Source organism: Nocardia sp. NPDC006044 (assembly GCF_042871115.1).
Taxonomy (GTDB): domain Bacteria; phylum Actinomycetota; class Actinomycetes; order Mycobacteriales; family Mycobacteriaceae; genus Nocardia.
Genome location: NZ_JBIAID010000001.1, coordinates 1805410 through 1920752, shown reverse-complemented (window position 1 = coordinate 1920752; position 115343 = coordinate 1805410). Strand labels below are relative to the sequence as shown.

Below are 115343 nucleotides of genomic sequence, written 5' to 3'. Positions count from 1 at the left end.
GAGGACACCGTGTTCGACTCCGATCGCGACGACAACGCCGATACCGTCACCGATGAGGGGGACAACCCCGCCGACGAGGCGGAAACCGTCACCAGCGAGGACGCCGCCGAGGAGACCGAGACCCTCGAGGCCGTGAAGACCGTCGCCGGCTACGACGACGTCGGGTTGCTCTTCGAACAGCTCGGCGCGAGCAAGCCGGGAACCGCGCGGCACAGCGCGATCCGCGCCGAACTGATCAGCCGCTGCATTCCGCTGGCCGACCACATCGCGCGCAAATTCAGCGGGCGCGGTGAGCCGTTCGACGATTTGACCCAGGTCGCGCGGGTCGGGCTGGTGCACGCGGTCGACCGATTCGATGTCGAGCGCGGTTCGAACTTCCTGTCCTTCGCGGTGCCGACCATCATGGGCGAGGTTCGCCGGTACTTCCGCGACAACACCTGGGCGATGCGCGTGCCGCGGCGGGTCAAGGAGACGCACCTGCGGATCGGTGCGGCGATCGACGCGCTGTCCCAGCGGCTCGGCCGATCACCCACCGCCAAGGAGATCGCCGCCGAACTCGACGTGGACCCGGACGAGGTGACCCAGGCCGTCATCGCCGGCAACGCCTACCAGCCGAGTTCCATCGACGCCGCCACCCTCGGCCGCGACACCGACGCCTCACTGCTGGACACGCTCGGCGAGGAAGAGGCCCAATTCGACCGGGTCGAAGAGTATGTCGCGATCCGGCCGCTGCTGGCCGGGCTGCCCGAGCGCGAGCGGCGCATCCTCACCATGCGGTTCTTCGAGTCGATGACGCAGACCCAGATCGCGCAGCAGATGGGGATCTCGCAGATGCACGTCTCCCGCATCCTCGCGAAAACCCTTGCCCGGCTGCGGGAACAGTCCAGCCGGGAGTGACTAGCCCTGGAACTCGCGTTGCCCGCGCACCTTCGGCGGGGCGGTGAGCCACCAAGCGTCGTCCAGCATTTCGCGAAGCTGTTCGCGGGCAACGTGTTCCAGATCGATCAGAATGATGCCGTACCCGTCGTAGTGCGGAGTCGTGTAGAACGCCGGATCGCCGGAAGCCAGTAGCGCCTCCTTCTCGGCGAGATCGCACACCAGGGCCACCCCGCCCTCCGCCTCCACCCGCAACCGGCAGAACCCCTTCCCCCCGACCTTCAACGCCGGACTACGCCACCACGTCGCCTCCTCCACCCCCGGCAGCCCCACCCCAAGCTTCACCACATCTTCCCAAGTCAGCGCCATTCCCCCCAGTCTGCTCCCCACCCACCACCCCGTCTTGGACAAATGGAAGCGGCCGCCGCGCGCGCCGAAACTCCTGGACAGATGATCACCGGGAACTGATGCTGGCATATCGCGAGAGGCAAACAGCACCAGTTCCCTCTCGATTCGGCACCACCACCTAGGGGCACGAGCGGACAGCATGCCCCCGCATGCCCGCGCGAATCTAGTCGCGCGCATGGCGTCGCGGCGCGCACGATCCTAGGCCGGGCAACAAACGCTGACCGTTGGGCAAGTCCGGGTGCGCGCAAGACCGTAGTAGCGGACGCCGCGCAGGAGGTCGCCGTCGGTGACACCGGTCGCGCAGAAGAAGACGTTGTCGCCGGCCACCAGGTCTTCGGTGGTGAGCACCCGATCGAGATCGTGGCCGGCGTCGATCGCCTTCTGCCGCTCCTCGTCGTCGGTCGGTGCGAGCATGCCCTGGAGTTCGCCGCCCATACAGCGCATGGCGGCGGCCGCGATGATGCCCTCGGGGGTGCCGCCGACGCCGACCAGGATGTCGGTGCCCGAATCGGGGCGAGCCGCGGCGATGGCGCCCGCGACGTCACCGTCGGAGATCAGCCGGATGCGCGCGCCCGCGTCGCGGACCTCCTGGATCAGCCCGGCCGGTCCAGGACGCAGACGGTGAGGCCCGACTTCGCAAGGGTTGCCGCCGCGCACGGTCTACGTAATCGCGCACGAAATCGGTGACTGGATCGTGCGCGGCTGGAGAGGCATGCGCGGCGGCTTACCGGGTCAGGGTTTGCGGAGGGCGGCCATGAACATGGCGTCGGTGCCGTGGCGGTGGGGCCAGAGTTGGGCGGTGGGGCCGTCGCCGAGGTCGGTGACGCCGGGGAGGAGCTCGCGGGTGTCGAGTTGTTCGGCGCCTAGGCGGCGGACAGCGTCGGCTACCACGACTACGGTTTCCTGGAGGTGGGGGGAGCAGGTGGAGTACAGGAGGACGCCGCCGGGGCGCAGGAGATCCCATGCGGCGGTGAGCAATTCGCGTTGCAGGGTGACCAGATCGGCGACGTCGGCGGGGGTGCGGCGCCAGCGGGCCTCCGGGCGGCGGCGCAGCGCGCCGAGACCGGTGCACGGGGCGTCGACCAGGATGCGGTCGTAGCCGGGGGTCAGTCCGCTGTCGCGGCCGTCGGTGACGTGGATGTCGACCGGCAGGCCTTGGACGGAGTTGCGGACGAGTTCGGCGCGATGTTCGGCGGGTTCGACGGCGTCGACGCGGAAGCCATCGATCGCGGCAAGCGTACCGAGCAAGGCCGCCTTGCCGCCCGGACCCGCACACAGGTCCAGCCAGCGGCCGCCGTCCGGACCGTTCAGCGGGGCGCGGGTCAGCGCGAGCGCGACGAGCTGACTGCCTTCGTCCTGCACGCCGGCCATTCCGTCGCGGACCGGCTCGAGTTTGCCGGGGTCGCCGCCGTCCAGGTACACCGCGTACGGCGACCAGCGGCCCTCTTCGCCGCCGGTGACCAGCGCCAATTCCTCGGCGGTGATCTCGCCGGGCCGGGCGACCAGGTGGACCGCCGGCCGCGCGTCATCGGCGGCCAGCGCGTCGTGCAGTTCGCCCGCTCGCGCGCCGAGCGCGTCGGCGAACGCCTGCGCGATCCACACCGGATGCGCGAACTCGAACGCCAGCCGCCCCACCGGATCCTTCGGCGCGAGCTGCTCGACCCACTCCTCGACCGTCATCTCCCCCGCGCGGCGCAGCACCGCGTTCACGAATCCCGCTTTACCCGCACCGAATTCGGCCCGCGCGAGCGCCACCGACGTATCGACCGCCGCATGCGCCCCGATCCGAGTCCGCAGCAGCTGATACACGCCCAGCCGCAACACATCCAGCAAGGAACCGTCGATCTCCGCGATCGGCCGGCCCGCCCCGGCTTCGATCACCGCATCGAGCAGCCCGAGTGAACGGCAGGCCCCATACGCGAGCTCGGTCGCCAGCGCCGCATCCCGCCCGGTGATCCGCCGCTCCCGAAGCAGCGCCGGCAGCACAAGATTCGCGTAAGCGTCCCGCTCCCGCACCGCCCGCAACACATCCCGAGCCACGAGACGAGGCGCGTCAACCGGCTCACCCGCGGTTGTGCGTCCCCCCGCGACTGATCCCCGATCGGCCGACCGCGCCCCACCGCGCCCGGCCTGTGAGCCACCACCGGAATTCGACGCACCCGCACTACGCGCGGGCCGGTCACCACCCGCTCGCCCCGCCCCGCCACGGCCGGAGTCCGCCCGTGACCCACCGACAGCCGACCGCGCCCCACCGCGCCCGGCCTGTGAGCCACTCCCGAAATTCGACGCACCCGCACTACGCGCGGGCCGGTCACCACCCGCTCGCCCCGCCCCGCCACGGCCGGAGTCCGCCCGTGACCCACCGGCATTCGAACGCGACGCCGGCCGACCCGCACTCCCCCTGGAACCCTTCGCCGATGCCGCCGCACCCTGCCCGGCGTCCGAACGCACACCCGACCGCGAACCACCCTGCGCCGACTCGCCACCACGCGCTACGGACGATCGACTCGCGCTACTAGCCGCCTGCGAACCACCTTGCACCGACTCGCCACCACGCGCCACCGACGACCGGCCCACGCCATCAGCCGGCTGCGGACGATCCCGCCACGCACCGTCACGACCGGAGTCCGCCTGTCGCCCATCAGCATTCGAACGTGGTGCCGAACGGCCAGCGCTAGCTCCCGTACCCCTCTTCGCCGATTCCCCACCTCGCTTGATGTCCGAACGCCCAGCCGACCGCGAACCACCCTGCGCCGACTCGCTGCCGCGCGCTACGGACGATCCACTCGCGCTACCGGCCGACCGCGAACGCGCCTGGCCCGAACCGCCGCGGCCCGAGTCCGACCGTGAACCATCGATATTCGAGCTCGGCGAGCGGTCGATCGCGCCATCCGCTGACCGCGAACGACCCTGCGGCCCTCCACCACGACCGGACTCGGACTGCGGCCCAACGGCGTTCGAACGGCCGGTCGCGCCGTCCACCGAGCGCGGACGGCCTTGCGACGACCAGCCCCTATCGGATTCCGGACGTCCCACAGCGGATCCACCCGAACTCGATGATCCCACGCGGCGGGCCGAGCGGTCACCGGTCGACTCGTCGGACCGATTCCACTTCGCTTGTGCGGGACGCTGATTCGCACCAGTGGGGCGTCCGCGAGCGTCGTCGCGCCGCGGGGCCGACTGTCGCGCCGAGTCGCCCCCGCGCGCACTGTTCGTCCGGGCGCTCGCCTTTCCGCGCGCCGCTTCCGCACCGTTCGCTCGTGACGAATCACGAGACTCGTTGCCGCGCTTGCGTTCCGGGGGTGTCATGCGACCACCGCGCCCTGCGTGAAACCGCCAGCCCGGTCGAGTAGCGAATCCGTGTACCGTGCCGTCATGCTCCACCGCTCTCGTTGAGGTCGCGGCGCGTGGCCACGGATATAAGGACTCCGACCGCCTTCGACCACAGCGGAATCCTGCGATCCACGCCGGCCGACAACCACCGTCTCGAGCCACGATTGCGACTCGAAGCCGGGCGCGACAACATCGAGGATCGTCACTCGAACACCGCGCCGGCCTGCAACCGCGCGCCGCGGGCCCAGTCGAGGGCGTCCATCATGCGCTTACCTTGGGGCTGAACCTGATTCAGGCGGATCGCGGTGGTCGCGGTGCCGACGAAGACACCGGATTTGCGGACCTCGATGGTCCGAGTCGGCAGCTCCTCCTCGACCAGTTCGACCGGACCCAGCTTCAGGCGATTGCCGTCGACCTCGGTCCAGGCGCCGGGGGCCGGGGTGACCGCGCGGATGCGGCGGCCGATGGCCAGCGCGGGCAGGTCCCAGCGGATGTGCGCGGCCTCGGCGGTGATCTTGGGTGCGTGCGAGATGCCCTCGGTGGACTGCGGAACCGCCTGCAGGGTCCCGTCTTCCACGCCGTCGAGGGTCGCCTCGAGCAGTTGAGCGCCGCTCACGGAGAGCCGTTCGAGCAGTTCGCCCGCGGTGTCGGTGACCGCGATCTTCTCGGTCACCATGCCGAACACCGGACCGGTGTCGAGTCCGGCCTCGATCTGAAAGGTGGACGCGCCGGTGATCTCGTCCCCCGCGTCGATCGCGGCCTGCACCGGCGCCGCGCCACGCCAGGCGGGCAGCAGGGAGAAGTGCAGGTTGATCCAGCCGAAGCGCGGGATGTCGAGCACGCGCTGCGGCAGCAGTGCGCCGTAGGCGACGACCGGGCAGCAGTCCGGCGCCAACTCGGTGAGCTCTGCGACGAACTCGGGCTCGGCGGGCCGCCGCGGCGTCAGCACCGGAATCCCGTGCTCGTCGGCCAGCAGCCCGACCGGCGACCGAGTCACCTTGCGCCCGCGTCCGGCAACCGCGTCCGGCCTGGTCACCACGGCGATCACCTCGTGCCGCCCGGATTCGATCAATCGCCGCAGCGAGGGCACGGCCGGCTCCGGCGTACCGGCGAAAACGATGCGCATCAACGACCCCGTCCGAACGGACCGGCCTGGCCCGTTCCAGTCACCGAGCGCGACGGCCGCGCCGTCACGCCCGCACTGAACCAATCGGATTCACGGATGGTCCGCATCGCGTCCTTACGCGCAGCGGGGTCCAGCCGATCGATGAACAACACGCCGTCGAGGTGGTCGGTCTCATGCTGCACGCAGCGCGCCAACAGGCCCTCCGCATCGAATTCGACCGGCGCACCGTGCATGTCGACGCCGCGCGCCCGGACCCGCAGCGCCCGCCGGGTGTCGTAGCGCACCCCGGGAATCGAGAGGCAGCCCTCGGGTCCGACCTGTTCCTCGTCGCCGACCACTTCCCACTGCGGGTTCACCAGGTGTCCCGCCGCGTCATGAGTGTCGTACACGAAAACACGCAACCCCACTCCGATCTGCGGTGCGGCCATGCCGACGCCACCATCGTCGTGCATGGTGTCGGTCAGGTCGGTCACCAGCTGCTGAAGTTCCCGGTCGAACGCGGTGACCTCCGCCGCGCGAGCGCGCAGGACGGGATCGCCGAACAGGCGAACAGGCTGAATGGTCACGGCAAACTCCCGGAAGCGGACGAACACGGTCGTCTCATTCTAGTGAGATGGCCGAAGGTCCCCGATCCACCAGCCCGAAGCTGGTAGAACTCCAGTGCGGTCGGACGGGGTGCGTTGTCCTCCGTCCGGCCGCCCGGTTCAGGAGTTACCGGCGATGATCACTTCCGGGATGCCGGTGCCGAGCATCACCGGACGGCAGACCGGCGCCGGGGTGGTCGGATCCAGCACGTTCAACAACAGCTGCTGCACGAAGGGGTCGTAGACCATGTGGAAGTGCCCGGTCAGGTCGACCGGGCAGCGATCCTGCAGCGAGATGTTCTCCGCGCCGGGGCCGCGCAGCGCGATATTACTGTTCGGCTGGATCATCTCGTCGACCTTGCTGCCGATGGTCGTGTACATCGGGCCGGGCACGGTGTCACCGCCGGCATTGAGCGCGGTCATCACCTCCGAGCCCTGCGCCTGCTGCACCGCGGCGAGCGAGGTCACCCGCGCGAACGCCTGCAACCCGCCCGGCACCGCCTCCACCACGGGCACCAGTCCGTACATCACCCCGCCGTAACTCGGCGACGCGAGTCCGACCCACCTGCCGACCTTCGGCGCACCGCCGAGCTTGTTGGTGTAGAACCGGGTGACCGAGGCGCCCTGGGAGAATCCGACCAGATCGACCTGGGCGGCGCCGGTGGCGGCCAGCACGCGGTCGACGAAGTCGCCGATCTGATACGAGCTGAGCACCACGTCCTCGGTGCCGTAGCTGTCCGCCCCCGGGCTGCCGCCGTAGTTGAGCGCGAAGACGCAGAACCCGGCGGCGGCGAGCTGCGGCGCGATGGCCGAATAGTCCGAGTAGGCACTGGAATCCGTGCCGTGCGCGAGCACCACCGGCCGCGGGTGGGCGGCGTTCGGCTTGCAGTCGAAGTTGTTGGCGCCCAACGGAACCACGTTCTTGTGGGTCTTCAGATAGGCTGCCGCGCCGAGGTGATCGGTCTGCGGCGGGCCGGGCTGGGTGGGGATCTCGGGCGGGCGGTAGCCGGCGGGCGCGGCCTGCGCCGCACCGCTGCCGAGCATTGCTACCACGGCGAGTGCGGCGACCAGCACCGCCTTACCCAAGTGTGAAATTCCCCAAACCCACAAACCCCGAAACTGTCGCATCTCACAATGATCTACTGAACCCGCCCCAAATGCGCGCTCCAGCGCGGTGTTTCACACCCCGTTACTTTTCGGGGGTCTCGTCTTCGGCCAGGATTCGGTATAGCGACTTCCTGGTCTCGGTGAGCAGCTCCGCCGCTTTGGCCGCCTGTGCGGGCGTGCCCGCCGCCGCCACCTGGGCGACCGCGCCCATCAGCTGACCGACGAGTTCGCGGAGATCGATGGCCTGCGCGCCGACGTCTTCCTTGACGTCCGCCCACGGGTCGCCCAGCTCGTCCTGGTGCTCGGTGACGTAGGCGGTGCCCGCGTCGGTCAGCTGGGCCGTCTTGCGCCCGGCGACCTTTTCGATGAGGACCAGGCCCTCGTCTTCCAGCTGGGCCAGCGCGGGGTAGATGGAACCCGGGCTCGGACGCCAGACGTCGTCGCTGCGCTCGCGGATCTGCTGGATCAGCTCATAGCCGTGCATCGGCCGCTCGGTGAGCAGCAGCAGGACCGCCGCTCGCACGTCGCCGCGCCGCCCACGTCCGCCACGGCCACGACCGCGACCGAAATGCGATCCGAAGCCGGGACCGAAACCCGGGCCGAAGCCCGGACCGAAGTCGGGACCGTGCCCGTGCCGTCCGCCGCGGCGGAACCGCTGACGGGGGTCGAAGTCCTCGTCACCGGGGCGCTGCCTGCGGCCGCGGCGGCCGAATTCTCGTTGTTCTTGGTGTTCCATGATGGCCTCCTCAGGCTCTCGTGTTCGAATCATGTTGTCGACGATATATCGGCAATGCATCGAACGCAAGGGTCAATTTCCCGATCCCCGGAGACCGAGGGGTTCACGGCGCGAGCGAGTCGATCCAGCGCGCGAGCCGGTCCCCCTCCGTCACCATCAGCTCAGGATCACGGAAGGTGTTGGTGAGCAAAGAGATTCCCTGATAGGCGGCGATCAGGGCGACGGCGAGTTCACGCGCGTCGGTGCGGCCCATGGCTTCGAATTGACCTTCGGCCCAGTCGACGAGCCTGCGCATGATGTCGGCGAGTTCGCGGTCCAGGCCGTCGGCGCGCTTGTCGAGTTCGGTGGCGAGAGTGCCGGACGGGCAGCCGAACCGGGCGGCCGTTTCGCGTTCGTCGACCCAGCCGCCGATCAGCGCCTTGAGGCGGTCCCGCGGAGCGGGCAGCTGGTCGAGCAGGGCGATGAGGTCGTCCAGCGCCTGCCCGTGGGCGCCGATTGCGGCTCGGACCAGCTGATCCTTCGTTTTGAAGTAGTAGTAGACGTTGCCGACCGGGACGTCGGCGGCGTGGGCGATGTCGGCGATGGTGGTCTTCTCGACCCCTTGCTCATGGAAGACGCGAGCCGCCGCGGCGCCTAGACGCTCGCGTTTACCACCCTTCGGGCGCTCTGCGGATGCTGAGTTAGTCACACAACTCACTATAGACACGCTGCGGGTTCGTCCGATACGTTCTTTTCAGTCAGTCAACTAACTCAATGAAGAGGAGCAAGATGATCGTGGTCACCGGGGCAACGGGAAACATCGGCGCACACCTCGTGCGGGGCTTGGCCGAAGCGGGTCAGGAGGTCACCGCGGTCTCGCGCGGCAGTAGAGACCTCGCGTGGCCGGAGGGAGTGCGTTCAGTGGTCGCCGATCTGGGCGATCCGGACAGCCTCGCCCCTGCTGTCGCGGGCGCTGACGCGTTGTTCCTGCTCATCACCGGCGAGCAGTTGGTGAGTGGGCCGGCCCCGGAGCGAGTACTGGAGGTCGTGCGGGCCGCGGGCGTTCGACGGGTGGTCTTCGTGTCGTCGCAGGGTGTGGCCACCAGGGCCGATGCGGACGGTTATGCGCGGCTGATCGCCTTCGAGGAGGCGATCCGGAAGTCCGGACTGGTATGGACCATCTTGCGGCCTGCGGGTTTCTACGCGAATACATATGCGTGGGCGGAATCGGTGCGCACCGAACGGACGGTCGCGGCACCCTTCGGTGCGGTCGGGTTGCCGTCCATCGATCCGGCCGATATCGCCGCGGTCGCGGCCGCCGCGTTGTCCGAGGACGGGCATGCCGGACAGATCTACACCCTCACCGGGCCCGCGCTGAGCACGCCGCAGGATCAGGCGGCGGCGATCGGCGCGGCGCTGGAAGCACCGGTGCGGTTCGTGGAATTGACTCGGGCGCAGGCACATACGGCGATGACGCGGTTCATGCCCGAATCGGTGGTCGAGCACACGCTATCGATTCTCGGCGAGCCGACGGCCGCGGAGCAGCAGATCAGTCCGGATGTGGAGCGGGTGCTGGGCCGGGTCCCGGCGAGTTATGCCGAATGGGCGCAACGCAATCGGGCCGTGTTCGCCTGAGCTACGCCGTCGGCGAATGGCAGCACATGTCGGGCCGTCTCCCCCTTCATAGTGGAGGAGGCGAATGTGCTGCTCCCCCTGATGATCTCGGACGTCGAGGTCGAGCGGATCCTCGTCGGGGGGCGAGGCGGCGCAACAGTTCGACCATCAGGCGGGGAGCAGACGGATCCGAAGGCCCGCGTCGACGATGCCGGGAACGGCCGCGCGGCAATCGGTTCGGTCGACGTGGCGGGCGAAGAACTCGGCGTGTCCGGGATAGAAAACCCGAAGAGCAAGCGGAAGACGGCGGCCTCCTCCTTGAAATGGTGGAAGACGCTGCCCGAACTGAGCCCGGCGGCGCGGGCGATCCAGGTGGCCGTGGTGCGTTCGTAGCCGTGCATGGCGAACTGTTCGGCAGCGACCATGGCGACGCGGGGATTGCTACGGTGATCCGGTGGTGGATATCAGCATCGAGACCGAAACCGAGACGGCACAACGACTTCGGCGGGTCATCGCGGTCGCGGAGCTCGACGTGCAGGCCGGGGTGTGGTGTTTCCGGGAAACTCCACTGGCCGAGCCGCCGCAGCTGACCCCGCGCACGCTCGCGGTGGTCCGCGACGCGGAAAAGTGGAGCGCGCTCGTACCGTTCGCCGAGGCCGACGGCGCGGAGGTGGAGAAGTTCGGCTTGTTCTCCTTCCACTTCCCCGCCGGGCTGGACAACAGCGGGTTCGTCGGCTGGCTCGCGGGCCACCTCAAACGCGCGCTCGGCACCGGGGTGTTCGTGGTCTGCGGCAGCAACCGGGAACACGGCGGAATTTACGACTACTGGGGTTGCCCGGTCGAGTTGCTGGCGGCGGTCGAGCGCGAGATCGACACGCTGCGCTCGGCAGACGGCTAGAAGACCGGTGTGGTGCGGGCGCTCAGCTCGCACTTGTTGCCGAAGGCTTTTCGCCAGTCGACCTGCTTGCCCTGCCAGGTGCCGGTCGCCGAGGCGTCGACCGGCTCGAAAACCTGGATGCAGGCGGTGGTGGGGTCGCCGGGAAGCTTGTCGAAGTCACCGCCCACCGCCGCCAACGCCGCGCAGGCCGCGTCGGCCTTGGGGTGATCGCCGCCGGTCGGCTCGCAGGTCAGCGTGACCCGGGTCGGTTCCGACCCCGGCGCCGCCGGCGTGACGGTCAACGTCAGGTTGGTCTTCGGCGACCCGGCGTCGTCATCCGAACAGGCCGCCAACCCGAGCGCGACGACCACAAGACACGCGGTCGCAAGGGTCCGGCGAAGCGAAGAAGTCGTCATCCGTCCACTCAATCACGCCACCAAGGACGTTTCCGATAACTTCCGGCTAACTCGCCGGGCAGACACGCGCCCCCGGCATCGATGATGCCGATGCGCGCGTGCACGTCTGCCACACCCACGGCCAGCACCGTCGCGCTGGTGATGCCGGCTGCGAGTGGGCTGCGCGCCAATGTGAGACATCGGCTTGCAGGCACCGACACCGGGCTACAACCGCAGACGCCGAAACCCCGAAGTCGGCCACGCCGAACCGACACGAAGCGAAGCATCGGAATTGCGACATCGCGGATGAGCCTCCTGCCGCGATCAGACAGCGACTTGCAGGCGCCAGCACTCCCCTACCGCCGCAGATGCGCCAACCTCCGAAGTCGCCAGATCGACTGACATGAAGCGAGGCATCGGAATAGAGGCGCCGCAGATGAGCTTCCTGCCATGATCACGACAGGGCAGGCAGTACAGCGAGGAGGGCGTCTGCCGGACCAAGCGCAAATACCACGGCTTGCAGGCACCTACACCGGATCTACGGCCGCGGGGTCGAGCCCGGATCAGCCGAAATCGACCAGACTGAACCGATATGAAGCGAGGCATCGGAATTGCGACACCGCGGATGAGCCTCCTGCCGCAACCAGACAGCGGCTTGCAGGCACCAGCACCTGTACTACGGCCGCGGGGTCGAGGCCGGATCAGCCGATGTCGACCGGGTCGATCTGGACGCGCAGGGGGGCGTCGGAGCGGTGGGTGCTGCGGATGGCTTGGGCGGCGGTGAGGGCGCGGGCGAGGGCGGCGCCGGATTTGCGGTCGACGCGGAGCAGGATGCGTTCGACCTCGGCGGGGGTGTCGCCGGAGGAGAAGGGTTTGCGGGCGCCGTCGGGCAGGGGTACCGGGCCGAGCACCTCGACGTCGGCGGGAAGGTCTGTGGCGGAGAGCAATTCGGCGATGGAGTCGGAGGTGCCGTCGACCGCGGCCATGCGGACGGCGGGCGGGAAGCCGACCTCGGCGCGGGCGGCCAGTTCGTTGCGGGCGTGCCAGACCGGGTCCCAGCGCAGCATGGCCTGCACGGTGGGAATCGAGCCCTCGGCCATGACGATGACCTGGCCGCGCGAACGCACCAGGGTCGCGGCGGTCATCCAGCGGCGCAGCGTGTCCTCGGCCGCGCGCAGGTCGGCGCGGCCGAGCAGAGCCCAGCTGTCGAGCAGCAGGGCAACTCCATAGCCGCCGGGCAGCACCGGTTCCGCGCCGACCGTGGCGACCACCACCTGCGGCCCCGGTTCCACCGTGTCGAGCATCGCGCCGCCGCCGGAGCCGCGGATCGGCACGCCGGGAAACGCGCGGCCGAGTTCCTCCGCGGTGCGGCTCGCGCCGATCACCACCGCCCGCAGCGCCCGCGAACCGCAGGACGCGCAGCGGAACGCCGCCTCGGTGATGCCGCACCAGCGGCAGTTCGGGCTGTGCGCGGCATCGCCCTGCGAATCACTGTGCCGCGCACGGCCATCCGGCAGGGCGAGCGGGCCGTTGCAGTGCCGGCATCGCGCGGGCGTCCGGCATTTCGCGCAGGCCAGCGACGGGACATACCCGCGCCGCGGCACCTGCACCAGCACGGCCGCGCCCTCCTTCAACGCGGCCCGCGCGGCCGCGTACGCGACGCCGGGAATCCGGACCGCCTTGGCGACCGGGTCGCGCTCCATCGCGAAATCGGAATCCCCCGGCACGCTGATCCGCGGCGCCGCATCCCGCACCACCGCCCGGTCGGCGACCAGGTCGTGCGCCCACCCGGTTTCGACGATCGCCTGGACCTCCGCCGTGCGCGCGAAACCGGCCGCGACGAACGCCGCCCCCGTCTCGTGCGAACGCAGCATCGCCACCTCTCGCGCATGCGGATACGGTGACCGCGGCTCGGCGTAGGTGTCGTCCCCGTCGTCCCAAATCACGATCAGCCCAAGGTCTTTCGCCGGCGCGAATACCGCACTGCGCGTCCCGACCACGACCTTCGCCGTTCCCCGCAGCACCGCGAGCCACCGCCGATACCGCGCCGCAGGCCCCAGCCCCGCGGCCAGCCCGACCGCCGAATCCCCCAGCAGCCGAGTACATTCCGCCAGCACGCGATCCAGATCCCGCTGATCCGGCACCATCAGGATCGCACTCTGCCCCCGCTCGGCCACCGCCCCCGCCAGCTCCGCCAACCGCCGAGGCCAGTCCTCCCCCGGCAACGCCTGCCAAGCCGCCCGCGGCCCCTTCCCCCCGCGAAGCGCCGCCAAAAACGCCGCCCCATGGATGTACCGCCCCCAGGGACCGTGATCCACGGCAACACGATCTCCCCCACCCGACTCCACCGCCGAACCAGCCTCACCGACATCCGGCCCCGCCGCTAAAGCCTCGCCAGCATTCCCTACGCCTGTCGATGACGCGCCACGGTCAGCGCCTGCATCTGACGAGCCGCTCGCATGTTCTGTGGACGCCGCGGCTCGCGCATCACTATCCGCTCCGGCGGCTCGGATCCCGCCGGCATCTGACTCCGACGCTTGCGCCTCACCTTCCACGGCAGCCACCCGACCTGTATCTACGGCCGACCGCGAAATCGCCGCCGAGCCCGCACCGTCAACTGGAGGCCCAATCACCGCCCCCGCCAACGATTCCGCGCCTCGCGCCCGATCGGCCACCTCTGCCGCTCCGGTCGAGTCCGGCGAAGACCCTGAGCTCGGCCGCCTATCTTTCGCAGTTACCGACTGTCCGGCAGGCCCGGCGCAGACCGGCTCATCTCCAGCCGAGTTCGACGGGGACTCCAAGCCTGGCGTCCCAGCGTTGACGGCTACCGACTGCCCCGTAGTGGACTCGGCGAGGAGCTGCCCCTCGTCCGCGACTGTCGGATCGCTCGTCGCGACGGCCGAATCGGTGGGGGCCGAATCTGTTTCGACCGCTGCGGCATTCGAAAGTGCCGAGGGCGGGTGCTTCATGGAATCGGTGGATGACGCGGAGGTGTGCTCTCGGACCTCCGCTTGGGACGCAGCATCATCCGCAGTGTCTGCAGCGATTCTGTTATCGACTGCGCGATCATGTGTCATCGAATCAGCGTCGACACCGACGGAGTCGACATTCGAAGGCGACGCATCCGAGGAAGGCGCGACCTGGTCGCCATCGTTTTCACCTGGCGTTTTAGCGGAGTTGCCTTGTGCGACCATCGAATCTGCCACGTCAGGTGGAGTGTCTTTGGCGTAACTCTCGTCAACCACAGAACCAGACGGCACCGAATCAGTATCGATACCAACGGAATCGACACTCGGAGGCGACGCATCCGATGATCGGGCCGACTGGTCGGCACTGTTTGGGTCGGGTGAGACGGACGAGTCGGATTGTGGCACTTCGGAATCCGGTGGGATCGCCTCGGTGGGCGTCGGTGACACTTCATCGATTGTCGAATCGAGTCCGACTGAGTCAGTGTCGGATTCGGCGGAATCCGCGGTCGAGAATGCCGATTTCACCGGCTTTACCGGCGCACTTACGCCGGACGGCGTGGTTGAGACATCTTGTGCCGCAGCAGAGTCCGTTGCGCCTGCTTCGGCACCCGAATCGGCTGCTGACGAGTCGCCTCGGACCCCAGCGAAATCGGCCCCGGACGGGGGTTTCACCCGGAGTGGGGCGCTACCGGTCGAGGTCTTTTTCCGCTTCGCGGGACTCGGTGCGGCCGAAGTCTCCTCCGTCGACTCCTCGTCCTCGGCATCGCCTTCGGCCGGCTTCTTCTTCGTCCCACCGGTCTCGGTCCGCGCATGCCGCGGCGGAATAGCCAGGCGCAGAACGTCGGCGCGAGTTCCGGCGTAACGAGTGGCGACCGCGGTCGCGAGCTTCATGATCTCGGGCGTCAGCACGCGCTCGGCGGAGACGACTCGCTCGAGCTTCACCAGCCTGCCGCTGTGCTCACTGTGCGTGAGCCGCTCCAGCAGATACCCGTCGACCAGACGACCCGCGAACCGCACGCGCACCCGCACGCCCGGCTGCGCGATCGCGTCCAGCTCGGCGGGCACCAGGTAATCGAAGTCACGATCCAGGTGGGCCGGAGACAGCAACGGGAGCACCCGAGCTATCGGGTGCTCCACGGCTGCGGGGCCCGCGGGCGGGACCCCCGGTATGGCGGGGGTGCCCGCCGCGGGTTTTTTCACTCGATCCGGTCAGGCCTACAGGCCGACCGCGGCACGCAACTTGTCCGCACGGTCGGTGTGCTCCCAGGGCAGGTCGACGTCGGTGCGGCCGAAGTGGCCGTACGCGGCGGTCGGTGCGTAGATCGGGCGCAGCAGGTCGAGGTCGCGGATGATCGCGCCGGGGCGCAGGTCGAAGACCTCGGAGATGGCGGCGGAGATGCGGGCCGGGTCGACCTTCTCGGTGCCGAAGGTCTCCACGAACAGGCCGACCGGCGCCGACTTGCCGATCGCGTAGGCGACCTGAACCTCGACGCGCTCGGACAGGCCGGCCGCGACGACGTTCTTGGCGACCCAGCGCATGGCGTACGCGGCCGAGCGGTCCACCTTCGACGGATCCTTGCCGGAGAACGCGCCGCCGCCGTGGCGAGCCATGCCGCCGTAGGTGTCGACGATGATCTTGCGGCCGGTCAGGCCCGCGTCGCCCATCGGGCCACCGAGCACGAACTTGCCGGTCGGGTTGACCAGCAGCCGGATGTTCGAGGTGTCCAGCGAGGGCAGCTCGAGATCGGCGATGACGGCCTCGACCACCTTTTCCCGGATGTCCGGCGCGAGCAGGTTGTCCAGGTCGATGTCGGCGGCGTGCTGGGTGGAGATGACCACGGTGTCGAGCCGGACCGGGCGGTCGCCCTCGTATTCGATGGTGACCTGGGTCTTACCGTCGGGGCGCAGGTACGGCAGCACGCCGGACTTGCGCACCTCGGTGAGCCGGCGCGAGAGCCGGTGCGCGAGCGCGATCGGCAGCGGCATGAGCTCGGGGGTGTCGGTGGTCGCGTAGCCGAACATCAGGCCCTGATCGCCCGCGCCCTGCTTCTCGATCTCGTCGTCGGACCCGCCGACGCGTGCCTCGTGCGAGGTGTCGACACCCTGCGCGATATCGGGCGACTGCGCGCCGATGGCGATGTTGACGCCGCAGGAGTTGCCGTCGAAACCCTTTGCCGAGGAGTCGTATCCGATCTCCAGGACCTTTTCCCGGACGATCTTGGGAATGTCGGCGTAGGCGCTGGTGGTGACCTCGCCCGCGACGTGCACCTGACCGGTCGTCACGAGGGTTTCCACCGCGACGCGGCTGCGCGGGTCTTCGGTGAGTAACGCGTCGAGGATGGAATCGCTGATGGCGTCACAGATCTTGTCCGGGTGACCTTCGGTCACGGACTCACTGGTGAATAGCCGGCTGCCGGACGTGCGCACAGTTGTTCCCTCTCCCTCAACGGGTATTCGTCTCGGTTTGCGACAATAACGCGAGACCGTTACCGCGCAACCCTTCATTCCAGACTATGGCAAACCACCGACATCCCGTGGGCCAAGAGACCACTATCTCAGACAGTTCGTCCGACTAGTCCCCCTGGCACCGCGAAACCGATGGATTGATTACCGGGTCATTATCCCGGTCTCGCAATATATTTCAGCTCAAGAGCGGCCTGAGCGCGTCGAGCACCCGGCTGGCGAGCAGCGCCTTCGACCCATGATCGAGCGACTGCTCGGTACCGTCCGCACCGAGCAGCCAGCCGTCGTTGGTGTCGACCTCGAACGCCTTGCCCTCACCGACCGCGTTGACCACGAGCAGGTCGCAGCCCTTGCGCGCCAGCTTGGCCCGCGCGTAGGTGAGCACGTCGCCGTGCTCGTCCCCGGTCTCGGCGGCGAAACCGACGATCGCGGTGCCGGCCAGTTGCCCGTCGCGGCGCTGCTGCACCAGACCGGCCAGGATGTCGGTGGTCTTGGTCAGCGCGATGACGTCGGGTTCTCCGGCGCCCTTCTTGATCTTGGCCGCGGCCACGTCGGTGGGCCGGAAATCCGCCACCGCCGCCGCCATGATCACCGCGTCCGCGCCGATGGCGTGCTTGTCGACCGCGGTCTTGAGCTGCTCGGCGGTGGTGATGTGGACCAGGTCGACCGCGGCGGGCGCGGCCATCTCGATCGTGTTGCCCGCGATGAGCGTGACGTGCGCGCCGCGCTGGGCCGCGACCCGGGCCAGGGCGTACCCCTGTTTGCCGGAGCTGCGGTTACCGAGGAAACGCACCGGATCCAGCGGTTCCCTGGTGCCGCCCGCGGTGATGACCACCCGGCGGCCTTCGAGGTCACGCGGGATGGCGTCGGCGCGTTCGAGCAGCAGCGTCGCGAGGCCGAAGATCTCCTCGGGCTCGGGCAACCGGCCCGGACCGGTGTCGGTGCCGGTGAGCCGGCCCGACGCGGGTTCCATCACGATCGCACCGTGCGCGCGCAGCGTCGCGACGTTGGCGACGGTCGCCGGATGCTCCCACATCTCGGTGTGCATCGCGGGCGCGAACAGGATCGGACATCGGGCCGTCAGCAAGGTGGCGGTGAGCAGGTCATCGGCGCGGCCCTGGGCCGCGCGCGCCATCAGGTCGGCGGTCGCCGGGGCGATGACCACGAGGTCCGCCTCCTGGCCCAGCCGGACATGCGGCACCTCGGGAACGTCGGTGAACACGTCGGTGTGCACCGGGTTCCCGGACAATGCCTCGAAGGTTGCCTTACCGACGAACTGCAGCGCCGACTCGGTGGGGATCACCCTGACCTGGTGTCCGGTCTCGGTGAACCGCCGGACCAGCGAACAGGCCTTGTACGCGGCGATCCCTCCGCCGACGCCGACGACGATCCGTGTGGTCACTACGCCTCCGGCCTAGTTGTTGTCACAGCACGCGCCCCGGGGCGACTACTCGCCTTCGGCGTGCTCGAGCAGGTCGGAGTGGATCTCGCGCATGGCGACCGAGAGGGGCTTTTCCTGCAGGCCCGGCTCGACCAGCGGGCCGACGTACTCGAGGATGCCGTCGCCGAGCTGGTTGTAGTAGTCGTTGATCTGGCGCGCCCGCTTGGCCGCGTAGATGACCAGGGCGTACTTGGACGAGGTGCGCTCCAGCAGCTCATCGATCGGGGGGTTGGTGAGGCCGATCGGGGTGTCGTATGCGGGAACGACTTTGCTGTCTGCACTGCTCACTGAGGGGGCTCCTGCGCGTGGAAGGTTATGAACTCGAATTTGTGCTAACGAACAACGATACCAACTGCTCACAGGCAGTAGTCACCTCGTCGTTCACGATGACGATGTCGAACTCGTCACAGGCCGCCAATTCGGTCCTGGCGGTTTCCAGCCTGCGCTCGATCACTTCCGGTGATTCGGTGCCGCGCGAGGTGAGCCTGGAGACCAGTTCGTCCCAGCTGGGCGGGGCGAGGAAGGCGAGGATCGCCTCCGGAATGGCCTTGCGTACCGACCGCGCGCCTTCTAGGTCGACCTCGACCAGTACGGGCAGACCCTCTGCGAGGGCGGCCCGTACCGGTGCGGCCGGGGTGCCCGAACGTTGCAAACCACCGTGTATATCAGCCCACTCGAGTAGTTCGCCCGCCGTGATCATGGCGTCGAACTCTTCCCTGGACACGAATCGATAGTCGAGACCGTCGACTTCTCCGGGCCTAGGTGCCCGAGTCGTCGCCGACACACTGAAGATCAGGTGCGGCAGTCGCTCGCGGACACAACGGACCACGGTCGACTTTCCGACGGCCGAGGGGCCGACCAGTACTACCAGCCGACCCTTCCGCGTATGTTCGACCACCCTCGTTATCAGGCGTCGAAGTCGAACCGGGCGAGCAGCGCCTTGCGCTGCCGATCGCCGAGTCCGCGCAGACGCCGGGTGGGGGCGATCTCCAGTTCACTCATGATTTCGGCTGCCTTGACCTTGCCCACCTTCGGCAGGGCCTCCAGCAGCGCCGACACCTTCATCTTGCCGAGAATCTCATCGGATTCGGCATCGGTGAGGACCTGCTTCAGGTTGGTGCCGCCTCGCTTCAGGCGCTCCTTGAGCTCCGCCCGAGCGCGGCGAGCGGCAGCCGCCTTCTCCAAAGCAGCGGCGCGCTGCTCGTCAGTCAGCTGGGGAAGGGCCACGGTTCCTCCGTCTCATCGTTCATTGCATCAACTCCTGCCGGTAACCCGGCAGTCTCAGCGACCGTACCCACGGCATCCGCAGATTGCGAACCCACCCCCCAGGTCAGCGCATGATTCCGGATGCCGTAGACGCGAGAGCGGCGCGATCCGCACTGCTCCTCTGTCGCTGCGCAGATCGTACCGCCGAAATCACGAAATGCCTCTTCAGCAGGGAGTTTTCATGATTGACACAGGTTAGCGGGAGGGTTGCTATGACGTGACATGTGCCGCCAGCAAACCCACCCCGGCCCGACCAGGAAGTTTCTCGGAATTTCCCGCGTGTCGCGTTGTCTTTCAGCGTGTCGTGGACCACAAACAGGTCGAACGACCGATCCAGGCCGACTCGGGGGCGATCGATTGTCGATCTGCACGGCCGGGTTTGTCGACCTGCACTGATGAAATCGCGATTCTGCGCCGATCCGGGCCCGCCGGCCATCCGGAGCACCACCGGACCGGGAAACGGGCGCAGCAGAGCGCCCAGGACCCGCTACGGGCCGCATGCACACGTGCACATGACCGCACACGCGGCCGGAAACGAGGCGGGACCGGCGCGATCGCGCCGGTCCCGGTGGTTATTTCTGCAGGAACGCGAACGTTTCCTGAAGTTCGTTCAAACTGTCGCGTAGCGCGGGAACCTCCGGCCCGGCGCGCAGCACCTCCCGCGAGGCGGTCGGTATCGCGGCCGCCAGCATCGACTCCGGCACCAGGTCACGCACGTTTTCCGGGCCCCCGCCCTGGGCGCCGACGCCCGGCATCAGGATCGGGCCGTTGAGCGCGGACAGGTCCGGCGCCTCGGTCAGGGTCGCGCCGACCACCACGCCGACCGACCCGAAGTCCGCGCCCGCATTGCGCGCGGCCGCCTGGTCGACCATCGTCTGCGCGATGCTGCGGCCGTCCCCCGTGACGACCCGTTGTAGTTGCGCCCCTTCGGGATTCGAGGTCGCCGCGAGCACGAACACGCCGCGGTGATTGGCCTCGGCCAATGCCAAAGCCGGTGCCAGCGAGCCGAATCCGAGATACGGCGAGACCGTCACCGCGTCCGCGCCGAGCGGCCCGTCGCCGAGCCAGGCGTGCGCGTAGGCGTCCATGGTGGAACCGATGTCGCCGCGTTTGGCGTCGGCGAGCACCAGGGTGCCCGAGGCACGCAGCACCTCGATCGTGCGCTCCAGCACCGCGATTCCGGCCGAGCCGTAGGTCTCGAAGAACGCGACCTGCGGCTTGACCAGCGCGACCCGGCCGTCGAAGGCCTCGACGCAGATCTCCGCGAACTGTTCCAGCCCGTCCGCGTCGGCGGTCAGGCCCCACGACTCCAGCAGACCCGGATGCGGATCGATGCCCACGCACACGGGGCCGAAATGCCCCATGGCGTGCCGCAATCGAGCGCCGAAGCTCTTCATCCCGCTGCCTCCGTCCGGTTCACCCACGCAGCACCGAGTGCAGCTCTTGCAGCGAGCGCACCCCGATCCCGCCGTTGATGCTCGCCTCGATGCCCTGCACCGCGGCGGCCGCGCCCTGCACCGTGGTAATGCACGGGATGTTCACCCCGACCGCGGCGCTGCGGATCTCGTAGCCGTCCACGCGCGGGCCCGAGTTGCCGTAGGGGGTGTTGAACACCATGTCGATCTCGCCGTCGCGAATCTGCTCGACGATCGTCGGCTGCGGCACATCGCCATTGACCTGCGCCGACTCCGGCTCCGAGTGCTTGCGCACCCGCTCGCACGGAATACCGTTGCGGCGCAACATCTCCGCCGTGCCCTCGGTGGCCAGGACGCGGAAACCCAAGTCGTGCAGGCGCTTGACCGGGAACACCATGGCCCGCTTGTCCCGGTTCGCGATCGAGACGAACACGGTGCCCTCGGTGGGCAACGAACCGTAGGCGGCGGTCTGGCTCTTGGCGAAGGCGGTGCCGAAGTCGGCGTCGATGCCCATCACCTCGCCGGTGGACTTCATCTCCGGGGAGAGCAGCGAATCCACGCCCGTGCCATCGGCCTTGCGGAACCGGTGGAACGGCAGCACGGCCTCCTTCACCGCCACCGGGGCGTCGAGCGGGACGTGCCCGCCGTCGCCCTCGCCGGGCAGCATGCCTTCCTTGCGCAGTTCGGCGATGGTGGCGCCGAGCATGATTCGCGCGGCGGCCTTGGCCAGCGGCACCGCGGTGGCCTTGGACACGAACGGAACCGTCCGGCTGGCCCGGGGATTCGCCTCGAGCACGTAGAGCACGTCGTCCTTGAGCGCGTACTGCACGTTGAGCAGGCCCTTGACCCCGATCCCCTTGGCCAGCGCGATGGTCGAGCGGCGCACCGCCTCGATGTCGCTGCGGCCCAGGGTGATCGGCGGCAGCGCGCAGGCCGAGTCGCCGGAGTGGATGCCCGCCTCTTCGATGTGTTCCATCACGCCGCCGAGGTAGACCTCGTCGCCGTCGCACAGCGCGTCGACGTCGATCTCGATGGCGTCTTCCAGGAACCGGTCGACCAGCACCGGGTGTTCGGGGCTGAGCTCGGTGGCCCGGGAGATGTAGCCCTCCAGGGAGCTCTCGTCGTAGACGATCTCCATGCCGCGCCCGCCGAGCACGTAGGACGGGCGGACCAGCACCGGGTAGCCGATCGAGGCGGCGATCTTCTTCGCCTGCGCGAAGGTGGTCGCGGTGCCGTACTTCGGCGCGGGCAGCCCGGCCGCGACCAGCACGTCGCCGAATTCGCCACGGTCCTCGGCCAGGTCGATGGCGGCGGCGCTGGTGCCGACCACCGGGACGCCGGCGTCGGTGAGCCGCTGCGCCAGCCCGAGCGGGGTCTGCCCGCCCAGCTGCACGATCACGCCGATGACGTTGCCGGACTCGCTTTCCGCGTGGAACACCTCGAGCACGTCCTCGAAGGTGAGCGGCTCGAAGTAGAGCCGGTCGGCGGTGTCGTAGTCGGTGGAGACGGTCTCCGGGTTGCAGTTGACCATCACCGTCTCGTACCCGGCCTGCGACAGCGTCTGCGCCGCGTGTACACACGAGTAGTCGAACTCGATGCCCTGGCCGATCCGGTTCGGGCCGGAGCCCAGGATGATCACCTTGTCCCGCTCACGCTGCGGCGCGACCTCGGATTCCGCGGCGGGATCGAGCTCGTAGGTGGAGTAGTGGTACGGCGTCTTGGCCTCGAACTCGGCGGCGCAGGTGTCCACCGTCTTGAACACCGGGCGAACGCCGAGCCGGTGCCGCAGCGCGCGAACCCCGGTCTCCCCGGCCAACTCCGGGCGCAGCGCGGCGAGCTGGCCGTCGGACAGGCCGTAGTGCTTGGACCGGCGCAGCAGCGTCTCGTCCAGCACGGGCGCGTCCATGATTTCCTGGCGCAGTTCCACCAGACCGGCGACCTCGGCGACGAACCACGGGTCGATTCCCGAGGCGGCGGCGACGTCCTCGATGCTCGCGCCGAGCCGCAGCGCGCGCTCGACCTGGTAGATGCGGCCCTCGATCGGGGTGCGCAGATCTTCCAGGATCGCTTCGACGTCAGTCCATGTGCCGTCGGCCTGGGTCCAGAAGCCGGCCGACTTCGTTTCCAGCGAACGCAGCACCTTGCCCAGCGCCTCGGCGAAGTTGCGGCCCAGCGACATCGCCTCGCCGACCGACTTCATCGTGGTGGTCAGCGTCGGGTCGGCGCCGGGGAACTTCTCGAACGCGAACCGGGGCGCCTTGACCACCACGTAGTCCAGCGTCGGCTCGAAGCAGGCCGGCGTCTCCTTGGTGATGTCGTTGACGATCTCGTCCAGCGTGTAGCCGATGGCCAGCTTGGCGGCGATCTTGGCGATCGGGAAACCCGTTGCCTTGGAAGCCAATGCGGACGAGCGCGAGACGCGCGGGTTCATCTCGATGACGATCAGGCGGCCGTCGCGCGGGTCCACCGCGAACTGGATGTTGCAGCCGCCGGTGTCGACGCCGACCTCGCGCAGGATCGCGATGCCGAGGTCGCGCATCTTCTGGTATTCGCGGTCGGTGAGCGTCATCGCCGGGGCGACGGTCATCGAGTCGCCGGTGTGCACGCCCATCGGGTCGACGTTCTCGATCGAGCAGACGATGACCACATTGTCGTGGCGGTCGCGCATCAGCTCGAGCTCGAATTCCTTCCAGCCCAGGATGGATTCCTCGATGAGCACGTTCGCGGTCGGCGAGGCGGACAGGCCGCCGCCGGCGATGCGATCGAGATCCTCGTCGTTGTAGGCCATTCCGGAGCCGAGGCCACCCATGGTGAACGAAGGACGCACCACCACGGGGAATCCCAGCTCGCGAACCGTGTCGCGGACCTCGTCCATCGTGTAACAGACACGGGAGCGGGCACTTTCGCCGCCGACCTTGGCGACGATGTCCTTGAACTTCTGCCGGTCCTCGCCGCGCTGGATGGCGTCGAAGTCGGCGCCGATCATCTCGACGTTGTACTTCTCCAGCACCCCGTTCTCGTGCAGCGCGACCGCGGTGTTCAGCGCGGTCTGCCCGCCGAGGGTGGCCAGGACGGCGTCGGGACGTTCCTTGGCGATGACCTTCTCGACGAACTCCGCCGTGATCGGCTCCACATAGGTGGAGTCGGCGAACTCGGGGTCGGTCATGATGGTCGCCGGGTTCGAGTTCACCAGTGAAACCCGCAGGCCCTCGGCCCGCAGCACCCGGCACGCCTGGGTGCCGGAGTAGTCGAACTCGCAGGCCTGTCCGATGACGATCGGGCCCGAGCCGATCACCAGGATGTGCTTCAGATCGGTGCGGCGGGGCATCAGGCTCCTTCCATGAGACCGGCGAAACGGTCGAAGAGATAGGCGGCGTCGTGGGGTCCGGCGGCGGCTTCGGGGTGGTACTGCACCGAGAACGCGCGGCCGTCGATCAGGCGCACGCCCTCGACCGTGCCGTCGTTGGCGCAGACGTGGCTGACCTCGGCCTTGCCGAACGGGGTGTCGAACTGCTCGCCCTGCTCGCCTTCCAGGGCGAACCCGTGGTTCTGCGCGGTGATCGCGATCCGGCCGGTGCCGTGCTCGATCACCGGGATGTTGATGCCGCGGTGGCCGAACTTCATCTTGTAGGTCTTGCGGCCGAGCGCGCGGCCGAGGATCTGGTTGCCGAAGCAGATGCCGAACAGCGGCAGCCCGCGCTCGAGCACCCCCTGGGTCAGCGCGACCGCGCCGTCCTGGGTGGCCGGGTCGCCGGGGCCGTTGGACAGGAAGACCCCGTCCGGGTTCAGCGCCAGGATCTGGTCGATCGAGGTGTTCGACGGGACCACGTGCACCCGCATGCCGCGCTCGGCGAACATGCGCGGGGTGTTGGTCTTGATGCCGAGGTCGACCGCGACCACGGTGAAGCGCGGGTCAGCAGCGCCTTTCCCGCCCGCCGCCCCCACGGCTTCGATGGTGTAGACCGAGTCGGTGCTCACCTCGTCGGCCAGGTCGGCGCCCAGCATGGACGGCTGACCGGTGACCCGGCCGAGCAGCTCGTCGGCGTCCGCGAGCGCGGCGCCGGAGAAGATGCCCGCCTTCATCGAGCCGCGGGTGCGCAGGTGGCGCACCAGCGCGCGGGTGTCGATGCCCGCGATGCCGACGATGTCCTGGCGCTGCATCGCCTCGGGCAGCGTGCCGGTCGCGCGCCAGTTGGAGGCGCGGCGCGCGGGGTCGCGCACCACATAGCCGGCCACCCAGATCTTGCCGGACTCGTCGTCCTCGTCGTTCCAGCCGGTGTTGCCGATCTGCGGCGCCGCGGCGACCACGATCTGGCGGTGGTAGCTGGGGTCGGTGAGGGTCTCCTGGTACCCGGTCATCGCGGTGCAGAACACCGCCTCACCGAGCGTCTGGCCCACGGCGCCGTAGGCCGAGCCGCGGAATACCCGGCCGTCCTCCAGCACCAGAGCCGCGTCCTGTCCTGTCATTGCTCGTCGTCTCCCGTCGTCGTGCCGGTCTGGTCCGCCTGGAGGCCCCGTGTCCAAGCCGGGTACACCGACTTGTCGTCACCCCGGAAACCGGTATCTATCTCGGTCCCGGTGGGCAGCTTCCAGCGAACTACCAGCACACCATCTGCTGTCATTACTTTCCCCGCATGCCCGCGCTCGGTGCGCACCGCGGTGATCGATTCCTGTGGAATCCAGATCACCGACGCGCCGTCGCGCTCGAGCAGGATTCCCCGTTCGAACCGGGTGAGCTCGGCCGTGGCCCGGAAACCCAAGTCGCCCACCGCGATCCGGTCCTGCCAGCTGGGCGCCATGGTGCTGCCGAGATACAGTCCGGTGGTCGGCTCGAGCACCTGGGCGCCGAGGTCCGCGGGCACCACCGGCAGCTCACCGATGCCGGCCGACTGACGCGCGGCCCGGTTCTGCCAACCCCGGTACATCAGCCAGAGGCACAGGGCGAACAGCGCGGCCAGTCCGATCACCCAAAGCGTTCTTTCCACTACGGACCTCCACTGTCTGATCTGCGGCGCTCCCGGTGCCCTTCGTCTGCGCGTCGCGCGGCTCGGCCACACCGGCCCGCCGGTTGTGCCTGGCCCAGCGCTCGCACCGGGTTACCCACCGGCCTTGCCCTCGCGGGCGGTTACCCGGCCCCTGAGCAACGTCGTCGTCACTCGAGCCGGGAACGTCATGTCCTCGAACGGTGTGTTGTTCGAGATGCTGGCGAGTTCCTTGGCGCGCACCGTCCAGCGGGCCTCGGGGTCGACCAGCGTGAGATTCGCCGGCTCACCGACCTCGATCGGCCTGCCGTGCTCGTCGAGGCCGACGATCGCGGCGGGCCGCTCGCTCATCACCTCGGCGACACCGCGCCAGTCCAGCAGACCGGGTTCGACCATGGTCTGCACGATGATCGACAGCGCGGTCTCCAGGCCGAGCATGCCCGGACGGGCCGCGGCGAACTCGCAGCACTTGTCCTGTTCGGCGTGCGGGGCGTGGTCGGTGGCGACGCAGTCGATGATGCCGTCGGCCAGGGCCTGGCGCAGCGCGGCGGCGTCGGAGGCCTCGCGCAGCGGCGGGTTCACCTTGTTCACCGCGTCGTAGGTCTCCAGGCGCGAGTCGTCCAGCAGCAGGTGATGCGGGGTGACCTCGGCGGTGATCGAGATGCCTTGCGCCTTGGCCCATTTCACCAGCTCGACGGTGCCGGCGGTGGAGGCGTGGCAGATGTGCACGCGCGCACCGGCATCGCGGGCGAGCAGGGCGTCGCGGGCGACGATGGACTCCTCCGCGGCCCGCGGCCAGCCGGCCAGGCCGAGCCGGGCCGCGGTCGGACCCTCGTGCGCCACCGCGCCTTTGGTGAGCCGCGGCTCCTCCGCGTGCTGTGCGATGAGCACGCCGAGGGTGTTCGCGTATTCCAGCGCGCGGCGCATGATCAGCGGGTCGTAGACGCAGTGGCCGTCGTCGGAGAACATCCGCACCGCGCCGGCACCGGTTGCCATGGTGCCCATTTCGGCGAGCTGCTTGCCCTCGAGTCCGACGGTGACCGCGCCGACCGGGTAGACGTCGACCAGGCCGACCTCCTGCCCGCGCCGCCACACATGGTCGGTGACGACCACCGAGTCGGCGACCGGGCTGGTGTTGGCCATCGCGAACACCGCCGTGTAACCGCCCAGTGCGGCTGCGGCGGAACCGGATTCGATGGTCTCGGTGTCTTCCCGGCCGGGCTCGCGCAGGTGCGTGTGCAGGTCGACGAAGCCGGGCAGCAGGATCTGTCCCTGCGCGTCGATGATCTCCGCGTCGCCGGCGGCCAGACCGGCGCCGATCTCCCGAATCACCCCGTCGGCGATCAGCACGTCGACCGGTTCACCCTCGCCGTAGATCCGGGCGCCCTTGATCAGAATGTCCGTCATGCCACCGCCTCCTGGGTACCGACCAGCAGCCGGAACAGGACGGCCATGCGCATGTGTACTCCGTTCGTCACCTGTTGCAAGATCGCGGCCTGCGCGGAATCGGCTACCGGCGAGGCGATTTCCATGCCGCGCAGCATCGGGCCGGGGTGCAGGACCGCCGCGTGTTCGGACAGCAGGGCGAGCCTGCGTTCGGACAGTCCGTAGTTGATCGAGTATTCGCGGGGCGACGGGAAGAAGCCGCCGTTCATCCGCTCGGCCTGCACGCGCAGCATCATCACCGCGTCGGCGCCGGGCAGTTCGGCGTCCAGCGAGTGCGCGATCCGGGCCGGCCAGGCGTCGACGCCGACCGGCAGCAGGGTGCGCGGGGAGACCAGCACCACCTCGGCGCCGAGCGTGTTCAGCAGGAAGACGTTCGAGCGGGCGACCCGGCTGTGCAGGATGTCGCCGACGATGACGACCCGCTTGCCCTCGATGTCGCCGAGCCGCTGGCGCAGGGTCAGCGCGTCGAGCAGCGCCTGGGTCGGGTGCTCATGGGTGCCGTCGCCGGCGTTGATGATGGCCGGGCCGGAGCCGCCGGACGAGACCGCCCAGGCGTCCATCCAGCGCGCGACCTGATGTGCCGCACCGGAAGCCGGGTGCCGCACGATGAGCGCGTCGGCGCCCGCGGCGTGCAGGGTGAGCGCGGTGTCGCGCAGCGATTCGCCCTTGGAGACCGAGGAGCTGCTGGCGCTGACGTTGATCACGTCGGCGCTCATCCACTTGCCCGCGACCTCGAACGAGACCCTGGTGCGGGTGGAGTTCTCGTAGAAGACGGTCATCACGGTGCGGCCGCGCAGGGTCGGCAGCTTGTGCACCTCGCGGCCGAGGAGGGCCTGCTCGAAGCGTTCGGCCTCGTCCAGCAACTCTGTCGCAGCCGCGCGATCCAAATCGCCGACGGTCAAAAGATGCCTCATGCTTCCCCCTCCTGACGCAGGTATACGCCGTCGCGGCCGTCGTGTTCGGTGAGCAGGACCGAGATGTCCTCGGCGCGCGAGGTGGGCACGTTCTTGCCCACATAGTCGGCCCGGATCGGGAGCTCGCGGTGACCGCGGTCGATCAGCACCGCGAGCTGCACCGCGCGCGGGCGGCCGAGGTCGCGCAGCCCGTCCAGCGCGGAGCGGACGGTGCGGCCGGAGAAGAGGACGTCGTCGATCAGCACGACCAGCGCGTCCTCGATGCCGCCCTCGGGCACCGAGGTGCGCTCCAGCGGCCGGTGCGGCCGGGTACGCAGATCGTCGCGGTAGAGGGTGATGTCGAGCGAACCGAGGGCCGGGCGGACGCCGGAGAATTCCTCGATCTTGTCCGTGAGCCGCGCGGCCAGCGAGGTGCCGCGGGTGGGAATGCCGATGAGTACGACGCGCGGATTACCCGGCTCGCCCGCGTCCAGCGCGGTCTTCTCGATGATCTGGTGCGCGATGCGCGCGATGGTCCGACTGACATCGGAAGCCGACAACAGCTCCCGCCCCGCCTCCACCCCCTCGGGGGTGTGTCGCTGCGATGTTTCGGCAGCGCCGGACTTGGCGGCCCGTTCGGGCACGGCCATGCCGACCTCCTTCCCCGCCTCACCGGACGGTCCGTTAAAGGATGTCTTACGGGAAGCAGCCTAACAGCGGTCGAGACCGGGCTTTCAGCAGGTGTTGCGCGGTGTGAGCCGGGCCACGAGCGGCGGGGAAGGTACGCGTCGCATCGATCGGTGACGCGGGTTACTCCGGGGGGCTTTCAGGCGCGGACGGCGTCGATGAAGCCGACATCGGGATTGTTCTCGACCGGCCTGCCGAACGGCGCGACGAGTTCGGCCCAGCCGCGGAAGGTGGTCTGCCATCCATGATCTTCGAGCCACTGCCGCGCGTCGCCACCCAAGCCCCGGAGTTCGCGCTCCCCCGCTTCGTCGGCGCGGACCAGCCGCCGGAGTTCGCTGTACTGCCCCGGCCTTTCGTCGGCGGCGAACCGGACGACGCCGAAACGGCTTCCCGGAGTGGAGAGTTCGGTCAGCGTCTCGGCGACGCGCAAAGCCTCCGCCCGGGCGAGGTAGCCGAGCACGCCTTCGTCGACCCAGTGCGTCGGGAGATCCGGCCGAAAACCGTTGATGCGCAGCGCTTCTGCCCAGTCGGCGCGCAGATCGATGCCGACGACGTACCGTTCGCAGGTCGGCACGGCGTGCGCGCTGGCCAGGATCGGCTCCTTGAAGGCGAAGAGTTCCGGCAGATCGAGTTCGAAGAGGCGAATGTCCGGCGGCAGCGCCAAGCGGAATGCCCGGGTATCCAATCCCGCGCCGAGCACCACGATCTGCCGGCAGCCCTGTTCCACCGCCGCGCCCACCTGGTCGTCGACCAGTCTGACCGAGAGCGTTCGGCCCGGGTAGAAGGCCTCCGCCAGTTCTTCCAGCTGAGCCCATCGCCGGGCACCGTCCGCGGTCTCGGCGAAACCACGCCGCGCGGCCTCGGCGAAGACCCGGGCCAGCGGGTCGTCGTACAGCCGGTCCGGCCGGTTCGATTCCAGCACCCTGACCACCGCGACCCCGATCGCGGTCATCGCGACCCCTGCCATCGGCACTTCTGTCATTGCCCGCCCCCTTCTGAAATTAGCTTGCCGACCGACTAGCTAACTGTGTTCGGGTGTGACGCTAGGCTCCAACTAGCCGGTCGTCAAGCAAAGGAGCGCCATGGACCGCCGTCGCAGCGATATGCGTGAACGAATCCGCACGGTGGCGATGGAGTTGTTCTCCGAGCGCGGCTACGAGAAGACGTCGCTGCGTGAGATCGCCGAGCGGCTCGACGTGACCAAAGCCGCGCTCTACTACCACTTCCGCACCAAAGAGGACATCGTCGTCAGCCTGTCCGACGACCTGCGGCGCGGCATCGATGACCTCGTCGCCTGGGCCGAGGCGACACCGCCGAGCCCGGACCGGGCGCGCGAAATCCTCGACCGCTACGGCGTACTGCTGCACGGCATCGGGCGCGGGATGGTGCGTTTCATGGCCGAGAACCAGCCCGCGTTCCGGGAGCTCGGGATCAACGTCGGGCTTCGCTACCAATTCAAGGTGCTCGCCGATCTGATGACCGAGCCCGACCGTTCGCCGCAGGCCGTATTCCACGCGCGCCAAGCGCTGCTGACGATCAGCTGGAGCACGGCGATGATGGGCGATCTGCCATTGAGCGACGACGAGTGCTACGCGGCCTCCGCCGAGATCGCGCGGGACATTCTCGCCAGGAACTGACCGCCGCGTCCGATTATCGCTAGCACATACGTTCGATTGCGGGTAGATTCGCGAGCATGTCGACACCGTTGCAGGGCTCACTGCTCGACGGGTTCGGTGATACCGAATTCGGGTCGCTTCGCGCCGCGCGCCGCACGGTCCTCGAGCACGGGGCCTGGGTGGACGTGCTACCCGGTTGGCTGTCCGGCGCCGACGCGTTGTTCGAGCGACTGGTCGACGACGTGCCGTGGAAGGCGGAGCGACGGCCGATGTACGACCGGGTGGTGGACGTGCCGCGGCTGTTGAAGTTCTACGAGGAGCACGAGCCGCTGCCCGATCCGGCGCTGGCCGACGCCCGCGAGGCATTGAGCGAGCACTACCGGCGCGAACTGGGTGAGTCGTTCCGGACGGCCGGGCTCTGCTACTACCGCGACGGACAGGACAGCGTCGCCTGGCACGGCGACAACTTCGGGCGCGGGGCGACACAGGACACGATGGTCGCGATCGTGTCGATCGGCGCACCGCGCGCGCTGTTGCTGCGGCCGCGCGGTGGCGGGGAGAGCATCCGGTATCAGGTCGGGCACGGCGATCTGCTGGTGATGGGCGGGTCGTGCCAGCGCACCTGGGAGCATGCCGTGCCGAAGACGCGCAAGCCGGCCGGGCCGCGGATCAGCATCCAGTTCCGTCCGCGGGGCGTTCGCTGAGCCGTCCGGCGCAGACACGCACGCCCTCGAGATCGAACCCGTGAGCCAGGCGATACACATCGACCTTGACCAGAACCATTGTTGAGGTTGGATGCTGAAGGGCATGAGCGCAAAGACATTTCAGCCGCCGACGGTCGCAGACACGTCCGTCGATCACACCGCGGACATCGCGGCCATCAAGCAGATCATCGGCAACGTCGAGACTGCGTACAACACCAACGACGCCGAACTGATGACCGCCGACTTCACCGCGAACGCGACCGTGGTCAATGCCGTCGGTGCCCTGCTGACCGGTCGCGACGCGCTGCTGGAGGCGAATCGCCGTGGGCTGGCCGGCTTCCTGAAAGACGAGTACGTCCGCTACGAAGTCACCGACATCACCTTCCTCCGCCCCGACATCGCCTTCGCCCACAAGGTCGCCCGCGCCACCACCGCCGAAGGCGAACCGATCGACATCGACCACACCATGATCGCGCTCTACGTCCTGGTCAAGGAGAACGGCCGCTGGTGGACCGCGGCCAGGCAGAACACCTTGATCCCCAAGGCCGAATAACCCGCACGTCCAGCGACCCAGCGCCGCAACATCTCCGAGGGGTGCGACGCTAGGTCTTCGGACAAGCGATCAGGGGGAACTGGTGCAGGAAGGCTCTCGGCCGATACCGGCATCAGTTCCCCTGATCTTGATCGCGGCCGTAATACTGGGCGGCCACGTTCGCTTCCGATTCCTGCTTCGCGCGGCATTCGGCACCACGGCCGCGCAAGCCCGGGCAACGGATTTTCCAGGCGACGCGGCCGCGTGTCGCCGTTAGATTGACAGCATGAGCAATCCTGGGGCGGGAGTCCTGGCGGTGATGCCGCTGCATACGATCAGCGAGGTCTATGGCGAGGCGGGTCTGCGCGAACGATTATTGCTGGAGATCGCGGACCTGCCGGACGCCGCCCGGGTCACCGAGGCCCTCGACCTGGCCACGGAATTGCATCGCGACGATCGCTACGGCCGCGAACCGTATCTCAATCATCTACTGCGAGTGGCGATCCGGATCATCAGCCACTACCGGGTGGCGGACGGCGATCTGGTCGTCGCGGGTCTGCTGCACGATTCCGTCGAGGACCATCCGGCGGAACTGGCGGGCGATCGGCCGGGCACGCCCACCGAGGCCGCCCTCGCCGAACTCGCCGACCGCTTCGGCGACCGCGTGTCCGAGCTGGTCGCGGCCGTCACCAATCCCGAACCGGACCCGTCGATCGACCGGCACCTGCAATACCGGGAGCATGTCGCCGCCGACCTCGAGCACGCCCCGTGGGCCAGGATCATCAAGCTGTCCGACTTCACCGACAACGGCGTCGGCATCCTGTACGCGACCGGCCCGGTCATGCACAAGCTCGCCACCAAATACCGCCCGCTCACCGCCATCTACCGCGACCTGGTCACCCGGCCCGACACGCCGCTGGCCGACGACGTCAAACAGCACATCCTCGCTCAACTCGACAGTGCGGACGAACGATTCGAGGCCATCCTCGACGAAGAGTGATCCGCGGTCGTCCTTTCGGATGACATCCGATCGATATCTCGGTCCGCGGGACCGCACGAGCGCGCGCCGATGGCATCGTGATGCGCATGCGACTTCGACGAACCGGCGACATGCTGCTGGCAGCGGGGATCCTGGTATTCGTCGCCGCGGTGGTGACGCTGGTCTGGACGGGTCACACCGCGCTGCGCTACTCCGCCGACAACGACAACACCCTGTCGCTGTGGGCGATCTGCCTGACGGTGCTCGGCGGACTGGCGGTCGCCCGGCTGGTTCCGCCGAAGCCGGACGACGGACTGCTGCCGGGCGATCCGCGAACGACGCGTCAGGCGTGGTGGCTGTTCACGCTCGGCCTCGTCTTCGCGGTCGGCTTCTACCTCTCCCCCGGCGGCGACTTATGGTTCCTCGGATTGAAACTCGCTCTGCTGCTTGCGGTTCCACTGTCGTTCCGATTGGTTTCGTGGCGCGAATGGTACCGGGTGGATACCCGTGGCCGCTGGCTCCGGCCGCTCCCCGCGATGCTCGTCTTCCTGACCTTGTTCACGCTGTTCGGACACAGCTACACCGGCGCGCGACCGGACCTGATCGCGCTGATCGCGGTGTTCACGCTCAACGCGATGCTGGAGGAGATTTTCTACCGGGTCTGGCTGCAGACCCGATTGGAGAAGAGTTACGGTCGCTGGCCCGCCATCGCGCTCAGTTCCCTGGTGTTCGCGGTGTGGCACGTAACGATTCACGGCGGCAACGGTTTCGGCATCGACCTCGCCGCCGCGGTCGTGCACATCGGCGGCTACGGAATCTTCCTCGGCTACCTGTGGTCGCGGTATCGAAATCCCTGGCTGCTCTTCGTGGTTCACGGCATCATCAACGCGCCGATTCCGATGCTCGCGGCACTGTGGTGACGGCTCAGGCGATTTCAGGGCGTGCGCAGTACCGACTCGACCAATTGGCGCACCGCGTCCAGCAGCCGATCGGTCTCGCCGGACCGGACCATGGTCTGCACCAACTCGCCGCCGATCGCACCGAGCAGCAACCTGCCCACTACCTCGGCGTCCAGATCGGGCCGCGCCGCCCGCAGTAGCGCGGTGATGTGGTTGTCCCAGAACGCATGGAACTCCGCGGTGCGCGGATGCGGCGGTTCCGTGCGATACGCGACCATGAGTTCCGAGTTCGCGATCACCAGCCGCGTCATCGCATCGAAATAGGCGAGCAGCCGCGCGTCGGCCGGCGCGCCCGGACCCAGCGGCGGCGGTCCGCTGGTGATCGCGTCCATCAGCGTGAGCGCGCTCTCGGCGACCATCTCGTGCAGCAATCCGGCCCGGTTGCCGAAGCGGTGAAAGATGGTGCCCTTCCCGACCCCGGCCGCGGCGGCGACCCGGTCCATGGTGATCGCCTCGGCGCCGTGTTCGGCGAGCAGCGCGGTCGTCGCGTCGAGAATCGCCCGTCGATTGCGCGCGGCATCGGCCCGTTCCTTCGGACGCCCCTCGGTCATCGCACTCGCTTTCGTTGACAACTTGACCGGCAGTCCATATCGTTGCGGAGACAACTGGACCGTCAGTCAACTTATGGAGTTCTTGATGAAGGCAATCGTAATGACGGCGACCGGCGGCCCCGAGGTGCTGGTCCCGCAGGAGGTCCCGGCGCCCCAGGCCGGCCCGGGTGACGTGGTGATTCGTGCCGAGGCGATCCCGGTCCTGTTCCCGGAGACCAAGCTGCGCTCCGGTGAGTTCCCGCTCGGCGTCGAGCCGCCGCTGGTCTTCGGTTTCCAGGCGGTGGGGGTGGTGACCGAGGTGGGCGCGGCGGCCGATCCGGCGCTGCTCGGCCGCCGAGTCGCCGTGGCCACCAATGGTTTCGGTTCCTATGCCGAATTCGTCAGTGCACCAGCCGATTCCGCAACCTTGGTCCCCGACGGCCTGTCCTCGGCGGACGCTGCCGCGGTCCTGATGAGCGGCTCGGTGGCCCTCCCCCTGCTGGAAACCGCCGCCCTCACCGGCACCGAAACGGTCCTGATCGAGGCCGCCGCAACCGGAATCGGCAGCTACCTCACCCAACTCGCCAAGGCACACGGCGCCGCCCGCGTGATCGCCACCGCGGGCGGCCCCGCGAAGATCGAACAGGCCCGCAAACTCGGCGCCGACGAGGTCATCGACCACAACGACCCCGACTGGGTCAGCCACCTGCGCGAAACCCTCGGCGGCACAACCCTCGACGTCGTCTTCGACTCCATCGGCGGCACCACCGCCATGGACCTGCTCGACACCATGACACCCCTGCGTGGCCGAATGCTCAGCTACGGATGGCTTTCCGGCGCCCCCGCCCAACTCTCCGCCACCGACCTCATCACCCGCGGCCTGACCCTCACCGGCTGCGCCGGCCCCGCCTGGCTCGCCCGAGTAGCCGAAGCCCGCCCCACCACCCTCACCCAAGCCGCCTCCGGCACCCTCACCCCCCTCATCGAAGCCATCCTCCCCCTAGACCAAGCAGCCCAAGCCCACCATCTCATCGAAGCCCGCACCCCACTAGGCAAGCTCATCCTTCAACCCAACACCTAACCCACAACCCCAGACACCCTGCCGCGCCATGAATCCTTGTCACACAAGGCCGCCCGATACCTCGCACGCACGGGTCCAACTTCGCACCGCAAGCCCGCGCCACCCATCGCGACCCAGAACCGCACCGCACACCGACACCCTGACGTGCCGCGCACCGAAGCGCAGCACGGCGCTGAACCGGACCTGTTCATCCGCACGGGTTCACCTCATACGCCGCAGGCCGCACCTCTTCTCACGGCCCGGAGTCGTGGCACACGACTAGCGACGCAGCCGCACACCGTCTGAACTGCGGCATATCGAATTGCATGCCCTTTGGTGTGCGGGAGGTCAGGAGGTGTGCGGGGGGATTCAGGCTGGGCGGCGGGCGAAGGTGGGGGCGTGTTCGGGGCGGATGCCGCGGGCGACCAGGAATGGGGGGACGCTGCGGAGGATCGGGATTCGGCGGAGGACGCGGACCGGCAGGGGGGCTTTGCGGGCGTTGGCGATGTTGATGCCGCCTTCGAGGGCGGGGCGGATCACGCGGGCGTGCAGGATGCGTTGCATGCCCTGGGTTACCACGGTGGGGAGGGTGCGGCGGCGTTGCACCTTCGCCAGGTCTCGGGTGCCGACGGTGTTCGAGAGTAGCGGGGCGGCAAGGATTCTCGCGGCGGCGACGGCGTCTTGCACGGCCAGGTTGATGCCGACGCCGCCGACCGGGGACATGGCGTGCGCGGCGTCGCCGATGCAGAGCAGCCCGCCGGTGTACCAGGTGGTCAGGCGGTCGAGCTGGACGTCGAGCAGTTTCACCTCGTCCCAGCTGGTGAGGGTGTCGACGCGGTCCTTCAGCCAGGCCGCCGAGTCGGACATGGTGCGCATGATCTCGTCGACCGGCCCGCGCCGCGCCACCTCGTCGGTGCCCTTGGCGATCAGAGTGGCGCACTGCCAGTAGTCGCCGCGGTCGAGCAGCACCGCGGCCCGGTGCGCGGCGACGATCGGCACCGCGCCCGCGGGGTCGATCTCGCTGCGCGGCAGGCGGAACCACCACACGTCCATCGGCGTCGGCCAGCTCCGCGTCGCCAGTCCCGCCGCACTCCGCAGCACCGAGCCGCGCCCGTCACAAGCGACGGTGAGGTCGGCGCGGATCTCGCCGGTCACACCGTCGGCGGTCCGGTAGCTGACCCCAGCGACCTCGCCCTCGGACCAAACCAGGCCGGTCGCTTCGGTTTTCATCCGCAAATGGAAGCTCGGCTCCTGTTCGCCGGCACGCGCGAGCAGGTCGAGCAGGTCCCACTGCGGCACCATGGCGATGTATTTGTGCTTGCCCGGAAGGTCTTTCAACGAGGCGAAGGTCTGCAACCCGTTGGCGGTCGCCAGCTGCACCTGATCCAGTTTGCGCGCACCGAGTTTCGCGAACTCCGCACCGAGCCCGAGCTCGTCGAGCAGGTCGAGGGTGGTGGGATGCACGGTGTCGCCGCGGAAGTCGCGCAAGAAGTCCTTGTGCTTCTCCAGCACGGTGACGTCGACCCCGGCCCGCGCCAGCAGCAGGCCGAGGATCATTCCGGCGGGACCGCCCCCGACCACCAGGCAAATCGTCTGTTCCATCGACTTTTCCCTCCTCGGTCACCGCATAGCCGCAGGGTATTGCCTACCCAAAGAATTCTACGCCTGATGAATTCTTTGCGGGTGCCGATCCGGGCCGAGTTGGGTTGGCGCAGCGCGCAATCGGGGTCGGACCGCGTTCGGCGGTCCAACTCCCCGTCAAGTGCCGTTGATCAGGAAGCGACGTCCCGGTTCAGGATGAAGACGTACGGCTCGGCCAACCCGCGCATATCCATCACCCCGAGCAGCGTCTGCTCATCCACTCGCCGGAAGTGATCGATGATCGGCAGATGGTCGTAGATCATCGCGGCGCTGACCACCCCGCGATACTCCACATTCCGCAAACGCGCTGTCGGCCTCTGCGTTCGGAACGCGAACCGCAGAAAGCCGAGCGCCTTCTTACTCGCTCGTACGCCCGCCATCGGAATCCGCCCCGCGAGCCCGAGCGGCACTCTGCGCGGATCGACCGGAAAGACCTCCCCGTCGACGGAAAACAGCAGCGGATGCACGGTGTCCGCGTCATCGAACTGCTTGCCATACCACCCCGACGCGACCAGCACCCCCGCGAACGGATGGCCGGTGTCGAGTTCATCGCCCCGCCAGCGCCCGGTCGTGATCTCGGCGACCGGAACCGCGGGCAGGCTGTCGAACAGCGCCAGTGCCTGCTCCGCCGTGCAGCGCCGGGTTCGCAGCGCCGCCAGTTCAGCCGCACCCGATCCTGTCTTCTCGGCCATGCTCGACCTCCTCGCTAGGGCAACAATGCAACAACGAGACTATCTCTATCTCACGACCCACGTCAGCTCAGACCGGCACACCCGTACCGGTGCACGAATGGCCGAGTGCGACTGGCTCAATCGATGCCGGCACACTGGTCACCCCGGCATGAGCGGATCGAGGTCTGCGGCGCCTTCTAGAACGGTGCGTCCAAAGGCAACTGCGCGACCTCGGCCAAATACGGATCCAGTTCGCCGGATTCGAACCGGGACATCCCGATCACATGCCAGAACTGACCCGCCGTGTTGCCTTCGAACTTGTAGCGACCGTCGGGCGCCAGGGCCGCCCAGCCTTCCGGCAGCCCCAGCAGCTCCGCGCGGATGGTCGGTGCGGTCTCCGCGTCCGGGTAGTCGCCGCCGGGGACCGACCACAGGATGGTGTTGCCGTCGTCGCCACCGCTGGCCAGCAGGCGGCCGGACGGATGGAAGGCCAGCGACCAGATCTGCCGCTTGTGGCCCTCCATGGTGTGCAGGTGCCGCCCCGTCGCCATGTCCCACAGCCGAACCACCAGGTCTTCGCCGCCGGTGGCGAGGATTCCGCTCTGCGGGTCGACCGCCGCCGCCCACAGCCTGCCGGTGTGCCGGGTCAGCTCGTGCAGGCTCGCGCCGGACTCGACCGCCCAGATGCGCACCGTCATGTCCCAGGAAACGCTGGCCAGCCGGTCACCGTGGAACACCACCGCGTACACCCGGTCGCTGTGCCCGGCGAATTCGCGCAGCAGCCTGCCGGATTCGACGTCCCACAGCCGCACCACGGAATCGTCGCAGCCGGTGGCCATCAACGAGCCGTCCTCGTTGAATTCGATGGACCGCACCCGCCCGTGATGCTCCGCGCACACCATGTGCAGCGCACCGGTGGTCCGCGACCAGATGATGACCGTGTCGTCGTCGTTCGCCGTGGCCACGTATTGATCGGTCGGGTCGAAGGCGATCGCCCAGACCGGCGCGGCCTCGACATTGATGTGCCGCTGGAACATTCCGGTATCGAGGTTGAGCAGACTCAACCGGCCGTCGTTGCCGACCACCGCGAGCTGCTGCGGCTGCTTGCGGCTGAACAGCGCCGACTCGAAGGTGACCAAACGGTCCTCGCTGCCGGCCAGCCGCCGAATCTGCCTGCCCGTCACCGGATCCCACAGCCGGACCACCCCGTCGTTGCCACCGGCGGCGAGCAGCGACCCATCCGCGTTGAACGTCACCGACCTGACCTGCCGCCCGTGTCCGGTCAGCACCTGCCGGCACACGCCCGACGCGGGATCCCAGAGCCGCGTGGTGAATTGGTCGTCGGTGACGGCGAGCTGCCCGCCGTCCGGGCGGAACGCGAACGGCCAGATCGATCCGGTGTGCGCGGTGATCCGGTGCCGCAGTTCGCCGGTCGTGCTGTCCCGCAGGCAGAGCAGGCCGGCGCTGTCGCCCGAGGCGAGCAGATCACCGCTCGGATCGAACACCACCCAGTAGAGGGCGGCGTGGTGATCCGACGGCGCGTGCTTCGACTCCCCGGTCTCGACATCCCAGATGCGCAGTCCCCCATCGGTATCCCCGCTGGCCAGCAGCGGCAACCGGGGGTGAAAGGCCAGCGTGTACACCCGTCCGGTGTGGCCGGGCAGTTGCCGGACCAGCTCGCACCGCGCCGGATCCCACAGCGCCACCATGCCGCGGACATCGCCGACCGCCAGCAGATCACCCGCCGGGTTGAACACGACCCGGAACACGGCCCCACTCGCGCCGACGAATTCGCCTCGCTCGCGCCCGCTTTCGACATCCCAGATCCGGACCACCCCGTCGCGGTAGGCCGCCGCGACCACGCCTTCGTGAATTGCCAAGCTGAAGATCAGCTCTCGGCTCCCGCCGGAAGGCGCGCATTCGTGCATCAGATCACCGCTGGGCAGGGACCACAGCCGTAGCATCCCGTCCGCGTCGCCGGTGGCCAGCAGGTCACCCGCCCGGTTCAGCGTGACCGGCCACGGCCATTGGCTGTGCCCGTGCAGGATTCGGCGCAGTTCACCGCTCGCCACGTCCCAGATGCCGACGGTGCCGTCGCTGGAACCGCTGATCAGCACGGTATCGGTATAGGCGACCGCGAACGACCGATTGCGATGCCCCTGCAATGTGCGCAGCGGCAGCCCGGTCTCGGTGTCGCAGATCAACACCCCGCCGTCATCGCTGCCGATGGCGAGGGTGCCACCGTCCGGACTGTAGGCCAGCGGTTGCGGCAGCCTGCCGTGCCTGGCATGGAACCCGTGCCTGACGCCGATAGAGGCAGGGGCGAATTCGGTTCTCGCCACCGAGCCGGGCACCCACGCCGCACCACGCAGATCGGTGCCCGCCGGGGTACCGACGACGTCGAGCAGCGCCGCGCGATCCCAGCGGCTGCCGGTCGCGCGCGTCCCGGTCAGGTCCGCGCGAGCCAGCCGCGCCCGGGTGAAGTCGGCGTCGGTCAGGTCCGCGCCGACCAGGCTCGCCTCGTCCAGCCGCGCACCGACCAGCCGCGCGCCGCGCAGCACCGCACGGTCCAGGTTCACCCCGACCAACCGCGCGCCGCTCAGATCCGCACCGGTCAGATCGACCTGCTGCATGTCGCGATAGGACAGATCCTCGCCGACCAGGATCGCGCCGCGCAGATCGGCGGTCGGCGCGGTCCGCAGCCGGGTGGTCAGCCGGATCGCGTTGGTGCGCGACACCTCGTCGGCGGCCGGGTCGTCCAGCACACCGTCCGCCCAGGCGCGTGCGAGCCGGATATCGGCGAGGTCGCACAGGAAGTCGATGGACAGCTGAGACAACGGCGCGTGCGCGAGTTGCGGCGGCGCGGCGACACCCGCGGCGAACTGTTCGGCAATGTGGTTGGCCACCAACCATTCCGGCACCGACGAGTGGATGAACCCGAACAGGTTGTCCTCGGTCCGCACCAGCAGGCTGCCGGAGCCGATGGCGTGCGCGGACTGCTGCACCGACATCCGGTTGGCCCCGGTCATCTCCACCAGACTCTGTGCCACCTCGGTCAATTCGGCCAATCGCAGGTACGGCTCGCCGGTCTCCCAGATGCGCAACGCGAATTCGGTGACCGCGAGCCACAATTCGTGCAGCCCGAGCCCGGGCAGCGACCCAGCGGTCGCCGCGGTGCGATCCGTCTCGTAGGACAGCCAGGATTCGAGGATCTCCCGGTACAGTCCGGCCGCGCCGACGGCCTGCTGCGCGCCCGCCGCGGCCCGCAACCGGCGCTCGTCCAGGTCGGCGATGAAGCTGAGCATGCGCGGATTCTGGGCCAGCCCGAGCAGGTCTTCGATGCCGGTGATCAGCCGCATCCTGGCGTCGGCGCGCTGCGCGTCGCCGCCGTAGCGGTTGGCGAGGAAGGCGCGCACCTGCGCGGGCGCGAAGTCCTCGATGTTCAGGATCTGCCGGTCCTGGAGCAGCCCGACCCGCTCCCCCAGCGCGGTCAGGACCTGGGCCCGCGACTCGAAATGCTGTGTGCGGCTGGCCACGACGATCTTCGCCTTGCCGACCGCCGCCTGTAGCAGCGTTTCCAGGTGGTCGGCGGCGAATTCGTAGCTGATCCGGGTGACGAGTTCGTCGAAGCCGTCGAACAGCAGCACCACCCGGCCCTCACGAAGCATGTAGCGCAACGCTTTCAGGTCGATCCGGTCCTCGCCGTGATTGGCCAGGTGCGCGGCGACCAGGGCGTCCACCGAATGGGTCTTGTCCAGCGTGCGCAGGTCGATGAGGATCGGGATCAGCGCGGGCATGGTCTCGGTGATGCGCCGGGCCACCTCGTGCAGCGCGAACGTCTTGCCGCGCCCGAAATCACCGAGTACCAGGACGAATCGGCCGTGATCGGCGGCGACCAGGCGCAGCAGTTCGGCGACCAGATCGTCGTGGACCGTCTGGTCGCCGTGTTCGAGCGCCCGGAAGCGTTGCGGCACATAGAGGTCCGGCGGGTAGCGGCGGTCGGTGCGCAACCGCTCGACCTGCTTGGCGAGATAGTCCTCCAGGTCGAGCAGGCCTTGGAACTCGGTGAAACTGCGCACCCGCAGGCCATGGCTCGCGGCCTCGTCGCGCAGCGAACGCGGCGGCGGCGCACCGCGATAGACGAGCTCCGAGCCGTATTCCGGGTCCAGGCCGAGGAATTCCTCGACCACCCGCCTGCTCATGTCGCCGACGTGCACGCCGACCCGCCATTGCGCGGTCACATCGTCGCGCTGATGGGTGATGAACAGGTGCGGCGGATCGGACTCCACCCGGCGGATCCTGGCCTCCGGATACCGGGTCTCACACACCTCGGCCACCCGTTCCAGCAGACGACCGTGCGGATCGACGATGGCGGGGGTCTCGGTCACCGGATCGTCGGGCTCGTCGGGACCGGTCAGCTCAGGCAGCGTGTTCGCGGCAAGTGCGGCAACCGCATTCGACCACGGGGCGGTCAGCCGCGCGGTGGGCTCGGCGGGATGCGCCGCGGTGGCGGAGTACCGGGAGAGGCCCTCGGTGGTCAGGTGGATGATCTCGTCGCGGCCGGCCGCCCCCGCGGGGATGACCGGCAGCCGGCCGTCGAGCCGATCCAGGTGCGGCCCACCGGGTCCCGGCCCGTGCAGCAGCAGATTCAGCCGGCCACCGAGCAGCCGCGACAGCGTGTCCGCGTCCCGCAACAGGGCGGGATCGCGCGGCGAGGCGGCCGGGCCGGGCAGCGGGTCGTGCCGGACCACACCGAGCCGCAGCCACCCGTTCTCCTCGAACGGACGCAGCCGCTCGGCGAACCAAGCCGCTTGCGGTTCGCCGATCCGCCCGTAATCGTCGTCCGGCAGATGGGTCGCGGCCATGGTCGAGTTCAAACCCGCTACCACCACCCGCAATTCGGGAATCGGGAACAGCGTCCACGGCTGGCCGACATCGAACACCAGCTGATCGAGTCCCTGATACAACTCGGCGAACAGCCGCGCGTACTGCTCCAGCTTCGGGAAGTACGGCGGCTGCGGTTTCCGTTCGCGCGCTTCACAATTCAGGAAGTAGGCGTGACAGGCGACCTTGGAGACATCGTGATTGCCGGGCACCACGATCAGCCGGTCGGGTTCGAGCCCGAGCAGCACCCGCAACCCGGTCAGGAAGCTCAGCGCCTCGTCCACCTCCCGCGGGCGACCGGATTCGGTCAGATCGCCGGTCACCACGATCAGATCGGGTTTCGGCACACCCTGCCCGGCCAACTGGGTGACATTCGCGTAGATACGCGCCTGCAACTCGCGCGCGGTACTCGGTTCGTCGGACGCGAACAGGCCGCGGCCGAACCGCGGACCGGCCACGTGCAGCACGCTGACCCCGGAGCGGTGCTCGTCGCGATGCGGGCCGCCCGGAAAGGCCGGTGCCGCAACGGGAGTGCGCCGATTCAACGGGGACTCGACGGGACCCGCCTGCTCCTCGTCGCCGTAGCGGTCCGGTAGCGCGCCGGGCCCGAGTTCGTTCGGGAATCGCGGTTCCTGCTCCGGTTTCCCCCGGCCCGCGAGCAAGTGCCGCACCCGTTCCAGGAGGATGCGCCGCGCCTGCTCGTCGGTCGGCACGTCCACCAGATCGATGTAGGTGAGGGTGGCCAGCAGCCCCTCCAGCGCGCAGTCGGCGATCCGTATCGGCAGCAGCTTGCCCGGATCGGTGCGGAACGCCGCCTGCCATTCCATTGTCCCGTAACGCGATTGGAGGTAATTGTCGGAGAGCACCGCGAGCACGACGGCCGAATCGCGCACGCCGCGATCCATGAAGTCGATGAAGTTGGTGCCCGGCACGAAGTCCCAGGCCTGGATCAGGGTGCGATATCCGGCGCTTTCCAGTTGCCAGGCGAGCCAGGTCGCCCATCGCTCGTCCGCCGGGGAATAGCTGATGAAGAAGTCCCGCGTCCGCCCACCCTGCTGTGTCACGCCCCCAGTATGGCCTAGGCCAATAACATGGCAGGCGTGCCAGAACAGGTCGACTCCGCCGAACGCGACGCCCCGCCGAGTGCCACCGCGCCCCGCTGGGGGTTGAGTGTGCTGGACTGGGTCCGCATCGTACTGCTGCTTGCCGGACTGTTGTGCGTGCTCACGGGGCTGCTGCCGCGGGAGGAGGCGGCCGACAACATGCGCCGGATCGGCCCGCTGCTGCTGTTCCTCGGCAGCGTCATCGTGCTGGCCGAGCTGACCCGGCAGGCCAAGGTGTTCGACGTGATCGCGCACCGGCTGGCCATTCTCGGGCGGGGTTACTATCCGGCGCTGTTCGTGCTGTGCGTGGCGTTCGCCTCAGCCACCACGATCCTGTTGAACCTCGACACGACGGCCGTGCTGATCACCCCGGTCATGCTGGCGCTGGCGGTGCCGGCCCGGATCCCGCCGCTGCCCTTGGCCATGACCACCGTCTGGCTCGCGAATACGGCCAGCCTGCTGCTGCCGGTGTCGAACCTGACCAATCTGCTGGCCGCCGACCGGGTCGCGCTGACCGCGACCGAGTTCGCGGCGAAAATGTGGGTGCCTCAGCTGGTTTCGCTCGCGGCGACGATGCTGTGCCTGTGGGTCTGGTACTGGCGGCGCGGATGGCGCGACACCGACCGCTACCTGCCGCCGGAGCCGGTCCGGCCGGAGAACGCGAAAGAGCGGGTCCTGCTGTACACCACCGCGGCCGCCTGCCTGCTGTTCATCGTCGCGATCCCGTTCGTCGGCAACCGCATCGGCATCGCCGCGACGGTCGCCGCCGCCATCGCGGTGCTCGCGTTCGCCGTATTCGACCGCTCGTCGCTGCGGTTCTCGCTGATCCCCTGGCGGCTTCTGGTTTTCGTCGTAGGGCTGTTCCTGGTGGTGCCCACGCTCGGCCGGCTCGGCCTCTCCGATCTGATGCACACGCTGATCGGCTCCGATTCCGGTGCGGCAGGCGCGTTCCGGGCGGCCGGCGCGGGCGCCACGCTCTCGAATATCGCCAACAATCTGCCCGCCTACACCGCGGGCGAGGCGGTCGTGCCCGCGGAAAACCACAACCAGCTCCTGGCTTTGCTCATCGGCACCAACATCGGCCCGATCGTCACCCCGTGGGCCTCCCTCGCGACCCTGCTCTGCCTGGAGTTCTGCCGCACACACGGCGTGCGCGTGCCCATGCTCCGCTTTGTCTCGACCGGTCTCGGACTCGCCGTAATCGGCACTACCGGCGCGGTCGCGGCGCTGCTTATCATCGGATAAGGCCGTGCGGGAGGGGACAACAAATGAACAAGGTCGAATTCACCGTCACGAATGTGTTCGATATCAGCGGGCGGGGCGTCGTGATGGTGGCGGGCACGCTGACCTCCGGGGTCATCGAGGCGGGCGATGTCCTTTACGACTCGGTCACCGGTGCGCGAGTGACGGTGGCGGGATTGGAATTTCACGGCGGCCGCAAACTCGACGAACACGTGCTCGTCGTGCCCGCGAGCGAAGCCGACCGGGTCCGCATCGGTCAATGCCTGACCAGCGAACGACCGGACGACGGCCTGACCAGAACCCCCCGCCTGCGGCGCATCCTGGACGACGCGCCGGACATCGCCAAGACTCAGGGCCACGACTACGTCGGCGCCGAACACGTGATGCTCGCCATTCTGGCCGACCCGCACGCCGTTCCCACCCAGCATCTGCGCAAGCTGGGTCTGGACCCGGACAACATCGCTCAGACGTTGCGGGAATACGTGAGTGGGAAGGCCGGTCGCATCGAGCCTCCCGGGTCAGCCGGGTAGACCGGTCACGGTGACGCCGGCCGCGGATTTCACCAATAGCGTCAGGTCGGGCAGCATTTCGGCGCTACCGGCGATAAAATCCACTTCGCCGACGGGTAGTTCGAGGCGTTCGTTCAGCGTGGCCCCGTCGAAATCGGTGATGTGCATTCCTGATTCGCGCGCGAGCAGCGCGCCCGCGGGCAGGTCGACGAGACCGGCGCGGTAGCCGACGAAGCCGTCGATGTCGCCGTTGCTCAGCATGACCCAGCACAGCAACGGCGACCAGAGTTGAATCAGGCGGCGGGAGGCCGATTCCAGGGTGAGGCGCAGGGCGCGGGCGGTGGGATCGGCGCGGGTGACCGGGTAGCCCTGAAGCCAGGCGAGGACCGGTGCGGAGGTGGCGGGATGGTGCGCCGGGTGCCACAGCGGGCCGTCCGGGCCGTGTGCGCCGCGACCGCGCACGGCCGTCCAGGTGCGGTCGGCGATCGGCTCGTGCACCACACCGACCACCGGGGTTCCGTTGTGGCACAGCGCGATACCGACCGTGCACACCGGCAGGCCGATGGCGATGTTGTTGGTGCCGTCGAGCGGATCGATGACCCAGCACCAGGTGTCGTCGGCGCTGTCGAGAACTCCGGATTCCTCCGCGAGAATGCGATGGCCGGGGAACGCTTCGCGGATGTGGCGCAGGATGATGCCTTCGGCCAGGACGTCCAGGTCGGTGACCACGTCGCCGGTCGCGTCCTTGGCGCGGACGGTCAGCGCCCCGAGCAGCCCGGCGCGGATCGCGCGACCCGCTTCGACCGCCGCCTCGACCGCCGTCCCGGCCGCGCGGTCGAGCAATGTGTCCGGCAGTACCTGGTGTATCACGTCGCCCGCTCGCATCGGTTCTCCAGTCGCTCCGGCAGGGATTGATTCCGCAGCTGCGCGAGCACGGTGTGCGCCGCGCGGCGGGTTTCGTCGGTAGTGCAGAGGGTCCGGTGCACCCAGTGGTCGGTGGTGGCCGGCGTGCCCAGCGACAGGTCGGGGCGGCCGAGGTTGTCCTCGCCCAGGACCACGGTCGCCGCTTCGCCGCGTACGTCGGACACGTGAAAAGCGCCGTGCGGCAACGTATATACCTCGCCGGTGTGGAAGTGCTCCCGCGAACGGGTCCGGTAGGTCACGAGTCGCTTCGTCGCGCGCACCAGGTCGCCGTCCGCCGCGCTCTGGATCTCGAACATGCGGTGCGTGGGCGGCGCTGGGGCGCCGAGGATTTCGATGATCTCGTTGCCGACCGTGCCGTACAGCACGGTGCTGAGCAGATCCCAGCTGTGCGCGTGCACCTTCGAGGTGGTCGGATCGGCGCGCACGTCTTCGGTCCAGACATGCACGCAGATACCGAGGCCGTCACCACGCCACGCGGGAAAACACAAGAAGCCCAGCGGATGTCGTACCGCCAGCAGGCCGGAACCACCGTCAACGACGTCGGTGAGGACGCCGCGGGCCCAGCCACGCACCGCGGCTCCGGTGTGGTCGGAGCCGATCAGCGTGCGCAGGCGGGCGTATTCGTTCACTAATACGGGTTCCTCGGTTGTAGCGCGCGCCGCACGATGTCGGCGACGTCGCGATCGGTGAACGCGGCGGGCAGTTCCAGCGACAGGGCCTCGAACAGGCCGCGCACCTGATCGACGCTCGGTTCGTCGGACAGCGGCAGTTCCTCGCTGCGGCTCAACGGAACCTGACGGGTCTGCTTGAAACTGGCGACCAGCTCGCGATTGAAATCGCGGTAATAGGGCTTGTCCCGCTCGAACATCAGCGCCGGGGTGTTCGGATTGTCCTGAGTGACAATGACGCAACTCGACGACAGGTCCCAGCGGAACGTGGTCATCACCGTGGAGAGGCCCACGTCGATGGTCAGGAAGGTGAACCGCTGCCGGTACCAGCAGGCGGCCAGCACCGTCGCGAACGCCTCCTTGCGGGTGCGTTCGGTGGTCCACATCTCCCCGGTGCGGTCGGCCTCGGGCGAGAGCGAGGACCGGAACTGCGCGTAGGTCTTGCACAGCGTCTCGTCGGTCGGGTCCAGGATCTCCAATTGGACACGCAGCGGACGTTGTTCGCGTCGCGCGTTCTCCACGCACTCGCGCAGCGTCACCGCGCGGATGTAGGTTCCGGTGCCGCCCTTGAAGATCCACTGCTCGGTGCCGCGCCGGGCCAGGGTGTGCGCGTGCCCGATCTCCGGACCGTAGAGCAGCTGCACCGAATTCGCGTCGCGCATGGCCTTGGACGACAGGTGCCGATCGCGCAGTAGCGTCGTGGCGAGCAACGCGAGGACCAGCAGCACCGCCGCGTTCACGTTGTCGACGCTGATCACGTCCAGGACCGCGAGCAAGCCGACCACCACGGCGAGTACCAACGCGACCACACCATCGACGTTGTTACGCAACCAGATCAGCAACCGCGCCATGCGGCCCTCCCCTCTGTTCCCCCCCCAGGATAGAGGCAGCCGGACGAGCGAAGCGAAGGAAAAAGGAACTCCCGCGGCCGACGACGGTGCTCCAGCCCACATCCACCGCGCTTGACCTCGAGTGCGGTTGAGGAACCATGCTGGGCACCGGCCGTCGAACAACCCACTCGACGGCAACACCCCCTTGCGCTCCCGCCGGTCCCCGTACACCCCCGGCGGGAGCGCAAGGCCCCAGCCGCACCCTTCTTGATTTCCCGCACCGAAAATCGCATGCGATTCCCGGTGCGGGAAATCAGAAGGCGTGCGTGTGCACCAACGAAACAGCCGCACACCTTCTGACCTGGCGCATCAGGGGGTGCGCGGCTGAGCTCAGTTGGGGGTGGTGGGTTCCCACTCGTAGACTGTGACGGCGGAGGAGCCGGTGGTGTGTACCGGGTCGGCGAACGCGAGTTCCTTTGCGGCGTCGAGGTTTTCGGCGGCGATGAAGTACGCGCCGCCGGTTCCGTCGGCGAAGCGCGCGCTTTCGACCAGCTGGCCGCGCTCGTTCAGCTGCTGCAAGAAGTCCTTGTGCGGCTGGAGGACGGCGGTATCGAAGTTCGGCGTGCGCATCGCCAGCACCAGGAACTTCTTCACGCGTCGGCCTCCGGGCGCGGTGCCCTGGTCGCGGCCGCGGCGGCCCGGACCTGCGGCGCGACCAGCACGACCTGCCCGAGCACGCCGTTCACGAACGACGGAGAATCGTCGGTGGACAGCTCCTTGGCCAGTTCGACCGCCTCGTCCACCGCGACGACCGGCGGAACGTCGTTGGCGTGGAACAACTCCCACACCGCGATCCGCAGGATGGCGCGGTCGACTGCGGGCAGCCGGGACAGCTCCCAGTCCTTGAGGTAGGACTCGATGGTGCCGTCCACCCGGTCCAGGTCATCGGCGACGCCCTCGACCAGCGTGTGCGTGTAGGCGTGCAACGGCGCGACCGCCTGGTCGCGGGTGGCCAGTTCGACCCGCTCGTCGAGCAGGTCGGCCGGGTCCACGTCGCGTGCTTCTGCTTCGAAGAGCAGATCGACGGCTCGGCGGCGGGCTTTGTGCCGCGTGCCGAGCTTCTTGAAGGACTTCTTGTCTAACGGCTGTTCAGCCACAGTCACCATTATCCCAGTCGCTGTCTCTGTTTGCGGCAGGACGCTCCCGCCCTGTCCATCGGCGGCAGGAGCGGTCCCTACATGGTCGCGCCGCGCTACCGCCTCCGGGCCCGGCGCTCCCGCCGCGGGCAACGATCAGGCGTTGACGCGGCCGAGGTAGCTGCCGTCACGCGAATCGATGCGCAGCTTGTCGCCGGTGTTGATGAACAGCGGGACCTGCACCTCGGCGCCGGTCTCCAGGGTGGCCGGCTTGGTGCCGCCGGTGGAGCGATCACCCTGCAGGCCGATGTCGGTGTGCCGGACCTCCAGCTCGACGCTGACCGGGAGCTCGACGTAGAGCGGCGCGCCCTCGTGCGTGGCGACCTGCACGGTCATGTTCTCCAGCAGGAAGCGCGCGCCGGGTCCGATGGTCGACTCGGAGATGGAGATCTGGTCGTAGGTGTCGCCGTCCATGAAGACGAAGTCCGAACCGTCGTGGTACAGGTAGGTCATATCGCGGCGGTCGACCGTCGCGGTCTCCACCTTGACGCCCGCGTTGAACGTCTTGTCGACGACCTTGCCGGACAGCACGTTCTTCAGCTTGGTCCGCACGAACGCGGGACCCTTGCCCGGCTTGACGTGCTGGAATTCGATGATCTGCTGAAGCTGACCGTCGATCTTCAGCACAAGGCCGTTCTTGAAGTCGCTGGTGTCCGCCACTGTCCTCGGATCTCCTAGTTCGTAAACAACATGGTGGTCGACCGGCGTCAGTCGACGACGGTCAGGTCTTTGCTGGTGTTGGTGAGCAACTCCGGGCCCCCTTCGCGCACCACGAGCGTGTCCTCGATCCGGACCCCGCCGCGGCCGGGAAAGTACACACCGGGTTCGACGGTCACCGCCACGCCAGCAAGAAGTGTACCGGTTCCATTTTTGGCGATGCCCGGCGCTTCGTGGATCTGCAATCCGACCCCGTGACCGAGGCCGTGCACGAAGAGTTTGCCGTGGCCGGCGGACTCGATGACGGAGCGCGCGGCCGCGTCCACCTCGTCGGCCTTGACGCCCGGCCGCAGGGCTTCCCGTCCGGCCCGCTGCGCGGCTTCGACCAGCGCGTACACCTCTCGTTGCCAGTCGCTCGGCTGCCCAAGGACGAAGGTGCGGGTCATGTCCGAGTGGTAGCCGCCGATCATCGCGCCGAAGTCCAGTTTGACGAAGTCCCCGGTGGCGAGCACCGCGTCGGTCGGCCGGTGATGCGGGACAGCCGAATTCACGCCCGCGGCCACGATGGTCTCGAACGACACCGCGTCGGCGCCGTGCTCGAACATGGCCCATTCCAGGTCGCGGGCGACCTGCTTCTCGGTGCGGCCCGGACGCAGCAGGCCGCGTTCGAGCAGGGTGGCGAGTCCGTCGTCGCCGGCTTTGCAGGCCGCTCGGAGCCGGTCCACCTCGTAGGCGTCCTTGACCATGCGCAGCTGTTCGACCAGGCCGGGGGTGGCGACGAACTCCAGCCCGGTGCGCTGGTCGAGGAAGCCGCGGTGCTGATCGACGGTGACGATGTGGCTCTCGTAGCCGACCCGGCCGAGCTGCCATTCGCCGGCCAGCTCGACGATCCGCCGGGCGGTGGCCTTGGCGATCTCGGCGCGCAGGTCCGGGACCTGCTCGGCGACCTGGGTCTGGTATCGGCCGTCGGTGCCGATCACCGTGCGCTCCTCGGCGTTGCGCGTGTCCCAGGAATACACCAGTAGCGCCGCGTTGGATCCGGTGAACCCGGTGAGGTACCGCAGATTCACCAGGTCGGTGACCAGCAGGGCGTCCACCCCGTTTTCCACCAGCAGGCTCCGCAGCGCGCCACGCCGCGCGGCGTAGTCGGGGGCTTGGCCCGCGTGATCAGCACACATGGTTCAAAGCTACCGCCGACACGCCGTATAGCCGCATACAACACGTGGACTAGCGGCCACGGGCGCGCCGACCTGCTGCACACGATCTCGGTACGGATCGCGGAATGCCGTTGGCGCTCATCGATTTACGTACCGGACGGAATGCGGAGATCGGTTGTTCACATGTCGAAAAGCTGTCCACAATTGGGCGCAGCGGGGTTGTGCCCGGTCCCGATCGGACGAGAGTGGACGGCATGCCGATCATCGCGTTCGCCGCCCTCCTCGCGTGGTGTGTTGTGTTGAGCGTCATCGATTTTCGACAGCTGCGGTTGCCGAACCGGCTGACCGGATGGGGCGCGGTCGCGGTGTTCGGATACGCGCTGTGCACAGGTCGATGCACAGCCGCTTTGCTGGGTGCGGCGCTGCTCGCGGTGCCGTATCTGCTGGTACACCTGGCGCTACCCGCGGCGTTCGGTGCCGGAGACGTGAAGCTCGCGGTCGGATTGGGCGCGGTCGCCGCGCTCGGCGGCGGACAGGTCTGGGTATGGTCCGCGCTGGCCGCGCCCTTGCTCACCGCATGCGCCGGAGTTGCGGTGATGTGGCTACGCCGAACCCGGACTTCCGCCGACACACTGCGCAGGGTCTCGATACCGCACGGACCGGCCATGTGCCTGGCGACGGTGTGTGCGCTGGCCGTAGGGATTGCCTGATGAGATGCGCGTTGCCGAACGTGCTGGCCATCACTGCGGGCCGCGTGCCTGAGCAGCCGCGCCGACATGGGAAGATGGACGACGTGTTGCGCTGGATAACTGCCGGAGAATCCCACGGTCCCGCTCTCGTCACCATCCTCGAGGGGATGGTGGCCGGCGTCGAGGTCACGTCCGACGAGATCTCCGCGCAGTTGGCGCGCCGCAGGCTCGGGTACGGCCGCGGCGCCAGGATGAAGTTCGAGGCCGACAAGGTGACCGTTGTCGGCGGGGTCCGGCACGGCCGCACCATGGGCGGTCCGGTCGCCATCGAGATCGCCAACTCCGAATGGCCGAAGTGGACGACGGTCATGGCCGCCGACCCGGTCGACCCGGACGAACTCGCCGAACTGGCCCGCAACGCCCCGCTCACCCGGCCGCGTCCCGGGCACGCCGACTACTCCGGCATGCTCAAGTACGACTTCGACGACGCCCGCAACGTGCTCGAGCGGGCCAGCGCCCGGGAGACCGCGGCGCGCGTCGCCGCCGGCACCGTGGCGCGGAACTTCCTGCGGCAGGCGTTCGGCGTCGAGGTGATCTCGCATGTCGTCTCGATCGGCACCGCGCAGAACACCACCGGTGTCGTGCCGTCCGCCGGCGACCTCGCCGCCATCGACGAGAGCCCGGTGCGCTCGTTCGACAAGGACGCCGAGGCGGCGATGATCGCCGAGATCGAGGCGGCCAAGAAGGACGGCGACACACTCGGCGGCGTCGTCGAGGTGGTCATCGAGGGACTTCCGGTCGGGCTCGGCTCGTTCACCAGCGGCGAGAACCGCCTCGACTCGCGGCTCGCGGGCGCGCTCATGGGCATTCAGGCGATCAAGGGTGTCGAGGTCGGCGACGGGTTCGAGACCGCGCGCCGGCGCGGCAGCCAGGCGCACGACGAAATGAAGCCCGGCAGCGACGGCGTGCTGCGTTCCACCAACCGGGCCGGCGGCTTGGAGGGTGGCATGACCAACGGCGAGGCGCTGCGCGTGCGTGCCGCGATGAAGCCGATCTCGACGGTGCCGCGCGCGCTCGCGACCGTCGACATGACCACCGGTGAAGAGGCCGTCGCCATCCACCAGCGTTCCGACGTGTGTGCCGTGCCCGCCGCGGGTGTGGTCGCCGAGTCGATGGTGGCCCTGGTCGTCGCGCAGGCCGCGCTGGAAAAGTTCGGTGGCGACTCGCTCGGCGAGACCCTGGAGAACATCACCAGCTACGTCAAGCGGATCAGCGCCCGCCCGCACAACGCGCCCGCTGACCCAAGCACGCCATGATCGTGCAGACCGATCCGCGCGCGCCGCGCGTGGTGCTGGTCGGTCCGCCGGGCGCGGGGAAAACGACGATCGGCCGCAAGCTCGCCAAGGAACTCGGCGTCGAGCTGTACGACACCGACGCGGGCATCGAGCGCGAGACCGGTCGCACCATTCCGGAGATCTTCGCCGCCGACGGCGAACCCGAATTCCGCAAGATCGAGGAGCGGGTGGTGCGCCGCGCGATCCTGGCCGAGCGCGGTGTCGTCTCGCTCGGCGGTGGCGCCGTGCTGTCCAAGGACACCAGGGCGCTGCTGCGCGGTCGTACCGTCGTCTACCTGGAAATCAGTGTGGGCGAGGGGCTTCGGCGGACCGGAGCGAGTACCAATCGGCCGTTGCTCAACGGGACCGATCCGGCGGCCAAGTATCGCGAGCTGATGCGCAAGCGGCGGCCGCTGTATCGCGAGGTCGCCACGGTGCGGGTACGCACCGACGGTCGCAGCCCGGGCCGGGTGGTGAAGATGGTGCTCGCCAAACTCGGTTTCGAACCGGCGAATCCGGACACCGCGACGGAAGTCGACTGCCCGGATCAGCCCGAGACCACGAACACGGCGGCCACGACCGGTGCGAACGCCGGAACTCCGCAGGGCAGCAGCCGATCTCGGGCCCGTCGCCGGGCCAGGGCGCGAGCCGCCGCGCGTCGGCGAGAAGCGGCCGAAGCGGCCGGGGAGCAGGCGCCTTCGGCTCCGATGGGAAAGTCCGCGGTGAATGCGGGTGGTCGAAGCTGGCGCATGCGCCGGGCCGAGGCGCACGCCGGCGAGAACTCGGCGGCGAACGACGCAGCGGCCGACGCGGCCGCGTCCGGCGAAATCGCGGTGCCGACGCTTGCCGATAGCGCCAATCCCGCCGGCCGCTGGCGCACTCGTCGTGCGACCGCCCAGGACGACGCCGACGCGCCGGCACCATCGGACAGCGCGGAAGAGCCGAGTCAAGGCCCGCGATCCAGCGGACGGGCCCGGCGCGCCCGTGCGCGACGAGCCCGCGTGCGCGCCCGCAAAATCCAAGAAGCACAAACAGAATCGGAGCAGCAGACGTGAGCGAGCGCAGCATGCCAGAGCCGTACCGTCTCGAAGTTCGTACCGCCGAGCCGTACCCGGTGATCATCGGCCGCGGACTGCTCGGTGAGCTCGTCGAGGCGGTCGGCGGCGCGACGAACGGCGTGCGAACGGTGGCGATCTTCCATCAGCCGCCACTCGCCGAGACCGCCGAGGTGGTGCGGAAGGCGCTGGCCGACACCGGTATCGACGCGCACCGCATCGAGATCCCGGACGCCGAGGCGGGCAAGGAACTCGCGGTCGCCGGCTTCTGCTGGGAGGTGCTCGGCCGAATCGGGCTGACCCGCAACGATGTCGTGGCGAGCCTCGGTGGCGGCGCCGCCACCGACCTGGCCGGTTTCGTGGCCGCCACCTGGATGCGCGGCGTGCAGATCGTGCACGTGCCGACCACGCTGCTGGCCATGGTCGACGCGGCGGTCGGCGGCAAGACCGGCATCAATACCGAGGCGGGCAAGAACCTGGTCGGCTGCTTCCACGAGCCGGCCGCCGTGCTGGTCGACCTGGCCACGCTGGAAACCGTGCCGCGCAACGAGATCGTGGCCGGCATGGCCGAGATCATCAAGGCCGGTTTCATCGCCGACCCGGTCATTCTCGACCTGGTGGAACGCGACCCGCAGGCCGCCATCGATCCCACCGGCGACGTGCTGCCCGAGCTGATCCGGCGCGCGATCCAGGTGAAGGCCGACGTCGTCGCCGCCGACCTCAAAGAGGCCAGCCTGCGCGAGATCCTCAACTACGGCCACACCCTCGGCCACGCCATCGAGCGCCGCGAGCGCTACCGCTGGCGGCACGGCGCCGCCGTCTCCGTCGGCCTGGTCTTCGCCGCCGAGCTCGGCCGCTTGGCCGGCCGTCTCGACGACGCCACCGCCGACCGGCACCGTGCGGTCCTGGAAAGCGTCGGCCTGCCGACGACCTACGACGCCGACGCTCTCCCCCAGCTCCTCGACACCATGCAGACGGACAAGAAGACCCGCTCCGGTGTCCTGCGCTTCGTCATCCTCGACGGTCTCGCCAAGCCCGGTCGTCTGGAAGGCCCCGACCCCACCCTCCTCGCCGCCGCCTACTCCGCCATCCTCCGCGAAGGCACCCCCAGCACCGGCATCCTGCTGTAGGACAGCGACTACCGCGAACGACGGAAGCGGCGCGCCCTGGGCTGGGCGCGCCGCTTCTTGTGCGCAGAGTTCGGCCAGTACACCGCCCTGGCCGACTTGCGCACTGTCGGTTGGTCAGCAGGTTCGGGTGCGGACATGTCCGGAGGCTTGTCGTGCCGCGACGATTGCGGAGAGGGCTCACGTCGGGTGCCGCCGCTGCGGTGCCGTTCGCTGCGCCTCTAGCCATGCCTACGCCGGCCGTCGCACGCCATCTCGGCGTCCTCGATCGGGTTGGCCTGGTACCTGGATTACCGGAGCGCTGCGGTACACGCCGTTCTCGTAACCCGCGCAATACTCACCCAATCGCGCCCGCCAACTCGCGCCGGACTATCGCCGTAACCTCAGGGCTGCGGAATCCAGTAGTCGTACCGGTCGTTGTCCCAGCGCGCGACGCACACCCCGGCCGGGTTCCAATTCGGGCCTTCCTTCTGGCAGTACCCCAGCGAAACGTTCGACACCGAGGGCAGGCAGACGTAGTTCCAGTGCGGCTGGTTCGACGCACAGCCGTTGTCCTGCGCGACCGCCTGCCCGCCGAACACGACCGCGGACGCGGCAATCGCCATCGCGGCGGCCGCACCGATTCGAATCATCATCACAATGTCCCCTCCCGTTGAAATGCATTGGACAACAACAGAATATCGATAAAGCAGTCGGCAACCGAGCACGCAGCCACAGGTTGGCAGGGCACATCACATGTTGGCAGAGTCCCAAACCTGGCAGCCCGGGGTGCGCCACGTGATCTATTTCGTGCGCCACGTGATCTAGTCGCGGCCCGCATGATCAAAGAGGAGCGGACAGCGAAACGGCGCACCCCACGATCGGAGTGCGCCGTCTCGCGAATATCAGGCGGGCGTGTGCACCGGCGTCGACTGCTTGCTGTGCGAGCGATCGGCCAGAATCCGCCCGAGCCCGACCCCGATCAGGGCCGGAACGAAGATCAGCAAAACGATGAACGCCGCACCCGCGGTGAGTTCGAAGAGTATCCCGTTGTCGCCGAGGTCGAACTTGGGCAACCAGTCGATGATCCACGCGGCGAGCCCGCTGCCGAGCCCGCCGGCCGCCGCGGCCTTGAGCCACAGCAGCGTCAGGTCGGTGCCGCGCTCCGGGTCGGGCTGGGCCGAGCGGTCCTTGCGTCCGTCCAGCACACCCCAGTACAGGACGGCGGCCACGATCAGGACGAGGCAGAACGCCCGCATCCAGACCCCGTGGGTCGGCCAGTTCACCATCGCGAACCCGAGCACGGCACGCAGGACGACGACCAGCGCACCGAGCACGACGGCCCGCAACACCCAAGCATTCATGCGGACCACCATAACCCTGCGCATCGCCGAACAAAACTAGAACCGGTATCAGTTTCCGGCTGAAGCGGTTCCCCTGCCGCACGCGACGGCACCGCAGGCAACCCCGGACGCCGAAGCTGCCAACCGGTCGCGCAGTCCGATGAACCGACGAGAGCGGTCCGCCGGACCGGCCGCTCAGGCCGAATCCGCCAGCGCCGCCGCCATTTCCGCACGCGGAGCCGGACGGCCGGTGAACTGCTCCACTTGCCCGTACGCCTGATTGAGCAACATCTGCAACCCACTGACCACCGTGTGCCCCGCCCGCGACACGGCTTCGGCCAACGGCGTCGGCCAGGGGTTATAGATGGCGTCGAGCACCACGGGCGCCGTCGCGACCGCATCGGCGACCACCGCGGCCGCCTCCGCCGGAATCGTGCTGACCACGGCGCCGGCCCGTTCGCACAGTCCGGCGATCGCGGCCGGATCGAAACTGGTCACCGCCGCGTTCATGCCGAGCCGCTCCGCGAGATCCAGTGCACTGCTCGCCCGTCCGGCGTCGCGAGCGATCACGGTCACCGTCTTGGCCCCGAGCTCGGACAACGCGAGCAGCGCGGGACGAGCGGTCCCGCCGGCACCGAGCACCACCGCTTCGGCCACATCGGTGACCCCGCCACCGCGCAACGCACCGAGCACACCGTCGACGTCCGTGCAGTCGGCCTTCCACCCGCCCTGGCCCCGGACGAGCGTGTTGGCCGACCCGACCAGCACCGCCCGCTCGGTTCGCTCGTCGGCGTAGGCCAGCGCGGCCTCCTTGCCCGGCATGGTCACCGACAGCCCGACCCACTCCGGCCCGAGCCCGTCGACCAACCCGGGCAGCTGCTCCGCCGTGCATTCGATCCGCTCGTAGCTCCAATCGAGCCCGAGCGCGCGATACGCGGCCAGATGCAGCTGCGGCGAGCGGGAGTGCGCGATGGGCTTGCCCAGCACCGCCGCCCTGCGGTCAGCGGCCACTGTCCAGGATTCCGCTCGCCTGGGCCTGCTGGATGTAGCGCTGGTGCTGCTTGTAATCGTCGGTGAACAGGGTGGTGCCCTGCTTGTCGACGGTGACGAAGTACAACCACGACCCGGGTTCCGGATTCTCCATGGCGCGCAACGCGTTCAGCGAGGGCGCGGAGATCGGCGTGGCGGGCAGGCCGGTCTTCGCGTAGGTGTTCCACGGCGTCTCCGCGGCGCGGTCGGCGTCGGTGGTCTGCACCTCGGTGCGGTCCAGTGCGTAGTTCACCGTCGAGTCGAATTGCAGCATCTGCGGGACCCGCAGCCGGTTCACGATCACCCGCGCGACCTTGCCCATGTCCTGCGGCTTGGCCTCGCGCTCGACCAGCGACGCGGCGATCAGCGTCTGGTACGGGGTCAGCTTGGTCTCGCCGCCGGACTGCAGCAACCCGGTGGATTCGTAGCTCTTGGCACTGGCCGTCACGACCTGGCGCAGCATCTGCTCCGGCGTGCCGCTCGGGTCGAAATCCAAAGTGCCCGCGGCGATCAAGCCCTCGAGCTGCCTGGTCCGGTCCGGGCAGTCCTTGACACCCTGCGCGGCCCAGGCGGGCACGCCGAGCGCGGCCAGGTCGACGTTCGCGCCCGCGGCGTCGAGCTGTTCATAGGTGACGCACTTCTGGGTCGGGCCGGTGCCGATGCAGCTGGCCGCGGCCATCATGCGGTAGATGCCGTCGGTGCGCCGGCCGGAGCCGCCGACCTCGTACTGATCGTGCAGCAGCCGCCCCTCGGGGATGACCAGGTTCCCGACGCGCGCTTGCTTACCCAGCAACTGGGTGACCGCCTGCGCGGCGGGGATCTTGCTGGGGATCGCGTAGAAGCCCGGCTGCACCGAGTTCATGTTCGAATTCCGCACGGCCGCTTCGAAGAACGCGCCCGTGCTGGCGACCACGCCACGGTCCTTCATGGTCGCGGCGATCTGCTGCGAGGTGTCCCCGTCGTGCACCTGGACCACGACCAGCGGTCCGGGCTGTCCGCCGGCCGCGTAGTCCTCGGGGCTGCCGAGCGACTTGATCAGCTTCATTCCCGCGAACACCGCGGCGCCCGCGAACAGCAGCACGAAGACGCCCGCGACGAGCCACAGGGTGCGCCGGCGACGCTTGCGCTCCTTGGCTTTGCGCGAGGCGGCCCTGGAGCGCCTGCTGCGCTGCGGGCTCTTCGACCGGCGCCGGCCTTCGGGCTCGTCGTCGTCGACCGGTTCCCGGCGGCCGACCCGGGGGCGTGGGGCGTCGCGCCGCTCCCTGGACCGCGGCGCCGGGGCGGGCGGCGGCTGGTCGTCCATGTCGTCGGTGTAGCGCGGGATGACCGTCGTGTCGTCCTCGTAGTCGTCCCAGGCGTCCTGCTCCCGGCCGACCACGCGGTTCGTCTTGCCCCGGTTGTCTCTGCTGTTCTGCCCACCCCAGGCTCGGTCGTCACGCCGGTAACGCCGATCAGCTTCGCGCTGTCGGAACCGTTCCTCGGCCCGCGCCCATCGATCCGTCATGCGTCGTCCTCGGACGACGCATGACGCACCGCTTCAACCGACCTCAACACCGCACTCCGTTCGTCCAACCATCCTTGCAGGATCGAGACGGCCGCCGCCTGATCGATCACCTGCCGCTGGCCACGCGCGCGAACTCCACTGTCCCGCAATGCACGTGCAGCTGACACCGTAGTCAAACGTTCGTCGGAAAGTCGTATAGGTACCGGCGACACGGCGGCCCGCAACTCGTCGGCGAATGCGGTGGCAATGGTAGCGGCAGTGCCCTTCTCCCCGCGCAATGTTCGGGGCAGACCCACGATCACCTCGACTGCCTCGTACTCCCGCACAATTTCAGCAATTCTGGCGATATCGGGTGCTGGGCCGACCGAGCGCTTGTTCGGCTTCGCGCGCGGCACGGTTTCGACGGGCGTGGCGAGGACGCCGTCGGGGTCGCTGGAGGCAACGCCGATGCGGACACTGCCGACATCGACGGCAATTCGCCTGCCGCGTCCGGGATCCGTGTCGGGATGCGGACGGTCGGCGCCGTGCCGAGCCCTCGCGGAATCGCTTCGCGATGCCATCACTTCGCCAGTTCGGCCACCCGAGCACGGACGGCGGCAAGGCCGGTGGGAATGCCCGACGGATCGGACCCCGCACCCTGCGCCATCTCCGGCTTACCGCCACCGCGACCCGCGATGCTCGGACCGAACGCGCCGACCAGGTCGCCGGCCTTGAAACCGAGGTCCTGCGCGCCCTTGTTCACGGTCACCACGAACGGCACCTTGCCGTCGGCATTGCCGAGCAGCACCACCACGGCGGGCAGCGTGCCGAACCGGCCACGGATATCGGTGGCCAGCGTGCGCAGATCACCGGCGGGCACGCCCTCGGGCGCGGCGACGGCGACCAGCAGCACGCTGCCGATCCGCTCGGCCTCCTCGACGAACTTGCCCGCCGAGGACAGCACCGCGGCCATCTTCGTGCGCTCGAGTTCCTTCTCCGCCACCTTCAACCGGTCGACCAGCTGCTCGACCCGCGCGGGCACCTCGTCCGAGGGCACCTTCAGCGAGGACGCCAGGCCGGCCAGCAGCGCGCGCTCCTTGGCCAGGTACTTGTACGAGTCGAGGCCGACGAACGCCTCCACGCGCCGGATGCCGGACCCGACCGACGACTCGCCCAGCACGGTGATCGGGCCGATCTGCGAGGAATGCTGCACGTGCGTACCACCGCACAGCTCCATCGAGAACGGGCCGCCGATCTCCACCACGCGCACCTCGTCGCCGTAGTTCTCGCCGAACAGCGCCATCGCGCCCATTTCCTTGGCCTTGGTCAGGTCGGTGACGAAGGTGTTCACCGGGAAGTCCGCGCCGACCGCGTCGTTGGACACGGCCTCGATCTCGGACTTCTGCTGCTCGGAGAGCTGACCCTGCCAGTTGAAGTCGAAGCGCAGGTAGCCCGGCTTGTTCATCGAACCCGCCTGCACCGCGTTCGGGCCGAGGATCTGACGCAACGCGGCATGCACCATGTGCGTGCCGGAGTGGCCCTGGGTGGCGCCCCGGCGCCAGGCCGGATCCGCTTGCGCGAGAACGACATCGCCCTCGGTGACCTGCCCCTGCTCGACCGTGGACTTGTGCACCCACAGCTTCTTGGCGATCTTCTGCACGTCGTTGACCCGCAGCTTCAGCCCGTTCGCGGTGATCGAACCGCGGTCGGCGATCTGACCGCCGGACTCGGCGTAGAGCGGGCTGCGGTCCAGGATCACCTCGACGTCCTGACCGACCGTGGCGACCGGCACCCGGACACCGTCGGCGATCAGCGCGAGCACGTGCGCCTCGGAGGTCAGCTCGTCGAAACCGGTGAACTCGGTGGCGCCGCGGTCGACCAGTTCCTTGTAGACGGTCAGGTCGGCGTGCGCGTGCTTGCGCGCCTGCGCGTCGTCCTTGGCCCGCTTGCGCTGCTCGGCCATCAGCGCGCGGAAACCGTCCTCGTCCACCGAAAGGCCCGCCTCGGCGGCCATTTCCAGGGTGAGGTCGATCGGGAAGCCGTAGGTGTCGTGCAGGGTGAAGGCGTCGGTGCCGGCAATCGTGTTGCTGCCCTTGGCCTTCACCGCGGCGGCGGTGTTGTCGAACAGGGTGGAGCCGGTGTTCAGCGTCTTCAGGAACGCCGTCTCCTCGCCCACCGCGACCGTCTCGATGCGCCGGAAATCGGTGGCGAGTTCCGGGTAGGACGGCGACATGAGGTCACTGACCACCTTCATGAACTCGCCCATCACCGGCTTCTCCGCGCCGAGCAGGCGGGCCGACCGGACGATCCGGCGCAGCAGGCGGCGCAGCACGTAGCCGCGGCCGTCGTTACCCGGGTTGACACCGTCGGCGATCAGCATGGCGCCGGTGCGCGCGTGGTCGGCGATCACCCGGAACCGCACGTCGTCCTCGTGCGTGACGCCGTAGGACCGGCCGGTCAGCTCCCCGGCCTTGTCGATGATCGGGCGCAGCAGGTCGGTCTCGTAGACGTTGTCGACGCCCTGCAACAGGAACGCGACGCGCTCGACGCCCATGCCGGTGTCGATGTTCTTCTTCGGCAGCGGGCCGAGGATCTCGAAGTCGTCCTTGCTGGTGCCCGCGCCACGCTCGTTCTGCATGAACACGAGATTCCAGATCTCGATGTAGCGATCCTCGTCGGCCTCCGGGCCGCCCTCGACGCCGTATTCCGGGCCGCGGTCGTAGTAGATCTCCGAGCATGGGCCGCACGGGCCGGGGATGCCCATCGACCAGTAGTTGTCGGCCATGCCGCGGCGCTGGATCCGCTCGGCGGGCACGCCCATCGACAGCCAGATCTGCTCGGCCTCGTCGTCGTCGAGATAGACGGTGGCCCAGAGCTTTTCCGGGTCGAAGCCATAGCCGCCGTCCTCGACGCTGCTGGTCAGCAGCGACCAGGCGAAGGTGATCGCCTCGCGCTTGAAGTAGTCACCGAAGCTGAAGTTGCCCGCCATCTGGAAGAAGGTGTTGTGCCGGGTGGTGATGCCGACATTCTCGATGTCACCCGTGCGCACACACTTCTGCACGCTCGTCGCGGTCGCATACGGAGGCGTCTGCTGACCGAGGAAGAACGGGACGAACTGGACCATGCCTGCGTTGACGAACAGCAGGTTCGGATCGGCCAGGATCAACGAGGCACTCGGTACCTCGGTGTGGCCGGCACGGACGAAATGGTCCAGGAAGCGCCGTCGAATCTCGTGGGTCTGCACAGATATCCAGCCTACCGGTGCGGTGCACACGGTTTTTCATCGAGTCGGGTGGTGTGGGACACGGGCGGATGCCGCGCCCAGTCGATCGATTGTCCAGGTGGTCCGGCGTCCGGCGACGAACTACCCGGTCGGGCGGGCGAGGGCCGTGCTCACCTCCATCAACGGCAGGTCGGGCCCGGGAATCGACCCGGACTCGACCGTGCCGATTCCGCTCGCGCCCACCGCGCGATAGAACGGCTCGGCGTTCGGATCCGCCTCGATGACCAGCCGCTCGAAGCCAGCTCGGCGAGCGGTGTCGAGCGCGTGCCGGAACAGTGCGGTGCCGACGCCCGTGCCAATGGCCTCCGGCGGCACCCGCGGGCTGTGCGTCTGCGGCGGCCAGTCAACGGGTCGGAGCCGAGTTACTTGCCGCGGATGATCCGGCGCAGTTTGTCGACCCGCGGGCCGACCTCGCGTTCGTTGCCGTGGTCGGTCGGCTGGTAGTAGTTCACGCCGACCAGTTCATCCGGCGGGTATTGCTGGGCGAGGACGCCGTCCCTGTTGTCGTGGGGGTACTTGTAGCCCTGGGCGTTGCCGAGCTTCGCCGCGCCCGCGTAGTGGCCGTCGCGCAGATGGGGTGGTACCGAGCCCGCCTTACCGGCCGCGACATCGGCCATGGCGGCACCGAGGGCGGCGATCACGGCACCCGATTTCGGGGCGCTCGCGAGGTGAATGGTGGCCTGCGCCAACGCGAGACGGGCCTCCGGGAGTCCGACCAGCTGGACCACCTGCGCGGCGGCGGTGGCGGTTTGCAGCGCCATCGGGTCAGCCATGCCGATGTCCTCGCTCGCGTGGATCATCAGTCTGCGGGCGATGAACCGCGGGTCCTCGCCCGCGGTGAGCATCCTGGCCAGGTAGTGCAGCGCGGCGTCCACGTCGGAGCCGCGGATGGATTTGATGAACGCGCTGATCACGTCGTAGTGCTGATCGCCGGCCCGGTCGTAGCGGACCGCGGCCTTGTCCACGCTGGCCTCGACGAGTTCGACGCCGACCGTTCCGTCGAGCGACGATTCCGCCGACGCCTCCAACGCGGTGAGCGCGCGCCGAGCGTCACCACCCGCGATCCGGATGATGTGATCCAGCGCCTCGTCCGACACCGTGTACTGGTCGTCCAATCCCCGCTTGTCGTGGATCGCGCGCAACAGCACCTGACGGATGTCGTCCTCGGTCAGCGATTGCAGTTGCAGCACCAGCGACCGCGACAGCAGCGGCGACACCACGGAAAACGACGGATTCTCGGTGGTCGCCCCGACCAGCAGCACGATCCGGTTCTCCACCGCGGCGAGCAACGCGTCCTGCTGCGTCTTGGAAAACCGGTGCACCTCATCGATGAACAACACCGTCTGCTCACCGGCCGACAACCTGCGCCGCGCGACATCGATGACCGCGCGCACCTCTTTGACCCCCGCCGACAACGCCGACAGCGCCTCGAACCGCCGCCCCGTCGAATGTGAGATCAACGAGGCAAGCGTCGTCTTCCCCGTCCCCGGCGGCCCGTACAGCAACACCGACGCCGCCCCCGCCCCCTCGACCAACCGCCGCAACGGCGCCCCCGCCCCGAGCAAATGCTGCTGCCCCACCACCTCATCCAACGAGGCAGGCCGCATCCGCACCGCCAGCGGCGCCCCCGCATCCCGGCGCACCACGGTATCGATGCTGTGCTCCGCAGGCACCGAGTCTCCGGGCACATCGAACAAGCCATCGCTCACACCCGCCAACGTTACCGAGCCCCACCGACAACCCCGACGCCCCACACCCCCGCCCCATCCCGGTCGCCACGGCCACGGCCAGCCAATCCACCACCCCCGGCCGGCACCCATCTCCCACGCCACCCGCGCACCGCAACCACCAAATCGGGGGGGGGACGCGGGTCGGAGGGCACGCGGATCGGGAGGCACGCGGGTCCGGGGTGCACACGGGTCGGGGGCACACAGGTCTGGGGGCGCACCTGTCCGGGGGCACGCGGGTCCCGGGGGCACGCGAGTCCCGGGGGCACGCGGGGTGGGGGTACGCGGGTCCGGGGGCACGCGGGGCCGGGGCGACCATGATCACCGGGAACTGATGCAGGCGTCGGCCGGGAGGCCACTGGCACCAGTTCCCGGTGATCATGAAATTGCCGCGAAGGGCACGGGGTTATCTGGCCGGTTGGCCGGGTGTGCGGCGAGCCGATTTGCGCGGGGCGGGCGGATCGGATGGGATCAGGAGTTGTGGCTGAAAACGTGGTCGTTTCAGATTCTCCGGTCGGACCCTTTGCGCGGCGGACACTGTTGAAGGGTGGGGCGGTGGCGACAGCGACTGCCTTGTTGACCGCGGGTCCTGCACGGGCGGCGGGTGCGGTGTTCCGGCATGGGGTCGCGTCGGGGGACCCGCTGCCGGACGGGGTGATCCTGTGGACTCGGGTCACGGTGTCGGAGGACGCGACTCCGGGGTCGGGGATCGGCGAACCGGTAAGTGTGCGTTGGGAAGTCGCTCAGGACGAGGGGTTCGGTTCGGTTGCGGCCACCGGGAACCTCACGGCGACAGCGGCTTCCGATCACACCGTGAAGGTCGATGTAAGCGGGCTCGCGCCGGGCACGGTCTACTTCTATCGGTTCACGGCACTCGGCGAGACGTCCGCGATTGCCCGGACCCGGACCGCACCGGCGATCTCCGATGCACCGGAGCGCCTCCGGTTCGGCATCGTGTCCTGCGCGAACTGGGAGGCCGGCTACTTCGGCGCCTACCGTCATCTGGCGGCGCGCACCGATCTCGACGCCATCGTGCACCTCGGCGACTACATCTACGAGTACGGCCGCGGGAAGTACGGCGGGCGCAACGGCACGGTCCGTCCGCACGAGCCGGCGAACGAGACGGTCAGCCTGGCCGACTACCGAATCCGCCACGCGCAGTACAAGACTGACCCGGATCTGCTGAATCTGCACGCCCGGCAACCGTTCATCTGTACCTGGGACGACCACGAATCCGCCGACAACTCCTGGTCCGGCGGCGCGAACAATCACGACCCGGGCACCGAGGGCGACTGGCAGGACCGCCGGTCCGCGTCCGCGCAGGCGTACCTGGAGTGGATGCCGGTGCGCGCGAAGGGATCCGGCGCGGATGTGCAGATCTATCGCCGGCTCCGCTTCGGCACCCTCGCCGAGCTGTCCATGCTGGATCTGCGCAGCTACCGCGACCAGGAGGCGAAGCCGGGCGCGGGCTGGCGCGAGGCGGACAATCCGGCGCGCACCATCACCGGCAAGGCTCAAATGGATTGGCTCACCGCAGGATTGGCGTCCGCTCCGGTGCGCTGGAAACTGGTCGGCAACTCGGTGATGATCGCGCCCCTGGTCTTCCCGCCGCTCGAACCGGCCACCACCGCGGCGATCACCACCGCCCTCGGCGTCCCGCAGTCCGGTCTCACGGTCAACGGCGATCAGTGGGACGGCTACACCGCCGACCGGCAGCGCCTGTTCCGCGCGATCACCGAGCAGCAGATCTCCGACGTGGTGTTCCTGACCGGCGACATCCACTCCTCGTGGGCCGCCGACCTGCCCGTCGACGCCGCCGACTACCCGGCCGGCGTCACCGCGGGCGCCGAGTTCGTCGTCCCGTCAATCACCTCGACCAGCATCGGCGACCTGCTGAAGGTGAACTCGGCGCCGATCGCGGAGTCGATCAAGGGCGTCAACCGGCACTTCCGCTACGTCGAACTCGATTCACACGGCTACGGCGTACTCGAGGTCACCCCCGAGCAAACCCAAATGGACTGGTTCTACCTGATCGACGTCACCGACCCGAATTCCGCTGTCCGCCACGCCACGTCACTCGCCGTCCGCTCCGGCGGCCGCCTCGAACCGCGCCCGGCACCGGTGAGCTGACGGGCGGGGTACGGGCGGCCCGGCACCCGTTCACGAGAGCCGAGCGCTTCGAGCCTCACCCAGCTCCCGTCAACCGACGAGACGTTCGCTACGACCCGCCCCCGCAGCCACCACCCCCACCCCCACAACCACCCCCACCACCACAGCCGCCACCCCCGCAGCCGTGACCATGACCTCCATGACCGTGGCCGCCATCGCCACCGCCGCCGATTATCCCGATGCCGCCCAGTGCCCAGCCGCCGTTTCCGCTCGCGCGGCGCTTCTTGCGGCTTCGTGGACTGCTGATCTGCGCGGTCAGCACGCCGCCGGACTGCCGAGCGCGGGTCATACGGTCGACGTCCTTACGCAGCGTCCGCCGATGGATGACGAACGCCGCCAGCACCGCAGCGACGACAACGACCGCGATGATTACCGGTAGCACAACACTCATCGTGACCACCCCTCTCCAGCCCCGTGGTCTGAACCCTCCAGCGTACTGGCGACCAACGCCGACCACTGCCCCCGATTACAGGGTCCCGTTGATTTTCCGGCGCATCCGCACACCGTCTGACATACGCACGCGTGTCAGCGCGGCAAGCCGGTGTGCGAGGAATCAAAAGATGTGCGGCGGCAAGCTAGTTGAAGGCAAAACCAGCAGCGCCCGCCACCAGCCGAACTGAAATACCTTCAGCCCACCTGAAAACCCGCAGCTGCATTTTCCGCCCACCACGAACACAGCAGCAGACAAAAACTTTCAGAAAACATCGAGAGAACGAATTCCGCCCCCGGCGAATTCTATTCCGACCAGCGCTCTTCCAGCATCGCCGACACATCCTCGGCGAAGTCCCCGACGATGTCGTCCCCGGTGCACCGAGCATCCTCGGCCAACGCCGCCCACCGATTGATCAGCGCCTCCGACCGCGGCACGGACAATCCGTGCTCCCGCGCCGCGGCGATGCGCGCGTGATCCGCGGGCAGGAACCAGTAGGTGGACAACCAGACCCAGATCAGCCGAGCCTCGAGAATCCGCTCGGACATCACCTCGTCATCGGCCAGCGCCGGCCACACGCCCACGACCTCGGAGCGCCACGCCTCAACCATCTGCCTGGCCCGTTCCCGGGACAGCTCGAAGTCGCACAGGCATCCGGGGAACGACACCAGCGCGTATGCGATGTCCAGGGTGGCGTCGCGGAACCCGCCCCACTCGTAGTCGAGGAACCGCGCGCCCTCCTCGTTGAGAATGACGTTGTCGGGGCACAGATCCGACGGGCTGAACGCCCGGAACCGTCCGGCAGAGAACAACCGGTTACCACGCACGATGCGCTCGGCGATCTCGCCGGGCACCTCGATGCCGAGCTCGCGCTGCAACAGTCCGGGAACCTCGGCGATCGCCGATTCGGCCTGCTGAGCGATGCCGTCCACCCGATGCACCACATCGACGCGACGCAGCAGCGCAACGAAATCCGCCTCGCGGCCGACGGTCGCGGCATGCATCCGGCCCAGCGCCTGGGCGAACGCCATCATCCCGTTGCGGGTGGCCGGCTCGGCCCCGGACTGCAACATCTGGGTGAGCAGCGAGTTTTCGCCGAGGTCGCTGAGGATCAGCAGACGCTCGGGCAGGCTGTGGGCGATCAGATACGCACCGGGCCGCTGTTCGCGGCTCAACGCGGTGGTGAACTGATACGACACCGCTTCACGAAGGAACGCGGAGTCGATGCTGGCGACTCCGGGTGCGAGACCGCCCGTGGTGCGGTCATGTGAGTGTCCGCGAACTTGTTTCACGATCAAGGTCCGCGGCAACGAGAAGGCGTTTTCCGCTACACGCACACGGAGAACCGTCGTTCTACCACTACCGCTGAGTTCGATCGGATCGCTCAGCTTTACCGGAGCACCCATTCGCTTTGTGAGCAACTGTTGCGCTGCGGACACGACTTCGGCGGCGCGTTCGGCCAATAGTGCGGTCATCGCCCTTCAAGTTACTCGCATCAGGTCACTTCTAGCGAGCGGATACACAACCTTTCCGCGTCGTTCGGCGTGTCTCCCTCGAGGTTACGGGACGGACGGCTGTTGCTTGACACGATTGCACCCGTCAGGTTTTCTCATCGTCAACTGCTCTGCGCCACACCGCAAACCAGTTGAGTGGAAAGGTCTATGGCATGACCGGCACACCGCCTCCCCCGCCCCACGAATCAGCTGGCGACGCTCCCGATCGCGGAGACGACCAACGCCGCGCGGCGCGGCCGGGCCCGCACGAGAGTCACGCCGCGCAACCCTCGGACCAGAGCACCGGGGAGGGCCGCCAGGAGACGGCCGGTCCGGGCGGATCCTCGCAGTCGGAAGGTCCGGGCGCGGGACAGTTCGGCAACGAACCGGTCGAGCCTCCGCCGCCGGTGGCACCCTCGCAGCAATCGGCCCGATCGGGTGCCGCGACGCAGTCGGGTCATGCGCCACAGCCCGGTTCTCCGGTACAGCCCGCTAATTCACCGCAGCCCGGTTCCGCGGGACCGTCTGATTACCCGTCGCAACCCAGTGCGGCCGCACAGCCCGGCTACACATCACAGCCAGGCTCGTCGGCCCAGTCCAGTTCGTCGACCCACCCCGGCGATTCACCGCAGCCCAGGAGCGCGCCGCAGCCGGGATACTCGCCCCAGCCCGGCAGCGCACCCCAACCCGGATACTCGCCCCAGCCCGGCACCGCGCCCGGATACTCACCACAACCAGGCGCCACACCCCCACCCGGATACTCGCCACAGTCAGGCTCCGCACCCCAACCCGGATACTCGCCACAGCCCGGCACCGCACCACAACCCGAATACCCACCGCAACCGGGCACCGCGCCCGCGCCAGGTTACTCACCACAGTCAGGCACCCCGCCACAGCCTGGATATGCCGCCCAGCCCGGATACTCGACTCCCCCCAGTTACGGTCCGCCGGGTACAGGTCCGGAAACACCGGGATCAATGCCCCCACAAGGAAACATGCCGTACGGTTCGGTTCCCCAGCAAGGCTCGATGCCCCCACCGCAGAACACCGACTGGCAACCGACCTACGGCTACCAGCAAGCCGCCACCGCCCCCGGCACCCTCGATGTCGGTCAAGCGCTCAGCTACGGCTGGGAGAAGTTTCGCCGCAACCCCGGACCATGGATGGGCGTGATCGCCGCCGGCCTGGTCATCTACCTCGGTTTCGTCCTCGTCGTGCAAATCACCGACCCGACGACCATGCTCCCGCTGCTGCTGATCTTCCTCGCCGTACTGGCCGCCGTCTGGCTGCTACAGGCCGCGATGGTCCGCGGCGCGCTGTACGAAACCGACGGCAGCAAACCGCATTTCGGCTCGTACTTCCGTTTCGTGAACGCGGGCAATGTGCTGATCACCGCCCTGCTGGCGTTCGCCCTGACCTTCCTCGGGTCGGCGGTCTGCATCCTGCCCGGACTGGTCATCGGCGTGCTGTGCATGTTCTCGCTGCACTTCGTGGTCGATCAGAACGAGGGTCCGTTCGAGGCGCTCAAATCCAGCGCGACCCTGGTGATCACCAATGTGTGGTCGGTCCTGTTGCTCGCGCTCTCTGTCCTTTTCGTCACTTTTGTCGGAGCTCTCCTGTGCGGACTCGGCCTGCTGGTCGCCGGACCGGTCGCGGTCATGGCCGTCACCTACGCCTATCGCACCCTGACCGGAGGACCCGTCTCGCCGATCTGATGCGTCCTATTCGTCTGCGAGCGAACGCATTCCGATCCATCGCTTGAACCGCGCCACCGGCCCGGCCTCGCTGCCCGCGCGAGGCCGGAGTTCGAGCACGATCACCCCGGCCGCGACGATCCCGGCCAGGTTCACCGCGAGCTGTCCCACGGACATGAACGCGATATGCCATTGCCCCACAGTGGCCGCGACAACGGCGAATCCGGCCGCGGGCACGGTCGTCACCGAGATGAACACCCCGATCAGCGCCGCCGACTTCGCGGTGACCAGCGAGAGCATGCCCGCCGCGCCCGCCAGCAGCGCGACGACCAGCGAGAACGGCCCGACCTCATAGATGAAGTCGACATTCTTGACACTCTCCACGCCGTTCAGCGTGATCCAGCCCAACTGCTCCCACACCAGCGTCGCGGCCAGCGTGATCAGCATGGCCACCGGAAACCCCACCGCCAGCGCGATCGCCGACCGCCGCGCGAGCCGAAAGTCGCGGCGCACCAACCCGACCGCGAACGCCGCCAGCGGACCGAACTCCGGACCGACCACCATCGCGCCGACGATGGTTACCGGCGAATCGGTGGCAACACCGATCGCGGCCAGGAGACACGCGATCGCGAGGAACGCCAGGAACGTCGAATTGAGCGTCGACTCCTCGTGCACCTGCGCGAGCAGTTCGTCCCACACCACGGCGTCGGTGGGATCGCCGGGCGCCGCCTCGACCGCCCGGTCCCCCGCCTCGGACAGCACCGTCTCGACCGGACCGAGCGTGATGCCGCCGGTCTTGCAGATGCCGAGCGCGGTCAACTGCTCGAGCACCTCGTTGGCCGCCTCGCGCGCGACATCGGCCTGGATCAGATCGCCGGCGGGCGCCAGCGCGACGCCGCGAGCCAGGGTCACATGGGTGGCCCCTGGGTTCGCGGCGAGCACGGCCAGCACCGCGCCGGTCGTGTCCGGCGGGCTGATCATGCGCAGATGCAGCAACGGATCCCCTCGTGGTCAGTGCCGCCCGGCACGGGTCGACGGATCGGAACTGTCCGAAAGGTACCGTTGGTCCGGCTATTCGGCCGGCTTCGCCTCGCCCTTGTCGTCCTTCGACGCCGGCTTCGGGTACAGGCCCGCTTCCTTGCGCTGCTGCTCGGTGATCGGCGCGGGCGCGTCGGTCAGCGGGTCGACGCCGCCGCCGGTCTTGGGGAACGCGATCACCTCGCGAATCGAGTCCAGTCCGGCCAGCAGCGCGACGATCCGGTCCCAGCCGAACGCGATGCCGCCGTGCGGCGGCGCGCCGAACGCGAAGGCGTCCAACAGGAATCCGAACTTCTCCTGCGCCTCCTCGTTGCTGATCCCCATCACCTTGAAGACGCGTTCCTGCACATCGCGGCGGTGGATACGGATGCTGCCGCCGCCGATCTCGTTGCCGTTGCAGACGATGTCGTAGGCGTAGGCGAGCGCGGAACCCGGATCGGTGTCGAACGTGTCGACCGACTCCGGCTTCGGCGAGGTGAACGCGTGATGCACCGCGGTCCACGCCGAATGCCCAAGCGCCACATCGCCACTCGCGGTCGCCTCGGCGGCGGGCTCGAACATCGGCGCGTCCACGATCCACACGAACGACCACGCGTTCTCGTCGATCAGGCCGACCTTGCGGGCGATCTCGGCACGCGCGGCCCCGAGCAGCCCGCGCTGCGCCTTCGCCGGACCGGCCGCGAAAAACACGCAGTCGCCCGGTTCCGCGCCGACGTGCTTGGCCAGCCCGTCGCGCTCGGCGTCGCTCAGGTTCTTGGCGACCGGGCCGCCCAGCGTGCCGTCCTCTTGGATCAGCACATACGCCAGACCCTTGGCGCCGCGCTGCTTGGCCCACTCCTGCCAGGCGTCGAGCTGCCGCCGCGGCTGGCTCGCGCCACCCGGCATGACGACCGCGCCGACGTACTCGGCCTGGAACACCCGGAACGGGGTGTCCTTGAAGTACTCCGCGCACTCGGTGATCTCGACGCCGAAGCGCAGGTCCGGCTTGTCGGAACCGAAGCGGCGCATGGCTTCCGCGTAGGTCATGTGCGGAATCGGGGTCGGGATGTCGTAGCCGATCAGCTTCCACAGCCCGGTCAGGATCTGCTCCGCGAGCAGGATCACATCGTCCTGGCGGACGAAGCTCATCTCGATGTCGAGCTGAGTGAATTCCGGCTGGCGGTCGGCACGGAAGTCCTCGTCGCGGTAGCAGCGCGCGATCTGGTAGTAGCGCTCGATGCCGCCGACCATCAGCAGCTGCTTGAACAGCTGCGGGCTCTGCGGCAGCGCGTAGAAGCTGCCGGGCTGCAGGCGGGCGGGTACCAGGAAGTCGCGGGCGCCCTCCGGGGTCGAACGGGTCAGCGTCGGCGTCTCCACCTCGACGAACTCGTGGTTCGCCAGCACCGCGCGGGCCGCCGCGTTCGCCTTCGACCGCAACCGAATCGCGTGCGCCGGGCCTTCGCGGCGCAGGTCCAGGTAGCGGTACTTCAACCGGGCCTCTTCGCCGGGCTGCTCGTCCAGCTGGAACGGCAGCGGCGCGCTCTCGTTCAGCACCTCGAGCTCGGTGACGTTCACCTCGATGGTGCCCGTCGGCAGATCCGGGTTCTCGTTGCCGTCCGGACGCAGCTCCACCACGCCGGTCACCCGCACGCAGTACTCCGCGCGCAACCGGTGCGCCTGCTCGGCCGGCTCGCCCTCCCGGAACACCGCCTGCGACACTCCCGACGCGTCGCGCAGATCGATGAAGATCACGCCACCGTGGTCACGCCGCCTGGCCACCCATCCGGTGAGGGTCACGGTCTGACCGGCATGCTCGCTTCGCAGCGAACCAGCCAAGTGGGTGCGCAGCACAAGGTTCCTTTCGACGACTCCGGCACCGGCACGATATGACCAGGTGCGGTTGTCATCGTAGCCAGCCCGGCCGCTCAGCCGAAAACCGATATCCGCGCTGTTCACTCCGCCGCGGCGGGCCGGGGCCAGCGGCTCGGCGCGACGCACCGCAGCGGCAATTCCTCCGCGCCGGAATGCGCAGGTTGCCAACATTTACTCGGTGCGCAATTGCGCACCGAGCGGATCATTCGATATCCGGGTCAGGCCGACTTGCGGCGATTGAACGTACCGGGGCCGCCTGCGAAGTTCCACAATTTCCAGACCGCACGGCGCACGAGGAATATCAGCAAGATTCCCACCAGCGCAAAGGTGGACACATTATCGGGTTGTAGCGACGTGGACATAGAGGCATAGGCAATGGGCTGCGGGATGCTGCAGCATGGCCGGCCATAGCATTCGCCCGTGTCGTGGCGGCACCACGTCTCGCCCATCTTCTCGCCGTCGATGGGCGTGGGAGTACAGGACCAGCCTGCGACACCGACAGAGCAGGGCGGTATTTCAACACCAGGGTTGAAGGTCATCTGGATGCACCTCCCCAATTCACATTCTTCGGATGGCGCAAATTTTCGCCCCCGTCAGATAATTAACTCCCTCGGCAAAGAACTCTAGCGAGCGCGCCAACCGGGCACAAGCCTCGACGACCAATCCCGGCACTTCGGCAAACTGTTTTATCTGCCATTTATCTGACAACATCCGAGACGCATCTTTACAACGTGTCCGCTGGCGTCCACCCGTCGCCCGTTCCAGCGCGGGACTCGTTGCCCCGCCCCACGGTTGAATCGCCGCGAACGTGGCATCCCCCAGGTCGTAGCGAAACACGTCCGCCGGGCGGAAACCGACATCGCCCTGCCTGTGTCAAGCTTTAGACCACGCGGCGCCCGTGCAGGCGACAACACAGAGAGCGACGACGATGACCTTCAACGAGGGTATGCAGATCGACCCGGACCGGGTTTCCTGGGGTGGTGGCGGTGGCCCGGGCAGAGGCGGCAAGATCGCGCTGGGTGGCGGCGCGGGCGGACTCATCATTCTGGTCCTGGCCCTGCTGCTCGGCGGCGATCCGGGATCGCTGATCGGCGAGCTCACCGGCACCGAGGATGCCCAAACAGCGCAGGAGCCCGGCACTTTGCCGAAGCACTGCACCGACGGCGCGAGTGCCAACAAATACGTCGACTGCCGAGTCGCGCTCACCATCCAGAGCCTGGACGCGGTGTGGTCCACCGAACTGCCCAAACAGACCGGCAAGCGCTACGTAGAGCCGAAGGTCCGCCCCTTCTCCGGCGCGATCGGCACCGGATGCGGCAATGCCACCAGTGCCGTCGGCCCGTTCTACTGCCCGGCCGACCAGAGCGCCTACTTCGATGTCAGCTTCTTTCAGGAGCTGGTCGACCGCTTCGGGGCCAGCGGCGGGCCGCTCGCCCAGGAATACGTCGTGGCGCACGAAATCGGCCACCACATCCAGAATCAGCTCGGCGACCTCGGCCGCGCCCAGCGCGATCCGCGCGGTCCCGAGTCCGGCGCCGTGCGCACCGAACTGCAAGCCGACTGCTACGCCGGCCTCTGGGCCCACTTCGCGGACAAGACGCCCTCACCCGGCGGCGGCGCGCCGTTTCTGAAGCCGTTGTCCGAGAACGACATCCGCGACGCCCTGTCCGCCGCCTCCGCCGTCGGGGACGACCGCATCCAGAAGGCGTCGCAGGGCCGGGTCAATCCGGAAGCCTGGACCCACGGCTCCTCCGACCAGCGACAGAAGTGGTTCCTCACGGGTTATCAGTCCGGCCAGGTGAAGGCCTGCGATACCTACTCGGCCCAGAACCTGGACGCTCCACCGGCCCTGCAGCGCTGAAACTCGTTGCCGCACTGAGCTGATCGATCGGGTGCTCCAGCCGCCCCCCGCCGGATCGAAGAGCGGGGGGGGGGGGGGGGGGGGGGGGGGGGGGGGGGGGCCCCCCCCGCCCCCCCCGTAATCCACGCGGGGGTTGGGGTCCCCCCCTCGGGGGCCCACCCCAAACCGCGCCATAATCGACCTGACCGCGCGCCGAACCGATTCCGGGTTCGGCGCGCTGCCATGAGATTCGGCGAATCGCTGGTGCCGCAGTGGGCACGGATTGCAGGAGAGTGGATTGATGCGAGGAACGAAAGTAGCACTGCTGGTTGCTATTTTGACGGTCGCGGTCGGCGCGGGCCCCGCGATTGCCGACCCGGCCGATCAGCCGGCCGCGCACGGGCCGGTCTCCTCGCCCATGGCGTTGCTGACGCTGACCACCATTCCGAACGGCTGGCAGACCCGGGTGGATCTGCGTCCGCAGCTGGAGGTGTCCGGTGACGGCCATGCGGTGAAGCTTCCCGATGCGGTTGCCGCGGAACGGAATCCGGAGAACCTGCCGAAACGGATCAACGGCCGCATCCCGCCCGAGGTCCTGGCCGCCGCCCTGACCGAAACCAGGGCCCTGGCCACCGTCGACTTCGGCATGCCCACCATCACCGACCAGGGCAGCCAGATCATCGACCTCATGCCCCAATCCGCCGAAGAGGACGCCCATCTGGTCGTCTACGCCCCCGAATCCACCGACGGCCTGGCCCCCGACCAACTGGCCGCCCGCAAACGCTTCACCGACCTCTACCGCAAACTCCTAGACGCCTTCATCCAAGACCTCTAACCCCCACGCACGAAGCATCGAGCCGAGTCAAAAGGCGGCTACCAAAGATCAACAAGCGACCATATGACTCGACTCGATGCACACCCCACCTCCCCAACACGCGTGCAAATGCCAAAAGAGCGCAGCTGTAGGCAGCGCCCACCGCTGCTTCCGACGCCTCGCACCCCGACACACCGCACTAACACACGTGCGGATGCCAAAACGCGTGCGCCTGTAAGTAGCACACCGCTACTCATGGAAGCCCGCATCGCGCGAACCGAACCCGCACGACCGCGACCGGCATACCGCGCAGTCCTGACTCTTGGCCAGCGCCGACATCCCGCCACCAACAGCCGTTCACCCAGCTTGAATCGCTGAGACTTTGCGCGAAATCCAACGATTCATGCGCAACAGGCCAAGCGTGGCACCCCCATGATGACGCGACAGCTGCGCCGCCAGCCGCACGGCTTCTGATGCCTCGCACCCCGACACACCGCACTAACACGCGTGCGTATGTCAAAAGGCGTGCGGCTGTAGGCAGCACACCGCTACTCATGGAAGCCCGCATCGCGCGAACCGAACCCGCACGGCCGCGACCGGCATGCCGCGCAGCCTTGATCGCGCCCATCGTTGGCATCTCGCCGACGGCAGCTGATTACCCAGCGAGCTTGAGCGCTGAGACTTCACGCGAAACCCAACGATCCATGTACAGCACGGCAGACCAGGCGCGACACCGCCCATGATGCCGCGGCTACTGCGCCGCCAACCGCACACGCTCTGACGCCTCGCACCTCGACACACCGCGCAAACACGCGTGCAGGTGCCAAAGGGCGTGCGGCTACGAACAACAGATGGCTCGGCTACTGCGAGCAACCGATGCACGGGCCAGATCTGGGTGCGCAGCACACCAGTTCACGCGCGACACTGCCACGCTGGATGTGTAGAGCCGCGCTGCGCACCTCGCCCCCAGCAGCCGCACGCCCTCTGATACCTCGCACCCCGACACACCGCCCTAACACGCGTGCGTATGTCAAAAGGCGTGCGGCTGCGGGCAATAGGAGGCTAGGCCCGAGCGAACTTCGTAGAACAAGACGCGCTCGCGTCGCAGCACAGTAGTTCGCGTCCGCGCTGACCGCCTGCCGGCCGCACCCCTGTTGACGCACCGAACGCACGCGAGCCGCACGGCTTCTGACGCCTCGCACCCCGGCACACCGCACTGACACGCGTGCGGATATCAAAAAGCGTGCGGCTGCGGACAGCAGAAGGCCCGGCCGAGCGCAGTTCGTTGCTCGGGCCGGGCCGGCTGGCGGAACTCTAGAACTGGTCCTGTTCGTAGTCGGAGGTGAGGATTTCGTCGGAGTGGGTTGCGCCGATGACGTCGGGGGTGGATTCGCCCAGGGGGCCGGTGAGGTCGTCGTTGCCGGTGGCGCTTTGGTAGGGCTGCACGGTGCGGGAGTGCTCGTCTTCGTTGCGGCCCTGGCCGGCCGCGGCACCTGCGCCGCCGCCCATGAAGCTGTTGCCCGCGCCGGCTGCGGTGGTGCTTGGTGTACCGGCGGTGCCGGGGCCGAGGCCGGTGGTGCCGGGGACGCCGCTGATCGGGCGGACCGGCATGCTGGTGCCGGGCAGGGCGGTGGTCTTGGGCACCGAGGGGATGCCCGGGGTGCCGGCGCCGGTGCGGCTCGGGGTGCCGCTGCCGGTCCGGCTCGGGCTGCCGGGCACGCCGACGGGACTGCCGTGGTTGGTCGTGCTCGGACTGCCGGTGTTGTGCGCCGACGCCGTGGTGGTCGAGTTCGGCGCGGCGCTGGTCGACGAGTTGAGGCCCGCGGCCTGGGTCGCGGTGTCCTGCGCGGTCGACTGGGCCTGCTCCAGAATCGGCTGGCCGACGTTCTGCGCCAGCGCCTGCGCGACCTCCTGCGGTGCGGGTCCGCCCCCGGGGGCGACCAACTGCTGCACCATGCCGCTCAGCTCGCCGGTCTTGCCCGCCAGATCACCGCGGGTGGCGTTGACGATGCCGACGGCCTGGCCGAGATGCTCGGTCGCCGAGGCCATCAGCGTGGCCTGGGCGGGCGGGGTCAGGATCACCGGCGCCATCGCGGTGGCCTGGGTGGCGAACGACGATGCGACGGTGAGCAATTGCGCGTTGCCCTGCTGCACCACGGCAGCGGCCTTCTGGGTGAGGTCGGAGATGTCGATGCCGCGCTTGCTGGTTTCCTGGCCCTCGACATTGTTCTGCTGGCTGGTGGCCTGCGCGTTGCGCGCGGCCTGGCTCTGCCACAGCTGCTCGACGGTGGTCATGCTGCCCTTGCCCACCTGCATGGCCATGTCGATGATCTTGGAGGACTGGCTCAGGATGGCGGTCGGGTCGAGCGCGCCGATCACGCCGGTGCCGAAGCTGCTGAGCAGATCGAGGATCGGCTTCATCAGCAGGTCGACGCCGGGCAGCGCGGGCACCGAAACGCCCTGCATGAGCGCCGCGACCGGATCGGCGGGCAGCGCGGGCAACGAGGTCGGAATGGCCGCCTGGGCCTGGCTCACCGCGGCGGCGACCGAGCTCGGCGCCGAGCCGACGGTGCCGTTGAGCACACCGGCCGCCTGGTCGAGCGCCTGGTTCACCGGCGCCGCGACATGTTGCAGCGCGGAGTGCGTATCCCCCAGCAGTGCCGAAACATCGGACGGGACACCGGAGATGCTCTGCGCGTCCGGCGACGGGTTGCCGTTCAGGCCGGGCAGGCCGCCCGGCGCGCCCATTGTGTTGTGCTGATCCTCGCTGAGCCGCTTGGACAGCACGAACTCCGGCGGCTCGATCGGCGGCAGGTCGTCGGGCACCTGCCCGAGCGGCACGTCGAGCACGGCCGCGTGCTGCGTGGCGTCGAGCACGGCCTGCTGCCCGATCGCCACGTTCTGATCGGCGGAGTGCGCCATCGCGAGTTCTTCGGGCGCGATCACCCCGGTATCGAGTGGCTTCATACGGCGCCGCCGATCTGGTTGCCGATGGCATTGAGCGCGCCCGCGCCGGACCAGTCGGCCGCGTCGTAGGCCGCGGCGGCGCTGAACGCCGACTCGGAAAGCTTGTTGTACTTGGCCGAAAGATCGTTGATGTCCTTGGCCTGCAGCACCTGTGCCGCGGCGAACATCGCCAGGTAATCGGCCCCGATCAAGCCGAACACCGGCACCAGGGCCGAGACGTTCTTGACCGCGTCGAAATTACCCGCCCCCGCAAGATCACCGGCGATGCCCGCGTTCGTGGCGGCGAACGCCCGGACCGCGTCGGTCTCTACCGAGAGATCACTCATCGAGTTGCCCCCCAAATCGTCGTGCACATCAGTGTCGTGAACTTCTTCGTCGTCACCGTCTGCCCATTGCCGAACGGCATGACCGCTACGGATGGGCTCAATATAGCGGACGGCACCGGCAACTTTCGAGCCCAGCGCGACGTTCACAGAGGGAATAGCCGAGGTTGGCAGGGGGAATGGAAAGGAACTGGAACGTGTTGCAAATTAGAACAAGTTCTATATTCTCGATGCCATGAAGGTCGCAGTGACCGGCGCAGCCGGCTACCTTGGCACGAATCTGCTCCGCCTGCTCGTCGCGCGCGGCCACGAGGTCACCGCCATAGATCGGGCGGTGCCACAGACGGTCGCCGAGCCGAACGTCACCTGGGTGAGCGGAAACGTGCTCGATCCCGCATCGATGCGCGCCGCGCTCGACGGCGCCGAGGTCGTGTATCACCTGGTCGCGCTGATCACCCTCGCCGAAAAGCACGATCTGGCCTGGAAGGTGAACACCGAAGGCGTCCGGGTGGTCGCCGAGGCCGCGCTAGAGGTGGGCGCCCGGCGCATGGTGCACGCCAGCTCGATCCACGCGTTCAACCAGTACACCTGCGGCGGGAACATCGATGAGAACGCCCCGCGCTCGACCGATTCCGCGCTCCCCGTCTACGACCGCTCCAAATGGGCGGGCGAGATCGAGTTGCGCAAGGTGATCGACCAGGGCCTGGACGCGGTGCTGTGCAACCCCACCGGCGTGTTCGGCCCCCTCGACTACAGCAGGCCGCTGTCCCGGATCAATCGCACGCTGAAAGACGCCGCGCAGGGCCGCATCCCGGCGATGATCGGCGGCGGCTTCGACCTCGTCGACGTGCGCGACGTCGCCCAGGGCCTGATCCTGGCCGCCGAGCGCGGCCGCACCGGCGAGAACTATCTGCTCGGCGGCGAGATGATCTCGATGCTCGATCTCTGCCGACTCGCTGCCAATCACGGCGGCAAGCGCGGCCCGCGATTCTCCATCTCGCCCAAGCTCGTGGCCGGCGTCATCCCGGTCCTCGCGCCGATCGGCAAGCTGCTCAAGTCCGACATCGTCTCCAAAGCCGCGCTGGGCGCGCTGATCTCGGCTCCGGTCGTGGATCACGGCAAGGCCGGACGCGAACTCGGCTACCAGCCGCGATCCACCGACGAAACCGTCCGCGACCTGGTCGCCTTCTTCGCCGACCCGACCCCCGCCACCCCGGACGCCCGGCAGATCGCCTGACCCTTCCCGTCAGCACCCGACGCGACTAGTCAACTTTGCCTAGCCGTCCGCCGGGTGCTACTTTCCCACCAGCTAGCCAAATTTGGCTAGCTGCGAGTGAGAGGCTGGACCCGATGGCAGGCGAAGTGACGACGCCGATATTGCCGTGCAATTCGATCGATGAGATCGCCGAGTTCTACCGCATGCTGGGATTCGAACAGACCTACTACCAGACGCGCCCGAACCCCTACGTGGCGCTGCGACGCGAGGACATCAATCTGCATTTCCACGGAATCCCCGGGTTCGACCCGGCCGATTCCTACGGAACGTGCCTGGTCGCCGTTCCGGATACCGGCGCGCTGTTCGCCGCGTTCGCCGAGGGCATGCGCGCGGTGCACGGCAAGCTACTGGTCACCGGCACGCCCCGGATCACCCGGCCGCGCAAACGGAAGAACGCGGACAACCTGGCCGGCTTCGTGGTGGTAGATCCCGGCGGCAACTGGATCCGATTCTTCCCGCAGACTCCGGTGCCGGCCGAGGAGGCATCCGACCGCGGCAGGCTCCGCAAGTCCCTCGACAACGCGGTCGTGCTGGGAGATTCGAAGGGCGACAATGCCCAGGGTGCCAAGATTCTCGACGGCGCCCTGGCGCGGGAGTCGCACAGCGCGACCGCGATCGACCTCGTCGACGCCCTCACCTACCGCGCCGAACTGGCAATACGCATGAACGACCCCGAACTCGCCCACCAACTACTCGACCGCATCCGAGCGATCCCACTGACCGAGACCGACCGCGACGCCCTCGCCGACGCCCTGTCCAATGCCGAAGAACTCCACCGCATCACCACCGACTGAAAGGACCCCATGTCCGCGGTTCGCCTCCTCGTCCTCGGCGCCGTCCGGCGCCGCGACCGCGCGCACGGCTATCAGGTGCGCGCCGACCTGGAGTCCTGGGGCGCGCACGAATGGGCGGGCGTGAAGTCCGGCTCCGTCTATCACGCGCTCAAAGCGATGACCGCCGACGGACTTCTGCTCGCCCACGAAACCACCCCGAGCACCACCGGCGGACCGCCACGCATCGAATACGAGACCACCGACGCCGGCGACGAGGCCTACTTCGGCCTGCTCCGCACCGCCCTCTCGCAGCGCGACCCGCGAATGGACGTGCTCGCCGCCGCCGTCGGCCTCATCGATGATCTCCCCCGCGCCGAGGCCATCGCCCTGCTCCGGCAACGCGCCGACGCCATGGAGGTATGGCGAGCCGCCGTCACCGCCGACCTCCCACCCGGCACCGATCTGGACACCTGGGGACCGGTCGGCGAAGTCCTCGGCCTATGGCTGCATACCGCGGACAGCCGCGCCGAATGGACGCAGCGCCTGCTGCGCCGCCTGGAAGCAGGCGCGTTCGAGATGGCCGACGACAAACCCGGACGTGATCGTTAGCGAGCGGCCACGACCCGAATGGTCTGTCAGGCACCGAAAGCGGTGATCCGCGCCGGGACCACGCGCACGATCCACCGTTGCACCGCCGCGGACTCCGGCGGCGGCAGCTCCCCCACGTACTTCCGGGACAATCGCACCGGAAGTACTTTGTCCGGATCCGCCACCAACTCGGCGGTCCCCGCGAGGTCGATCGCCCGATAGGGATCCCCGGAGTCCAGCACGGTCACGCTGACCCGCGGATCGCGCGCGAGATTGCGTCCTTTCCGCCGCTGCGCGGTCGTCGAGAACACCAACGCGTCGTCGTCCCGATCGACCCAGATCACCGACGTGTGCGGCGACCCGTCCTCGTTCACCGTGGCGACCACCGCAAAGTTCTTGCCATCCAACATATTTCGCACGTGCTCAGGAAGTTCGCCCACCACCTGAAACCTACCCGCACAGGGTTCCGGCATTAATGGCCGAAACGCTCAGGTCCATATCCTCATCGCTCAGACTGCCGCATCATCCCCCGGGATTCCGGCGCAGCAGATTGCACATCTGCCGAACATATGTTCGACTGAATCGGTGCGGTGGCAAAGCCAGACCCTCGACGCCGACGACGGCGCGCTGCCCGGGCTCACCCGGGCGGGTCTGACGCGCACCGTGCAAACCCCGGAGTTCGAGGGCATCACCTTCCACGAGGTGCTCTGCAAGAGCGCGCTGAACCGGATCCCGGAGAGCTCCGCCCTGCCGTTCGGCTGGACGATCAATCCGATGCGCGGCTGCTCCCACGCCTGCCGCTACTGCTTTGCCCGCCCGACCCACGAGTACCTGGATCTGGACGCGGGCAAGGACTTCGATTCGCAGATCGTGGTGAAGACGAACATCGCCGCCGTGCTGCGCAAGGAACTGCACCGGCGCTCCTGGCATCGGGAACCGGTCGCGCTCGGCACCAATACCGACCCCTATCAGCGAGCCGAGGGGCGATACCGGTTGATGCCGGGAATCATTCGCGCGCTGGCCGATTCGGGCACCCCGTTCTCCATCCTGACCAAGGGCACCCTGCTGCGCCGGGACCTGCCGCTACTCACTCTGGCCGCGCGCGAAGTGCGGGTGAGCGTCGCGGTGTCGATCGCGATCTTCGATGTGGATCTGCATCGCAGCCTCGAAACCGGCACCCCGTCCCCGAAGGCCCGGCTGGACATGGTGCGCGCGCTCACCGACGCCGGTTTCGACGTGAATGTCATGGTGGCGCCGGTGATTCCCTACCTCACCGACAGCAAGGACCACCTGGACGAACTGTTCGGCGCGATCGCCGACGCCGGCGCGCGCTCGGCCGTCGCCTTCCCGATGCACCTGCGCGGCAGCACCCGCGGCTGGTTCCTCGGCTGGCTCGCCGAGCAGCATCCGGCGCTGGTCCGGCGTTATCGGCAGCTCTACGGCCGTGGCGCCTATGTGACGCCGGAGTACTCGGCGTGGCTACGCGGCCGCCTCGATCCGCTGCTCGAGCGACACGCCCTGAAGCGGGAAATACCGGCCGAACCGGAATCACCACCGGAAAGTCCCCACGCGACCGACCCTCAGCTGGCATTGTTCGGCTGACGCCTAGAGCCTCGGTTGAAACTGCATGCAGTACCGGTAAACCTCGCATATCGGGCGGACGCACCCCGCGGTGCGGAGTAGGTTGGCGAATGGCACCCCTCTCACCGACGAGGAAGTGAAGCAGGCAGATGGTTTCGCACCACAACGATGCCGGTTCCGCCCAAAACGGTACCGACGCAGCGAAATTGGAAAAGGTAGTCATTCGGTTCGCCGGAGACTCCGGTGACGGCATGCAGCTGACCGGTGATCGCTTCACCCACGAAGCGGCCGCGTTCGGCAACGACCTCGCCACCCAGCCGAACTTCCCCGCCGAGATCCGGGCGCCACAGGGCACACTGCCCGGTGTTTCGTCGTTCCAGATCCAGATCGCCGACTACGACATCCTGACCGCGGGCGATCAGCCGGACGTGCTGGTCGCGATGAATCCGGCCGCGCTCAAGGCGAATCTGGAGGATCTGCCGCGCGGCGCCACGATCATCGTGAACACCGACGAGTTCACCAAGCGCAATCTGAGCAAGGTCGGTTACGCGGCCGACCCGCTCGACGACGGCACGCTGTCGGATTTCGTGCTGCACCGGGTTCAGATGACCTCGCTCACCATGGGCGCGACCGAATCCACCGGCGTCGGCAAGAAGGACGGCCAGCGGGCGAAGAACATGTTCGCGCTCGGCCTGCTGTCCTGGATGTACGGGCGGCCGATCGGCGGCACCGAGAAGTTCATGCGGGAGAAGTTCGCGGCCAAGCCGGACATCGCCGAGGCCAACGTGCTCGCGTTCCGGGCGGGCTGGAACTACGGCGAGACCACCGAAAGTTTCGCCACCACTTACGAAATCGCGCCCGCGAAGCTTCCGCCGGGCACCTACCGGCAGATCACCGGGAACACCGCGCTCGCCTACGGACTGGTCGCGGCGGGTCAGCTCGCCGGCCTGCCGGTGTTCCTCGGTACCTATCCGATCACCCCGGCCTCGGACATCCTGCACGAGCTGAGCAAGCACAAGAACTTCGGCGTCACCACCTTCCAGGCCGAGGACGAGATCGCCGGAATCGGTGCGGCGCTGGGCGCTTCGCTCGGCGGTGCGCTCGGCGTCACCAGCACCTCCGGGCCCGGTCTCGCGCTGAAAAGCGAGACCATCGGCCTGGCGGTGATGACCGAACTGCCGCTGCTGGTGATCGACGTGCAGCGCGGCGGACCGTCCACCGGACTGCCGACCAAGACCGAGCAGGCCGACCTGTTGCAGGCGCTGTACGGGCGCAACGGCGAGTCGCCGGTCGCCGTGCTCGCGCCGCGCTCCCCCGCCGACTGCTTCGCCACCGCGGTCGAGGCGGCCCGGATCACGCTCACCTATCGCACGCCGGTGCTGCTGCTGTCCGACGGTTCGATCGCGAATGGTTCGGAGCCGTGGTCGATTCCGCAGGTCGCCGACCTCGCGCCGATCGAGCCCGCGTTCGAACCCGGCGGCGCGGACACCGATCCGTTCCAGCCCTATGCCCGCGACCCGGAAACCCTGGCCAGGCCGCTGGCCGTGCCGGGTACCGCGGGGCGCGCGCACCGGATCGGCGGGCTGGAAAAGGCCGACGGCAGCGGCAACATCTCCTACGACCCGGCCAATCACGAACTGATGGTCCGGTTGCGGCAGGCCAAGATCGACGGGATCAGCGTGCCCGACCTCGAGGTCGACGATCCGGACGGACGCGCCGAGCTGCTGATCATCGGCTGGGGCAGCTCGTACGGGCCGATCGGTGAGGCGTGCCGGCGTGCGCGCCGCCGCGGAGTGCCGGTCGCGCAGGCCCACCTGCGGCACCTGAATCCGTTGCCCGCCAACCTCGGTGCGGTGTTGCGCCGCTACCGCACGGTGGTCGCGCCGGAGATGAACGGCGGCCAGCTCGCACTGCTGTTGCGCGGCAAGTATCTGGTCGATGTGCGGCCGTGGACCAAGATCGCGGGCACCGCGTTCTCCGCGCAGGAACTCGTCGGGGTGATCGACGCCGCGCTGGACGGCTCGATCGAGGAGATGGAACAGGACAAGGCCTTCGCCGCCCGGGCGCGGGCCACCTATGTCACCACTGGGGGTACCGAATGACCATCGTGGAAACCTCGCTCGTCGGCGCCGATCTCGGCCTGACCGGGCTTTCCGGAGTACCGGCCGCGGACGGGCCGCAGAAGGTGAAGGACTTCACCTCCGATCAGGAGGTGCGCTGGTGTCCCGGCTGCGGTGACTACGTGATCCTGGCGACCGTGCGCGGCTTCCTCGCCGAACTCGGATTGCGCAGGGAGAACCTGATGTTCGTCTCCGGGATCGGCTGCTCGAGCCGGTTCCCGTACTACCTCGAGGCGTACGGCATCCACTCCATCCACGGTCGCGCGCCCGCCATCGCCACCGGGCTCGCGGTGACCCGCCCCGACCTGTCCGTCTGGGTGGTGACCGGCGACGGTGACGCGCTGTCCATCGGCGGCAACCACCTGATCCACGCGCTGCGGCGCAACGTGAACATGACGATCCTGCTGTTCAACAACCGGATCTACGGGCTCACCAAGGGGCAGTACTCGCCGACCTCGGAGGAAGGCAAGGTCACCAAGTCGACCCCGATGGGTTCGGTGGACCACCCGTTCAACACGCTGTCCATCGCGCTGGGCGCCGAAGCCACCTTCGCCGCACGAGCATTGGACTCCGACCGGCCCGGCCTGACCGAGGTGCTGCGCGCCGCCGCCGAACACCGCGGCACCTCGTTCGTCGAGATCCTGCAGGACTGCCCGATCTTCAACGACGGCTCGTTCGACGCCCTGCGCCGCGACAACGCCGCCGCCCACCTCGTCCCGCTGCACCACGGCCAGCCCATCCGCTTCGGCGCCGACAACGAATTCGCCGTCGTCCAAAGCGGTTTCGGCCTCGAGGTGGTCGGCGCCGACACCGTCCCCGAGTCCGCCATAGTCACCCACGACGCCCACACCGACAACCCCGAATACGCCTACGCCCTCTCCCGCCTCTCCGACCAAGCCCTCGACCACGTGGTCACCGGCATCTTCCGCAGCGTCACCCGCCCGACCTACGACGACGGCGTCCGCGCCCAGACCACAACGGCCCGCGAACGCAAACCGGTCACCCAGGACTCCCTCCAGTCGCTACTCACCGGCCAGGAAACCTGGACCGTCGACTAGCCCTGAATCCCCCGCCCAACACCAACTTCCACCCAACCACCCTGTCCCGCAAAGCCGAACAGTGCCACAAAGGACGGTCCCGCCGTCATGGCCCGCTCAGTGCAATCGTGATCGCCGATCGGGACATGACAGCGCCAAAGTACGGGTAGGCCGACCACCATGTCCCGCTCGACGAAGAAGTAGACCTCGAGCGGGACCTGACAGCGGCACTACCCATGTGTCGCCGCGATCAGGTCCCGCTCGACGAAGACCTGAGCATTGAACGGGACATGGGGGTGACGAACGGCGATCGACACTGCGGGCAGGCCCCCTTCGGCAAATGCTGAACGCCGAATGCGACAGGGGTGGCAGCCACTCCATGTTTACCGCCGCTTGGTGCCGCTCGGTGAAACGTGAGCGCCGAGCGGGACAACGACCGCAGCATACGACGAGCAGGCCACGCTCTAGACCCAACCGCCGAGAAACCAACGCGCCCAGCAGAACTGAGAGCACCACACTGCCACCAGCGATACACCGGCGGAGCAAGTGGCAGCAAAGCACGCGTAGGCTCGCCACCTTGTTCCGCTCGGCGGAGAAGCGGACACCGGATGCGGACACGACGGCGGCAACTGACGCACGGGCCACCACCATCTCCCGCCATCGAGAAATCTAAGCGCTCAGCTGAACCAGAGCACCGGGCCGCCAACAGCAGCGATCAAGTGGCGGCAACGTTCGGGTAGGCACATCACCAGGTCCGCTCAGCGGAGAATAGACACCGAACGGGACCTGACAGGTCCCGCTCGACGAAGACGTGAGCGCCGAACGGGACATGACGGCGGCAAAGTGCGAGTGGGCCGACGACCATGTCCCGCTCAGCGGAAAAGTAGACCTCGAACGGGACATTACAGCGGCACTACCCGTGTTTGGCCGCCGCTGGGTCCCGCTCGGCGAAGACGTGAGTGCCGAGCGGGACGTGACGGCGGGAAAGTGCGGGCGGTGCCGCGGTCAGGTCCCGTTCGGGGCGGGGTCAGGCGCGCTTGGCGAAGCCGAGATCGATGACGGCGTCGCGTTCTTGGGTCAGTTCGGTGATGGTGGCGTCGATGCGGGTGCGGGCGAAGTCGTCGATGGGGAGGTTCGGGACGATGGTGTAGGTGCCGTTGGCGCAGGTGACGGGGAAGGAGCTGATCAGGCCCTCAGGGATGCCGTAGGAGCCGTCGGAGGGGACGGCCATGGAGACCCAGTCGCCGGGGGCGGTGCCGCGGACCCAGTCGTGGATGTGGTCGAGGGCGGCGCTGGCCGCGCTGGCGGCGGAGGAGGCGCCGCGGGCCTGGATGATGGCGGTGCCGCGCTGTTGGACGGTGGGGATGAAGTCGTCGGTGAGCCAGGCCGGGTCATCGATGCGGTCCAGGGCCGGCCGGCCGGCGATGGTCGCGTGCGCGAGGTCCGGGTACTGGGTCGCGGAGTGGTTGCCCCAGATGGCAACTCGGGCGATGTCGGCGGCGGGCGCGCCGGTCTTCTTGGCCAGCTGCGCGATCGCGCGATTGTGATCGAGGCGGGTCATCGCGGTGAACCGTTCGACCGGGACGTCGGGCGCGTTGCTCATCGCGATGAACGCGTTCGTGTTGGCCGGATTGCCGACCACCAGCACCTTCACGTCATCGGCGGCGCTGGCGTTGATCGCGGCGCCCTGCTCGGTGAAGATGGTGCCGTTGGCGGCCAGCAGATCCGACCGTTCCATCCCCGCCGTGCGCGGCCGCGCGCCGACCAGCACCGCGACGTTCGCGCCCGAAAACCCTTCCCACGGATCAGCACTGATGTCGATGGACTCCAGCAGCGGGAACGCCCCGTCCTCCAACTCCATCGCCACGCCCTCCAGCGAGGCCACCGCCGCCGGAATCTCCAGCAACCGCAATCGCACCGGCGTATCCGCCCCGAGCATCGCCCCGGACGCGATCCGGAACAGCAGCCCGTAGGCAATCTGCCCGGCCCCTCCGGTCACGGCAACGGTCACGGGCGCGGTCCGGGCGGTGCTCACGACTAACTCCTCAGCAGTAGACGGGCTCTCGAACTTCACCCTAACGACTCGCACCGCCCCCGAAACCACACGGTGAGCAACAAGACAGTCACCCCGGACACCCCCGCCGCACACCCCCGATCCACCCACGGAGCGAACCCTCGGCAGAGGCCGCAAGCCGCCACCTCCCACCGCGGCGGGAGCCCGATAGCAAGCTGAGGCAAAGCGGCACGCCCCCGCCGCGCACACACTCGCCTCGCCCGCACGCAATTGCCAGCAATTTCGTAAGCAGCCAGCGAATTCATGCGCGGCCAGCGATTACGTACGCGGTCAGCGATCACGTACGCGGTCAGGGATTACGTACGCGGTCAGCGATCACGTACGCGGCCAGAGATCGCGGGCGGGGGGCCAAGGGCGACGGCGGTCAGGTGAGGGCGGCTACTTCCCGGTCGGTGAGGACTACCGGGGAGACGGCGTCTTTGGTGCGGGCCATTTGGACGGCGCGGTAGAGGGGGCGGTCGGGGAGGCCGGCGTCGCGGGCTTCGGCGCGGAGTTGGTGGACGAGGAGGGCGGAGACCGCGACCGCTGCGGCCAGCTGACTGGTGGCGAGGGCGTCGGCCAGGCGGCGCAGGCCGAGGAGGTGCATTTCGCGGCCGCTGCCCGCGTCGGTGTACATGGCGAGCGGGATGATCTGGGAGATCTCGCCCGCGGTGACCCGCAGGACGATTCGGCTGAGCCGCGCGGGGAAGATCAGGACCTCGACGCCGGTCGCCGCGGACACCTCCACCTGTCGTTCACCGAACAGGCGGCGCGCGTGGATCACGCTGCCCGCCATCCACATTCGCCGACGCCGCAGGGCGAACGCGTAGCCGACGGTCGGCGCGCCGACGACCACTCCGATGGCCACCGCGATCGGCCAGCTGACCACGGTCGCGGCGAGCAGCGCCGAGCCGATCCCGATCCCGGCCGCGGCCAGCGCCAGCCTGCGCAGCATCGGCGCGTACATCTCGGGCGCGACCAGATCCAGTCCGACGGGCGGATCCATGTGCTGCTCACCAGAATTCGACACAGGCCCACCTCTCCGCGACACCAGCGCCACGCCGTGCGCGCAGTCACGTTACCCCCACACCCCGGCTCCGGCGCCCCCTTCGGAAACGTTGCCGCCGTTCCGTATCACCACCGCACCGAACCGGCCTCGGCCGACCACCGAGTAGCGCCCCGGCATGTCCGGTCGAACACGACCAGCGACCGACCGTCCCGAGTAGCGCCCCAGCATGTCCCGTTCAACACGACCAGCGGCCGGCCGCGCGGTAGGCGTGCTACTGAGAGATCCAGAGTCAGTGCACCGCTGCGGTGTACGCCGGCGGCTGAACCGATCGGCCTCGACTACCCGTGGGCAGTCGAGGCCAACCCGTCAAACGCCGAGCGCTTCGCGGATCGCGCCTACCGCTTCGCCGATCGGGATCTGGCGCTGTTCCCCGGTTGCCATTTCCTTCACACCGATTGTCTCCTCGGTGAGATCGCGATCTCCGAGCACCAGGGTGAACTTCGCGCCGGAACGGTCGGCCGCCTTCATCGCGCCCTTCACGCCGCGTCCGCCGTAGGCCAGGTCGACGCTGATCCCCGCCGCACGCAACTGTGCGGCGAGCACCACCAGCCGCTGCTTGGCGGCGTCGCCGAGCGGCACCCCGAACACCTCGCAGCGCGCGGCCTCGCCCGCCGTCTTCCCTTCGGCCTGCAACGCCAGCACCGTCCGGTCGACGCCGAGCCCGAATCCGATGCCGGACAACGGTTGTCCGCCGAGCTGTGCCATCAGCCCGTCGTACCGCCCGCCGCCGCCGATGCCGGATTGCGCGCCGAGCCCGTCGTGCACGAACTCGAACGTGGTCTTGGTGTAGTAGTCGAGCCCGCGCACCATCCGCGGGTTCACCACGTAGGGCACGCCGAGCGCGTCCAGGTAGCCGAGCACCTGCTCGAAGTGCGTCTTGGCCGATTCGGAGAGGTGATCGATCATCAGCGGCGCGTTCGCGGTCAGCTCGCGCACCTCGGCCCGCTTGTCGTCGAGCACCCGCAGCGGATTGATCTCCGCGCGCCGCTTGGTCTCCTCGTCGAGCGGCAGCTTGAACAGGAACTCCTGCAACAGTTCCCGATACTGCGGCCGGCAGGTGTCGTCGCCGAGCGAGGTCAGCTCCAGCCGGAAACCGTCCAGTCCGAGCCCGCGGAACCCGGCGTCGGCGATCGCGATCACCTCGGCGTCCAGCGCGGGGTCGTCCACGCCGATCGCCTCGATGCCGACCTGCTGCAGCTGCCGGTACCGACCGGCCTGAGGCCGCTCGTAACGGAAGAACGGCCCGTTGTAGACCAACTTCACCGGCAGCTGCCCGCGATCGAGCCCGTGCTCGATGACGGCCCGCATCACCCCGGCGGTCCCCTCGGGGCGCAGCGTGACGCTGCGGTCGCCGCGATCGGGGAAGGTGTACATCTCCTTGCTCACCACGTCGGTCGACTCGCCGACGCCGCGCGCGAACAGCCCGGTGTCCTCGAAGACCGGCAGCTCGATATGTCCGTATCCGGCCAGTCTGGCGGCGCGGATCAGTCCATCACGCACCGCGACGAATTCGGCCGAGCCGGGCGGGACGTAGTCCGGAACCCCCTTCGGGGCGGAGAAGCTGCTGGTCTTGGTCACGGTGGTCCAGTTTTCCCCACTACGCCCCCGCAAGTCCAACCGGTTACGCCGAGCTCCCCAGCCGGGCCCGTTCCTGCCCGTTATGCGCGATTCCGGCCACCTGTGAGGCGCACCGCTCTCAGGAAGTGCAGGGCAGTCTCAGGAATAAATGGCAGACTCTCATGCCGTAACAACCGGACACGGGAGGAACGTGGTAGTGCCGAGCAACGAACAGCGGCGAGCAGCGGCGAAACGCAAGTTGGAGCGCCAGCTCGCCAACCGGGCCGAGCGCGCACGCAGGCGCAAGCAACTCACGATCGCCGGGTCGGTGCTCGGTGTTGTCGTTTTGGTCGCGGCCATATCCGGGGTCTACTTCCTGACCAAGGGCGACGACAGCGGCTCCGACGCCAAGGACGCGACGAACTCGAGCAGTGCACCGTCGGCGGCGGCCCCGCCCGCGGCGGTGGCCAAGCCCGCGCTGGTCAACTGCGTCTACAAGGACGGCCAGAAGCCGGCCGACAAGCCGGCGACCAAGCCTGCCAAGGCGGACGGCATCCCGACCACCGGCAACGACGCGAAGGTCAGCGTCAGCATGGAGACCAATCAGGGTCCGATCGGCTTGACCCTGAACAACGCCGAGTCGCCGTGCACGGTGAACAGTTTCGTCAGCCTGGCGTCGCAGAAGTTCTTCGACGGCACCAGCTGCCACCGGATGACCGCCAGCGACGGCCTGAAGGTGCTGCAGTGCGGTGACCCGACCGCGAGCGGCATGGGCGGACCGGGCTACGAGTTCGACAACGAATACCCGACCGATCAGCTCGACGCCAACGATCCGATGGCGGCGCAGAAGCCGATCGCGTACAAGCGCGGCACACTGGCCATGGCGAACGCGGGACCGGGCACCAACGGCAGCCAGTTCTTCATTGTCTACGGCGATTCGCAGCTGCCGCCGAACTACACCATCTTCGGCACGGTCGACGACAACAGCATGAGCACCCTGGACAAGATCGCGAAGAACGGCCAGGACAACTCGAACGGCCCCGGCGACGGCAAGCCGAGTCAGCCGGTCGACATCCAGTCGGTCCGGATCGACTGAGAACGCGAAAACCGTTCGGGCCCCGCATCGATCGCCGGTGCGGGGCCCGACACGTGTCGCGCGGACGAAGGGGACCCTAATCGTCCGGTAAGGGTTGGCTCACACCGGATATCCTCCGGCGAGTTACCGAGCCTGTCGGAATTGTGCGATATATGCTGATAAGCGGCACAGCCGTACGGTTGCGGCGGTGCTTTCTCGGGTAACCTCGAAACACGGAGTTCGCGTAGCGTGGCAACCCCTCTGACGGGCGACCCCCGAGCAAGGGGATGCGGCGACACGAGTTCTCCCGGTGTCCGCGTTTGCAGCCGGGACATCGTCGGACGGACTACAGTCCCCTGGCGGTATCCAGACAAAGCACCACAACATCCATAGTGATCACTGCAGCATCGGGGAGCAGCCATGTCCGAGGAACTGGACGACATCGGCCGCGAGACAGCGGCCATGATGAGGACAATGTTGCAGCTTGCGACCCTGGTCGCACTGCGGACCCGCGAGCGTGGTCAAAAGGAAGCCGAGGCGCGCGTCAAGGTCACCGAGGCCAGGATGAAAGAGGCCCGCGAGATGCAGATCCGCGAGGCCCGCGACGCCAAGGCCAAGGACCCGCGCAACACCGAGCTGGCCCGGATGATCGAGAAGCCGATCCCGGAACGCGGTGTGTCGCTGGAGAAAGACCGCTTCAGCGCCCAGGCCGAGGCGACCCGCATGGCGGGTATCGCCGCCGCCGCACACGCCAAGCCGCCGGTGCTGCAATACGATTCCCCCGAACGTCGCATGGCGATCGCCGCGCACCTGGCGAAGATGGGTGTCGCGCCCGAACTCGCCGCGGTACGCATGTTGATCGAAGTAGGCCAGGCGCAGCCCCCGATCGAGGCGGTTCGCACCCGCCCCGAGGAGGCACCCGCGGTCACCAGGGCACGCGAACAAGAGTCTCGCGGCCTGGAACGCACCCGCTAGTCGCAGCCCGAAGAAACGCCCGCTTATCAAGCGGGCGTTTACTTTTGGGGGCGCGAGCTACATCCGGAAGTCGCCGATGGTCGGGTCGCCGAACATCCCGTGCTGCGGCGACTTCAACGGCAGCGGGCTGAGCATGTCCTTGTGCCCGTTGCGCACGCTGCAGTACTTGAACGGCCCCTTGGGATCGAACAGCTTGGCCATGTGCGGATCCGCGTGATCGAGGAACCACACGCTCAATCCCGTTGCCCCGTCGAGCCGGAAGTGCTCCCAGGCCCGCCACATCGCGTCCAGCCGGGCGATCGCCTCGGCGTGCTGCCACCATTCCGGGCACCACACCGTGTCGCTGAGATCGGTGACCTGACGCCGATACACCAGGCTCAGGTAGTTCTCGACGAACTCCACCACACTCGCGTAGATCATCGGTTGCTGCTGCTGTTCGGTCATGCCCCCGCCTCGCTCAGCTCGCTGCGCCCACTCACAGTGGCCGGACCTCCTCGATCTTCCCGTACTCCGGCGGCGGGGTGCCCTTGCTCAGCGAGGGCGTGCCCGGCATCAGGTCACCGATCTCCGTCTTCTTCTGCGGATCGTGGTGCGAGATGGACTTCGTCACCTCGGCAGCGTACTCGCCCTCCCACCAGGGAACCGTGCGAACCAGCACCGGCGGCGCGCCGGACGGGAAGACGATCACCCGCCCGCGCGGCAACTGGGCCAGCGCCTGCACGCTGAACGTCTTCGACGAGCCGAGCGAACGCGAATAGCTCTTGCCGCCTGAGGATTCCGACACCGAGGCGGACACCACCTCGTAGTCGCCGATCGCCTCGGAACGCTCCCGCAGGAAGTTCGTGTCGTCCACGCCGCTGCCGAGCACCTTGATGTTCGCGGCGGCCCACAGCGCGTTCATGCCGGGTTCGCCCCAGCAGCGCACGCCCTGCGCCCAGGACTGCAGCACGGTCATCACCACGATGCCGCGCGAGCCGAAGTGGCTGTACTGCTTGGGCAGATCCTTCCAGCGCACCACGTTCGCGGCCTCGTCCAGCACGGCGAGCAGCGGAATGGGCAGCCGGCCGCCGAGCGACTGCGAGGCCTTGCGCATGGCCACGTCGATCACGGCCTCGGTGAGCGCGCTGACCAGCGGTGCGGCCGACCCGCGACCCTCCAGCGACAGGCTGTAGAGGGTGCCGTTGCGTTCGATGAACTCCAGCTCGTCGAACTCCCGGCGATCCCCGCCGCGGGTGATCCACGGGTGCACGTTGGACAGCTTGAGGCAGCGGATCATCTTCTTGGCCGTGCCGAAAATGCCACTGCGGGTACGCAAGTCGGCGTTGTACTGGGACGCCAGACCGGAGGCGGTGTAGTGGTGGCGGGCCGCGCGCAGCAGCTCGATGGGCTCGGTGTCACCGGGGTTGGTCACCCATTCCCACACCTGCACGATCGGCCGGCTGCCGTTGCGGTCGCCGACGGCCGCGGCCAGGAACAGCCCGGCGAGCAGATCCTCGGCTTCCGGATCGAAGAACGCGTCGGTCTTGGCATCGGAACCGTCGTCGCCGTCGGCGAAGTGCCCGGCCAGCCGGGCGGCCCGCATCTCACAGCCCTCGACCCGCGCGTTGACCCAGGCCAGCGGATCCCAGAACCAGGTCGCCTCCTCGCCCGCGACGCCCTGCGGGTCGAAGACGAAGGTGGGACTTCCCTTGGCCTCGCGCACATCCCGGGTCGCGTCGACCACGTCGCGCTTGTTCGAGGTGGCCAGCACCGGACCGATCGCGGTGAGGATGGCCGGGATCACCCGCGAGGTCGACTTGCCCTGGCGCGGGCCCCAGATGTCCAGGTGCAGGTCCTCGTAGGAGCCGTACAGCATCTCGCCGTCTGCGATGCCGATGCCGATCGGCACGCCGGGCACGTCCTCGCTGCCGAGCCGCACCCCGAGCTGCTGCGCCTTCTCCCGCACGCCCTTCGCGGTGAGATGCGCGATGGCACCGCCCTGGCCCATGACATCGGCCTTGTCGTCGACCGGCAGCCTGCCGATCGTCTTACGCTTGGCCAGCCGCTTGCGCACGACCACCCAGGCCACCAGCGCCAGGACCACGAGCAGCACGATCACCGTGGACGCGCGCGGCCAATGCAGCTTGCCCTTGATCAGGTCAGCGACGATGGCGATCGGATTGATCGGGATCGACTGCGGGGTCACCGCCAGCATGTTGCCCAGGTGCAGCGCGATCCACAGCGTCGCCACGACCGCGATTCCGGCGTACAGCAGGATCATGGTCGTGTCCGGCCCGACCGCGGCCGGATCCTTCACCGGCTTCTTCGCCATGTCTGCCTCCTACTTTCGGTACGGGAAATGTCTCGGTGTTCAGCGGAACGCGTCGAGCCGCCAGCCGTCGGGCGTGCGCACCACGGTGGCGATCACCGTGGCCGGCGGCAACGGTTCCTTGCGGCCGTTCGGGTAGACCACGGTCTGCTCGATCCCGATCTTGAACTGCTGCAGGTTCGGATCGCCGCCGCCGGGCGCCTGCTCACCGGAGGCGAAGGTGAACGCCTGGACGTTCGCCTTGGCGGTGGCCCAATCCGACCACTGCAACGTCGCCTTCGGTGTCTCCAGCCCGGTCGGCGCAGCGTCCAGCATGCGAATCAGGCTGGGGCCGAGCCATTTCCGAGCACGCGCCAGCGAGGCACCCTGGGTTTCGGTGGCCGGCTGCCAGGTGTAGATCTCCTTCAGCGCGGCCACCGCGACGCCGTCGGGCGTGACCGGATCGGGTGCGGGCACCCCCTCCAGCAACCGGGTCGTCGACGTGGCCGGGTGCGCCCCACCGGATCCCGCGTCCGCGTGGTCTCCGCGACCGCAGGCCGCGCCCAGCATCGCGACGCTCACCATCAGCATCACCACCAGTTTCGCGCGTACCTGTGCTGCCTTCGAGGTGCGGCGCGCGCGGGTACGCAAGCTACCGCCTCCGGGCCCGTTCGCACCGCCGTTATTCCAGGCTAGCCGCACGGACCGACACATCGGGGGTCTCTGTGTCGCGTGTTCGGAACGGGTACTCACAGAACCCTCCTCGCGCGCGCGTCGCCGGGCACCTGCACCTCGCCGACGCCCCCGCCGCCCCGCGTGCCGGGCACCGCCTGGATCATCCGCCCGTTGCCGGAGTAGATGCCGACCTGCGCGGGCCCGCGCGGTCCGAAGGCGCTGAACACCAAGTCTCCCTCCTGAATCTTGCCCATCGGCACCTCGACGCCTGCCTCCCACTGCTGTTCGGCGGTGCGCGGCAAGGTCACCGAGCCGGACGAGGCGGCGAAGACCGCGGCGGAGGTCAGGCCGGGGCCGTCCATGCCGCCGCCGCTGGGCCCCTGCGGTCCGCCGCCACCCCACACGTACGGCTGCCCGAGCCAGTCGTGCGCGGCCTCGACGATCTGGTTTCCGCCGCCGCCCTCCTTCGGGTCGAACCGCCCGAGCGCGCCGGGCGCGCGGTACTGCGCCTCCATCGCGAGGATGTTCGCCACGTAGGGCTGGGTCTCGGACAGATGCGCGGCAACCTGATTCGGCATGCCGCCGGAGGCGAGCACCGCGCCCTCGCCGGCGTTGTACGCGGCCAGGGTCAGCGCGGTGACGTCGCCGCGCACCTTGCCCTCGGCCTCCCACTGCACGATCTTGTGCGCGATGGCGCACATATAGCGCCCCTGTCCGATGATCGCGTCGCCGTCGTCCCAGAGGCTCGCGGTGCCGTTGCCGTCGGCGTCGATCACGTAGGGCTGCCCGTCATCCGGGTTCACGCTGACCGCGGTGCTGGGCAGGAACTGCGCCAGGCCCTGCGCGCCCGCGGGCGAGGTGGCGCCGCGGCGGAAGCCGGATTCCTGCTTGCCCTGCGCGGCGAGCAGCGAGGGGGTGATCTGCGGACAGAGGGAACCCGCACGGCGATACCAGATTTCGAGTTCCGGCGGCACCTTGCCCGCGGCCAGCGCGCCACCCGCGCTGCCGAACCCGCGGCTGCATCGCGGATCGTTGGAAAAGGCTTGCGCGCCACCGACATCGGGGGTCGGCGCGCCGTCCAGCCAGGGCACCGGGTCGATCTGCCGCCCGCCGGTGAACCGGCCGCCGGGCACGATCTCGAAATGCAGGTGCGGGCCGCTGGATTCGCCCGCGGAGCCGACCTGGGCGATCGGCTGTCCCGCGGTCACGGAGTCGCCGACCCGCACGTGCACCCCGGAGTCCCACATGTGGCCGTAGACGGCGGAGTAGGCGCGCCCGTTGGTGTCCACCGAGTCGACGACCACCCAGTTGCCGAAACCCGATGCGGGACCGGCGGCTACGACGCGCCCGTCGGAGACCGAGTAGATGGTGGTGCCGTCGGTGGCGGCGAGGTCGACGCCGAGGTGGGTGCCGCCGCGCGCGCCGAAAACGTCGGACACGGTGAAGGTTCCGACGGCCAGCGGCAGCGTACGCCGGATCGGACCGGCGCCCGCGGCCAATGACGGCGTGCCGGCGCTGGTCGGATTCGCCTGCGGCCCAGCCGGTGCCGCCCCCGCCGCCGGACTCGCCTTGGTGCCGAACGGAAACTCGGTCGGCGGCGCGGTCGACGTCCCGGACGGATTCGCGCGCGGATCGCCCGGCGGGTAGCCGCCCAGCGGCGGCAGATTCGATTGTGTGCCGAGCAGCCCCGCCCCCTCACACTGATCATCGACCGAGGGCAGCACGATAACCACCACCAGGGTCATCAACGCGAGGACCGCACCGAGCGCTCCCCACAGCAGCGCCTTCCCGGTCACCGCAGCCCCGCACCCGCCACCCGGCCGAAGGCGTCCTTCAGTCGGTCAGACCGGCCCGGGGCGCCCGTCACCCGGGCGGCCCGAGGCAATCGAACGGCACCCCTTGTCCGGTAGACGGCGCATTGGGTCTGATCGGGATTCACTGGCTGCGCCGGGATTCGTTGAGGGTGTCGGCCAGGGTGCGGTTCATTTCGGCGGCGGCCGCCAGTTGTTGTTGCAGCAGAGCTACTTTGCGACGCAGGGCGGAGGCGTCCATTCGCTCCAGGCTGGGGCCCTCGGCGGCGCGCACCCAGTTGCGCACCGAGTTGGTGTGCACGCCGATCTGTTCGGCGACCACCCGGCAGGCTTCGGACTCGCTGCTCATCTGCGCGGTGAGCGCGACGACCTGCTGGACGGCGGCCTGGCGCACCTCCGGCGACACCCGGCGGTAGGAGCGATGGGGCATCATCCGACGCACCTCCCGCCGCGGCGGTGCATCGATAACCGGCTTCTCGGCTGTTCTCTCATGCGGCACTCCCGCTCGGCGAATCCGTCCCTCGGGCAGTCGATTCGGTGAACTCGCTGAACCGCTGGTTGGTGTCGTGGATGCCGCTCTCCTTCTCCGAGAGCGTGAACTCCATGTGGAACGGGATGCCCGGCCGGCGATCCTCACCGATCTTCAGCAGGAACTTGCCGGTGCCCGGCGGCGACGGGCGCTGCTGGCCCGGTTTGAGCGCCTCCCCGGTCAGCGCCTGGGGCGCGGACCAGCCGGTGACCATCTGTTCCTCGGCGGAGGTGAACGGGACGATGCTGTCGAGCCGCTTGACCTCCTCGCCGGGCAGCGCGCCGAAGATCTTGGCGCGCGCGCGTTCCAGGAAGCCGAGCGCCTTCGCGATCGCGGCCTCGGAACCGAGCGCCTGCAGGTCCTTGATGGTGTGGCTGATCATGATCAGCGAGGTGGCGATGCCACGCTGCAATCGGGTCAGCTCGTCCACGCGGTCGACCATGAAGTCGCCGAGGCCGAGCACCTGCCACAGCTCGTCCATCACCACCTGGAAGTAGCGCTGCGGGCCGAGGTCGGCGTCGGAGAGCACGTGCGCGGCCTCGACCGAGGCGAACCCGTCGGCCCAGCAGGCCAGCATCACCGCGGCTTTGAGCTTCTTGTCCCCGGTCGGGATGTGCGAGACGTCGATGCAGACCGCGACCGCGCCGGTGTCGATCGGCACCGAGGTCTGGCCGTTGAAGATCGCCCCGAACGGGCCCTGGGTGAGCGCGCGCAGCGAACGCCGCAGGTTCTTGATCGCGTTGTTGTATTCCTCGGGATCGTCGGCGCCCGCGTCGAGCATCAGTTCCTCACCGCCGGCGACGATCACCTCCAGCAGGTGCTCCATGATCGGCGGCTGGTCCGGCGTGTAGCCGCTGCCCGGCTGGTAGAGGATGCGCAACGCGGTCGCGATCAGCGTCTCCTCGTAGTCACGCACCCGCGCGCCGCGGACCAGCTCGACCAGACCGGCGATCAGCGTCACCTGACGGGCCCGCAGATCCTGCAGCACCTGAATCTGCAGCGCCGGATGGTCATCCAGCCGCGGCACCACCGCGCCGAGCACGCCGGCGGCGAGCGGATTGAGCTTGCCGTGGCCGTACCCGAGATCGATCACCTGGCCGCCGACCAGCTCGACCAGCTTGCGGTAGTCCGGCTTCACGTCGGCCAGGATCAGCGGCGTGATGCCCTGCGCGATGCCGCCGAGCACGATCCGGCGCACCAGCGACGACTTGCCGAAACCGTTGAGGCCCAGCACGAACAGGCTCGGCGCGGTGATGAAGCTGCCGCGCATGAACCAGTTCATCGGGTCGAAGCAGACCGGCGCGCCGGTGTGCAGGTGCGAGCCGAGCGGGGTGCCGATCAGCGGCGCGCCGGCGCCGACCGACCACGGCCACAGGCCGGCGACTTGCGCTGTGGTGGCACGGTATTCGACCGGGCGGCCGACCACGTTCATCCGGCCGCCGCCCTCCCCCGCGTAACCGCGGTCGGTGAGCTGGGCTGTGCTGCGGTCGAATCCGTCCTCGAAGACCTGCTCGGCGCGCGCGGCGTAGTTGCGCCTGCGGATGTCGTCGGTGCGAATCCGGAACTGCGCGAACGCCGCCCGCAGGCCGGTCTGCTCGCGGACGATCATCTCCAGCTTGGCCCGGGTCACCTCGTCGAGCAGCGGCGGGCCCGAGGTCTTGCGCCGGTCGGCCTTCGCCTTGGCGCGCAGGGCCGCCTTGTCCATCACCGGCGTGCCCATGGCCCGGTCGGCGGTGTAGTCGGTCTTGGTGGGGCGCTGTGGGTTACGGCCGGCCCGCGAGCCGTTGCGATCCTGCACGCCGCGCTCCGGCCTGCCGTTGCGGAGGGTCCGCCCGCCGCGTGGGTCCGGCTGACCCGAGCGGGACCGTTCGCCGCGCGCCGGACGCTCACCGTCGCGCGCCCGTGCGCTGCGGGCCGCGTCGCCGCGCGCCCGGTCCGAACTGCGTTCGCCCCGGCCGATTTCGGCGCGTGACCGATCAGGGCGCGACCCGTCGGCGGCCCGGGCGCTCTCGGCCCGGGCCCGGCGTTCGGCCGCCGCCCGCGCGCGTTCCCGCTCGGACATCTCGTCCAGTCCCGACCGGTCGTCGCCCGTCACCCGCGCCGCGCCCCTGCCGAATCGCCGTGCGCGGTCCGGCATCTCCTCGATGCCGGAGCGTTCGCGCACGCCGCGGCGGCCGGACTCGGGGCGCTCGCCCCACTCGTCCTCGTCGCGCCGCCGATCGCGCCGGGCCGCGGGCTCGTCGCGGTCGCGTACGGGTGGCTCGTGGTCACGTGCCATGTATTACTCACCCCGCCAGTGCCTTCGGAATTGTCGCGTGCTCCGGCAGGATCACCCCGCAACCGAGCGAGGCCGCGAAGGCCGCCGCCTGGTAGCGGTAACACCGCCGGATCTTCAACCGCGCCTGCGTGGACAGGTCGCGCGTGATGGCTTCGATACGCGGCAGATCGCCGCGCAGGGGCTCGGTGATGGTCACCAACGCTCCGAAGCGGGTCACACCGTGACCCCGGGCTTGCTCCTCACGGGCCTGCTGGGTGGCGCCCACCCGCAGGGTCGCCGCCGCGGACACCACACCGCGTTCGCTCTGCTGGGCCACCAGCGCGTTCTTGAAGTCGTCGTCGACGATCTCGGCGGCGTCGGCGGCCGAGTGCGGCCGGTACACGATGGCGATGCGCTTGCGCGGCACTTCGGGATTGGGCGCGAGCAGTCGTTGCAGCACCCGCTCGTCCACCGCGCCCTCGGGGGCGGCGTCCATCTCCCAGGTGACCGAACGGCCGCCGTCGTGCACGAAGTGGTCCCACTTCTCGTCGTGCGACACCGGACCCGCGTCGGCCCAGTCCAGGCCGTGGCCCTCGGGCTCGCTCGACGCGACCTCCAGGTCCGCCTGCGAGGCCGGGTCGTAGCTGCGCCGGATGAACGCGATGACCTCGTCCGCCGACATCGGCTGGGCGCGCACGCCCGCCTCGGCCAGCGCCGCGCAGATGCCCGGCAGCCTGCGGCCGATCTCGACCGCCTCCTCGGCCGGGTTCTTGCGCCGCTCGGCGGTGGTGGCCTTGAACGTGATCGCCACGCGCGGCAGCAGCTGCACCCGCTCCTGCGGCAGCTCGGTGGCGAGCTCGTACATCACCTGCTGCGCCAGTTCCGGCGCCTCCGGCCGGGTGATCGTGGAAACCTCGGTGAGCAAACGGTTTCCGGTCTCCGGCACGGTGTCGATCACCGGCACGACCGCGACGATGTCACTGGTCTGGCCGACCGAGGCGAGGAACGTGCCCCAGGCCGACACCCAGCGGTCGATCACCGGCTGATCCACGGCCTCGTGGCCTTGCGGCCAGGCCCGCAGCACGACCGTGTACTGGGCGAACTGCGGCAGGTGGATCATGCCGAAGCTGTAACCGCCCGCGTCGATGCCCTCGTAGAGCTTCGAGGGCGCGAGCAGGCCCGGCAGCCGGGTGACGCCGCCCGGGATCCGGGAGAACCGGCCACCCCGGTACACGTGCTCGCCGTTCTTGCGCGAGCGCATCCAGTTGAACATCATCAATCCCGTCTCGTAGCCCGAGCGGCCCCCGGTCCGCCACACCAGTGGAACCATGATCACGACGCCGGTGACTCCGACGATCAAACCCCATTTGAAGCCGCCGACCATCGCGGTGATCAACGCCGTGATCACCACCACGAAGCCGATCACGGTCTCTTCCCAGCGCAGGCCGAAAAGTCCTGCGCTGCGGGGCTTCTGCCACAGCCCGTACGAGCGGCGCTCGTAGGTGTCGTTCGTCGTCATCGTCATCGCGGAATGGTGCTCCTCCCGAGGTCGGGCGAGCGATTCGCCCAACGGTCACCGGCCACATCACCCATCGCCTGGTCGGCACGGTTCAGGCTGCTCGTCGCGGCCCGCGCCGCACCGATCCGCCCCGCCGCCCTGGTCGCACCGGACGGTACTCCCGCCGCGCCCTGGGGCCCGGAGGCGCGCGGTGCCGCACCGCCGGCCGGACCGCCGCCACCGCGCGGCGGCGTCGGGCGTGGGGCGCCGCCGCCGCGTCCGCCCGCGCCGCCCGGCGGCCGCGGACCCGCGCCGCTGCCGCCGACATACCCCGGAGCGCCCGAGGCCGCAGTGCCTTTCACGCCAACGGCTTTGGTGCCCATGGCGCCCAGGCCGGCGACCGCGAGCAAGGTGCCGCCGGTCGCGGTCAGACCGGAACCGCCGCTGCCCACGATCGCGACCGCGGGCGTGACCAACCGCATCAGCGCGGGCAGCACGAACGCGACGCTGCACAGCAGCACGATCGCGACCAGCATCCGTTGCGCCTGTTCACCATCCGGCAAACCGTTGGTGCCGGTCATCGAGTCCACGTGGCCCGCGGTGGTGAACGCGATCATGTAGACGATCGCGGCCACCGGTTTCCACAGCATGAACGCGATGATCCAGCCGATCAGCTTCTGGTAGGACTGTTTTCCGACGTTCATCCCGGACGCGGCCGCGGCTAGCGGCAGCACACCGGCCGCGATGATCAGCAACCCCTGCCGGACGATGGCCAGCACGATCTGCGCGAGCGCGCCGAGCAATCCGACGATCGCGATGATCAGCACCAGACCCGGCGAAAACGCCTGCAACTTACTGGTTTTCACCATCAGCTCGGCCAGGTCCTTGGCGTTGCCGTTGGTCGAGTCGTTGATGATCCACTCGGCGAACCGATCCGAGGCCTGGGTGCCGGCGACGATCACCGCGCCGAGCATCCAGGAACTGAACACCACCCTGGCGAACATCCGGAACGATTCGGCGGCCTCGTTCATCGTGGCCCCGCGTCTGGCCTCGGCCAAGCGCGCGCCGGAGAGTATCACCGAGGCGATCAAGAGCAATATCTGTGCCTGATAGGTGTATTCGTTGATCTTCGTGAACAGCGAACCCCCATCGCTGGCCGCCTCGTTGGGCACCTTCATCCAGAAGGTCAGCGCCAGGATGATGGCCTCGCCGAGGCCGTTCATCAGCGAGTCGACCACCTTGCCGAAGGTCGAGTCCCACGCCTTGTCCTTCACCGCGGTGGCCGCCTGGCCCGGATGCGAGGCGGCATTGCCCGCCTTGCACGCGGCGGAGGCGGCATCGCCGAGGGAGATGCCGGGCAGGCCGACATTGTCGAGCGTGTCGTGGATCTCGTTGCACGTCTCGTCGAAGCCGTACTGCTGGCCGTAGGCCACGGTCGGCGTCGCCATCATCACCGTGAAGATGACCGCGAAGATCGTGAGTAGTCGCCTCACCATTGTCTGCACCCCTCGCTGCTCCGCAGGTCGGCCATCATGTTCGCGTCGTGCCCTGCCCATCGTGCTCACCATTTCGTCCACCCGCCCAGCGATTCGACGTACTCGGTTTGTGCGGTATTGGACGTCGATGGCTTGAGTCGCCAGTCGCCGGCATCCCAGACCATCACCAGGCGGATCGCCGCCCATAACTGTTTGCCGTCGACCACCGGGCCGCGTGAGGCGAGCCGGACGATGGCCAGGTCGTCGGCGTAGTCGTCGACCTTGAACGCGTCCGAGGCGACGAAGTACTTGGTCACCCGCTCCGGCTGCTGCGCGGGCAGCTTGTTGTTGCCGAGTGCCTTGTCGTAGGCGGCGATCTGCTGAGCCGAGACCCGCACCTGCGTCACGTACAGATCGCGGTCGGCGGGACGGGCGTTGAGCCGGTAGGTGATCTGCGCCGCGGCCAGCACCGCGCCCTGCGGCGTGTGCGAATAGCCAACGGCCAGACCGTCTTCGATTCGGGTCGGACCGTCGGAGGTGGAGAACGGCACGGACGCGCCGTACACCCGCTGCCAGCCGTGCGTCGCGGTGGTGCCTTCCGGCGCCGCGGTCAGCCAGTCGCTGTCCGAGGGCTTGCGCTGGCGGGTCGGATCCTGCGGAAGCGATTGTCCGGCAGCGTTGTTGGGCACGTCGACGCGCCGCCCGAGGATGTCCACCTCGGGGGCGGCGAAGCCGGTGCCACCGGCCGACTCGGCGGGCGCGGGTCCACCGGCCGCCGGGCCGCTGTCGTCCCGGCTGATGTAGACGACGATTCCCACGATCACGATGAGCGCCAGCACGGCTGCGGACGCGACAGCACCGAAGGAGACGCGATCGCGCGCGGACGACCCCTTCTCGGTCACTTCGGTGCCTCCAATTTCACTGAGTCATCAGGTATTACGTCGATCGCGTCGATAGGTCTGTCGGTGGCGCCCGGATCGGGCAGGCGTAAGCGCCAGTCCTGGCCGAACCATTCGACGGTGGTGTGGTTCACCGCCTTGGAGTTGTCCGAGTACTCGGTGTGCACGTCGACGGTGCTGCGCTGGTCGGTGTAGCCGGTGATCTTGTAGCCGAGCACGCGCGGCGCGTAGTCGGGGCTCGCCGGTCCGCTGATCGACAGCTGGATCCGGTTCACCGCCCACTCGTCCTTCGCGGCGCCCGGAACCACTTCCCGCGCGGCCACTTTCGCCCATTGACTGTCCGCGGCGACGGCTAGGCGCAGGGCATGGGTGATCGCCGCGACGCCGGCTCCGCGCGGCGAATGCTCGAAACCCGTTGCGGCGCCGTCGGCTGTCGACTTCGGTCCCTGGTCGGTCTGCGGTAGCGGCACGCCCTGGAACGGCTGCCACCGCACCCCGGTCGGCGCCGCCGACAGGTCGGGTCCGGAGCGGCCGTCGCCACCGCCACAACCGACCGCCGCGATCAGCACCACCGCGCCGAGCGCCCCCACGGTCCCCCTGCCCTCGCTCATGTCGGCAGGAAAGCCAGCGCGATTCCCGACGCTGTGCTCGCCACTATCGCCCCGAGCAGGCTCATCAGCACCCCGTGCGAGGCGTCGTTCATCGCGAGGTCGCTGCGGAAAGCGATCCACAGCTTGCCCGCGGAAACGATCATCCAGGCCAGACACACCAGCAGGACGAACCACAGCAGCCAGTTCAGCAGCTGCATCAGCGGTTCCAGCACCTCGGCGGGCATCTGCTTGTAGGCCAGCAGCTCGGCTGCCGGCACGCGCACGGTCGATATGTCGGACATCAGGTTCCAATAACGGCGTTCATGATGGTGCCGGCGCTGGTCGCGACGACGCCACCGATCATGGCGCCGGCCACCATCTTCGGCGATTCGAGCCCGCCACCCGTCCACTTCTCCCACGCGAACTTGCCGCCCGCGTAAGTGATTCCGCAGATACCGGACAACAGCACGAACCAGGTCAGGTAGCGCACCAGCTGGAGGATCTTCTCCGAGCCCGGAGGCGCCTCGGGCGTCGGGTTACCGACCTGCGCGAGTACGGTGCCGTACGTGTCCTGCACGGCGAGGAGAATCGTGCTCATCGGGTGCCTTTCTCGAAAGTAGTTGAGTCGTCGCCGATTCGATGCGGACGTTCATTGATCGGGTGGCTTTCTACTTGCCCGGTCTCGCGCCGGATCGCCGAGTTGTGCCTCCTCCAGTGCGGTTCGAGCCGCCGCGACGATGTCGGCGCCGAGCTCCCGGACATCCAGCGGTACCTCTTCCAAGGGGTCGATCTTTCGTTTCTTCGGCGGCAGCGGATCACCGGGCGCCCATACCGGCAGCTTCTCCGGTTCCACCAGCGTCCATTCCTCATACCACGGGACCTGCCACAGCTGCCCGGCCAGCGAACCGACCACGTCGCGGTAGCGGCGGATCTCCGCGGGCAGCCGGCCGGGGCGCGCGGCGACGGTGATCAGGCCGAGCACCTCACACGAGCCGGCGAACCCCGAATGATGTTGGCGCAGTAGGTCATGCGCGCGGGTGAGGCCAGCGATGGTCTCACGCGCCACCAGCACCACGAACGGGGATTCGCGGTCGTAGACGCCGGGCCAGCGGCGGCTCGAATCCGCCGCCGGCGCAAGCACATGCGCGAGGCTACTGGCTCCGGCGCCGCCGTGCACACCCATCACCCACACCAGCGGGGCGCGGCCGACCCCGGGCACCGGACGGTCCCAGATCGGCGCGCGGCGCGACTCCGGCGGGGCGACGACGCCCGCGGGCGCGGATTCGGACTGACGGCGAAACTTCATGGCGGCCGTCATGATGCCACCCCGGCCAGCAGGCGCCCATACGCCCGGCGCGTATCGAGGGACAGCGACGCGTGCCGGACCAGCTCACCCCTGGCCAGGTGCGGGTCGTAGGGAATCTCCCGGATATCGCGGACCCAGCCGGACAGATGCTCGCGCAAATGCTCGGCTACGCCGGACTCGGTACCCGGATGCTGGTGTGAGACAACGATTGTCGTGTCGCCGACGATGCCGCCGCCCTGCCCCTCGGCGGAGTCGCCGAACTGGTCGTCGAGCCATTCCAGGGTGACCCGGAGCCGGTTCGCGGCGTCGGCGCGCGCCGGAATGGCAAGCACCAGAGCAACATCCGCGTCATCGAGCAGCGGGCGCAGCTGCCGTCCGGCAATCGGGTTGCCGCCGTCGTAGACCGCGGTGAAGCCGGAGTCGTACACCGCGCGCGCCACCGTGAGGTAGGTCGCCCGCCTGCGCAGCGGCGCGGAATCGCGCCACAGTAAACCGATTCCGGAGGTGGCCCGGGAGAGGCACTCCTTCAGCGGGGCCGGTTCGTCGTCGCCGCGCCCGTACAGCCACGATTGCAGGCTGATCGGGTGCAGGTGTTCGTCCGCGCCGCGCAGCGCGAGGTCGCTGCCCGCGGCAGTCGCGTCCACCGCGACGGTCGGGGTACCCGCCATGCCGAGCTCGCCCGCGATCCCCAGTGCCGTCGTGGTGGTGCCCGCACCACCGCAGCCGCCGACCACCAGGATGGGCCGCTGCAAGGGTTGTTCCGCGCCGGAACCGCTGCCCTTGCCGCGCCGCAATCGCACCACCGGAGCCTTGGAGCGCGCAGGCCGGCTCGACGGTTCACCCTGCTCGGGCGCCTCGTCGAGCCAGCGGCTCCAGTCCTCTCCCATCGCTTCCTGCTCTCCTCTATCCGGCCGCGATACCCGTGATCAGGGTGCGGCCGTCGATCACCGCGGTGGTGACCGTCTGCTTGTTGTACGTGGCGGGCACGCCGCCGGGGCGGTACTCGGTGACCTCCACCGAGTACCGATTGTCCGAGATGGTCACGATCCGCACGCAGTGCGTGGTGCCGACGGGGATGGTATCGATGCCGCGCTGAATCGTTTGCGCGGGTGAGACATTGGCGTCCGGCGCGACGACCTGGCGGACCTGCTCGCCGGAGCGCTCGACGTAGTACGCGTACTGGAACGCCAGGATAGCGTCGGGACCCGTTGCGGTGCCGCCGGTTTCGGCGCCACGCACGATCGTCGCGGTGCGCTCGGTCGGGCAGGGGCCGTTGGTGCGGTAGGTGGTCACGCCGGCCTGCGACTTGCCGCGCAGGCTGTCGGTGCTCACGCCCGCCTGGGCATTGCTCGCGGGCAACTGCATCGAGGCCCAGCTGACCGGGGGCCGGGGGGCCGCGGCGCGCGAATTCGTGGTGTGCAACAGGAACAGCACGCCCGCGGCCGCCGCGCCGAGCAGCAGCACGGCGATGACGAGCACCACGAACACGCGACTGCGCCGGGAGTACCTGGCGCGCGCCTCCAGACGCAACGCGCTGGCCGAGCGCGGTCGCGGCTCGTCCAGCGGGTCGTCGTAGTCCTCGTCGTCGGGCCAGGGGAAACGCACCAGATCCGCGTCCCGCGGGGTGTAGTCGTCGTCGGGGCCGGGGGCCCGGCCCACCCAGTCCGACCAGCCGCCGGTGAACTCGCTGCGCTGCGGTAGGTCGGCGGGGACCTCGGGCTGCGGTTCGTCGCGGATGTAGTGCGGATACCGAGCCGGCCCGTCTTCGTCCAACGGCACCGCACCCGCGGCGCTCGGCGGCACCGGCGCGGTCTCCGGCTCCAGCGCGGCATACCATCGGGACAGTTCTTTGTACGACTTCAACATTCCCCCATTCCCGCTGCGCGAGGCACATAGCTCATCGTCGGACCCTCTCGGCGATCAGTTCGTGGAGAACGGGTAGGTGTTGGGTGTGCCGGGTCGATCGGTGGGCGGAATCGACGTCGCGCCGCCGGATGAGGCGCCTTCGGCTCCTGTCCCGAACGGAAATTGTCCCGTACCGGATGAATTAGGCGTAGTCGACGCGCCGGATCGCTCGCCGAAGAATCCCGTCGGCGGCTTGTCCGGACCGCCCGCCGGCCTGCTGTTCGCGCCGAACGCACCGGCGATATCGCGGGCGATCGCGGCGAGCCAGTCGGCGACGAAGGCGGTCGGCGTTTCGCCGTTGGCGGCGACCGTCGCGGTGTTGTACGCGCCGTGCCGCTGGATGGTGTCCCAGTACCGCACCCAGGTGGCGGTGTTCAGCAATTGGCTGTTGTCGGTGATGTTCTGCACCACCGCGTCGAAGGCCTGGGTGACCAGACGGACGCCGGTGGTCGGCGGGACGAGCTGGGCGACCGCGCCGACCAGCTTGGTGCCGAGCGACAGCAGCGCGGCCGGCGGGTTCGACAGGCCCGCGGTGGCCAGTTCGGCGATGGTCGACGGGTTGATCACCGACTTGACCACGGTGACGACCGCGTTCAGGCCGATCATGCCGACCTTCAGCAGCGCCTGTAGCGCGGCGGGGAGGTCCAGCGGGGTGCGCGGGTCGGCGGCGTCGGCGAGCCGCTCGGAGATCGACTTCTTGGGCGAGATGGCCAGCGTCGCGAGCGAGTTGCCCTGGATGTCCTCGTTGGCGACCTTGGTCGCGGTCTTGATCGAGGTGTATGCCAGGGCTTGCGCGATGGAGACCAGCGAGGCGATCGGGTCGCCGCCGCTCAGCTTGGACTGGCCGACGACGTTGGTGACCGCCTTGAGGATCGGCGCGCCCGACGGTGCGTCACAGGCGAGATCGCCGGCCGCGCAGAAGCTGGCCACCCGGCCGGTGAGCGCGCCGAAGTTGGCCGCCCGGTCCCGATCCGGGCCGATGCCGCCGCCGTCGGCGGGGGTCTGCGGCAGCGCGGTGATCGCGGCGAGTCGATCGCCGGCGGTGCCGGGCGCCGGATCCGGTGATGCCTTACCCGGCGAGCCGGGGAACAGCGGCGCGCCCGGGTTGCGGGTCGGATCGGCGAACAGTGCGACCGCCGCGACCTTTTCGGCAGGCAGCACGCCCTGCCCCTGCCCGACCTCCTGCGCGAACATCGAAGCCACGTGTGCGCCCTGCGAATAGCCGACCACCGCGAACCTGGTGTCCGCGCAGCGGTCGGCGACGGCCTTGGCCATCGTGCGCAGCCGGGCCAGTCCGCCGGTCACCGATTCGGAGTACGGCGCGGCGCCGCCCGCGGTCGCCCCGCCGAAGCCGGATTCGTAAGGCACGTAAGCCCGATCGACCAGTCCGGGATCGGTGGCCTTGGCCAGCATCGGCCGGAAAACAGTGGACAGCATGCCGGTGTCGGTAGACGGCGCGGCATCCGGTGACGATTCGCCGGTGCCCTGAATCCCCAAGGCGTACAATGCCGGACACGCGCTGAGCGCGATATCGGTCGAGGGGCCCGCGGGATTCGGCGGACCGGCCACGGCGGTGCCCGCCATAGCCACCGTCACGGCGAGTGCTGTCAGCACCCCCGTGACTCTTGCCGCACAACTAGTCATAGCGATCCGCAATCAATCCGTGTTGCCGCAGTTACCCTCAACGCCATGAAACGCAATAGACCGTAACAGATTCCGACTATTGCTGGGGCGTCGCCGAAAACTTTCCAAGAACTGCCGAAACGGGTTTCACACATTCCTGCGTGCCGAGCAACCTTGCCCGGCAACTTTCCGATGGTCCGAAAACGAGAGCAATCGCTCGGCGACCCACCCGTAACGCCAAATCCCTACCGGGACTCCAACTTCCGTTCGCCCGAAGGCTTCGGCATTCGGGCAGATATCTCAGCCTTCGCGGATGGTTCGCCGAGAGGTTGCTACGCGCACGACAATTGACACGTCAAGGGGAGATGACCTCGCCGGACTATTTCAGGCGAGGACCCCGGAAATCGTCTGCTATGCCGCGGAGGTGACGCGGTAGACGTCGTAGACGCCTTCCACATTCCGGACCACGTTGAGCAGATGCCCGAGGTGCTTCGGGTCGCCCATCTCGAAGGTGAACTTGCTGATCGCGACCCGGTCGCCGTGCGTGGCGACGGACGCGGACAGGATGTTCACCTTCTCGTCGGCCAGCACCTTCGTCACATCGGAGAGCAGACGGGTGCGATCGAGCGCCTCGATCTGGATGGCCACCAGGAACACCGACGACGGCGACGGCGCCCAGGACACCTCGATGATGCGTTCGGCCTGGTCCCGCAGCGATCCGGCGTTGGTGCAGTCGGTGCGGTGCACGCTGACCGCGCCGCCGCGGGTCACGAAGCCCATGATCTCGTCACCGGGCACCGGGGTGCAGCACTTGGCCAGCTTGGCCACGGTGCCGGACGCGCCGGGGATCAGCACGCCGGCGTCGCCGGTGGTGCGCTGCCGGTTCGGCGTGGTGGACGGGGTCGACCGCTCGGCCAGCTCGTTCTCCACGTCGCCGATGCCGCCGAGCTGTGCCATCAGCCGCTGCACCACATGGTGCGCGGAGACCTGGTGCTCGCCGACCGCGGTGTACAGGGTGGAGATGTCGGTGTAGTGCAGCTCGTGCGCGACCGCGGTCATCGCGTCCACGCTCATCAGCCGCTGCAACGGCAGCCCGACCCGGCGGACCTCCTTGGAGATCTGCTCCTTGCCGTTCTCCAGGGCTTCCTCGCGGCGCTCCTTGGCGAACCACTGCCGGATCTTGGCCTTGGCGCGCGGCGAGACGACGAAGTTCTGCCAGTCCCGGCTGGGTCCGGCGTTCTGTGCCTTCGAGGTGAACACCTCGACGACCTCACCGTTCTCCAGCTGCCGTTCCAGCGCGACCAGCCGCCCGTTCACCCGGGCGCCGATGCACTTGTGCCCGACCTCGGTGTGCACCGCGTAGGCGAAATCGACCGGAGTCGACTTCTGCGGCAACGTGATCACGTCGCCCTTCGGGGTGAACACGAAGATCTCCGGCGACTTCAGGTCGAAGCGCAGCGACTCCAGGAACTCGGCCGGGTCGGCCGCCTCCCGCTGCCAGTCGAGCAGCTGGCGCATCCACGCCATGTCGTCGACCTCGGTGGAGTCGTTGGAGTGCTTGCCGCGGGTTTCCTTGTAGCGCCAGTGCGCGGCGATGCCGAACTCGGCGGTCCGGTGCATGTCCTGGGTGCGGATCTGCACCTCCAGCGGCTTGCCGTCCGGACCGACGACGGTCGTGTGCAGCGACTGGTAGACGCCGTAGCGCGGCTGGGCGATGTAGTCCTTGAACCGGCCCGCCATCGGCTGCCACAGCGAGTGCACCACGCCGACGGCCGCGTAGCAGTCGCGCACCTCGTCACAGAGGATACGAATGCCGACCAGGTCGTGGATGTCGTCGAAGTCCTTACCCTTGACGATCATCTTCTGGTAGATCGACCAGTAGTGCTTCGGCCGGCCCTCGACGATCGCGTTGATCCGGGATGCCGCAAGGGTATTCACGATCTCCGCGCGCACCTTGGCCAGGTAGGTGTCGCGCGACGGCGCCCGATCGGCGACCAGGCGCACGATCTCGTCGTACTTCTTCGGGTGCAGGATCGCGAACGCGAGGTCCTCGAGCTCCCACTTGACCGTTGCCATGCCGAGCCGATGAGCAAGCGGCGCAATGACTTCGAGTGTCTCCTTGGCCTTCTTCGCCTGCTTCTCCGGTGGCAGGAAGCGCATGGTGCGCATGTTGTGCAGGCGGTCGGCGACCTTGATCACCAGCACGCGCGGGTCGCGGGCCATCGCGATGATCATCTTGCGGATGGTCTCGGCCTCGGCGGCCGCGCCGAGGTTGACCTTGTCCAGCTTGGTCACGCCGTCGACCAGGTGCGCGACCTCGGCGCCGAAGTCCAGGGTGAGCTGGTCGAGCGAGTAGCCGGTGTCCTCGACGGTGTCGTGCAGCAGCGCCGCGACCAGCGTGGTGGTGTCCATGCCGAGCTCGGCCAGGATGTTGGCCACCGCGAGCGGGTGCGTGATGTACGGGTCGCCGGACTTGCGGAACTGGTGCTTGTGCCGTTCGTCGGCCACGTCGAACGCGCGCTGCAACAGCGTCAGGTTCGCCTTCGGGTACAGCTCGCGGTGCACGCTGGCCAGCGGCTCGAGCACCGGCTTGACCGCGGCGATGCCGCGCTGACCGGTCATCCGGCGAGCGAGGCGGGCACGGACCCGGCGGGAGGCGGAGGTCGGCACGGCGGCGGCGGTACCCGGTTGACGCGGCGTGCCATTGCTCGCCGGCTTGCTCTCCTTCGACTGCTCTCCCCCGGTGGCGGCACCGTTCGACTGCGGGGCGTCGTCCGATTGCTCGACATTCGCCTCGCCCAAGTGCTGAGTCATGCCACCACCTCTCAGTGCCCGATTCCGGCGCTCACGGTCCCTGTCGTGGGTACGCAGGCAACCGCCTCCGGGCCTGTCGCTCGCGCCGCGTGCCTCGATCGAACCACCCTATCCGACCGCTGCAACCGCCCAGACCACCAACTTTAGTCCCGGCCGCGCGCCGGCGTCCGGCACGCGGTTGCGGCGGGCGTCCTGCGGGTTCTCCGGCCGGGATGGCGCTGGGTTCGCTGGGGGCTTTCCGAGGCGTAGAGGACAGCGTGACAGATCAAGCGTCGATTCGGAGGCGTTGTGACCGAACGGATGGTCTAGCGAATGGTGGCGGGCGAGGACGGCTCGCGGGTGATCATCGACTGGCCGTCGAAGTCGGGGCTCGCCGGGACGTGCAGCAGATCGACGATGGTCGGGGTGATATCGACCAGGGTGTAGCGGGAGGTGGTCTCGCCCGCACTGAAGCCGGGTCCGCGGGCGATGACGAAATTGGTTGTCTCGTCCGGGGATTGGCCGCCATGGCCGCCCTCGGGCCGGTGGCCGTGGTCGGCGGTGACCAGGATGGTCCAGCGTTCGGCCGGGTTGGCCTTCACCCTGGCGTCGACGGCGGCGGCGATACGGCCGACCTGTTCGTCGATGCGGCGGACCGCGTCGAGGTACGCGCCGGAGGCCGCGCCGTCCCGGTGACCCGCGTGATCGACCTGGTCGAGGTGGGTGAAGAGGAAGTCGGGGGCGAACTTGCCGATCGCGGCGACCACGGCGGTGGCGGTGGCCGCGTCGGTCTCGGCCTCGTCCGGGTCGTGCGGGACCGGCGGGGTGGAGACGACCACGTCGGCGCGCGGGTTGCCGCTGCCGGACATGGTGGCGATCTGGTCCCAGGTGGCGATGGAGTGGGTCTTGCGGGCCGAGTCGGCGCGCTCGATCTGGGTGAAGACCGTCGGGTACCGCGCGAACGGGGCGGCGGTGAAGTTGTTGTCCTTGATCCCGTGCTTGCGGTCCCAGACGCCGGTCAGCACGGTCGCCCAGGACGGACCGGAGATGGTGATGTGCGGGGCGATCGAGGAGCGGCTGAGCATGCCCTCGGCGCTGAGCCGCATCAGGTTCGGCGCCTTGACCTGGAGGACCTTGTCGTACATGAGGCCGTCGAGGCCGATCAGGACCACCTTGTCGACGCCGGCGTCGGCCTGTGCGCCGCCTGCCGGGACGGTCAGTGGGAGGACGGTAACCGCCACGGCGGCAAGCGCTTTCGAGAAGATCCGGAACCCGCTCATGCCCCTGCCCGCCCGATTGCGCTACCGCCGGCGACGCCCGCATCACGTCGCCCGCCGTGCCGATGACTCGCTCGCTCGTCGCGCTCGCTCATAGTCCGAACCATGCGGTGCGCGGCGACCCGGCGGAAGTCCGTCGCGGCAGTGTTCATGGACGTTTCATCGGTCGAGCCATCGCGCGTTGCCTCGCTGAACAGGGACTGAACGCTCCATAGCCATCAGCTATGTGACCAGCTCACATCGCGATGGCGGGCGGGTGAACGGCAGATTGCGGTTGACACCCCGGCGTGGATATGGCTGGCTGACGCCATGCCAGCCGAGTCCGAGCAGCGAAGCATCCGGATCGCCGCCGTCGCCGATATGCATATGCGCACTGCTGTGGCGGGGCGGTTTCGACCCGAGTTCCTGCGGGTAGATGAGCATGCCGACGTACTACTGCTGGCCGGAGACCTCACCGAGGGCGGCCGGATGAGCGAGGCGGACCTGCTCTGTGCCGAACTCGCCGATCTGCCAGTGCCGGTCGTCGCGGTGCTCGGAAATCACGATCACGATCACAAGCTGGGTTTCCGAATCTCCGCTCAGCTGAGCGATATCGGCGTGCACATGCTCGAAGGGACGGCGATCACCCTGGAACTGAACGGGATTCGGCTCGGAATCGCCGGGGTGATGGGCGGCAGTGGTGGGTTTCCCGGCTATCCGGGAACTCCCGACGAAGGGACCGAAGAGCATCGGGCACGGATGCGGCGGGGCCCGCTCGATGCGCTGCTGCTGCGTCAAGCGCTGGACACCTTGGACACCGAGATCCGGGTCGCGTTGATGCACTTCTCCCCCGTCGTCGACACCCTGGCCGGTGAGCCGCCGAAGATCTATCCGGGCCTCGGCTGCCAAGCACTCGGCGACGCCGTCGACGCGGGACGCGCGTCACTCGCGATACACGGTCATGCGCACAGCGGTACCGAAAATGGTTGCACGACAGGCGGAGTGCCGGTCCGCAACGTCTCCTACCCGGTGCTCGCCCGCCCCTACGCCCTCTACGACATCACGCCCCCGCAGTAGGCCTGGCCCCGCAATTCGCCTGGCACGCATAAGTTTGCGGACTTGTATGCAGACCGACGATCCGAGCGCGGCACGTCCGTCCTCGCTCGCACCCGGCCAGATCGCGGGTCCGCCAACCCATCGGACCGAGCACGTGCGCCAGATCGCCCAATGATCCGAACGCGGTGTTATCAGGCCGGCGCGTCCTTTTCTCGCTCACACCCGGCCGGTTCGCGGGTCCACGATCCCAAAGGGCCGGCAGTTGCAGATCGGCTTCGGACAGCTGCGGCGGGCTGGAGTAATAGGCGGCACCGAAACGGTTTGTGCCGCTGACGCTCACGGGTAGGCCGCCGAGATCGCCACATTGTCGGACTCCACGAACTCCACCCACCGGCGCGGGTCGAGATAGGTGGACCGGGCGGTCGGCGAAGCCGGTCAGGTCGGCGGGCGCGGGTGGGCGGCGCGCTCGCCGGGCTCGGCCGGGCCCGGCGAGGGTGTAAGCGGTCGGTAGTTTCACGGCATGACCGTCATCCGTTCGCTGCTGCTGTTCGCGCTGGCCGCTGTCGCCGAGATCGGTGGGGCGTGGTTGGTGTGGCAGGGCTGGCGGGAGCAGCGCGGGGTTGTCTGGATCGCGGCGGGCGTCGTTGCGCTCGGGGCTTACGGGTTCGTCGCGACCTTGCAGCCGGACCCGAACTTCGGGCGCATCCTCGCGGCGTACGGGGGTGTATTCGTCGCGGGTTCGCTCGCCTGGGGGATGCTCGTCGACAAGTTCCATCCCGACCGCTGGGACTATCTCGGCGCGGGCATCTGCCTCGTCGGCGTCGCCATCATCATGTACGCGCCGCGGCGCTGAATCGGCCGGCGGTGCCACCCGCCCAGCGATGATCGCGTCACGCCGCCGCGTCGACGCTCTGCGTCTTCTCCCGCCGAGCGACGAGGGGTGCACGCCCCGCGTATACGCGGCCGCTCTGTCTGAGCGCGCCTTGCCGAATACCCGGTCACCCAGTCCGAGCACACCCCGCCGAACACGCAGCCGCCCAGTCCGAGCACACCCCGCCGAACACGCAGCCGCCCAGTCCGAGCACACCCCGCCGAACACGCAGCCGCCCAGTCCGAGCACACCCCGCCGAACACGCAGCCGCCCAGTCCGAG

The 115343-nt window shown here is 68.6% G+C and carries 100 protein-coding genes and 3 pseudogenes (1 of these 103 running past the window's edge); 30 read left to right on the top strand and 73 right to left on the bottom strand.

What is annotated here, in order from left to right; genetic code table 11:
- Positions 1 to 897, top strand: the 3' portion of a protein-coding gene (locus ACFYO1_RS09110) for an RNA polymerase sigma factor SigF (protein WP_387228644.1). Its footprint begins 9 nt before the window's first position; the window shows 897 of its 906 coding nt (coding positions 10-906); its start codon lies off the left edge, out of view; the stop codon is at positions 895 to 897.
- On the opposite strand, the gene ACFYO1_RS09105 is transcribed toward ACFYO1_RS09110, so the two are convergent.
- The 8 genes and pseudogenes from ACFYO1_RS09105 to ACFYO1_RS09070 form a co-directional block, all read right to left on the bottom strand.
- Positions 898 to 1245 carry an MmcQ/YjbR family DNA-binding protein gene (locus tag ACFYO1_RS09105; protein WP_387228643.1) on the bottom strand — a complete coding sequence of 116 codons (348 nt, stop codon included), beginning with the start codon at positions 1243 to 1245 and terminating at the stop codon, positions 898 to 900.
- Between the two features lie 288 nt (positions 1246 to 1533).
- Positions 1534 to 1916 (bottom strand): annotated as a pseudogene (locus ACFYO1_RS09100) (fructose-bisphosphatase class II); the annotation flags it as partial.
- Between the two features lie 100 nt (positions 1917 to 2016).
- Positions 2017 to 3324, bottom strand: coding sequence for an RsmB/NOP family class I SAM-dependent RNA methyltransferase (locus ACFYO1_RS09095; protein ID WP_387228641.1), 1308 nt, complete (start codon positions 3322 to 3324; stop codon positions 2017 to 2019).
- A 1495-nt stretch (positions 3325 to 4819) separates the two neighbouring features.
- Entirely contained in the window at positions 4820 to 5743 is a 924-nt protein-coding gene (gene fmt / locus ACFYO1_RS09090) for a methionyl-tRNA formyltransferase (RefSeq protein ID WP_387228639.1), read from the bottom strand.
- Positions 5743 to 6309 (bottom strand): peptide deformylase, encoded by a 567-nt coding sequence (gene def, locus ACFYO1_RS09085; RefSeq protein WP_387228637.1) that lies wholly within the window; start codon positions 6307 to 6309, stop codon positions 5743 to 5745. The genes fmt and def overlap by 1 nt, the downstream gene beginning before the upstream one ends.
- Before the next feature lie 138 nt (positions 6310 to 6447).
- The gene (locus ACFYO1_RS09080) at positions 6448 to 7371 is read right to left on the bottom strand and encodes an esterase/lipase family protein (protein WP_387231793.1); all 924 of its coding nucleotides are present in this window, start codon (positions 7369 to 7371) and stop codon (positions 6448 to 6450) included.
- Between the two features lie 145 nt (positions 7372 to 7516).
- Positions 7517 to 8170 carry a PadR family transcriptional regulator gene (locus ACFYO1_RS09075; protein WP_387228635.1) on the bottom strand — a complete coding sequence of 218 codons (654 nt, stop codon included), beginning with the start codon at positions 8168 to 8170 and terminating at the stop codon, positions 7517 to 7519.
- Between the two features lie 103 nt (positions 8171 to 8273).
- A complete protein-coding gene (locus ACFYO1_RS09070; protein ID WP_387228634.1) occupies positions 8274 to 8858 on the bottom strand; it encodes a TetR/AcrR family transcriptional regulator in 585 nt (194 codons plus the stop codon).
- Between the two features lie 65 nt (positions 8859 to 8923).
- Between ACFYO1_RS09070 and ACFYO1_RS09065 the strand changes: the two genes are divergently transcribed.
- Entirely contained in the window at positions 8924 to 9784 is an 861-nt protein-coding gene (locus ACFYO1_RS09065; protein ID WP_387228632.1) for an SDR family oxidoreductase, read from the top strand.
- Here the strand turns inward: ACFYO1_RS09065 and ACFYO1_RS09060 are convergent.
- Complete coding sequence (locus ACFYO1_RS09060; RefSeq protein ID WP_387231791.1) at positions 9742 to 10164, bottom strand: helix-turn-helix domain-containing protein; 423 nt, start codon at positions 10162 to 10164, stop codon at positions 9742 to 9744. The two genes, ACFYO1_RS09065 and ACFYO1_RS09060, sit on opposite strands and share 43 nt — an antisense overlap.
- A gap of 53 nt (positions 10165 to 10217) precedes the next feature.
- Between ACFYO1_RS09060 and ACFYO1_RS09055 the strand changes: the two genes are divergently transcribed.
- Positions 10218 to 10661, top strand: coding sequence for a DUF6196 family protein (locus ACFYO1_RS09055; RefSeq protein WP_387228629.1), 444 nt, complete (start codon positions 10218 to 10220; stop codon positions 10659 to 10661).
- Here the strand turns inward: ACFYO1_RS09055 and ACFYO1_RS09050 are convergent.
- From ACFYO1_RS09050 to ACFYO1_RS08975, 16 genes and pseudogenes are all read right to left on the bottom strand, one after another.
- A complete protein-coding gene (locus tag ACFYO1_RS09050) occupies positions 10658 to 11056 on the bottom strand; it encodes an SSI family serine proteinase inhibitor (protein ID WP_387228627.1) in 399 nt (132 codons plus the stop codon). The genes ACFYO1_RS09055 and ACFYO1_RS09050 overlap by 4 nt on opposite strands.
- Positions 11057 to 11736: 680 nt before the next feature.
- Positions 11737 to 13836 (bottom strand): primosomal protein N', encoded by a 2100-nt coding sequence (locus ACFYO1_RS09045; protein ID WP_387231789.1) that lies wholly within the window; start codon positions 13834 to 13836, stop codon positions 11737 to 11739.
- A 966-nt stretch (positions 13837 to 14802) separates the two neighbouring features.
- Positions 14803 to 15174 (bottom strand): annotated as a pseudogene (locus ACFYO1_RS09040) (primosome assembly protein PriA); the annotation flags it as partial.
- A gap of 45 nt (positions 15175 to 15219) precedes the next feature.
- Complete coding sequence (gene metK / locus ACFYO1_RS09035) at positions 15220 to 16431, bottom strand: methionine adenosyltransferase (protein WP_150406185.1); 1212 nt, start codon at positions 16429 to 16431, stop codon at positions 15220 to 15222.
- Between the two features lie 214 nt (positions 16432 to 16645).
- The gene (gene coaBC / locus ACFYO1_RS09030; protein WP_387228625.1) at positions 16646 to 17869 is read right to left on the bottom strand and encodes a bifunctional phosphopantothenoylcysteine decarboxylase/phosphopantothenate--cysteine ligase CoaBC; all 1224 of its coding nucleotides are present in this window, start codon (positions 17867 to 17869) and stop codon (positions 16646 to 16648) included.
- 45 nt (positions 17870 to 17914) lie between these two features.
- The gene (gene rpoZ, locus ACFYO1_RS09025) at positions 17915 to 18196 is read right to left on the bottom strand and encodes a DNA-directed RNA polymerase subunit omega (RefSeq protein ID WP_150406183.1); all 282 of its coding nucleotides are present in this window, start codon (positions 18194 to 18196) and stop codon (positions 17915 to 17917) included.
- A gap of 25 nt (positions 18197 to 18221) precedes the next feature.
- Positions 18222 to 18806, bottom strand: a complete 585-nt coding sequence (gene gmk, locus ACFYO1_RS09020; protein WP_150406182.1) for a guanylate kinase — start codon at positions 18804 to 18806, stop codon at positions 18222 to 18224.
- Positions 18807 to 18814: 8 nt separating this feature from the next.
- Positions 18815 to 19135 carry an integration host factor, actinobacterial type gene (gene mihF / locus ACFYO1_RS09015; RefSeq protein WP_014986450.1) on the bottom strand — a complete coding sequence of 107 codons (321 nt, stop codon included), beginning with the start codon at positions 19133 to 19135 and terminating at the stop codon, positions 18815 to 18817.
- A 611-nt stretch (positions 19136 to 19746) separates the two neighbouring features.
- Positions 19747 to 20571 carry an orotidine-5'-phosphate decarboxylase gene (gene pyrF, locus ACFYO1_RS09010; RefSeq protein ID WP_387228623.1) on the bottom strand — a complete coding sequence of 275 codons (825 nt, stop codon included), beginning with the start codon at positions 20569 to 20571 and terminating at the stop codon, positions 19747 to 19749.
- 19 nt (positions 20572 to 20590) lie between these two features.
- The gene (gene carB, locus ACFYO1_RS09005; RefSeq protein WP_387228621.1) at positions 20591 to 23917 is read right to left on the bottom strand and encodes a carbamoyl-phosphate synthase large subunit; all 3327 of its coding nucleotides are present in this window, start codon (positions 23915 to 23917) and stop codon (positions 20591 to 20593) included.
- Positions 23917 to 25056, bottom strand: coding sequence for a glutamine-hydrolyzing carbamoyl-phosphate synthase small subunit (carA, locus tag ACFYO1_RS09000; protein WP_387228618.1), 1140 nt, complete (start codon positions 25054 to 25056; stop codon positions 23917 to 23919). Before carA ends, carB begins: the two co-directional genes overlap by 1 nt.
- On the bottom strand, positions 25053 to 25574 hold the full coding sequence (locus ACFYO1_RS08995; protein ID WP_387228616.1) for a transporter: 522 nt from the start codon (positions 25572 to 25574) through the stop codon (positions 25053 to 25055). The genes carA and ACFYO1_RS08995 overlap by 4 nt, the downstream gene beginning before the upstream one ends.
- A 111-nt stretch (positions 25575 to 25685) precedes the next feature.
- Complete coding sequence (locus ACFYO1_RS08990) at positions 25686 to 26978, bottom strand: dihydroorotase (RefSeq protein WP_387228614.1); 1293 nt, start codon at positions 26976 to 26978, stop codon at positions 25686 to 25688.
- Positions 26975 to 27931: an aspartate carbamoyltransferase catalytic subunit gene (locus tag ACFYO1_RS08985; RefSeq protein WP_387228612.1), complete on the bottom strand. Its 957-nt coding sequence runs from the start codon at positions 27929 to 27931 to the stop codon at positions 26975 to 26977. Before ACFYO1_RS08985 ends, ACFYO1_RS08990 begins: the two co-directional genes overlap by 4 nt.
- On the bottom strand, positions 27928 to 28560 hold the full coding sequence (pyrR, locus tag ACFYO1_RS08980; RefSeq protein ID WP_387228610.1) for a bifunctional pyr operon transcriptional regulator/uracil phosphoribosyltransferase PyrR: 633 nt from the start codon (positions 28558 to 28560) through the stop codon (positions 27928 to 27930). The genes ACFYO1_RS08985 and pyrR overlap by 4 nt, the downstream gene beginning before the upstream one ends.
- Before the next feature lie 176 nt (positions 28561 to 28736).
- Positions 28737 to 29579 (bottom strand): SAM-dependent methyltransferase, encoded by an 843-nt coding sequence (locus ACFYO1_RS08975; protein WP_387228608.1) that lies wholly within the window; start codon positions 29577 to 29579, stop codon positions 28737 to 28739.
- Positions 29580 to 29679: 100 nt separating this feature from the next.
- Here ACFYO1_RS08975 and ACFYO1_RS08970 point away from each other — a divergent pair, with 100 nt between their 5' ends.
- From ACFYO1_RS08970 to ACFYO1_RS08950, 5 genes are all read left to right on the top strand, one after another.
- Positions 29680 to 30234 carry a TetR/AcrR family transcriptional regulator gene (locus ACFYO1_RS08970; RefSeq protein WP_387228606.1) on the top strand — a complete coding sequence of 185 codons (555 nt, stop codon included), beginning with the start codon at positions 29680 to 29682 and terminating at the stop codon, positions 30232 to 30234.
- A 56-nt stretch (positions 30235 to 30290) separates the two neighbouring features.
- Complete coding sequence (locus ACFYO1_RS08965) at positions 30291 to 30917, top strand: alpha-ketoglutarate-dependent dioxygenase AlkB (protein ID WP_387228605.1); 627 nt, start codon at positions 30291 to 30293, stop codon at positions 30915 to 30917.
- 103 nt (positions 30918 to 31020) lie between these two features.
- Entirely contained in the window at positions 31021 to 31470 is a 450-nt protein-coding gene (locus tag ACFYO1_RS08960; protein ID WP_387228603.1) for an SgcJ/EcaC family oxidoreductase, read from the top strand.
- A gap of 265 nt (positions 31471 to 31735) precedes the next feature.
- Positions 31736 to 32449, top strand: coding sequence for an HD domain-containing protein (locus ACFYO1_RS08955; protein ID WP_387228601.1), 714 nt, complete (start codon positions 31736 to 31738; stop codon positions 32447 to 32449).
- An 86-nt stretch (positions 32450 to 32535) separates the two neighbouring features.
- The gene (locus tag ACFYO1_RS08950) at positions 32536 to 33348 is read left to right on the top strand and encodes a CPBP family intramembrane glutamic endopeptidase (RefSeq protein ID WP_387228599.1); all 813 of its coding nucleotides are present in this window, start codon (positions 32536 to 32538) and stop codon (positions 33346 to 33348) included.
- A 14-nt stretch (positions 33349 to 33362) separates the two neighbouring features.
- Here the strand turns inward: ACFYO1_RS08950 and ACFYO1_RS08945 are convergent, their stop codons facing one another.
- On the bottom strand, positions 33363 to 33938 hold the full coding sequence (locus tag ACFYO1_RS08945; protein WP_387228597.1) for a TetR/AcrR family transcriptional regulator: 576 nt from the start codon (positions 33936 to 33938) through the stop codon (positions 33363 to 33365).
- Between the two features lie 85 nt (positions 33939 to 34023).
- On the opposite strand from ACFYO1_RS08945, the gene ACFYO1_RS08940 reads away from it, so the two are divergent.
- Positions 34024 to 34998 (top strand): zinc-binding alcohol dehydrogenase family protein, encoded by a 975-nt coding sequence (locus ACFYO1_RS08940; RefSeq protein ID WP_387228594.1) that lies wholly within the window; start codon positions 34024 to 34026, stop codon positions 34996 to 34998.
- A gap of 348 nt (positions 34999 to 35346) precedes the next feature.
- Here ACFYO1_RS08940 and ACFYO1_RS08935 read toward each other — a convergent pair whose 3' ends face one another.
- The 3 genes from ACFYO1_RS08935 to ACFYO1_RS08925 form a co-directional block, all read right to left on the bottom strand.
- Entirely contained in the window at positions 35347 to 36579 is a 1233-nt protein-coding gene (locus ACFYO1_RS08935) for an FAD-dependent oxidoreductase (protein ID WP_387228592.1), read from the bottom strand.
- Between the two features lie 170 nt (positions 36580 to 36749).
- Positions 36750 to 37310, bottom strand: coding sequence for a DUF4334 domain-containing protein (locus ACFYO1_RS08930; RefSeq protein WP_387228590.1), 561 nt, complete (start codon positions 37308 to 37310; stop codon positions 36750 to 36752).
- A 176-nt stretch (positions 37311 to 37486) separates the two neighbouring features.
- Complete coding sequence (locus tag ACFYO1_RS08925; RefSeq protein ID WP_387228588.1) at positions 37487 to 43237, bottom strand: TIR domain-containing protein; 5751 nt, start codon at positions 43235 to 43237, stop codon at positions 37487 to 37489.
- A 27-nt stretch (positions 43238 to 43264) separates the two neighbouring features.
- Between ACFYO1_RS08925 and ACFYO1_RS08920 the strand changes: the two genes are divergently transcribed.
- Positions 43265 to 44521, top strand: coding sequence for an SLC13 family permease (locus ACFYO1_RS08920; RefSeq protein WP_387228586.1), 1257 nt, complete (start codon positions 43265 to 43267; stop codon positions 44519 to 44521).
- A 23-nt stretch (positions 44522 to 44544) separates the two neighbouring features.
- Complete coding sequence (locus ACFYO1_RS08915) at positions 44545 to 45048, top strand: Clp protease N-terminal domain-containing protein (RefSeq protein ID WP_387228584.1); 504 nt, start codon at positions 44545 to 44547, stop codon at positions 45046 to 45048.
- On the opposite strand, the gene ACFYO1_RS08910 is transcribed toward ACFYO1_RS08915, so the two are convergent.
- The 7 genes from ACFYO1_RS08910 to ACFYO1_RS08880 all read right to left on the bottom strand — a co-directional run bounded on the left by ACFYO1_RS08910 (position 45037) and on the right by ACFYO1_RS08880 (position 50480).
- The gene (locus tag ACFYO1_RS08910; protein WP_387228582.1) at positions 45037 to 45912 is read right to left on the bottom strand and encodes an inositol monophosphatase family protein; all 876 of its coding nucleotides are present in this window, start codon (positions 45910 to 45912) and stop codon (positions 45037 to 45039) included. The two genes, ACFYO1_RS08915 and ACFYO1_RS08910, sit on opposite strands and share 12 nt — an antisense overlap.
- A complete protein-coding gene (locus ACFYO1_RS08905; RefSeq protein WP_387228581.1) occupies positions 45894 to 46580 on the bottom strand; it encodes a hypothetical protein in 687 nt (228 codons plus the stop codon). Before ACFYO1_RS08905 ends, ACFYO1_RS08910 begins: the two co-directional genes overlap by 19 nt.
- A complete protein-coding gene (locus tag ACFYO1_RS08900) occupies positions 46580 to 47470 on the bottom strand; it encodes a hypothetical protein (protein WP_387228579.1) in 891 nt (296 codons plus the stop codon). Before ACFYO1_RS08900 ends, ACFYO1_RS08905 begins: the two co-directional genes overlap by 1 nt.
- 369 nt (positions 47471 to 47839) lie before the next feature.
- Positions 47840 to 48103, bottom strand: coding sequence for a YciI family protein (locus tag ACFYO1_RS08895; RefSeq protein WP_387228578.1), 264 nt, complete (start codon positions 48101 to 48103; stop codon positions 47840 to 47842).
- Positions 48100 to 48606 carry a transcription antitermination factor NusB gene (gene nusB / locus ACFYO1_RS08890; RefSeq protein WP_387228576.1) on the bottom strand — a complete coding sequence of 169 codons (507 nt, stop codon included), beginning with the start codon at positions 48604 to 48606 and terminating at the stop codon, positions 48100 to 48102. The genes ACFYO1_RS08895 and nusB overlap by 4 nt, the downstream gene beginning before the upstream one ends.
- A 135-nt stretch (positions 48607 to 48741) precedes the next feature.
- Positions 48742 to 49305 (bottom strand): elongation factor P, encoded by a 564-nt coding sequence (gene efp / locus ACFYO1_RS08885; RefSeq protein WP_387228574.1) that lies wholly within the window; start codon positions 49303 to 49305, stop codon positions 48742 to 48744.
- Between the two features lie 47 nt (positions 49306 to 49352).
- Positions 49353 to 50480 carry a M24 family metallopeptidase gene (locus tag ACFYO1_RS08880; RefSeq protein ID WP_387228572.1) on the bottom strand — a complete coding sequence of 376 codons (1128 nt, stop codon included), beginning with the start codon at positions 50478 to 50480 and terminating at the stop codon, positions 49353 to 49355.
- Between the two features lie 242 nt (positions 50481 to 50722).
- Between ACFYO1_RS08880 and ACFYO1_RS08875 the strand changes: the two genes are divergently transcribed.
- From ACFYO1_RS08875 to aroB, 4 genes and pseudogenes are all read left to right on the top strand, one after another.
- Positions 50723 to 51169, top strand: coding sequence for a prepilin peptidase (locus tag ACFYO1_RS08875; protein WP_387231787.1), 447 nt, complete (start codon positions 50723 to 50725; stop codon positions 51167 to 51169).
- 83 nt (positions 51170 to 51252) lie between these two features.
- A complete protein-coding gene (gene aroC / locus ACFYO1_RS08870) occupies positions 51253 to 52464 on the top strand; it encodes a chorismate synthase (protein WP_387231785.1) in 1212 nt (403 codons plus the stop codon).
- Positions 52461 to 52965 (top strand): annotated as a pseudogene (locus ACFYO1_RS08865) (shikimate kinase); the annotation flags it as partial. The gene aroC and the pseudogene ACFYO1_RS08865, both read left to right, overlap by 4 nt.
- A gap of 583 nt (positions 52966 to 53548) precedes the next feature.
- On the top strand, positions 53549 to 54667 hold the full coding sequence (gene aroB / locus ACFYO1_RS08860) for a 3-dehydroquinate synthase (RefSeq protein WP_387231783.1): 1119 nt from the start codon (positions 53549 to 53551) through the stop codon (positions 54665 to 54667).
- A 380-nt stretch (positions 54668 to 55047) separates the two neighbouring features.
- Here the strand turns inward: aroB and ACFYO1_RS08855 are convergent, their stop codons facing one another.
- The 8 genes from ACFYO1_RS08855 to ACFYO1_RS08820 all read right to left on the bottom strand — a co-directional run bounded on the left by ACFYO1_RS08855 (position 55048) and on the right by ACFYO1_RS08820 (position 63490).
- Entirely contained in the window at positions 55048 to 55299 is a 252-nt protein-coding gene (locus tag ACFYO1_RS08855) for a hypothetical protein (protein ID WP_387228569.1), read from the bottom strand.
- Positions 55300 to 55548: 249 nt separating this feature from the next.
- Complete coding sequence (locus tag ACFYO1_RS08850; protein WP_387228566.1) at positions 55549 to 56007, bottom strand: B-4DMT family transporter; 459 nt, start codon at positions 56005 to 56007, stop codon at positions 55549 to 55551.
- A 174-nt stretch (positions 56008 to 56181) separates the two neighbouring features.
- A complete protein-coding gene (locus ACFYO1_RS08845) occupies positions 56182 to 56997 on the bottom strand; it encodes a shikimate dehydrogenase (RefSeq protein ID WP_387228564.1) in 816 nt (271 codons plus the stop codon).
- The gene (gene mltG, locus ACFYO1_RS08840) at positions 56987 to 58519 is read right to left on the bottom strand and encodes an endolytic transglycosylase MltG (RefSeq protein WP_387228562.1); all 1533 of its coding nucleotides are present in this window, start codon (positions 58517 to 58519) and stop codon (positions 56987 to 56989) included. The genes ACFYO1_RS08845 and mltG overlap by 11 nt, the downstream gene beginning before the upstream one ends.
- The gene (gene ruvX, locus ACFYO1_RS08835) at positions 58516 to 59079 is read right to left on the bottom strand and encodes a Holliday junction resolvase RuvX (RefSeq protein ID WP_387228561.1); all 564 of its coding nucleotides are present in this window, start codon (positions 59077 to 59079) and stop codon (positions 58516 to 58518) included. The genes mltG and ruvX overlap by 4 nt, the downstream gene beginning before the upstream one ends.
- Positions 59079 to 61742 (bottom strand): alanine--tRNA ligase, encoded by a 2664-nt coding sequence (alaS, locus tag ACFYO1_RS08830; RefSeq protein ID WP_387228559.1) that lies wholly within the window; start codon positions 61740 to 61742, stop codon positions 59079 to 59081. The genes ruvX and alaS overlap by 1 nt, the downstream gene beginning before the upstream one ends.
- Before the next feature lie 120 nt (positions 61743 to 61862).
- The gene (locus tag ACFYO1_RS08825) at positions 61863 to 62096 is read right to left on the bottom strand and encodes a GNAT family N-acetyltransferase (RefSeq protein WP_387228557.1); all 234 of its coding nucleotides are present in this window, start codon (positions 62094 to 62096) and stop codon (positions 61863 to 61865) included.
- Positions 62097 to 62143: 47 nt separating this feature from the next.
- The gene (locus tag ACFYO1_RS08820) at positions 62144 to 63490 is read right to left on the bottom strand and encodes a replication-associated recombination protein A (protein WP_387228554.1); all 1347 of its coding nucleotides are present in this window, start codon (positions 63488 to 63490) and stop codon (positions 62144 to 62146) included.
- A gap of 483 nt (positions 63491 to 63973) precedes the next feature.
- On the opposite strand from ACFYO1_RS08820, the gene ACFYO1_RS08815 reads away from it, so the two are divergent.
- Together ACFYO1_RS08815 and ACFYO1_RS08810 are read left to right on the top strand one after the other, a co-directional pair.
- Positions 63974 to 65638 (top strand): alkaline phosphatase D family protein, encoded by a 1665-nt coding sequence (locus ACFYO1_RS08815; protein ID WP_387228552.1) that lies wholly within the window; start codon positions 63974 to 63976, stop codon positions 65636 to 65638.
- Positions 65639 to 65816: 178 nt separating this feature from the next.
- A complete protein-coding gene (locus tag ACFYO1_RS08810; protein WP_387228550.1) occupies positions 65817 to 66056 on the top strand; it encodes a hypothetical protein in 240 nt (79 codons plus the stop codon).
- Between the two features lie 356 nt (positions 66057 to 66412).
- Here the strand turns inward: ACFYO1_RS08810 and ACFYO1_RS08805 are convergent, their stop codons facing one another.
- Together ACFYO1_RS08805 and ACFYO1_RS08800 are read right to left on the bottom strand one after the other, a co-directional pair.
- A complete protein-coding gene (locus tag ACFYO1_RS08805; protein ID WP_150406144.1) occupies positions 66413 to 67582 on the bottom strand; it encodes a phosphotransferase family protein in 1170 nt (389 codons plus the stop codon).
- Positions 67583 to 68165: 583 nt separating this feature from the next.
- Positions 68166 to 68345, bottom strand: coding sequence for a hypothetical protein (locus ACFYO1_RS08800; RefSeq protein WP_387228546.1), 180 nt, complete (start codon positions 68343 to 68345; stop codon positions 68166 to 68168).
- Between the two features lie 250 nt (positions 68346 to 68595).
- On the opposite strand from ACFYO1_RS08800, the gene ACFYO1_RS08795 reads away from it, so the two are divergent.
- Entirely contained in the window at positions 68596 to 69315 is a 720-nt protein-coding gene (locus ACFYO1_RS08795) for a hypothetical protein (RefSeq protein WP_387228544.1), read from the top strand.
- Positions 69316 to 69321: 6 nt separating this feature from the next.
- Here the strand turns inward: ACFYO1_RS08795 and ACFYO1_RS08790 are convergent, their stop codons facing one another.
- The 3 genes from ACFYO1_RS08790 to ACFYO1_RS08780 all read right to left on the bottom strand — a co-directional run bounded on the left by ACFYO1_RS08790 (position 69322) and on the right by ACFYO1_RS08780 (position 72722).
- Positions 69322 to 70290, bottom strand: coding sequence for a DUF389 domain-containing protein (locus tag ACFYO1_RS08790; protein ID WP_387228542.1), 969 nt, complete (start codon positions 70288 to 70290; stop codon positions 69322 to 69324).
- A 75-nt stretch (positions 70291 to 70365) separates the two neighbouring features.
- Complete coding sequence (aspS, locus tag ACFYO1_RS08785; protein ID WP_387228541.1) at positions 70366 to 72162, bottom strand: aspartate--tRNA ligase; 1797 nt, start codon at positions 72160 to 72162, stop codon at positions 70366 to 70368.
- 239 nt (positions 72163 to 72401) lie between these two features.
- Positions 72402 to 72722, bottom strand: coding sequence for a hypothetical protein (locus tag ACFYO1_RS08780; RefSeq protein WP_387228539.1), 321 nt, complete (start codon positions 72720 to 72722; stop codon positions 72402 to 72404).
- A gap of 389 nt (positions 72723 to 73111) precedes the next feature.
- Here ACFYO1_RS08780 and ACFYO1_RS08775 point away from each other — a divergent pair, with 389 nt between their 5' ends.
- Positions 73112 to 74044, top strand: a complete 933-nt coding sequence (locus tag ACFYO1_RS08775) for a neutral zinc metallopeptidase (RefSeq protein WP_387228537.1) — start codon at positions 73112 to 73114, stop codon at positions 74042 to 74044.
- A gap of 280 nt (positions 74045 to 74324) precedes the next feature.
- The gene (locus ACFYO1_RS08770) at positions 74325 to 74858 is read left to right on the top strand and encodes a hypothetical protein (protein WP_387228534.1); all 534 of its coding nucleotides are present in this window, start codon (positions 74325 to 74327) and stop codon (positions 74856 to 74858) included.
- A gap of 1293 nt (positions 74859 to 76151) precedes the next feature.
- Here ACFYO1_RS08770 and ACFYO1_RS08765 read toward each other — a convergent pair.
- The gene (locus tag ACFYO1_RS08765) at positions 76152 to 77804 is read right to left on the bottom strand and encodes a hypothetical protein (protein ID WP_387228533.1); all 1653 of its coding nucleotides are present in this window, start codon (positions 77802 to 77804) and stop codon (positions 76152 to 76154) included.
- Entirely contained in the window at positions 77801 to 78277 is a 477-nt protein-coding gene (locus tag ACFYO1_RS08760; RefSeq protein ID WP_378726957.1) for a type VII secretion target, read from the bottom strand. Before ACFYO1_RS08760 ends, ACFYO1_RS08765 begins: the two co-directional genes overlap by 4 nt.
- A gap of 85 nt (positions 78278 to 78362) precedes the next feature.
- Here ACFYO1_RS08760 and ACFYO1_RS08755 point away from each other — a divergent pair, with 85 nt between their 5' ends.
- From ACFYO1_RS08755 to ACFYO1_RS08745, 3 genes are all read left to right on the top strand, one after another.
- Positions 78363 to 79364, top strand: coding sequence for an NAD-dependent epimerase/dehydratase family protein (locus tag ACFYO1_RS08755; protein WP_387228531.1), 1002 nt, complete (start codon positions 78363 to 78365; stop codon positions 79362 to 79364).
- Between the two features lie 113 nt (positions 79365 to 79477).
- Positions 79478 to 80197, top strand: coding sequence for a VOC family protein (locus ACFYO1_RS08750; protein WP_387228529.1), 720 nt, complete (start codon positions 79478 to 79480; stop codon positions 80195 to 80197).
- Positions 80198 to 80206: 9 nt separating this feature from the next.
- A complete protein-coding gene (locus tag ACFYO1_RS08745) occupies positions 80207 to 80785 on the top strand; it encodes a PadR family transcriptional regulator (RefSeq protein WP_387228528.1) in 579 nt (192 codons plus the stop codon).
- 26 nt (positions 80786 to 80811) lie between these two features.
- Here the strand turns inward: ACFYO1_RS08745 and ACFYO1_RS08740 are convergent, their stop codons facing one another.
- Positions 80812 to 81237: a PPOX class F420-dependent oxidoreductase gene (locus ACFYO1_RS08740; RefSeq protein ID WP_387228525.1), complete on the bottom strand. Its 426-nt coding sequence runs from the start codon at positions 81235 to 81237 to the stop codon at positions 80812 to 80814.
- A 112-nt stretch (positions 81238 to 81349) separates the two neighbouring features.
- On the opposite strand from ACFYO1_RS08740, the gene ACFYO1_RS08735 reads away from it, so the two are divergent.
- The 3 genes from ACFYO1_RS08735 to ACFYO1_RS08725 all read left to right on the top strand — a co-directional run bounded on the left by ACFYO1_RS08735 (position 81350) and on the right by ACFYO1_RS08725 (position 85523).
- Positions 81350 to 82366 (top strand): Rv2578c family radical SAM protein, encoded by a 1017-nt coding sequence (locus ACFYO1_RS08735; protein ID WP_387228524.1) that lies wholly within the window; start codon positions 81350 to 81352, stop codon positions 82364 to 82366.
- A gap of 128 nt (positions 82367 to 82494) precedes the next feature.
- Positions 82495 to 84447, top strand: coding sequence for a 2-oxoacid:acceptor oxidoreductase subunit alpha (locus ACFYO1_RS08730; RefSeq protein WP_387228522.1), 1953 nt, complete (start codon positions 82495 to 82497; stop codon positions 84445 to 84447).
- On the top strand, positions 84444 to 85523 hold the full coding sequence (locus tag ACFYO1_RS08725) for a 2-oxoacid:ferredoxin oxidoreductase subunit beta (RefSeq protein WP_387228519.1): 1080 nt from the start codon (positions 84444 to 84446) through the stop codon (positions 85521 to 85523). Before ACFYO1_RS08730 ends, ACFYO1_RS08725 begins: the two co-directional genes overlap by 4 nt.
- A 1006-nt stretch (positions 85524 to 86529) precedes the next feature.
- Here the strand turns inward: ACFYO1_RS08725 and ACFYO1_RS08720 are convergent.
- From ACFYO1_RS08720 to hisS, 3 genes are all read right to left on the bottom strand, one after another.
- The gene (locus ACFYO1_RS08720; RefSeq protein ID WP_387228517.1) at positions 86530 to 87537 is read right to left on the bottom strand and encodes a malate dehydrogenase; all 1008 of its coding nucleotides are present in this window, start codon (positions 87535 to 87537) and stop codon (positions 86530 to 86532) included.
- 403 nt (positions 87538 to 87940) lie between these two features.
- Positions 87941 to 88585 (bottom strand): hypothetical protein, encoded by a 645-nt coding sequence (locus tag ACFYO1_RS08715; RefSeq protein WP_387228515.1) that lies wholly within the window; start codon positions 88583 to 88585, stop codon positions 87941 to 87943.
- 345 nt (positions 88586 to 88930) lie between these two features.
- Positions 88931 to 90202, bottom strand: coding sequence for a histidine--tRNA ligase (hisS, locus tag ACFYO1_RS08710; RefSeq protein WP_387228513.1), 1272 nt, complete (start codon positions 90200 to 90202; stop codon positions 88931 to 88933).
- A 196-nt stretch (positions 90203 to 90398) separates the two neighbouring features.
- On the opposite strand from hisS, the gene ACFYO1_RS08705 reads away from it, so the two are divergent.
- Complete coding sequence (locus ACFYO1_RS08705) at positions 90399 to 91277, top strand: peptidylprolyl isomerase (protein WP_387228511.1); 879 nt, start codon at positions 90399 to 90401, stop codon at positions 91275 to 91277.
- A gap of 399 nt (positions 91278 to 91676) precedes the next feature.
- Positions 91677 to 92231, top strand: a complete 555-nt coding sequence (locus ACFYO1_RS08700) for a hypothetical protein (protein ID WP_378722955.1) — start codon at positions 91677 to 91679, stop codon at positions 92229 to 92231.
- A 57-nt stretch (positions 92232 to 92288) separates the two neighbouring features.
- On the opposite strand, the gene ACFYO1_RS08695 is transcribed toward ACFYO1_RS08700, so the two are convergent.
- The 18 genes from ACFYO1_RS08695 to ACFYO1_RS08610 form a co-directional block, all read right to left on the bottom strand.
- Positions 92289 to 92675: a DUF4913 domain-containing protein gene (locus ACFYO1_RS08695; protein ID WP_223885542.1), complete on the bottom strand. Its 387-nt coding sequence runs from the start codon at positions 92673 to 92675 to the stop codon at positions 92289 to 92291.
- A gap of 31 nt (positions 92676 to 92706) precedes the next feature.
- Positions 92707 to 94542, bottom strand: coding sequence for a type IV secretory system conjugative DNA transfer family protein (locus ACFYO1_RS08690; protein ID WP_387228509.1), 1836 nt, complete (start codon positions 94540 to 94542; stop codon positions 92707 to 92709).
- A gap of 39 nt (positions 94543 to 94581) precedes the next feature.
- Entirely contained in the window at positions 94582 to 95169 is a 588-nt protein-coding gene (locus ACFYO1_RS08685; RefSeq protein WP_387228506.1) for a hypothetical protein, read from the bottom strand.
- Positions 95170 to 95267: 98 nt separating this feature from the next.
- On the bottom strand, positions 95268 to 96989 hold the full coding sequence (locus ACFYO1_RS08680) for a peptidoglycan DD-metalloendopeptidase family protein (protein ID WP_387228504.1): 1722 nt from the start codon (positions 96987 to 96989) through the stop codon (positions 95268 to 95270).
- 139 nt (positions 96990 to 97128) lie between these two features.
- Positions 97129 to 97437 carry a transposase gene (locus ACFYO1_RS08675; protein ID WP_387228502.1) on the bottom strand — a complete coding sequence of 103 codons (309 nt, stop codon included), beginning with the start codon at positions 97435 to 97437 and terminating at the stop codon, positions 97129 to 97131.
- 55 nt (positions 97438 to 97492) lie between these two features.
- Positions 97493 to 99811 (bottom strand): hypothetical protein, encoded by a 2319-nt coding sequence (locus ACFYO1_RS08670; RefSeq protein WP_387228500.1) that lies wholly within the window; start codon positions 99809 to 99811, stop codon positions 97493 to 97495.
- Positions 99812 to 99818: 7 nt separating this feature from the next.
- On the bottom strand, positions 99819 to 101309 hold the full coding sequence (locus tag ACFYO1_RS08665; protein WP_378722964.1) for an SCO6880 family protein: 1491 nt from the start codon (positions 101307 to 101309) through the stop codon (positions 99819 to 99821).
- Positions 101310 to 101311: 2 nt separating this feature from the next.
- Positions 101312 to 102784 carry a hypothetical protein gene (locus ACFYO1_RS08660; RefSeq protein WP_387231781.1) on the bottom strand — a complete coding sequence of 491 codons (1473 nt, stop codon included), beginning with the start codon at positions 102782 to 102784 and terminating at the stop codon, positions 101312 to 101314.
- A 65-nt stretch (positions 102785 to 102849) separates the two neighbouring features.
- The gene (locus ACFYO1_RS08655) at positions 102850 to 103665 is read right to left on the bottom strand and encodes a hypothetical protein (protein ID WP_387228498.1); all 816 of its coding nucleotides are present in this window, start codon (positions 103663 to 103665) and stop codon (positions 102850 to 102852) included.
- A complete protein-coding gene (locus ACFYO1_RS08650; RefSeq protein ID WP_387228496.1) occupies positions 103662 to 104273 on the bottom strand; it encodes a hypothetical protein in 612 nt (203 codons plus the stop codon). Before ACFYO1_RS08650 ends, ACFYO1_RS08655 begins: the two co-directional genes overlap by 4 nt.
- On the bottom strand, positions 104270 to 104554 hold the full coding sequence (locus ACFYO1_RS08645; protein ID WP_387228494.1) for a hypothetical protein: 285 nt from the start codon (positions 104552 to 104554) through the stop codon (positions 104270 to 104272). The genes ACFYO1_RS08650 and ACFYO1_RS08645 overlap by 4 nt, the downstream gene beginning before the upstream one ends.
- Entirely contained in the window at positions 104554 to 104850 is a 297-nt protein-coding gene (locus tag ACFYO1_RS08640) for a hypothetical protein (protein WP_014351788.1), read from the bottom strand. Before ACFYO1_RS08640 ends, ACFYO1_RS08645 begins: the two co-directional genes overlap by 1 nt.
- 51 nt (positions 104851 to 104901) lie before the next feature.
- Positions 104902 to 105570, bottom strand: a complete 669-nt coding sequence (locus tag ACFYO1_RS08635) for a hypothetical protein (RefSeq protein ID WP_387228492.1) — start codon at positions 105568 to 105570, stop codon at positions 104902 to 104904.
- Positions 105567 to 106445, bottom strand: a complete 879-nt coding sequence (locus ACFYO1_RS08630) for a MinD/ParA family protein (protein ID WP_387228490.1) — start codon at positions 106443 to 106445, stop codon at positions 105567 to 105569. Before ACFYO1_RS08630 ends, ACFYO1_RS08635 begins: the two co-directional genes overlap by 4 nt.
- 16 nt (positions 106446 to 106461) lie before the next feature.
- The gene (locus ACFYO1_RS08625) at positions 106462 to 107424 is read right to left on the bottom strand and encodes a hypothetical protein (RefSeq protein ID WP_387228487.1); all 963 of its coding nucleotides are present in this window, start codon (positions 107422 to 107424) and stop codon (positions 106462 to 106464) included.
- A 54-nt stretch (positions 107425 to 107478) separates the two neighbouring features.
- The gene (locus ACFYO1_RS08620; protein WP_387228485.1) at positions 107479 to 109107 is read right to left on the bottom strand and encodes a cutinase family protein; all 1629 of its coding nucleotides are present in this window, start codon (positions 109105 to 109107) and stop codon (positions 107479 to 107481) included.
- A gap of 390 nt (positions 109108 to 109497) precedes the next feature.
- Complete coding sequence (locus tag ACFYO1_RS08615; RefSeq protein ID WP_387228484.1) at positions 109498 to 111900, bottom strand: RelA/SpoT family protein; 2403 nt, start codon at positions 111898 to 111900, stop codon at positions 109498 to 109500.
- A 305-nt stretch (positions 111901 to 112205) separates the two neighbouring features.
- Entirely contained in the window at positions 112206 to 113159 is a 954-nt protein-coding gene (locus ACFYO1_RS08610; RefSeq protein ID WP_387228482.1) for an alkaline phosphatase family protein, read from the bottom strand.
- Positions 113160 to 113465: 306 nt separating this feature from the next.
- Between ACFYO1_RS08610 and ACFYO1_RS08605 the strand changes: the two genes are divergently transcribed.
- Both ACFYO1_RS08605 and ACFYO1_RS08600 read left to right on the top strand, forming a co-directional pair.
- A complete protein-coding gene (locus ACFYO1_RS08605) occupies positions 113466 to 114212 on the top strand; it encodes a metallophosphoesterase (protein ID WP_387228480.1) in 747 nt (248 codons plus the stop codon).
- Positions 114213 to 114711: 499 nt separating this feature from the next.
- A complete protein-coding gene (locus ACFYO1_RS08600) occupies positions 114712 to 115044 on the top strand; it encodes a YnfA family protein (protein ID WP_387228479.1) in 333 nt (110 codons plus the stop codon).
- The last annotated feature ends 299 nt before the right edge of the window (positions 115045 to 115343 follow it).

Coding starts and splice junctions, on each gene's coding strand:
- ACFYO1_RS09105 (WP_387228643.1), bottom strand. CDS start 1,245: ATGGCGCTGACTTGGGAAGATGTGGTGAAGCTTGGGGTGGGGCTGCCG.
- fmt (WP_387228639.1), bottom strand. CDS start 5,743: ATGCGCATCGTTTTCGCCGGTACGCCGGAGCCGGCCGTGCCCTCGCTG.
- ACFYO1_RS09080 (WP_387231793.1), bottom strand. CDS start 7,371: ATGCTCGGCAGCGGTGCGGCGCAGGCCGCGCCCGCCGGCTACCGCCCG.
- ACFYO1_RS09075 (WP_387228635.1), bottom strand. CDS start 8,170: ATGGAACACCAAGAACAACGAGAATTCGGCCGCCGCGGCCGCAGGCAG.
- ACFYO1_RS09065 (WP_387228632.1), top strand. CDS start 8,924: ATGAAGAGGAGCAAGATGATCGTGGTCACCGGGGCAACGGGAAACATC.
- ACFYO1_RS09060 (WP_387231791.1), bottom strand. CDS start 10,164: ATGCACGGCTACGAACGCACCACGGCCACCTGGATCGCCCGCGCCGCC.
- ACFYO1_RS09050 (WP_387228627.1), bottom strand. CDS start 11,056: ATGACGACTTCTTCGCTTCGCCGGACCCTTGCGACCGCGTGTCTTGTG.
- pyrF (WP_387228623.1), bottom strand. CDS start 20,571: ATGAAGAGCTTCGGCGCTCGATTGCGGCACGCCATGGGGCATTTCGGC.
- carB (WP_387228621.1), bottom strand. CDS start 23,917: ATGCCCCGCCGCACCGATCTGAAGCACATCCTGGTGATCGGCTCGGGC.
- carA (WP_387228618.1), bottom strand. CDS start 25,056: ATGACAGGACAGGACGCGGCTCTGGTGCTGGAGGACGGCCGGGTATTC.
- ACFYO1_RS08990 (WP_387228614.1), bottom strand. CDS start 26,978: ATGACGGACATTCTGATCAAGGGCGCCCGGATCTACGGCGAGGGTGAA.
- ACFYO1_RS08985 (WP_387228612.1), bottom strand. CDS start 27,931: ATGAGGCATCTTTTGACCGTCGGCGATTTGGATCGCGCGGCTGCGACA.
- pyrR (WP_387228610.1), bottom strand. CDS start 28,560: ATGGCCGTGCCCGAACGGGCCGCCAAGTCCGGCGCTGCCGAAACATCG.
- ACFYO1_RS08975 (WP_387228608.1), bottom strand. CDS start 29,579: ATGACAGAAGTGCCGATGGCAGGGGTCGCGATGACCGCGATCGGGGTC.
- ACFYO1_RS08970 (WP_387228606.1), top strand. CDS start 29,680: ATGGACCGCCGTCGCAGCGATATGCGTGAACGAATCCGCACGGTGGCG.
- ACFYO1_RS08965 (WP_387228605.1), top strand. CDS start 30,291: ATGTCGACACCGTTGCAGGGCTCACTGCTCGACGGGTTCGGTGATACC.
- ACFYO1_RS08960 (WP_387228603.1), top strand. CDS start 31,021: ATGAGCGCAAAGACATTTCAGCCGCCGACGGTCGCAGACACGTCCGTC.
- ACFYO1_RS08955 (WP_387228601.1), top strand. CDS start 31,736: ATGAGCAATCCTGGGGCGGGAGTCCTGGCGGTGATGCCGCTGCATACG.
- ACFYO1_RS08950 (WP_387228599.1), top strand. CDS start 32,536: ATGCGACTTCGACGAACCGGCGACATGCTGCTGGCAGCGGGGATCCTG.
- ACFYO1_RS08945 (WP_387228597.1), bottom strand. CDS start 33,938: ATGACCGAGGGGCGTCCGAAGGAACGGGCCGATGCCGCGCGCAATCGA.
- ACFYO1_RS08940 (WP_387228594.1), top strand. CDS start 34,024: ATGAAGGCAATCGTAATGACGGCGACCGGCGGCCCCGAGGTGCTGGTC.
- ACFYO1_RS08935 (WP_387228592.1), bottom strand. CDS start 36,579: ATGGAACAGACGATTTGCCTGGTGGTCGGGGGCGGTCCCGCCGGAATG.
- ACFYO1_RS08930 (WP_387228590.1), bottom strand. CDS start 37,310: ATGGCCGAGAAGACAGGATCGGGTGCGGCTGAACTGGCGGCGCTGCGA.
- ACFYO1_RS08920 (WP_387228586.1), top strand. CDS start 43,265: ATGGCAGGCGTGCCAGAACAGGTCGACTCCGCCGAACGCGACGCCCCG.
- ACFYO1_RS08915 (WP_387228584.1), top strand. CDS start 44,545: ATGAACAAGGTCGAATTCACCGTCACGAATGTGTTCGATATCAGCGGG.
- ACFYO1_RS08910 (WP_387228582.1), bottom strand. CDS start 45,912: ATGCGAGCGGGCGACGTGATACACCAGGTACTGCCGGACACATTGCTC.
- ACFYO1_RS08900 (WP_387228579.1), bottom strand. CDS start 47,470: ATGGCGCGGTTGCTGATCTGGTTGCGTAACAACGTCGATGGTGTGGTC.
- ACFYO1_RS08880 (WP_387228572.1), bottom strand. CDS start 50,480: ATGTGTGCTGATCACGCGGGCCAAGCCCCCGACTACGCCGCGCGGCGT.
- aroB (WP_387231783.1), top strand. CDS start 53,549: ATGCCAGAGCCGTACCGTCTCGAAGTTCGTACCGCCGAGCCGTACCCG.
- ACFYO1_RS08855 (WP_387228569.1), bottom strand. CDS start 55,299: ATGATGATTCGAATCGGTGCGGCCGCCGCGATGGCGATTGCCGCGTCC.
- ACFYO1_RS08850 (WP_387228566.1), bottom strand. CDS start 56,007: ATGAATGCTTGGGTGTTGCGGGCCGTCGTGCTCGGTGCGCTGGTCGTC.
- mltG (WP_387228562.1), bottom strand. CDS start 58,519: ATGACGGATCGATGGGCGCGGGCCGAGGAACGGTTCCGACAGCGCGAA.
- ruvX (WP_387228561.1), bottom strand. CDS start 59,079: ATGGCATCGCGAAGCGATTCCGCGAGGGCTCGGCACGGCGCCGACCGT.
- ACFYO1_RS08815 (WP_387228552.1), top strand. CDS start 63,974: ATGGGATCAGGAGTTGTGGCTGAAAACGTGGTCGTTTCAGATTCTCCG.
- ACFYO1_RS08810 (WP_387228550.1), top strand. CDS start 65,817: ATGACCGTGGCCGCCATCGCCACCGCCGCCGATTATCCCGATGCCGCC.
- ACFYO1_RS08805 (WP_150406144.1), bottom strand. CDS start 67,582: ATGACCGCACTATTGGCCGAACGCGCCGCCGAAGTCGTGTCCGCAGCG.
- ACFYO1_RS08795 (WP_387228544.1), top strand. CDS start 68,596: ATGCCGTACGGTTCGGTTCCCCAGCAAGGCTCGATGCCCCCACCGCAG.
- ACFYO1_RS08780 (WP_387228539.1), bottom strand. CDS start 72,722: ATGACCTTCAACCCTGGTGTTGAAATACCGCCCTGCTCTGTCGGTGTC.
- ACFYO1_RS08775 (WP_387228537.1), top strand. CDS start 73,112: ATGACCTTCAACGAGGGTATGCAGATCGACCCGGACCGGGTTTCCTGG.
- ACFYO1_RS08770 (WP_387228534.1), top strand. CDS start 74,325: ATGCGAGGAACGAAAGTAGCACTGCTGGTTGCTATTTTGACGGTCGCG.
- ACFYO1_RS08765 (WP_387228533.1), bottom strand. CDS start 77,804: ATGAAGCCACTCGATACCGGGGTGATCGCGCCCGAAGAACTCGCGATG.
- ACFYO1_RS08755 (WP_387228531.1), top strand. CDS start 78,363: ATGAAGGTCGCAGTGACCGGCGCAGCCGGCTACCTTGGCACGAATCTG.
- ACFYO1_RS08750 (WP_387228529.1), top strand. CDS start 79,478: ATGGCAGGCGAAGTGACGACGCCGATATTGCCGTGCAATTCGATCGAT.
- ACFYO1_RS08745 (WP_387228528.1), top strand. CDS start 80,207: ATGTCCGCGGTTCGCCTCCTCGTCCTCGGCGCCGTCCGGCGCCGCGAC.
- ACFYO1_RS08740 (WP_387228525.1), bottom strand. CDS start 81,237: ATGCCGGAACCCTGTGCGGGTAGGTTTCAGGTGGTGGGCGAACTTCCT.
- ACFYO1_RS08730 (WP_387228522.1), top strand. CDS start 82,495: ATGGTTTCGCACCACAACGATGCCGGTTCCGCCCAAAACGGTACCGAC.
- ACFYO1_RS08725 (WP_387228519.1), top strand. CDS start 84,444: ATGACCATCGTGGAAACCTCGCTCGTCGGCGCCGATCTCGGCCTGACC.
- ACFYO1_RS08700 (WP_378722955.1), top strand. CDS start 91,677: ATGTCCGAGGAACTGGACGACATCGGCCGCGAGACAGCGGCCATGATG.
- ACFYO1_RS08695 (WP_223885542.1), bottom strand. CDS start 92,675: ATGACCGAACAGCAGCAGCAACCGATGATCTACGCGAGTGTGGTGGAG.
- ACFYO1_RS08690 (WP_387228509.1), bottom strand. CDS start 94,542: ATGGCGAAGAAGCCGGTGAAGGATCCGGCCGCGGTCGGGCCGGACACG.
- ACFYO1_RS08675 (WP_387228502.1), bottom strand. CDS start 97,437: ATGATGCCCCATCGCTCCTACCGCCGGGTGTCGCCGGAGGTGCGCCAG.
- ACFYO1_RS08670 (WP_387228500.1), bottom strand. CDS start 99,811: ATGGCACGTGACCACGAGCCACCCGTACGCGACCGCGACGAGCCCGCG.
- ACFYO1_RS08665 (WP_378722964.1), bottom strand. CDS start 101,309: ATGACGACGAACGACACCTACGAGCGCCGCTCGTACGGGCTGTGGCAG.
- ACFYO1_RS08660 (WP_387231781.1), bottom strand. CDS start 102,784: ATGGTGAGGCGACTACTCACGATCTTCGCGGTCATCTTCACGGTGATG.
- ACFYO1_RS08650 (WP_387228496.1), bottom strand. CDS start 104,273: ATGAGCGAGGGCAGGGGGACCGTGGGGGCGCTCGGCGCGGTGGTGCTG.
- ACFYO1_RS08645 (WP_387228494.1), bottom strand. CDS start 104,554: ATGTCCGACATATCGACCGTGCGCGTGCCGGCAGCCGAGCTGCTGGCC.
- ACFYO1_RS08640 (WP_014351788.1), bottom strand. CDS start 104,850: ATGAGCACGATTCTCCTCGCCGTGCAGGACACGTACGGCACCGTACTC.
- ACFYO1_RS08635 (WP_387228492.1), bottom strand. CDS start 105,570: ATGACGGCCGCCATGAAGTTTCGCCGTCAGTCCGAATCCGCGCCCGCG.
- ACFYO1_RS08630 (WP_387228490.1), bottom strand. CDS start 106,445: ATGGGAGAGGACTGGAGCCGCTGGCTCGACGAGGCGCCCGAGCAGGGT.
- ACFYO1_RS08625 (WP_387228487.1), bottom strand. CDS start 107,424: ATGTTGAAGTCGTACAAAGAACTGTCCCGATGGTATGCCGCGCTGGAG.
- ACFYO1_RS08620 (WP_387228485.1), bottom strand. CDS start 109,107: ATGACTAGTTGTGCGGCAAGAGTCACGGGGGTGCTGACAGCACTCGCC.
- ACFYO1_RS08615 (WP_387228484.1), bottom strand. CDS start 111,900: ATGACTCAGCACTTGGGCGAGGCGAATGTCGAGCAATCGGACGACGCC.
- ACFYO1_RS08610 (WP_387228482.1), bottom strand. CDS start 113,159: ATGAGCGGGTTCCGGATCTTCTCGAAAGCGCTTGCCGCCGTGGCGGTT.
- ACFYO1_RS08605 (WP_387228480.1), top strand. CDS start 113,466: ATGCCAGCCGAGTCCGAGCAGCGAAGCATCCGGATCGCCGCCGTCGCC.
- ACFYO1_RS08600 (WP_387228479.1), top strand. CDS start 114,712: ATGACCGTCATCCGTTCGCTGCTGCTGTTCGCGCTGGCCGCTGTCGCC.